Raw genomic sequence first — 115,343 nt, 5'->3', positions numbered from 1 at the left:
GCGATACCGAGATGCGCTTGTCAGCGAGCATCATGTCGAAGGCATAGATGATGCGTTCGTTCGGCACGATATCGATGTAGCGAGCCTGATAGGCGTGTACCACGCCATCCGTCGAGGCGACGCGGTTGCTCTCGCTGCCGCCAGGACGAAAGTCGAGCTGAAATTCCAGCGGCGTCCAATCCCCGTGGCAGGCGAACCATTGGCGCTTGTTTTCGGCCACCGCCCAGGCGCCGAAGACGCGCTGCAGCGGCGCCTTGAAATGACGCTCTATGGTCAGCGTCGTATGTTCCGTCGTTCTCTCGGTCATTTCACCGCCGTCTCCTCGGAATTGTCGGCCAGAAACTGATCGAGCCGGTCGAAGGTCCTGTTCCACCCCGCCCTACGCTCGGCGATCCAGCGTTCGACCTGCTCCAGCGCTTCTTTCCGTAGCTGGTAAGTCCGCACCCGGCCGATCTTTTCCGAGCGCACCAGACCGCTGGTTTCCAAAACATGCAGATGTTTCATCACGGTCGGCAGTGCCATGGCGAACGGCTGGGCCAGTTCCATCACCGAGGCGGGACCGCGGCCGAGGCGGTCGATCATGCCGCGGCGGCTTTGGTCCGACAGGGCCTGGAACATTCGGTCGAGCGCTATGGAATCCTCAACCATCCGATCGTTCCGGGCGGAAACGGGCGGGCAGCTTCTGGCTATAGGGATAGAAATGGAAGTAGGGCATCGCCTCTTCGAGCACGCGTGCAAAGGACGGACGATCGAGCAGGCGTTGATAATATTGCTGCAGCCGGACTTGCTGTTCTCCAAAGGGCACGAGCGTTTCGGCGTAGAACAATGCCGGGGCGGCGGCGCAATCCGCCATCGTCAGGGCGTCACCGGCGATCCAGAGCTTTTCGCCCAGTTGCTGCTCGATCATGCCGTAGGCGGTGCGCAACAATGCCTGCGCCTGCGCGACGGCTTTGGGGTTGCGCTCATCTTCCGGACGGCGAATGTCAGCAACGATCGCCTGCATCGGTTCCTGAACGTAGAGATCGAAGAAGCGATCCCAGAGGCGGACGCAGAGCGCATCCGTCGGATCGAGCGGCAACAGCGGCGTCGCGCCGGGATAATGCCGGTCGAGATATTCGATGATGATGCTGGTTTCGGGAACGGTGCTGTCGAGCGCCTCGTCGCGCAGGACAGGGAATTTGCCGATCGGCCAGAGGCGCAGCAACGATGCGCGGGACTCTTCGTTGCCGAGATCGATGATCCGACTTTCGAAGGGCGTACCGTTCTCATAAAGCGCCATCAGGACCTTATGGCAGAAGGAGGCGAGGGGATGCTGATAAAGGATGAGAGACATACAGCGACCTTTCCTACATCGAGGCGATGCCAAAACTTACCTAAATGGCTAAGTAACAGATCGTGCCAGCGAATGCAATGAATAGTTACCCAATTGGGTAACTATTCGGATTGGCTGCAGGAGAAATCAGATCACGACGCAAGGCGCGCGATAACCAGATGGCCCGGGGTCGGATGACCCTCTTCCATGCGGACATTGATGTCGGTGATTTCGATCAGCTCGAAGCCGGTCGCGGTCAGGCGTTCGCGCACGTAGCTTTCCGAATGGGCGAAACGCTGGTGCGGACCGACCATGTAGGCGCGGCCTGCCATAGCGCTGTCGGGCAGGGTTTCCGAGGAGAAGATGAAGAGGCCGCCCGGCGTCATGTTTTCAGCGGCGCCGAAGAACAACGGCTCCAGCGCGCCGAGATAGGGCAGCACATCGGTGGCGGTGATCAGGTCGAACGGCTCTTCGTCATTATCGTCGAGGAAATCCTCAACCTCGGCGACGAACAGCGTTTCATACAGATCCTTCTCATGGGCGACTTCGACCATGTTTTCGGAAATATCGATACCCGTAATGTCCTCGGCGATGTCTCGCAGCGTACCGCCGGTCAGGCCCGTGCCGCAGCCGAGATCAAGCATGCGCTTGAAGGGGCCGAGACCAAGTGCCTGCAGCCGCTGACGCACGAGAACCGGAACATGATAGCCGAGCTGCTCGACAAGCACGTCTTCGAAAACTTCAGCATGCTGATCGAACAGGGTTTCGACATAGGCGTCCGGCGCCTTAACCGGCGTTTCGCCGCGGCCCATCGAGGCGATGCGCACGGCTGCGCCGCCATGATCCTCGGGATCGATCGCCAGCACATCCTCATAGGCCTTGACCGCGGCGTCGATATCGCCGGCTTTTTCGAGCGCAAGGGCGCGGTTGTAGGCTTCCGCCAGCGCGTCTTCGTCTATCTTTTTCTTTGCCATGAGCGATCAGTCCTTCATTCGTCAAGGAGGCATTAAGGCGCTTGAATGGCTTTTGCAATGGCTGCGTTGAAGGAGCAAAATATTCGTCTGCGGCAGCGGCGGGCCATAAGGCCGTTGCGCAAAAAAAGAGAAATGGAGGAAAAAACCATGGCCACCGAGCTCACCACGTCGCATCTCATCAACAGCGCTACGGATCGGAAGCCGCCGCCTATGCCTTCGACGACGGGGGAGATCACCAACACGTTGACCCATTACTACCGCGGCGAGCTCGCGCGGATGACCAGTTGGCGCGATCGCATCGACCGGACGTCAAACTGGGCGATCACCGTCGTTGCGGCGTTGCTTTCCGTATCGCTGTCGACGCCGACGTCGCATCATGGCGTGTTGCTGTTTGGTATGATGCTGATCACCTTGCTGCTGATGATCGAGGCGCGGCGCTATCGCTTCTTCGACGTCTATCGGGCGCGGGTGCGGCAATTGGAACGCAGCTATTTTGCGCAGATCTTGGCGCCCGAAGCCAATCTCAATCCCGATTGGGCGGTGTCGATTGCCAAAAGCCTGCGCGCACCGCGTTTTCTGCTCAATTATTCCGAAGCGATGCAGCGACGCCTGCGGCGGAATTATTGCTGGATGTATGTGATCCTGCTGCTGGCCTGGGTTTTGAAGATCTCGACGCCGAAACTGCAAGCGAATGGTGCGCCGCAAGAACTGGCGCATTCGTGGAGCTATATTGCCGACAATGCAACGCTCGGACCGATCCCCGGTTGGCCGGTGATCGCAATCGTGGCCGTGTTCTATGCCGTCATTCTCTATAGCGCATTACGTCGCGGGCCGGATGACGGCGATTTCACCCATGGCGAAGCGCATGTCTGATCGTTTGGCAAAGCCAGACTAAAGCATGTCGCGCAAAAGTGCGCAGCGGTTTTGCGATAACGACACGCGCAAAATCAAGGGCCTAAAACGCAAGGAGCGAATCCCAGAGATCGCGATGCGTTTTAGTGCAGGATGAACTCTCCCTTCACTGCCCGCCACTCGGTCGCCGAGATCAGCCGACGGTGAACATAGCGCACCGAATGTAACGGCCCGTCGAGCTTCTCCTGCCAGAATTTCAGGAAGCCGCGCATCTCCGGGAAATTCGGGGCGAGATCATAGTCCTGCCAGATGTAGGTCTGCAGAAATTGCGGATGATCGGGCAGGCGATAGAGGATCTGCGCCGTAGTGAGCCCATAGCCTTGCAACTGCTTTTGCATGTCATTGTGCATGAGGTCTCTCTTTCTGTTCCCATTGTTCTTCGTGACGCGGATGTCACAGGAAAATGGAAACACCTCATGGTAAACCCAAGCTTTACAAAAGTGTTGCAAAAAAGAAATTTCTTCTCGAAAATCAATATGATAGCAGCCTCTATAGGTGAGTGCTGCCAAGGTGCAGGCGGCAGGCGCAAGGAGACGCCTGCCATGGCAAGGGTCAACGCTTCAGATGGCGCGTCAGGTAGCCCTCGATCCAAGCCCAGCGGTTACGCATCAGCTCGACGATGGAAAGATAGAAGATCGCTGCCCAGAGATAGGTCTGGTAGTCGTAGGTCTGCGAGAAGGCATAGCGCGTCTCACCCATCAGATCGTAGACGGTGATGATCGATACGGTCGCCGAGCTCTTGATCAGGAGAATGATCTCGTTGCCGTAAGGCCGCAGCGCCACGATCAACGCTTGCGGCAAGATGATCTTGTAGAAGGTGACGAGCTTATGAAGGCCGAGCGAGGCCGCAGCCTCGCTTTGGCCGTGATGGACGCTCTGGATGGCGCCGCGGACAATCTCGGTCTGATAGGCCGCCGTGTTTAGCGTCATGGCAAACAGACCGCAATTGAAGGGATCGCGGAAGAACCACCAGAGACCGATGCTGTCAATGAAGCCGCGCGCCTGCGGAAAGCCGTAGTAGACCATGAAGATCTGCGCCAGCAGCGGCGTGCCGCGGAAGAGATAGACATAGCCATAGGTCAGGCTCTTCAAAATCCGGTTCTTCGACATTCTCGCAAAGGCGAGCGGAACGGAGAGTATCCCGCCAAGGATGAAGGAAAGCCCGACCAGCTTCACCGTGATCCAGAGGCCGTGCAGAAAGCGTGGACCGAACTTGAAGAATTTTGCGTTGTCCCAATTGGTGATCATCATCGTGATCAGCGCGATGCCTAGCAGCGCCCAGAGGGCCAGGAAGAAATAACCGGCAATGCGGGCCTTGGAGAGGCGCTTCATCGTCTCCGGTGGTGCCGGCTGCGCGGGGATCAAGACTTCTGCATAGCTCATCGGCGAAACTCCGCGCGTTTGGCCCAACGGTCGAGGTAAGACAACCCGGCCGAGGAGATGACGGCGAGCGTCAAATAGAGTCCGCAGGCAACCAAATAGAAGAAGAATGGTTCCTTGGTCGCGCGCACGGCAAGGCCCGTTTGGCGGATGATGTCAGCGAGTCCGATGACGGAAACGTAGGATGTATCCTTCAGCAAGTTCATCCAGAGGTTCCCAAGATTGGGAAGCGAGATGCGGATCAATTGCGGCAGGATGATCAGACGCATGGTGCGGGCCCGGTGAAAGCCAAGAGCGTCGCCCGCTTCATACTGGCCCTTGGGAATCGCCCTGAAGGCCGACAGCAAAACTTCCGAGCAATAGGCGGAAAAAACGATCGACAGAGCGACCATGCCGGCGACGAAGGCGTTGATCTCGACCTGTCCGGTGTAGCCCACGTAAGCGAGGGCCGTTTGCAGCAGAATCTGTATGCCGTAATAGATGATGAAGAGCGTCAGGAGCTCCGGCAGACCGCGAAAGATGGTGGTGAACACGCCGGCTGCCAGCCGCAGCGACTTTTCTTCGGATTGCTGTGCCAGCGCCACCAGAAAGCCGACGACCAAGCCGAGCGGCAATGTCAGGACGGCTACTGTTATCGTGACTTTGAGGCCGCCGGCAATCTCGTCGCCCCAGCCGGTGTCGCCACAGGCAATAGAGGTGTTCTGGAAGAACACGGTGAAGAGCCCCACGGGGCCGCACAGCGGATCGAAAGCGTTATCTATCCAGGCCCACAAGGAACCAAACGCGGAAAACAATCCGCCCATACCGTATTTCCCCTCGCAGCTTTTGCCGCGTTTCTCTTATTCTTATATTATATGTCAAACAAAAACGGCGGAAGAGCAAGCTTCCGCCGTCGTCTTTTCCCAAGGAATCGACGGCGATCACTCGCCGTAGACGTCGAAGTCGAAATACTTGTCCTGGATCTTCTTGTAGGTGCCGTCGGCACGGATCGCAGCGATCGCGGCGTTTAACTTGTCCTTAAGGGCGGTGTCACCCTTGCGGAGGCCAATGCCGGCGCCGACGCCGTTGATTTCCGGATCGACCTTCAGCGTGCCGAGCATCTTGCAGCAATTGCCGGCATCGGACTTGACCCATTCGGAGAGAACCACGACGTCGTCGATGACAGCGTCGATACGGCCGTTAGCGAGGTCGAGCTTATATTCGTCCGGCGACGGATAGAGCTTCAGCTCGGCATCCTTCAGATGCGCGGTGGCGTAGTTTGCGTGCGTGGTCGAGGACTGCGCGCCGATGGTCTTGCCCTTCAGGGCCGCATCGGTTGCTTCGGTTATGGTCGAATCCTTCGGCACGGCGATGGCCGGCGGCGTATTGTAGTATTTGTTGGTGAAGTCGATGGTCTTTTGACGCTCCGGCGTGATCGACATGGACGATACGATGGCGTCGAACTTCTTGGCCTGCAGAGCCGGAATGATGCCGTCGAAATCCTGGTTCACGAAGGTGCACTTGACCTTCATCTGATCGCAAAGCGCATTGGCTATATCGATGTCGAAGCCGACGAATTTGCCGGCGGCGTCGAGCGATTCGAACGGCGGATAGGTTGCGTCGGTGCCGATGACGATCGAATCGCCGTCAGCAAGCGCTGCCCCGGCGAAAAGCGACATCGCGGCAAGCGATGCAGCGGCGAAAAGACGAGTGGAGATGCGCATTTTGATCCTCTCTGTTGGCGACCGGCGGCTATTTTTCTTCATTGGCGGCCGGCCAGAATGGAGCGGGTGCGTGGCCCGCCTGCCTTCGATAATCGTACTTTTTTTTCGCAAATTGCAACTGGAATTACGAAGCCGGTTTGCATCGCACACACTATCTCCAAAGCGCTTGCGCGATCCCGCAAAGCTGAACGGAAGCCTTCCGGCGCGTTCAGGCGGGGTTAATTTTCCGTATCTAATTCTTTGGAACATATCACCGTTTGCCGCGATTCAGCCCTATGGACACCGAAAATCGGCCGGGATCATGGGGCATCTGTTCCGCGGGCTGAGATCCGCACCTTGGCGGATAATGATAAGAAAAGGAGATCCCAACTATGGGAAAGCGATCCAGACTATTTGCCAGTGCAGCATTTCCACTGCTGTCTCTATCACTGGCATTTGAGCCGGCTGCCGCCACAGCGCTGCGCGACCAAGCCATCGCACCGTTGAGCAATGCTGCCGCCGGATCGGTCGCCGTCAACGGCAATGCAAGTTTCGAGGTTGCCCAGGAGCAGCCGGCTCCGGACGGGCAGTCCGAAGAGGAGCTGAAAAAGCGCAAGAAGCCGGGCGGTGCAGAGCAGGGCGAGCCACAGGGCCAGAAGCATGAGGCCGCACCAGCACAGCAGGGCGGAGCCGAGCCACAGCGCAAGATGAAGGAAGCCCAGCCCGAAGGGCAGCCTGAACAGCAAAAGCCCGCAAAGCAACAGCAGGAAACACAGCAGCCCAAGGCGCTGCAGCCGCAGGCGGCACCGGAAACCCAGCAGGCTCAGCCGGAGCAAAAGAAGCACAAGCAGAATGCGGAGCAACAGCCAGCGGCACAGCCGGAAGTAGCGCCGCAGCCGAAGGCGGCCCAGCAACAGGCTGCCCCTGAAACGCAGCCGCAAGGCCAGCCCGAACTCAAGAAACGTCAGAAGAAGCAAGATCAATCGGCTGAACCGGCACAGCAGCCAGCCGAACAGAAGGCCGCGCCCGCGCAGCAACAGGCGCCGGCTGCACAGCCGACTCAGAGCGGACAGGCCCAGCCGGAAACCCCCGCCCAGCCTGAGAAGAAGAAGCATCAGAAGCTGCAGGGCCAATCGGCTGAACCGGCGCAGCAACCGGCGGAACAGAAGGTAGCCCCAGCTCAGCAACCAGCAGAACAGAAGGCGGCACCAGCCCAGCAACAGGCTCCCGCCACAGAGCAGGCCCAACCGAAGACCCAGGTTCAGCCTGGAAATCAGGTCGAGCCCGGCACGCAGCAGGGCCAGAAGCCGGCGACCGGCACGCTGCCGCAGACTGAGCAGGGCGCGCAACAGCCTGCAGCCACGCCCGAACAAAAGCCAGTTCAGAAGAACCTGGGACAGCAGGCTCAGCCGCAGAACGAGGTAGCTCCGCAGGTCGGCAAACAGCAGCAGCCGAATGTCGAAACCGGTGCTCCCGCTCAGGGTAACGCCGTGCAGGAGCCTGCCAATGGTGCCGTGCAGCAGGGCGCCCAGACGGCGGCCCCCGCCGCTGGAGGTGAGCAGGTTTCGCCGCAGGAACTGGAGCGTCGCAAGAAGATCGCTGCAAATCCTGCAGCCAGCAACGAGACGGTTATTCTGCCGGTGCAGAATGGCGCTGCCGTGCTGGATAGCGACAAGGATGCGGCGCGGCGCGGCTTCCGTCAGGGTGGCCAAGCTGCCGGCGGGCAGGCTCAGACTGGTGCCGGTCAGGCTCAGACTAGGCAAGCGCAGAACGCCCCGGTGCAACAGCCGCAGGCCTATGCCAAGGCGCCGACATCCGATGCCGAAGCTCAACGCGCGCTCGCTGGCCAGCAGCAGCAACAGCCTGTGAGGATCGAAGCCATAACCAGCGAGCAGGGGCGTCGCCTCGACCGCAGGCCGGATTTCGCGTCGCCGGAAGGCGTTGCACTCCAGCCGAACGGCAATCAGGGCGGCCGCGTCATCCTTAATATCGACAATACCTACGTCGTTCGTCACGATGATAGCGCGCGCTTCATCCGTGAGGGTGAACGTCCGATCTATGAGCAGCTTCCGCGCGACCGTTACCGCGAAACGATCGATCAGCCGGATGGCGATCGCATTATTACCGTGCGCAATCGCTATGGCGACGTCATTCAGCGCTCGCGCATCGATGCGCGCGGCCGCGAATACGTGCTGTTCTACTCGCCGGAACTGGAGGGTCAGCCGGACCGCGACGATTACTTCCGCGATCCGGGCGACGAGTTGCCGCCGATGCGCCTGCGCATTCCGCTGAACCAGTACATCATCGACACGGGCACGGACCGCGAGGCGGATTATTACGACTTCCTGCGCGAACCGCCGGTCGAGCCAGTCGAGCGGGTCTACTCGCTGAACGAAGTGCGTTATTCCGCCCGTATTCGCGATAAGGTGCGCCGTATCGACCTCGATACGATCACCTTCGCGACCGGCAGTGCGGAAATCCCGATGTCGCAGGCGAGTACGCTGCGCGGCGTTGCCGACGCCATGGGCAAGATCGTCAAGAAGGACCCGACCGAGACCTTCATGATCGAAGGCCATACGGATGCCGTCGGCACTCCGGAAAGCAATCTGGTCCTTTCCGATCAGCGTGCCGAATCCGTCGCCAAGGTCCTCAGCGACGTCTATGGCATTCCGCCGGAAAACCTGGTGACCCAGGGTTACGGCGAGCAATATCTCAAGGTGAATACGCAGGGGCCCGAGCAGGAAAACCGTCGCGTTACCATCCGCCGTGTCACGGCGCTGGTGCGTCCGGTCGCTTCAACCCAGTAAGCTTTTCCTGTCTCAAACGCGTGAGGCCGTCGGGAAACCGGCGGCCTTATTCTTTTGCCAGTTCGCCGAGGCCAACCGTCGCAGCGATGAAATCGGCGATCGCCAGGGTATCGTCGAGATCGAAGACGGTCAGTGCGCCGGCATCCTCCACCGGATGGTCAGTGGCTATGGCGACGATATGCGGGTCTTGCGGCGCCAAGGGCACGCGGTTGGCCGCCTCGAGGCGACGAGCTTCGATCTTGGGGATCGGCTCGCGCTTGTAGCCTTCGATCAAGACGAGGTCGCAAGGGGCAAGCCGCGCCAGGATTTCCTCGAAGCTCGGCTCCGGCTCGCCGCGCAGTTCGTGCATGATGGCATAGCGCGTGCCGGAAACGATGGTGACTTCATGAGCGCCGGCTTCGCGATGGCGAAAGCTATCGGCGCCCACCTTGTCGATGTCGAAATCATGGTGGGCATGTTTGATGGTCGAAATCTTGTAGCCGCGCCGGGTGAATTCGGTGACAAGCCGCACCGCAAGGCCGGTCTTGCCGGAATTCTTCCAGCCGGCGATGCCGAAGATTTTGGGTCGCTTTGTTGTCATGACATCTGCTCCAGCGCCGCGAGCCATGTTTCCGCGGCGATCAGGTCTTCTGGTGTGTTGACGTTGAAGAAGGGATCGAGGGAACCGATCGGCGTTTGGATCATGGCAAATTCGACCGTTCGGACACTATGACGCGCGAGATAGTCCCTGACGCGTCGCTTGTCATCCTTGACAAGCCAGGTCGCGAGATCGTCGGCAAGCGAGACGGGCCACAGGCCGAACACCGGATGGTCGCGACCCAGCGATGCGGCTATTGCGATTTCCTCTCGGCCTTCGATCGCTTCGGCTAGCCGAGCGATCAGATCGATTGGAAAAAACGGGCTGTCGATCGGCGCCGTAGCGATATGCGACGCGTTCGGGTGCCTCATCACCGCATCACGCATGGCGGTGTGCACGCCCGCCAGCGGGCCGAGCTTGCCGGGGATGGTGTCGGGAACCAACGGCAGCCCTTCCGTATCCGACCAATCGGCATCGGCATTCAACGCAACCGGCTTTCGCTGCTGCTGTCCGATGCGAGCGGCTATACGCGTCAGAAGAGTTTCGCCACCGAGAAGTGCAAGCGCCTTGTTCGCACCCATGCGGCTGGAGCGACCGCCGGCGAGCAGATAGGGCGGGATATCGGCGGGATCGGGGATGAAGCCGGGCATGTTGGGCGACCTCAGGCGGGCACACGCGGCTCGGATTCCTGGGCGACGCGCTCGACCGCTTGCCGTTTGCTCTCCCGGTAGAATGTATAGAGACCGGAGGCGATGACAATGGCGGAGCCGATCATGGTCCAGGCATCCGGCATCTCACTGAAGAACAGCAAGCCAAGCAATGCCGACCAGATGAGGCTTAGATAGCGGAACGGTGCGACGAAGGAGATCTCGCCCGTGCGCATCGCCTGGATCACCGATTGATAGCCGACGAGTACCAGGATCGATGCGAGCAGGATGTGCGAGAACGGGGTGAAAGTGATGGGCTGCCAGCCGCCGAGCGGAGCGATCGACAGGGCGCCGAAGATGGAAATCGAGATCGCAGTACAGACTGTCACCATGAGCGACGGCACATCCTTGCTGACGCAACGCGTCGCCAGATCGCGGGCGGCTGTGGCGAACATGCTGGCTACCACGAGTAGGGCAGCCGTCGTGAAGCCATCGGGGCCGGGGCGGATGATGATGAGCACGCCGACAAAGCCGACGACGATCGCCGTCCAGCGCCGCCAGCCGACCGGTTCCTTCAGGAACAGGGCTGCGCCGAGGGTAACGGCGAGCGGCAATGCCTGCAGGATGGCGGAGGCATTGGCAATCGGCATCATGCCGAGCGCGGTGATATAGGTTGCTGCCGCAATTCCTTCGCAGACGACGCGCAGCGCGATCATCGGCTGCAGAATGACTTTCCATGAGCGCAGGGCTCCCATATTCCAGGCGAGCAGAAAGACGAAGATGCTGGTAAAAAGCCCGCGGAGAAACATGATCTCTCCTGCGTTCATGACCGCGATGACTGATTTGGAAAGTGCGTCGCTGCAGGAAAAGCCGGCCATAGCTGCGGCCATGTAGAGCGCGCCCTGCGTATTCTTCGTCCGCGGCATAAAGCGATTCCCTGGATATATCAGCTCGCTCTACTGCGGTTTTCCGCAAATTGGAATCATTGCCGGTGTAGTCGTGATCAAATTCGATTGTGCGTCGCAATGAAAACGTGAGCTGATGGCGAGTGCAATCACGCCGAAATCGCAAAATCGGGACAGCACTGTCGATTTTTGGGAGATGTGCGATCTTTTACGTTCGCGATTAATCCTTATTCAATCTAATTTCCGGACGCTCGGCTCAGTTTTGCATGAGGCAGAAGCTCTACCGCAGCGCAGCAGGGAATGACGGTCCCGCCTTCGCCGGATACCAACGAATTTCATTGGGGCGTGGCATGTTCTTCATTGATCGTCTTCTGCAAAGCCGCCGGATCGTGACCAAGGTTCTTATCTTCGTCGTACCGCTGGTAGTGCTCATCGCCGGTATCGGCCTGGTTGGCTATCACACGGCCAATATTCTCAACGGCCATATGACCGTGACGCGGGCGACGATCGAAAATATCAGCGACTTCGAGAACTTGCAGGCTGCTTTGCAGGAGTTCACCACGTCGCCATCCGATGAAACGCGCAAGGCGCTTGCGGATAAGATCGATGCGCAGGCGGCCGGCGTCCAGCGTCTGAGCGGCCTGCTCAGCAATGATCAACGCGCCAAGATCTCCGCCGTCAGCGATCTGGCCGACAAGATGCGCACGCAGACGGCCGCCCTTTGGAACATCAAGCAAAAGCAGGACAGCGATGTCGACGCGATCCAGAAGGCAGTGTCGGGGCTCGAAGCCAGCGGCAAGGCGGCTGGAAAGCAGATCGACATCATCCGCAAGGAGTTCGGCGACAAGGAAACCTTCGCCAAGGAACTGCTTTACGATGCCGCTGCCTTCAAGGGCCTGTCGGACAAGATGAGCAACCTGCGCATCCAGGTGCAGATGGCCGCGGATTCCAATGAGGAAATCTCCGATGCGCGTACCTATACGGATGCGATCCTCAAGCAGGTCGCCACGTCGAAAGCTCTTGTTTCCAAGCGTGGCGTCGCGCTGGTCAACGGCGCGGCCGATGCTGCCAATAAGCTTGACGCAGTCCTGAAGGGCGGCGATACCGCCGATCTGAAGGTCCAGGCCATGGGACCGATTCTGCAGAGCTTCGTGAAGATCGAAGGGGATATGACCCTGCAATCGGCCAAGAACAGCGATACTGCCGCCGATCGCTTCGTCAGCCTCGACAAGATCATCGACGGCCAGAAAGAATTGTTGGATCACGTCGACCAGGCGCTGGGCATCATCGATCGCCTGACGCTGCATACCGCACGGATGGAGAATGTGCGCGACGCTGCCTCGCGGGACGCCGTCGTTGCCGATTTGAAGGATCTGCAGGACGCCGGCGTGAAAATCTCGGCGCTGGGCCAGACCAATTCTACGATGCGCGATTTTTCTGCTCGTACTCAGCCCCTGATCGACAGCGTGACCAAGGGTTCGGCCGATCTGTTGCAGACCGCGTCCGACTGGAAAAAGACGCGCGTCGATTCCAACAGCTTGCTGGCGGATGCGATGACGTCGCTGCGCAGCTTCGTTGCGCAAGCGCAGGAGATCGGCAAGGAAGACAGCGAGCGCTCCGCCAATGTCTCCGTCATTGCCATGATCCTCGGTACGCTGCTTGCCATCGTCGGCGGTCTAATGCTGGTCGAAACGCTGCGTGGACCTCTGAAGCGGGTTACCGGAATCATGACGCGGCTTGCCAGCGGCGATCTGGAAGTGGCGATCGACGGCCGCAATCGCGGCGACGAGATCGGCGATATGGTGCGTTCCGTCACCGTCTTCCGCGACGCTGCCCTGGAAAATGTCCGGCTGGAGAGGGAGGCCGAGAGCGCGCGCGCTTTGTCGGCGGAAGAAGCCGCACGGCGCGCTGCCGACCGCGCCCGCATCGAAGCAGAACAGAAGCAGGCGCTGAACGCGCTGGCCGATGTTCTTGCCAAGCTTGCGGATGGAAATCTGGAAGAGAGCATGCGCGAAGACCTTTCCGCCGATTTCGTCGAAATGGCATTCACCTACAATCACGCTGTCGAAGCCCTGCGCGAGACGTTGACGGATGTCCGCTACACGGCCGAGGAGATCAAGGGCGGTACCGGCAATCTCGCCGCATCCGCCGACGATCTCGCACGCCGCACCGAGCAGCAGGCGGCGGCCCTCGAGGAAAGTTCGCGGGCACTCCACCGTCTGAGCGATGTCGTGCGTTCCACCGCCGACCGGGCCAAGCAGACGGCGGTCTCGGTCAACGAGACCCAGGCTTACGCAACGCAATCCGGCGAAGTCGTCGCCAAGGCCGTCGGCGCCATGAGTGAGATCAACCGCTCGTCGGAAAAGATCGTCACGATCATCGGCGTCATCGACGAAATCGCCTTCCAAACCAACCTGCTGGCGCTGAATGCCGGCGTCGAAGCCGCCCGCGCCGGCGAGGCCGGTCGAGGCTTTGCCGTCGTCGCGCAGGAGGTGCGCGAATTGGCGCAGCGCTGCGCCAACGCGGCAAAGGAGATCAAGGGCCTGATTTCTGCAAGCTCCTCGCAGGTGCAGAATGGCGTCCATCTGGTCGAGCAGACCGGTGCTGCGCTCGCCGAAATCATCGGGCATGTGACCGGCGTGCAGAAGCTCGTCGCCGACATTTCCGCGGCAACGGCCGAGCAGTCGACCGGGATCGAAGAAGTGACGCGAGCGGTCGGCGAAGTCGAGCTGATCACCCAAAGAAATGCGGCGATGGTGGAAGAAAACAACGCCGAGATTCATGGCCTGCGCCAACGCGTCGATATGCTCTCCGACAAGATCGACCGCTTCCGCACGGGCGATGGCGACGGGGCACATGAAGGCTATGGGTATCGCGCCGCCTGAGGCGTTACTTCAGAAAACAGCAGCAACCAATAGAAACGCCGGACTTATCGCCCGGCGTTTTCTTGTCTTGGTATGGGAAGATCAGCCGCCGGTGACGCTCATATGGCGGGCGACAGCCGGTCTGTTGTGCGTGCGGTCGATGATAAAATCGTGACCCTTCGGCTTACGGGTGATCGCTTCGTCGATGGCGGCGTAGACGAGCGCGTCATCTTCGGTGGCGCGCAGCGCCGTGCGCAGGTCGGCGGCATCGTTCTGGCCGAGGCACATATAAAGCGTGCCGGTGCAGGTGAGGCGCACGCGGTTGCAGCTCTCACAGAAATTATGGGTCAGCGGCGTGATGAAGCCGAGGCGGCCACCGGTTTCGGCGACTTCGACATAACGGGCCGGACCGCCGGTCTTATATGGAATGTCGGTCAGCGTGAATTGTTGTTCGAGATCGGCGCGCAATTTGGAGAGCGGCAGGTACCGGTCGGTGCGGTCTTCCTCGACCTCACCCATCGGCATCGTCTCGATGACGGTCAGGTCCATGCCGCGGCCATGGGCGAAGCGCAGCAGCTCGGGTATCTCCGCCTCGTTGAAATCCTTGAGCGCCACGGCATTGAGCTTGATCTTCAGGCCCGCCTTCTGCGCGGCGTCGATACCCTCCATCACCTTCGCGAAATCGCCCCAGCGGGTGATGGCGTGGAATTTATTGGGATCGAGCGTGTCGAGCGAAACGTTGATGCGGCGCACGCCGCAATCATAGAGCTCCTCTGCATAGCGCGAGAGCTGCGACCCGTTTGTCGTCAGCGTGAGCTCCTCCAGGCCACCGTCTTGAACGCGTTTGCCGAGCTCGCGCACCAGAAACATGATGTTCTTGCGCACCAGCGGCTCGCCGCCGGTCAGGCGAATCTTGCGGACGCCTTTAGCAATGAAGGCGGAACAGAGCCGGTTCAGCTCTTCCAGCGTCAGCAGATCTTTTTTCGGCAGGAAGGTCATGTTTTCCGCCATGCAATAGGTGCAGCGGAAATCGCAGCGGTCGGTCACGGAGACGCGCAGATAGGTGACCGCCCGCCCAAAAGGGTCGATCATCGGTGACGCATCCGCCACCAGCGGCGATCCGTTGCCTATCGTGCCGACAATGCTGTTCACGAAAACCTCCGTTGTCATGTTAATGTGTGCATAGGCGATTGTTGCGTCAAGGGAAATGCATTTTCAAATGCACTTGCGCGTTAACGACTGGCGGCCTACTTCTCCGGGTACGCATTGAAACGCATGGGAAAATCGATGAGCGACGTCTGGCCAACCGAACTGAGAGTGTCGAAGGACCGCCATCATCTGGTGGTGAGCTTCAATGACGGCGAAAGCTTCGATCTGTCGGCGGAAATGTTGCGTGTGCTGTCGCCATCGGCCGAGGTGCAGGGACATGGGCCAGGGCAGAAGATCACCGTGCCGGGCAAACGCAATGTCGGGATCATGTCGATGACACCGACCGGCAACTACGCCGTCCGCATCGGTTTTGACGACATGCACGATACCGGCATTTTTACCTGGGCCTATCTTCGCGAACTCGGCGAGAAGGGCTCCGAGCTTTTCGCCGCCTATGAGGCAGAACTGAAGGAAAAGGGCTTGAGCCGCGACGTGGCGGGCAAGCCGCACTAGCACTGTCAGCAGCAAGGGGACAGGCATGGCAGGTGGGGATACGGGAAGCTGGCTGCGCGCCAAAGGCAGTAAAAACGAAAGCAAGGTCTCTTTCGTCGAGTTGTTTTTCGATCTGGTCTTCGTCTTCTCGATCTCGCAGCTTTCGCATGCGCTGGCCAGCCATTTCACCCCCCTCGGTGCTCTCCAAGCCGGCATGCTGATTTTTGCCGTCTGGTGGGTATGGATATTCACCGCCTGGGTGACGAACTGGCTCGATCCCGATCGCATGCCGGTGCGCATCATGCTCTTCGTGCTGATGTTTGCCGGGCTGGTTCTCTCAGCGTCCATTCCGGATGCCTTTGCCGGGAAAGCCATTTTCTTCGCCGGCGCCTATGTATTCATGCAAGTGGGCCGTTCGCTATTTACCGTCTATACCCTAAAAGACGTCGGCCCGGCCAATCATCGCAATTTCGTCCGCATCACCTGCTGGCTGATCGTGTCGGGGATCTTCTGGATTGCCGGCGCCCTGATGGAGGGTGAGACGCGGGTGTCGCTGTGGCTCGCTGCGCTGGCGATCGAATATGCAGCACCCGCCTTCGGTTTCGCCGTGCCCGGCCTTGGCAAGTCGACCGCGGCGGATTGGGATGTTTCCGGTGCGCATCTTGCCGAGCGCTGCGCGCTCTTCATCATTATCTGCCTCGGCGAGGCAATCCTGCAGGCGGGCAAGACATTTGCCGAACAGCCGCTTTCGCCGCTAATCGTTGCGGTATTCGTCACCGTCTTCGTCAGCACCGTCGCCATGTGGTGGATCTATTTCCAGTTCGGCCATGAGCGCGCAGCCCACCGCATCGAGCAGGATGAGACGCCCGGCAGCCTGGCGCGACAGGCTTTCACCTATGCGCATATCCCGATTCTAGCGGGCATCATTCTGAGCGTCGTCGGCGACGAATTCTTGTTCTCCCATCCCCATGACCCGGCCGACATGCATATGGCGGCGGCGATCCTTGGTGGCCCGGCCGTGTTCCTTGTCGGCAATCTCTGGTTCAAAGGAGCGACAACCGGGCGGCCGCCGCTATCGCATTTCGTCGGCCTCGCCGGGCTGGCGCTGCTGGTTCTCGCGGTCTCCCAGGTCGATGTTTACCAGCTCGGCATCCTCGCCACGGCGGTCCTTATCGTCGTGGCAATATGGGAGTTCGCCTCGCTGAACCGCGCAGTGCCGTTGGCCCGCCCGCCGGGCAATCACTAATCGCCGATTGTTTCCAAAGGCTCGCGTTCTTCCTGCAGCAACAGGCTGACAATGCGTTCCATGTGGGCCGTCATGATTTCGCATTCGTCGAGTGGTGCGTCCGAGAGCATGCGGTCGATGAGGTCGGTCTGGATGGCCATGGCTTCTTCCGTCAAGCGTCGGCCTTCCGTGGTCAGATAAAGCCGCCACACGCGCTTGTCGTGCTTGTCGCCCCGGCGTTCGATCAGGCCGCGTTTTTCCATCTGCGGCAGGAGCATGCTCATGTTGGAGCGACCGACCAGCAGCTTGTGGGCCAATTCCTGCTGCGAGATGCCTTCGAAGCGGAAGAGATTGACGAGAATATCAAGATGCGGCGGCTTGATGTCGAGATGCGCAAGTGCCCGGCCGAGCGATTGCTGCATGAGCTGGCAGGCGCGGGCGACGGCAATCCAGCTCCGAAAACGCGGATGGTCCCAAGGTAGGGATTGATTTTTGTTCATCGTTGTACTTTATTGTTCATTATTGAACATTATTGGATTCCCACTATGCCATCCTTTGCGCTTAAGGTCACCCGGCTAGGATTGTCCAGCCTTGGCAGGATTTCGCCGCGGCTTGCCGGCAAAGCCGCCTTCAAGCTTTTCTGTTTGACGCCATCGCGCCGGCCGCAGGGCGCCAAGGCGGAGGCTGCGCATTCACAGGGCAGGGCGCGTCTGAATTCTGCCGAGCAGATCATGCTGTCTTTTCGCGGCGGACGGGCGATGGCCTATCGCTTGAACGGCGGGGCCAAGGGCCAGCGGAAACGCTTTCTTGTCGTCCATGGCTGGGGCTCGAGCAGCGAATACATGTCGGAGCTCGCCGTCTTCCTCGCAAATGCGGGTGCCGAAGTGATCTCGCTCGACCTACCGGGCCATGGCCGCTCGTGGGGGCGCTTCCTCAATGTGCGCCTCGCCGTTTCGGCCATCGTGGCTGCGGCGGAGCGCTTCGGCGCTTTCGACGCGACCATCGGCCATTCGTTCGGCGGTGCTTCCATTGCAATGGCCGCGGCCGGCTTTCTGCCGGGCACAGAGCCGACCCTGACGGATCGCCTGGTGCTGATCGGCGCACCGAGCGCAATGGGCTGGCTGTTCACGGATTTCGGCAGGATGATGCGGCTCGATCCTAAAGTGCAGGCAGCGCTTGAAGCGGAGGTCGGTCATGTCACTGGCAGGGCGCTCGATGAGTATGTTGCCGAACACAGCGTTCGCGATCTGGGCAGACCGGTATTGGTCATCCACGCCGAGGATGACAAGGAAGTCAGCGCCGATCATGCCCGCGCCTACGCCAGCGCCGGCGATCATGTTCGCCTCCTCTGGGCCAACGGCTTCGGCCATCGCCGTATCGTCAGCGCCGCTCCCGTGCTGGAGGCGATCGGCGAATTCCTGGCGGAAGCGCCGGCATCTGCTGAAGAAAATGCATTCGAAAGCGCCGGCGAAACGGTTATATCCTTTCTTCGGACGTCGGTGCGGCGTGTGTCATAGCAACGTCACGCCTTGCGTCTAACCCGCCAGTATCTGGATCAAAAAGACGTGAGGCAACATGCGGATCATCACTTCCGTTGAAGAACTGAATGAGCTTTATGGCGGCACGAGCGAGGCATCGATCGCCAAGGTGACGACTGCGCTGACGCCGCTCTATCGCAGGATGATCGAGGTATCGCCCTTCATGGCGCTGGCGACGGTCGGCCAGGAGGGGCTGGATTGCTCACCGCGCGGTGATTTGGGCGGCGTCGTGCGCGTGCAGGACGACAAGACGCTGCTGCTTCCCGACTGGCGCGGCAACAATCGCGTCGACTCGCTGGCCAATATCGTCAGGGATCCCCGCATTGCACTGATGTTTCTAATTCCCGGTTCAAACACCACGATGCGGCTTAATGGTCGTGCGGTGGTCTCCATCGAGGAAAGCTTGCTCGCGAGTTTCGAGATGGAGGGCAAGCATCCGCGCAGCGTCGTGGTGATCACCATCGACGAGGTCTATTTTCAATGCGCGCGGGCCGTGATGCGTGCCGAACTCTGGAAGACGGAGACATTCGTCGATCCGGCAAGCCTGCCGACGCCCGGCATGCTACTGAAGGCGGCGAAGGGCGATTTCGATCAGGAGACCTACGATCGCGAATGGCCGGCGCGAGCCGCCAAAAGCATGTGGTAACAAAAAATCCGCCGGCGCGCTTGGGGAAGCAGCACCGGCGGATAAGACTTTAACTCTGGTCCGATTCTAACTTTTGTAGATGAGCCAGCTCTTCGAGAAGTCTTTCTGCATGCCTTCCTGATAAATATAGCTGGAGTTGCGGCCGCCATTCTTGGCGCAATAGAGCGCAATATCGGCCTTGCTATAGAGTTCGCCGGGATCTCCGGCTTCCGAGGCCATGCAGATGCCGAGCGAGAGGGTGATCGGCCCGTAATTCACTCCTGTGCGGGAGTTCTTGAACGGCGTCGTCTCCAGTGCACGGCGGATACGCTCGCAGACCGCCATAACCTCTTCCGACGTATTGCCTTCCAGGATCAGCGCGAATTCCTCGCCGCCGGTGCGAGCGACGAAGGCGTCGCGACGGACATTGGCGCGGATGAGGGAGGCGACGGTTGCGAGGATCTTGTCGCCGACCGGATGGCCGTATGTGTCGTTGACCTTCTTGAAGTAATCGATATCGGCCAGCACCAGCGCCGTTACGGGCCGGGCCATCTGATTGTCAAAGATGGTGGCCAGGCGATCATCGAAGGCGCGGCGATTGGAGAGGCGCGTCAGAGAGTCGGTATTGGCAATGCGCTTGTATTCGTCCAGTTCCTTGCGCACCTGGTCCATTTCCTGGCTGCGCTGCGCAACATTCTCGACGGTCTTTTCGCCGTGCGCCATCGTGTCGCCGGTCGCTTCCGCCAGGATGTCGATGGCGCTGCGCAGCAGATCGACGCTATTGTTGTTCTTGGACGTGATGCGTTGGCAGGTCTCGCCGAGCAATCGATTGTAGCTTTCAAGCGACGTCTGTTCCTGTCGCAGCGTGCGCAACACGGCATCGAGTTCCGAGATCAGGCGGGCATGGGCGTCATCGAAAACGCGGCCGGCATGGTGGGAGAAATGCTGGGCGCCCAGTGCATCCAATTCTTCTTGCGTGGCGTTGCTGCCGAGTGCGGCAAGCTCGCGAGTCAAGGCAGGATTGGAACCAATATAGGCTTCGTAGAAAAGTTCGTAGTTGCGCGGGATCGGCGCGACCCCCATGGATCGCATGGCATAGGTAATCTGTCCTGCCACGTCGGGAACTTGCGCCTTGGGCGCAACCACCGTACTCATCGGCGAACTCCATTAAATGATTTCATGAAAGCACTATTTTTAGTTAGCCTAAGAATCTTTGAAAAAGATTAAGGCAATGAATGTAAAATCTTACAAGTTCGGACTTAGATTTAATTTTATTCTGAAGTGGAAATACTTACCAGGAAGGCACCGAGACGATGCCTTCCTTTTTTGCTGACTAGCGACAAAGTTCAGCCGAGGTTGAGTTCCTGGAAGAAATCGTTCCCCTTGTTGTCGATGACGATGAAAGCCGGGAAATCTTCGACTTCGATCTTCCAGACTGCTTCCATGCCAAGCTCGGGATATTCCAGCACATCGACTTTCTTGATGCAGTCCTGAGCGAGGCGGGCGGCCGGACCGCCGATCGAGCCGAGATAGAAACCACCATGCGACTTGCAGGCCTCTCGCACGGCGCGCGAGCGGTTCCCCTTGGCGAGCATCACCATGGAGCCGCCGAAGGACTGGAACTGGTCGACATAGCTGTCCATACGTCCGGCCGTCGTCGGGCCGAAGGAACCGGAGGCGTAGCCGGCAGGCGTCTTGGCCGGGCCGGCATAATAAACCGGATGATTCTTGAGGTAATCCGGCATGCCCAGGCCTTTTTCCAGGCGCTCGCGGATTTTTGCGTGCGCCAGGTCGCGGGCGACGATGATAGTGCCGGCCAGCGACAGCCGGGTCTTGACGGGATGCCGCGACAATTCCGCCAGGATCTCGGGCATCGGCCGGTTGAGATCGATGCGGACCATCGATTCGGAAAGCTTGGCCTCGTCGATTTCAGGCATGTATTTCGACGGATCAGTTTCGAGCTGCTCGATGAAGATGCCGTCGCGGGTGATCTTGCCCTTGGCCTGACGATCGGCGGAACAGGAGACGCCGAGGCCGATCGGCAGCGAAGCGCCGTGGCGGGGCAGGCGGATGACGCGGACGTCGTGGCAGAAATATTTGCCGCCGAACTGCGCGCCGACGCCGAGGCTCTGCGTCAGCTTGTGAATTTCCTTTTCCATTTCGATATCCCGGAAGGCATGTCCGCTTTCGGAGCCCTCCGTGGGAAGACAGTCGAGATAGCGCGTCGAGGCCAGCTTGACCGTCTTCAGGTTCATCTCGGCCGAAGTGCCGCCGATGACGATCGCCAGATGGTAGGGAGGGCAGGCGGCCGTGCCGAGCGTCAGGATCTTCTCCTTGAGGAAATCCAGCATGCGGTCATGGGTGAGCAGCGACGGCGTGCCCTGATAGAGGAAGGTCTTGTTGGCCGAGCCGCCGCCCTTAGCGACGAAGAGGAATTCGTAGGCGTCGGTGCCTTCCTCATAGATGTCGATCTGCGCCGGCAGATTGTTCTTGGTGTTCTTTTCCTCGAACATCTTGATGGGCGCGAGTTGCGAATAGCGCAGGTTCTTTTTCTCGTAGGCGTCGAGCACGCCCTTTGCCAGAGCCGCGTTGTCGCCGCCTTCGGTCCAGACGCGACGGCCTTTCTTGCCCATGATGATCGCCGTGCCGGTGTCCTGGCACATGGGCAGCACGCCGCCGGCGGCGATATTGGCGTTCTTCAGCAGGTCATAGGCAACGAAACGGTCGTTGTCGGTCGCTTCCGGATCTTCGAGGATGGAGGCGAGCTGCTGCAGGTGGCCGGGACGCAGCAGGTGGTTGATATCGGCAAAGGCGGTTTCGGCGAGCAGCCGGATACCCTCGGGATCGACGGTCAGGATGTCCTGGCCCTTGAACGTGTCGACGGAAACATAGTCTCCGGAAATCTTGCGATAGGGAGTGGCGTCGTCGCCGAGGGGAAAGAGATCGTCAGCCATGCGTGGACCTTTCAATGCCTTGATGTGGCGGAAGAGACGTTTGCGAACGGTCTAAATCCGGCAAGGTCCAAATGCAATTGGCTGGATGTTGCGACTGAATTTCAAAATGGTGAGTTTGTCGACGGGAGATGCGCGGGTCGGGGGGGTCTTCCGATGCTGAAATTTTGTGCCCGGCCCCTCACTCTAGCCCTCGCCACGCATGGGCAGGGAGAGGGTTGGGGTGAGTAGCCAGGCAGGCTATTGCGTCATCGGTGGACGTGCCTGACGTTCACCGAACGAGGGACTCACTTCGGCCCAATCATCGTCTCCGGCCGGACGATCGCATCATAATCTTCCGCCGAAACCAGCCCGCTCGCTAAAGCCTCTTCCTTCAACGTCGTGCCGTTCTTATGCGCCGTCTTGGCGATCTTGGCGGCATTGTCGTAGCCAATCTTCGGCGCAAGCGCCGTTACCAGCATCAGCGAGCGTTCGAGGCCAGCCTTGATATTGTCCTCGCGTGCTTCGATGCCGACGACGCAATTGTCGGTGAAGGAGACGGCGGCATCGCCGAGCAACTGCACCGACTGCAGGAAATTGTAGGCCATCATCGGATTGTAGACGTTGAGCTCGAAATGACCCTGGCTGTCGGCAAAGGTCAGCGCGGCATTGTTGCCGAAAATGTGGGCGCAGACCTGCGTCAGGGCTTCGCATTGCGTTGGATTGACTTTGCCCGGCATGATCGACGAGCCCGGCTCGTTTTCCGGCAGCGCCAATTCGCCGAGGCCGGAGCGGGGGCCGGAGCCGAGCAGGCGGATATCGTTGGCGATCTTGAAGAGAGCGGCAGCGGCGGCATTGATGGCACCATGGCTGAAGACCATCGAATCATGGGCGGCCAGCGCTTCGAACTTGTTTGGAGCGGTAACGAAAGGCAGGGCGGTGATTTTGGCGATTTCTTTGGCGACCTTTTCGGCAAAACCGATCGGCGCATTCAGGCCGGTGCCAACCGCGGTGCCGCCTTGGGCGAGTTCGCAAAGGCCGGGCAAGGTCAGCTCGATCCGCTTGATCGAGGACGCGACCTGTGCGGCGTAGCCGGAAAACTCCTGGCCAAGCGTCAGCGGCGTGGCATCCTGCGTGTGGGTGCGGCCGATCTTGATGATGTGGGCGAAGTCGGCGACTTTCTTTTCCAATGCCGCATGCAGATGTTTGAGGCTTGGCAGCAGATGATGAACGATCTGCTCGGCGCAGGCGATATGCATCGCGGTCGGATAGGTGTCGTTCGACGACTGGCTCATATTGACGTGATCGTTCGGATGCACCGGCTTCTTGGAGCCCATGACGCCGCCCAGCATTTCGATCGCGCGGTTCGAGATCACCTCATTGGCATTCATATTCGACTGCGTGCCGGAGCCGGTTTGCCAGACCACCAGCGGGAAATGCTCGTTGAGCTTGCCGTCGATCACTTCCTGGGCGGCCTCGACGATCGCTTTGCCGAGAGCGGGATCCAACTGGCCAAGCTCCATGTTGGCCCGTGCAGCGGCCTGCTTGACGATGCCGAGGGCACGTACGATCGACAGCGGCTGCTTCTCCCAACCGATCTTGAAGTTGCCGAGCGAGCGCTGCGCCTGCGCGCCCCAATAGCGGTCGCTAGCCACTTCGATCGGGCCAAAAGTATCGGTTTCAGTGCGGGTGGAGGTCATTATCCCTGGTCCTGCTTTTCCGTTGAAAAGGATAGTTGTCATATAGGTCCGAATGGTGCCCAAGAAAACAGCGGAGGGGGATTTCATGATGGTCTTCGTCATGTTTTCGACACGATAAGGAAAGCCGTGTTCTTTTTAACACGCTCGATAGATATTCTTCGTGGCGTCCTTATTGCCACTCAAAAACCACGCGAAAATTCAATAAAAAATTAACTAATAATTTCATAATTTTGTGTGAACTAAATCGCGAAGCCTGCTTTCGCTTTTTCACACAAAGTTGAGGCATTGAACGAAAGACGGGGTCTGGCCGTTTTCATTCTAATGGTTAAACGGTGTTTGGAACATCGCGGCCGAGTTGATTGGAAAACAGCACCGTCTGTCTCGAAGATACCGCTTGATACGGGGACTGATTAGAGAATGAAACTTGTCATGAAAGCCGCAGCATCCGTTCTGGCTCTTTCCTGCTGCCTCTCCGCCGCCGGCGCGACATCCGCGAACGCGATGACCCTCATGGATTTCATTCGTGGCGGGCAGGGGCGTCAGCAGAGCACTCAAGTTTCCGCCCCGGTCACTGCCAATCCGGCACAGACTGGTATTGGCGCTACCGCGCCAACACAGGCGAAAGAGCCGCTGCCCAGCGTCAGTGCGCCTAAATATTATACCTACAAGCCCGAGGCTATGCGCCTCGTGGCGTCCAACCGTTTTGCCGATCCGGTGGTGACGGGGGCGGTCGCTGATGCGTCTTCGACGCCGGTCGCTGTCGACACCAGCGCTTCGCAGCGTCGCTATCTGACCGAAGCTCGCGTGATGGCGACGAATGATGTCGCCAAGGCGCTCGAGGCCTACTACGCCGATCAGAGCAAGCCGCTCCTTTGGGTTGCCGACAATGTCATCAACGACAAGGCCAAGGCTGCCATGGCGGTTCTGGCCGATGCGGGTTCCGTTGGCCTCGACCCTGCCGATTATGCCGTGCAGGCGCCGAGCTTCGATCCGGCAAGCGTCGACCCGACAATGCGGGACCGCGCGTTGATGCAATTCGAGCTTGCACTTTCCGGCAAGGTGCTGATGTTCGTTCAGGATACGATCCGTGGCCGTCTCGACCCGAACAAGATCTCCGGTTACCACGATTTCAAGCGCAAGGACGTCAACCTGACGCCGGTTCTCGGCCTGCTGCGCGCAAGCCCGGATGTTGCCGCCTATCTCAACAGCCGCAGCCCCTCGAACCAGGAGTTCTCGGAGCTGAAGGCTGAGCTTGCCAAGCTTCGCGCAGAAAGCGGCAACGACAGCACGCACATCTCCATCTCGCTGAACGGCACCCTAAAGCCGGGCGGCAGCTCGCCGGAGATGGCAAACATCGTCAAGGCTATCCAGCATCGCGGCTCGGATGCGCTGAAGGTCAAGAACGCCGTGACGCTTGCTGCCTACAAGGGCACGCCGGACTATACGCCAGAGCTCGTCTCGTTGGTCGAAGACTTCCAGAAGGAAAAAGGCCTGACGGCAGACGGCGTCATCGGCCAGTCTTCCGTTCGCGCCATGGTCGGTGAAAACAACGATACGAAGGTCCAGAAGCTGGTCATCGCCATGGAGCAGTTGCGCTGGCTGCCGAGTGAACTTGGCCCGCGCTACGTCTTCATCAACCAGCCGGCCTTCATGGTCTACTACCACAACAACAACCATGAACAACTGTCGATGCGCGTCGTCGTCGGCGGCAAGGAACATCAGACCTTCTTCTTTGAGGATCAGGTCCAGACGGTCGAGTTCAACCCGTTCTGGGGCGTTCCGCAGTCGATTATCATCAACGAAATGCTGCCGAAGCTGCGCGCCGATCCGAACTATCTCGACCGTATGGGCTACCAGGTTGAAGTCGGTGGCCATGCCGTCGCGTCATCCAGCGTCGATTGGTACGGTTCGACACAGAATGTCTCCGTGCGCCAGCCGCCGAGCAGCGACAATGCGCTGGGCGAGTTGAAGATCCTCTTCCCGAATTCGCATGCGATCTACATGCATGACACGCCGCAAAAAAGCTTCTTCAAGAAGGATATGCGTGCGCTCAGCCACGGCTGCGTCCGCCTTGCCGATCCGCGCGCCATGGCCGCTGCCGTGCTGAACACGACGGTGGATGACATCGCAAAGCAGATCGCCACCGGCCAGAACAAGGCGGTACCCGTGCCGCAGAAGTTCCCGATCTATATCGCCTACTTCACCGCCTGGCCGAACAAGGACGGCGTCGTGCAGTATTTCAACGATGTCTACGATCGCGATGCGGCAACACAGAAGGCGCTCGACGCGACCACGAAGGCGCGCACCGCACAGATCTGATTGCAGGCTCGTGTTTGAAAAAGAAAAGGCGGTCCATTCGGGCCGCCTTTTTTGCATGCCGCCTTTCGCCGTCGCCGGTATGTTGCTCATTTCCGGCGCTAAATAAGGTCTGAGAAGCGCCTGGATTTGCCTGAAGGAAAATCGCGGCCGCAGGCGATGGGTGCGGTTCTTGGCCGATAGCGGATCAGTTTTTCGTCTCGATCCGCCATTCGCGGCTTCCGAATGTTACATCGAAACGTGACAGGACCGACCGACCCAGCAAGCCATCTATGTCGTCTCCCAAGGCCGCCTCGTCGCCGAGAACGATGGTGGTGACGTCGTTGGCCTCCACGTGTCCGACCTTGACCGTTGTGGATGTCGTGCGCGTACCCTGTGAGACGCCATTGGCAGTCTGCAGCGAAATGTCGCCGGCTTCGTCAAGGGGCAGCTTGGCTCGCGCCGCGAATGCCTTGGTGACGGCAATGAAGCTCGCGCCGGTATCGACGATGAATTTGCCGTCCATGCCATTGATGTTGACCTTGGCGACGATCACGTTCTTGCCTTGGGTTGGAAAGCGGTCGCTGCCCGTCGCATAGGTCGTCGCGCATTTTCCTTGCGCGGTATAATTCTTGATGATTCCGCGCACCACCGCAGTGTCGTTATGATCGGGATTGATCGATACCCAGGTCTGAAGTGGCGTGATCGCCGCGCAGTAGTCGCCGAGAGCGCGGTAGCTGTCGGAAATGCCCTGGAACACGAGACTGTTCAAGGTGGCGACGTTATCGGTAAGGCCAATAACGGAATAATAGTCGTCGATGGCATCGCTGTATTTCTTTGCGCCTTGCCGGATCTGTCCGCGCAGAAAATAGAAGTCCGGTATGCCCGGCGTCATCGCAACCAACTCGTCCGAGACCTTCATCGCTTCGCCAAAGTCGCTGAGGCCGAGAAGAATGCTTGCCGCATTTTGGAGCGCGATATTGGAAGGCGTACATTTGCGGGAAAACGCGACCAGCGCTTTCGCGGCTTCGCGGCGATACCCTTGCGTCTGCAATTCAGCGGAAAAATTATAGAGCGCATTCCAGTCGCAGGGCTCCCGGCGCAGCATGTCGAGGTAGTTGGCCATTGATTTGCGGCCGGCAACGACGTTCGGCAGCGGCTCAATTTCGTATTTTTCATAGACGGCGAGCAGTGCCGGGTCGGGCTTGGCGGCGGTTGCTTCTTCGAGATAGCCGACGACGCGGTCGCCGTAGATATAGAATGCCAGTGCCGCGCATAGGGCGGCAAAGATTGTAAGTGTGCGAACGACTGGCGCGAGCCATCCTCTGCGAGAGGGCAATCTACCGCCATTGCGGTCTTCAGGATCTGCTACCAGCAAGCGCGCGCTCCGCCATCAAATTGCCCTCTGCGCTTCCTCCTTGGTGCAGACTGCTGGCTGATTTGCGTCGCAATTTCCGGCCGACATCACGTTTGTATTGAAGCGTCGACAAGTTGTGGCGTAGCAGCGTGAATCGCGCAAGGGCCGCTACAACTTTACCAACGGATTGCTGCCGATATCCGGCTCTATGCCGCTAACACATCGCGTACGAGCGCCGGAGTCAGTTCGTCATAATGCGCGATGACTCGGCTCGGACCGAGCGTGTCGACGCTGACGTCGGAGTAACCGAAGGGGACAGCGATGGAAGGGACGCCGGCATTGCGGGCAACCAGAATGTCGTTGATGCTGTCGCCGATCATCACCGTCCGGCGAAGGTCGCCGCCCGCGCGCTCGACGGTGCCGATCAGGTGCTCCGCATTCGGTTTGCGAACGGTGAAGGTATCGCCGCCGGTGATGGCCTCGAAATAGTGGGTGAGCCCAAGCCGCTCCAAAAGGGTGCGGGCAAGCGCCTCCATCTTGTTTGTGCAGACGGCGAACTTGTAGCCTTGCGTTTTCAATACCTCTAACGCGGCAAGCAGACCCGGATAGGGTTGCGTCAGGCCGGGCATCGTTTCGGTGTAGTGGGCGATGAATCGCTGCAATAGCGCCGGCAGTTCCTCCGGCTTCAATATATAGCCACGCAGCTTGCAGGCGCGTTCGATCATGACCTGAGCGCCGTTGCCGACGAGGTAGGTCAGGTCGCCATAGCTGACCGGCGCCAATTCCAATGCGGCAATCGTGTGGTTGAGGCTTTCGACGAGATCCGCATGGGTATCGAGCAGCGTGCCGTCGAGATCGAATACGACAAGGGGAGATTTCACGAGGAATTGGCCTTTGGGTAAGAAGAAGCGGGTCTTTTGGAGTTAAAAGATCGGGCTGGCAATTGCAACCAAAGCCTCTTTAAGCCCCGCCGAATATGGCCGCGGATTTCTATGAAGCGCCGTTATTTTGGCTTTCGTTTGCAGGGAGAGCCGTGTAAACAGCACTCCAACGTAATAAACGGGAGCATGTGGCGCATGGACGCCCGCCAATTGAAGATCGAAGCTGCAAGAGCGGCTCTGGCCCATGTCGAGAGCGGCATGCGGCTCGGGATCGGCACGGGCAGCACGGCGGAAGAGTTCGTCCGGCTGCTCGCCGAAAAGGTTGCGGCAGGCCTTGTGATTGAAGGCGTTCCGACCTCCGAGCGTACCGCGCGGCTCTGTGTCGAACTCGGCGTGCCGCTGAAGTCGCTCGATGAACTTCCAGAGCTCGACCTCACCATCGACGGTGCCGACGAGGTGGATGGCGCCCTGCGGCTGATCAAAGGCGGCGGCGGTGCATTGCTGCGCGAAAAAATCGTCGCGGGTTCGTCGGTACGGATGATCGTCATTGCCGACGAGAGCAAGGTCGTCGAGACGCTCGGCGCGTTTCCGCTGCCTATCGAGGTCAATCCCTTCGGCCTCGTTTCCACCCGTATCCAGATCGAGAAGGTGGCGTCCCGCCTCGGCCTTTCCGGCGCGCTCAGCCTGCGCCAGTCGGGTGGCGGCAACTTCGTTACCGACGGCGGGCATTTCATTATCGACGCATCTTTTGGCCGCATTCCTGATGCAGAGGCGCTGTCGATTGAGCTGAATTCGATTCCCGGTGTTGTCGAACACGGGCTCTTCATCAACATGGCGACACTTGCGATCATTGCCGGTCCCGCCGGCGCGCGCACGTTGCAGGCGAACAATACATAGGAGCACTGAACTCATGATCAAAATAGCGGGTCTTGGCCGTTTTGCCGCTGCGACCATCGTTCTTTCAGGCATCGCGCTCGGTTCCGCCAGCGCTCAGGAAGTCACGGAAGAGCAGATCAAGGCCGCACGGGCGGCGATCAACGCGCTTGGCATCACGAACCAGTTCGACAACATCCTGCCGAATCTCGCCGAGCAGTTGAAGAGCACGATGATCCAGGCGAACCCGAACTTCGGTGACGCCATCAATTCGTCCGTCGATGCAACCGCACTTGCTCTGGCGCCGCGCCGCGCCGACCTGGAGCGGGAAGCCGCTGTGACCTACGCAAAGGCTTTCAGCACCGACGAGCTGAAGGCGATCGCCGATTTCTACAACTCCCCGGCTGGCAAGAAGCTTCTCAAGGACGGCCCGATCGCAACGCGCGCGCTCTACAAGGCGGCCGATATCTGGGGTCAGGGCATTTCGCGCGATCTCGCCAACCAGAGCAGCGATGCTCTGCAGAAGGTGGTGAAGGCTCCGATCGTTTCCCCGCCGACGGATGCCACCAACAACGCTCAGCCTGCACCGACGCAGAAGCAGAAGTAAGCCTGATCCTTTCCAGGCCCTCGAATTTCAAAGCCCGGATATCGTTCCGGGCTTTTCTTTTTGCCCTTCGAAATCCTATATCAGTGCCGACCCCTTTTCGGCGCGTCGCGTGCCCTTCCATTTCTGCAGGAGTATTCGATGTCTTCCTTTGATTTCGATCTTTTCGTCATTGGCGGCGGTTCCGGTGGCGTGCGCGGCGCGCGCGTTGCCGCGTCCCTCGGGAAGAAGGTCGGCATCGCGGAGGAATATCGTTATGGCGGCACCTGCGTTATCCGCGGCTGCGTTCCGAAGAAGCTCTTTGTCTACGCTTCGCAATACAGCGAGCATTTTGAGGATGCGACGGGATTCGGCTGGACGGTGGGCGAAAGCACCTTCGACTGGAAGAAGCTGATCGAAGCGAAGGATAAAGAAATCGCCCGCCTGGAAGGGCTCTATCGCAAGGGGCTCGACAATGCCAAGGCCGAGATCTTCGATACTCGCGCCGAGCTGGTGGATGCCCATACGATCCGTCTGCTGAAAACAGGCAGAACCGTCACCGCCGAAACGATCGTTGTCGCCACCGGCGGTACGCCGAACCTCCATGCGGCGCTGCCCGGCCACGAACTCTGCATCTCTTCCAACGAGGCTTTCCACCTGGAGGAGCTGCCGAAGTCCATCCTGATCGCCGGCGGCGGCTATATCGCCGTGGAATTCGCCAACATCTTCCACGGGCTCGGTGTCGAGACGACGTTGATCTATCGCGGCGCCGAGATCCTTTCGCGCTTCGACCAGGACCTGCGCAAGGGCCTGCATGAGGCAATGGAGGCCAAGGGCATTCGCATCCTCTGCCATGACATCATCGAGAGCGTGACGAAGACGGACGATGGCCTGAGCGTTCTGACGAAGAACGACAAGCGGCTGACGGTGGACACGGTGATGCTGGCGCTCGGCCGCACGCCGAACACGAAGAATATCGGGCTCGAAGCTGCCGGCGTAGCGATCAACGAACTCGGCGCCATCATCGTCGACGAATATTCGCGGACATCGGTGCCGAACATCTATGCGCTTGGCGATGTCACCGATCGGGTACAATTGACGCCGGTGGCGATCCACGAGGCAATGTGCTTCATCGAAACCGTCTACAAGAACAATCCGACCCGTCCGGATCATGAACTGATCCCGACTGCCGTTTTCTCGCAGCCGGAGATCGGCACGGTGGGCCTGACTGAAGAGGAAGCCGCCAAGCGTTATCCGGAACTCGAAGTCTATCGCGCCCAGTTCCGGCCGATGAAAGCGACCTTGTCGGGTCGTAGTGAGAAGATGATCATGAAGCTGATCGTCAATGCCGCCGACCGCAAGGTGATCGGAGCGCATATTCTCGGCCACGACGCCGGCGAGATGGCGCAGCTTCTCGGCATTCCCGTAAAAGCCGGCTGCACCAAGGAAGATTTCGACCGCACCATGGCCGTTCACCCGACGGCCTCCGAAGAGCTGGTGACGATGTACACGCCAAGCTATCGCATCCGCAACGGCGAGCGCGTATAAGGAATAGGGTAGTAATTCCACGGTGCATAAAAGACCTCTCGAAGAGATGGTTCGCCTTTGCAAGCGGCGGGCAAAGGTTTATAAGCGCGCGTTATTTATGGCGACGGGACACTTGGCAAAGACCGGGTGCGGAAACAGGTGAGTGAGATGGCAGACAATTGGACACCGAGCAGTTGGCGGCAAAAACCGATCCAGCAGGTGCCGGAATATCCGGATCAGGCAGCGCTGGAGGCTACCGAAGCGCAGCTTGCAAGCTATCCGCCGCTCGTTTTTGCCGGTGAAGCTCGTCGTCTGAAGGCGCATCTTGCCAACGTCGCCGAAGGCAATGGTTTTCTGCTGCAGGGTGGTGACTGCGCCGAAAGCTTCGCTGAGCATGGCGCCGACACGATCCGCGACTTCTTCCGTGCCTTCCTGCAGATGGCCGTCGTCCTCACGTTTGGTGCGCAACTGCCTGTCGTGAAGGTCGGCCGCATTGCCGGTCAGTTTGCCAAGCCGCGGTCTTCGAACATCGAAACGCAGAATGGTGTCTCGCTGCCGAGCTATCGCGGCGACATCATCAACGGCATCGAGTTCACCGAAGAAGCGCGCATCCCCAATCCGGATCGTCAGATGATGGCCTACCGCCAGTCTGCCGCGACGCTGAATCTGCTGCGTGCTTTTGCCATGGGCGGCTACGCCAACCTGGAAAACGTGCAGAAGTGGATGCTCGGCTTCGTCAAGGACAGCCCGCAGGGCGAGCGCTACCGCAAGCTTGCCGATCGTATCGGCGAGACCATGGATTTCATGAGAGCGATCGGCATCACGGCCGAGAGCAATGCGAGCCTGCGCGAGACCGATTTCTTCACCAGCCATGAGGCGCTGCTTCTGGGCTATGAAGAAGCCTTCACCCGCGTCGATTCCACGACTGGCGACTGGTATGCGACCTCGGGCCATATGCTCTGGATTGGCGACCGCACGCGCCAGGCCGATCATGCCCATGTCGAGTATTTCCGTGGCATCAAGAACCCGATCGGTCTGAAGTGCGGTCCTTCGCTGCAGGCGGACGATCTCATCAACCTGATCGATGTTCTGAACCCGCAGAACGAAGCCGGCCGCCTGACGCTGATCTGCCGCTTCGGCCACGACAAGGTTGCCGACAACCTGCCGCGCCTCATCCGTGCCGTCGAGCGCGAGGGCCGCAAGGTCGTATGGTCCTGCGATCCGATGCACGGCAATACGATCACGCTCAACAACTACAAGACGCGTCCGTTCGAACGCATCCTGTCGGAAGTGGAAAGCTTCTTCCAAATCCATCGCGCCGAAGGCACGCATCCGGGCGGCATCCACATCGAGATGACCGGCAAGGATGTGACCGAATGCACGGGCGGCGCCCGCGCCGTCGGCGCCGAGGATCTTCAGGATCGTTACCACACCCATTGCGACCCGCGTCTCAATGCCGACCAGGCGCTCGAGCTGGCGTTCCTGCTCGCCGAACGCATGAAGGGCGGCCGCGACGAAAAGCGTCTGCGCGCACACGGCTGATCGAAGCTGTAAAATCATCATCTGCGAAAAGGGTCGGTTATGCCGGCCCTTTTCTTTTGTGCTCTTGCAATCAATCTCGCTGAATCCTGCTTCATTTCTTTGCATTTGACGCGAACGACATCATCGTCAAACTTGTTGAAAAAGAGAGGGATCAGCATGAACGACGATCACACCGGTGCCTGCCTTTGCGGCAGCGTACGTTTCAAGACACATGGCCCATTGCGGGAGGTGGTCGGCTGCCACTGCTCGCAATGCCGCAAGCAGACGGGGCTCTATTACGCGGCGACTAATGTCCCCCTCGACAACATCACGATCGAAGGCGAAGACGCGATCACCTGGTACCGCGCCAGCTCCTTTGCCCGTCGCGGTTTCTGCCGAACCTGCGGTTCGGCGCTTTTCTGGGTAGCTGACGAGGCCAAGGAAATCTCGATCATGGCCGGCCTCTTCGACAGCCCCAGCGATCTGAAACTGGCCTATCATATCTACTGCGCCGACAAGGGCGATTTTTACGAGATCGACGATGGATTGCCGCAATACAGACAGGGCCGGCCGGGATTGCTGACGGCGGGGCCTTCGGATTAGGTTCTTGTCGGCTGGCGCGACACTTCCAAAGCCTCGCAACTACCGCCTCGACGGGCGATCCGACTATCTGCTGCCCGAGGTCAGCCAGCTTAGACGATCGACCCGCCGCTACTCTTGTCTTCGATCCTACTGCTCAGCCGTGCGAATTCCTCGCGCAAGGCGGATAGTTCCGTCAGAACGTGCAGGTCGATCTTCTGATGCAGGGAGAGAACTTCCAGTTCCGCCTTGAGATTGACTTCGTAGTCCTTTGCGGCCTCGAAGCGGTCGCGTTCGGCCTGGCGGTTCTGGGACATCATGATGATCGGGGCCTGGATCGCGGCGAGCATGGAGAGGACGAGGTTGAGGAAAATGAAGGGATAGGGGTCGAAGGCGCGGGTCATCAGCACGATGGTGTTGACGACGCACCAGACGACGAGGAACGCCAGGAAGGCGAGTATGAAAGACCAGGAGCCGCCGACGCGGGCAATGCTGTCGGCGAGGCGTGCGCCCGTGGATGCCTCGGCAGAAAAGGCAGCGTTGATGTCGGTGGAAACGATTTTCCGCTCATGCGCCTTTTTCAATACACGCTTTTCGATCTCGCCGAGTTCCTCGGCCGTTTTGTCGAAATGCTGATGAACGAAATTGGGTAGATTATACATGGGAACGCTCCGAAGACTTGGTCGCTTTGGCCGCAAGTATTCGACTGCCCGATGGAATTGCAATGCAAAAAGGGTTGCAGTGTAGAGCGGTTCAGCGTTTCACGGAATCGCTCTCATCCGAGAGGATCGCTTTTGGACGTACCAACAAGCTTGACTAAGACGGATACTTCGCACTTTTCCTGGAATTGCTCTAACTGCCCTGGCCGACCAGCCAGGCATGCGACGGGAAGAAGCGGTCGAGCCCATATTCGTGTCCGAACATGACGTCATGCTGCAGGGAGCGGTAGTCGCGCATTAGCGGATCGAGGTTTTGCTCCTTGCGAGCCCAATCCGGAAACGCCTGATTGTCGCGCGTCGCGAGCTGATAACGATCGATGATCGTGTATTTCTTCTGCAGACGCCCGAGAAATCCGGTGTAGAAAGGGTGCTCGTAGCCGGCGGTCTTCAGGATATGATAGGGCAGTTGCGACGGGCTGATCGTTCCGACATCCCTACGCACGCCCTTTTTGCTCGACCAGATGACCAGCGGTGTTTCATGCTGCCGCTTCATCACATCGAGCGACGCTTTTCGGGTCGCCACCTGTTCGGGCATGTAATTCGTATCCGGATAGACCGTGCCAAGCGGCGGCAGATGATCGCCCCAGAGGACGATAATCGTCTCGCGATCGCGCTTCGAAGCCCAATCCATCAGCGTTTTCAAGCTCTGGTCGGCTTCCCGAACGCCTTGCGCATAGGTCGCGAGCGTGTCGCGATCGGCGTCGCTCAGATCGCCTTTGATATCGACCGTATTCTCGGCGTAGCGATGCGCTTCATAGGGACCGTGACCCTGCAGGGTGACAGCGAAGAAGAAAAACGGCCGCTCCATGGCGTCGCCCTCGCGCATGATCTCCTTCATCAGCGAGTCGTCGGAGGCAAAAAGGCCGCGTTTTTCCATAGGCGGCATGGTCTCCTCGGTGCGGAACTCCTCGAAACCGAAAGCCTTGTAGACTTCGTTGCGGTTCCAGAACCAGCCGCTGAACGGATGGATGGAACGCGCTGCATAGCCTTCGCCGCGGAAGAAGGTGGCAAGTGAGGGCATCGGCCGACGCACATACTGCTGGTAGGGAATGCTGCCATAGGGCAGGAAGGCGTTGGAGAAGCCGGTCAGTGCCTCGAACTCGACATTGGCGGTCATGCCGCCGAATTCGGGAGAGAAGACATAGCCCGACTGCGCCGCGCGGATGTTCGGCATGGGATCGGGCGTGAAGGTCAGATTGGAAAGCCTGGTCGGATCCCAAAAAGACTCGCTCATCAGCATGATGATGTCGGGCTTTTCGCGTGGGCCGGAAAGATAGCCATAATTGCGGGCGGGTATGGCGTCGATCGCATTTGGTCCATATCCGCCAGGCGCTTTGACGTCCGCCATCGGCAGGTTGAGCGAGAAAGCGATGATGAAGCCGTTGTAAGCGTAATTTTCCTTCTGATCCCAGACGATGGGGATGATGCGCAGTTTTTCGCGGATGAACGAATTTTGCGTCGGATCCATCTGCGAGACGAAGACGGTCATGAGCGGCAGGCAGACGGAGAGCCGCGCGACCCTCTCATTGCGCGAAAGCGCTGTCGCATGTCGCCAGGCGTAGCGCCAGAGGAAGGCGAGCGCGACAATCGAGGCGATGATGCCGACGGCAACCGCAGCCGCGGTCCACGGGCGCTCACGCACGATCACCGGCATGAGTTCCAGGATCTGGTGCGCAAAAAGGAAATCCGAAGGATAAAGGGGATCGGAAAGATAATACTGTTTCTGGTTGGAGATAAGGGCCGGAACCAGCACCAGAGGCACAACCACCAAGATCGATTGATGCGCGCGGCCGAACACGGCGTCAAGCGCGAGCATCAGGAGCATGACGATGCCGATCGTAGCGAAGCCGGGATGAATAGGCGAATCGAAATAGCCGGGAAGATCCGTCAGCTCACCACGCGCAATCCACTCGACGGCGATGACGGTGAAGAGCGCAAGCAGGAAGGTCAGCGCAAGGCTCTGAAGCTGGCGTAAAACCGTCGATTGCCGGCTCGCCGCACCAAGCTTTTGCAGAATGGCAAATCTGCCAGCCAACACGGAACTGGGGATCAAGGCGACCAACGGCCCTCTCCAATTGTTACAAAACCGTCACATAATTGTCGCCTCTCTGTCATGAATGGCGGCTGAACCGCAAGGCTTACTTAGTATTTTTTGGTGGCGAAATATGTCCTCTGCGAGCAGCGCCATCTTTGGCGCTTGAAGAGGGCCGAAGGCTGTTGCGGAACGGGGTGGCGCTCGCTAAATATATGGCATGACAGAACAAAGCCCCATCACCCAGACCATCCGGATCGCTGTCGCGCAACTCAACCCGACAGTCGGCGATGTCTCCGGCAACCTTGCCAAGGCGCGGGAAGCGCGGGCCGAGGCGGCGCGCGAGGGCGCGCAGCTCGTGTTGCTGACGGAGCTGTTCATCTCCGGTTATCCGCCAGAGGATCTGGTGTTGAAACCAGCCTTTATCCGCGCCTGCCGGAAAGCTGTGGAGAGCCTTGCTGCGGATACTGCCGATGGCGGCCCGGGCGTTGTCATCGGCTTTCCCCGCCAGGACGACACCGGTCGCTACAATTCGGTCGCTGTGCTCGACGGCGGCAAGATCATCTTCATCAGAGACAAGGTCGATCTGCCGAACTATGGCGAGTTCGACGAGAAGCGGGTCTTCGATGAAGGTACCGTTGCGGGGCCGGTCAATTTTCGGGGTGTTCGCATCGGTCTCCCCATTTGCGAGGAAATCTGGAACGATCTCGGCATCTGCGAAACGCTAGCCGAAAGCGGGGCGGAAATTCTTCTGGTTCCGAACGGCTCGCCCTACTATCGCGGCAAGGTCGATGTCCGTCACCAGGTCGCGTTACGGCAAGTGATCGAGTCGGGTTTGCCGCTCATCTTTGCGGCCCAGGTTGGCGGTCAGGACGAACTGGTTTTCGACGGTGCAAGCTTCGGCTTCAACGCCGACAAAACTCTGGCCTTCCAGATGAGCCAGTTCGAAACCGCGTTGGCGGTGACGACCTGGAAGAAGAACGGCAATGGCTGGCATTGCGCCGAGGGTCCGATGGCGCATATTCCGGAAGGCGAGGAGGCCGATTATCGCGCCTGCCTGCTGGGTTTCCGCGACTATGTGAACAAGAACGGCTTCAAATCGGTCGTGCTTGGTCTTTCCGGCGGCATCGACTCGGCGATCTGCGCTGCGATTGCCGTCGATGCGCTGGGCGAGGAGCGGGTGCGCACCGTCATGCTGCCCTACCGCTATACATCGGAGGATTCCCTGAAGGATGCGGCCGATTGTGCCAAGGCACTCGGCTGCCGCTACGACATCGTGCCAATCGAGGAGCCGGTGACCGGCTTCACCTCGGCGCTTTCCGATCTATTCGAAGGGACCGACAGCGGCATTACCGAGGAAAATCTGCAGAGCCGTGCCCGCGGCACCATTCTCATGGCGATTTCCAACAAATTCGGCTCGATGGTGGTGACCACGGGCAACAAGTCGGAAATGTCTGTTGGATATGCCACGCTCTATGGCGACATGAACGGCGGCTTCAATCCGATCAAGGATCTCTACAAGATGCAGGTCTATGCGTTGTCGCGCTGGCGCAATCTGCATGTGCCGCCGGGAGCGCTTGGCCCATCGGGAGAGGTGATCCCGTTCAACATCATCGACAAGGCGCCGTCTGCCGAGCTGCGGCCGAACCAGACGGACCAGGATTCGCTACCGCCCTATCCGGTGCTCGACGACATCCTCGAGTGCCTGGTGGAAAAGGAAATGGCGGTCGAGGAGATCGTTGCGCGCGGGCATGACGTCGCCACCGTCCATCGCGTCGAGCATCTGCTTTATCTCGCCGAATACAAGCGCCGCCAGTCGGCGCCGGGCGTGAAGATCACCAAGAAGAATTTCGGTCGCGATCGGCGCTATCCGATCACCAACCGGTTCCGCGATCGTTGATCGCAGTCCCCTACGGCGAATGGAGAGGCAATGCGCAGCTCGGTCGAGATCTACAATATCCGCACCGGTGAAAACCGCGTCGTCTGGCAGACCGAGCGGCTGGTCGAGGCGCCGAACTTTTCGCCGGATGGGCGCTACCTCCTGCTGAACGGCGATGGCCTGCTTTATCGGCTTCCGCTAGACGGCAAGGCCGAGGCCGTTCAGGTCGATACCGGTTTTGCGACGCTCTGCAACAACGACCACGGCATATCGCCCGACGGTTCCCTGATCGCCATTTCCGACAAAACGGAACACGGCAAGTCTTGCATCTATGTGCTGCCGGCCGAAGGCGGCACCCCGCGGCAAGTGACGCGCAATCTGCCCTCCTATTGGCATGGCTGGTCGCCCGATGGGCGGCGGTTTTCCTATTGCGGCATTCGCGACGATATCTTCGATATCTATACGATCTCGATCGACGGCGGCGAAGAGACACGGCTGACGCATGGCGAGGGACGCAATGACGGCCCTGACTATTCCGCCGATGGGCAATGGATCTATTTCAACTCCAGCCGCACTGGTCTGATGCAGATATGGCGCATCCATCCCGATGGGACCGGGCTACAACAGATCACCAACGACAACTACGGCAACTGGTTCGCCCATCCGTCGCCGAAGAACGATAAGGTCGTGCTGATCTCCTACGATCCAGATGTCTTCGACCATCCGCGCGATCTCCATGTCCGGCTGCGGCTGATGGATATGGATGGCGGCAATCTGACGACGCTGTTCGAGCTCTTCGGCGGGCAGGGGACGATCAATGTGCCGAACTGGGCGCCCAATGGCGATGAGTTCGCCTATGTCCGCTACGAGCCGGCCTGATCGCTCTGGACAGGCCAGACGGCTCGCGATAAGTTCCGGATCGTTCGCAGGGCGCATCCGATCCGCGGGAAGGGCAAGGCCCACCTGATGCATAGAACGTAAGACTGCCACACCTCTTTTCAGTCTGTGGGCGCGGATACCGGACGTGAATGAAAGGAGGTCTTTCGTGACCACGCGCTCTCTGGCGGGCAATGCCACCGTCGATTCCCTGAAAAAACAGGCCAAGGCTTTTCTGAAAGCCGTTCATTCCGGTGATTCATCGGCACGCAGTCGCGTCGCACCGTATTTCGCCGATGCGCTCGAAGTCGGGCTTCAGGACATCCAGCTTGTTCTTGCCCGCGAATATGGCTTCTCAAGCTGGACGAAACTCAAGGCGCATCTGGAAAGCGCCAATCGCGAGCAAACTCCCCTAGATCAGCTTGCCAATCAATTCCTGTCGCTGGCGACGGTTTCCTATTTCTCCCACGTTCCGGCAGATCCGGCACGCTTCGAGGAGGCGCTGCAATTGCTGGAGGCTCATCGTGAAATTACCGGGGACAGCATCTACATTGCCGCGGCGCTTGGCGACGCCGCCGGTGTGGCGCGCTGGCTCGATCGCCAGCCACAGCTTCTCGATCGGAAAGGCGGGCCTTACGATTGGCCGCCCTTGCTCTATGCCGCCTATGCTCGTTTGCCCGGTCGGTCCAGCTTGTCGGCGGCGCGAGTCCTTGTCGAGCGTGGGGCCGATCCCGACGCCTTCTTCCTCGACGGCGGCCAATATCGCTTCACGGCGCTGACCGGCGTCTTCGGAGAGGGCGAAGCCGGCAAGGTCCGGCAGCCGCCACACCCTGATTGGGAGGCTTTCGCGCGCCTATTGCTCGACGCCGGCGCGGAAGTGAATGACAGCCAGGCGCTCTATAACCGGATGTTCGAGCCCGACAATTCCTGCCTGGAATTGCTGCTTGAATACGGGCTTTCCGCCGCCGACAAGAACAATTGGCTGGTGCGCGAAGACGGTCTGATGGTGGCGAATTCGCAGACGGTGTTCGACTATCAACTGGCTTGGGCCTGTGAAAAGCGCATGGGCGCGCGTCAGGCTGCTGGTCGAGAATGGGGCTGACGTCAACAAGCCGGTCAATGGCCGAACGCCCTTCGAATGGGCGCGGATCGGTGGCGACAAGGATCTTGCGCTATACCTTGTACAGAAGGGCGCTGTTGCCGTTCGCTTGAAGCAGGAGGATTGGCTTTACCTTCAAATAATGACCGGCGAAATATCGATTGACCAAATGAGACGAATGGTGCCGGACCTCGACATTCCCGCGGCGATGCGGCGAACCCACCCAGCAATGCTGCACGAAGCTGCGGCGGACAATGCCTTCGAGCCCGTTCGCCGCATGCTGGCCCTCGGCCTCGACATCAACGCCATGACCAGCCGCACGCCGCTGCATGAGGCTGCCTTGCATGGCCACATCGATATGGCGAAGTTGCTGATCGAACACGGCGCCGATACCACTATCCGCGATGCCTATTACTATTCACCGCCGATCGATTGGGCGGAGTATAACGGCAAGGAGGAGATGGTCGAATTCCTGAAGACACAACCACTCGATATCTTTGCCGCGGCTGCCTTTGGCCAAGTTGAGCGATTGGCCGCATATCTGAATACGCATCCTGACCGGATGAACATCCGCTTCGGCGATTTCCGTCCACACGGACAGGCGAGCGTAGAGCGCGACTGGTTGACGCCGCTCGGCTTTGCGATCCGCAATGCTCAGGTCGATGCGATGCGCCTTCTGCTGGAGCACGGCGCGGATCGTTCGGTGAGGGATGCATCCGGCCGCTCATACAGGGATCTGGCGCGGGAGACAGGCAATGAGGCGATCGTCTCGCTGCTCAAAGCGCCTATTGTGCCGGCTGAGGACCAGCCGTCTTTGGATGTTTGAGATCGAGGCTGCCCTGGTCGGTCGCGAGGAATTGCGGCCCGACCTGGCGCACCTTGTTTGCTGAGGGATCGTAAGGCCGGTCCGCCGGCATTTGTCTGGGCTGAATTTGGGTAATCGACGGTGCCGGTGTCGCCGGCATCTGCCGTTGTGGCAGCGTCGCGTCTGTCCGGGGCTTCTGCGTCTCGATGCTTGTGACCGAGCTTTCCGGTTCCGCCAGCGACTGCTCTTCAGGCGCATAGGGTTCCGGCTTCAGTCGGGTATTGATAACAGTGTCCGGCTGGGCCGAAGCCGGGGCGTTGCAGCCCTGCCGTTGCATGGCAATGAGCAATTGCCGGCGCTGTGCCCTTTCAGCGTCGATGCGGGTCAAGCTCAGCTCACGTTCATCCATCAGTGAACCCAGGTCCTGCTCCATGCGGTCTAGCGAGTTCTCCATTTCATCGCAGTCGCCGCTATCGCCTGAGCCGCCGATATTCACCATGCTGCTGTCGTAAGAGCAGCCCTGAATGCGCATATCGCTCTTGAGCCGGCGGATCATGGTATTTTGTTGGGCGATGGCGCGAGAAAGCTGCCGTGTCTCGGTACTGGCGCCGACAACTTCCGTGATATTAGCATACCGGCCATGCAGTTCGTCGCAGATGGTATTCGTCTGTGCAAAAGCCGGCGATGCAGCCAGCAGGGACAGTAAAAGACAAGAGACGTAATTTCTGCCGCGGTTCACGATTTTGCTCTTCGAAAGCGGTTCGACTTTGAAAAACGATACAGCGTGGAGCTTAACAACAAACCTATCAGAAATACGGTTCGGATGGGAAAATTCTTGCGAAAGAATCGAAGAGGCAGCTCGGTTTGCCACTTGTCGCCGTCTGGTGAGATTGGCAGGCAAGTTATTGTCGGCACGATCAGAGGTGGGTTGCCAAGAGCTCGCCGGTGGCCGCCTCAGAAGACGGCACCGACGAGCGTGTTCGCTCAATTCGGCTGAGAAGCCTCGACCACAGCGAGGGCCGCCATGTTGACGACGCCGCGCGACGTGACAGAGGGCGACAGGATGTGCGCCGGAAGCGCCGTGCCGAGCAGGATCGGGCCGACATGCAGGCCATCGGTCATGGTCTTGACCACACCAAGCGTGATGTTGGCCGCGTCAAGATTTGGGAAGACGAGCAGGTTCGCTTCGCCGGAAAGCGTGCTGTCGGGCATGACGTGGCGGCGCAGGCTTTCGGAAATAGCGCTGTCGCCGTGCATTTCGCCGTCGACTTCCAGCTCCGGTGCCATCTCGCGGACAAGCGCCAGCGCCTTGCGCATCTTGGTTGCGCTTTCCGACTCCCGCGAACCGAAGTTCGAATGCGAAACGAGGGCGGCGCGGGGCGAGATGCCGAAACGTTTGATTTCTTCGGCCGCCAGCACCGTTGACTCGGCGATCTCCTCAGCATTCGGATTAAAGTTGACATAGGTGTCGGTGTAGAACGTCGCGCCACGCTGCGAGATCAGCAGGCTGAGCGCCGAGAAGTCGCGAACATCGGAGCGTTTGCCGATGATCTGGCGGACGATGCGCAGATGGCGCTCGTAACGGCCTTCGAGGCCGCAGATCAGCGCGTCGGCTTCGCCGCGCTTTACTGCCAGGGCGCCGATGACCGTGGTGTTGGTGCGCACGATCGTTCGCGCCGCTTCCGGAATGACGCCGCTGCGGCCGACCAGCGAGAAGTAGAGGTCGACATATTCGCGGAAGCGCGGATCGTCTTCCGGATTGATGACGGCGAAATCGGTGTTCGGCCGGATCTTCAAGCCATAGCGCTTCAGACGGGTCTCGATAACGGAGGGACGTCCGATCAGGATCGGAGCAGCGGTGCCCTCTTCGAGAAGAACCTGGGCAGCGCGCAGTACGCGCTCATCCTCGCCTTCGGAGAAGACGACGCGCTTGCGCTCTGCGATCTTCGCGGCGGCGAAGATCGGCTTCATGATGAAGCCCGAGCGGAAGACGAAGCGGTTGAGTTCGTCCATATAGGCGTCGAAATCGGCAATGGGGCGCAGGGCCACGCCACTTTCGGCCGCGGCTCTCGCAACGGCAGGCGCAATGCGCAGGATCAGACGCGGATCGAAGGGCGAGGGGATCAGATAATTCGGCCCGAAGACCGGCGTTTCGCCGCTATAGGCGCGGGCGGCGACATCGGACGGCTCCTCGCGGGCAAGCGAGGCGATGGCGCGCACTGCGGCCATCTTCATTTCCTCATTGATCGTCTTGGCGCCGCAATCGAGCGCCCCCCGGAAGATGTAGGGGAAACAGAGGACGTTGTTGACCTGGTTCGGAAAATCCGAGCGGCCGGTGCAGATCATCGCGTCCGGCCGGGCGGCACGGGCGAGATCCGGCATGATTTCGGGTGTCGGATTGGCGAGCGCCATGATCAGCGGCTTTTCCGCCATCTGCTCCAGCAGCTCGGGCTTCAGCACGCCGGCGGCGGAGAGGCCCAGAAAGACGTCGGCGCCGGGGATCGACTCGGCAAGCACGCGCTTGTCGCTCTTCTGCGCATAAATGGACTTCCATTCGTCCATCAGCTCGGTACGGCCTTCATAGACGAGGCCCTCGATATCGTGGACCCAGATGTTTTCGCGCTTGGCGCCAAGGATGACCAGCAGGTTGAGGCAGGCGAGCGCGGCGGCGCCAGCGCCCGAGGCGACGATCTTGACCTCTTCGATCTTCTTCCCGGCCAATTCCAGCCCGTTGAGAATAGCGGCGGCAACGATGATGGCGGTGCCGTGCTGGTCGTCGTGGAAGACCGGGATTTCCATCTTCTCACGCAGACGACGTTCGACGTCGAAGCACTCGGGTGCCTTGATGTCCTCGAGATTGATGCCGCCGAAGGTCGGCTCCAGCGCCGAAATCGTGCTGACCATCTCATCGACGGTAGGCGCGGCGATTTCGACGTCGAAGACGTCGATGCCGGCAAATTTCTTGAAGAGTACAGCCTTGCCTTCCATCACCGGCTTGGAGGCAAGCGGACCGATATTGCCGAGACCGAGGACAGCCGAACCGTTTGATATGACCGCGACGAGATTGCCGCGCGAGGTGTAGTCGAAGGCCGTTTCCGGATTGTCGCGGATGGCGAGGCAGGGCGCGGCAACGCCGGGAGAATAGGCAAGCGCCAGGTCACGCTGGTTGCCGAGCGGCTTCGTCGCCTGGATTTCCAGCTTGCCGGGGCGGGGATAGCGATGAAAGAAGAGAGCCTGTTCGTCGAGATTGCCGCTCGCCATGTTCTTGGCTGCCTTCGATGTGTCGTGCGTATCCATCACGCTTCTCCGTTTCTGCTTGCGCACTCGCGCTTTTTGAGTCCCTGCATACATCAATCACTCAGGGTGCACAGTATGCAATTGACGCAGAGGAAAGGTTTTTTGTAGCGCCGTTTTCACAATTGTTTTCTTGTCCCGCAACGGTGACATTCGAGCCCGATGGTAAGCGAAAAGTGAATGCGTCATAAGGGGTTCATGGCGTGAGCCTATGAGGGCAAAAAACAGAGGAGCCTCCATGACCCTCATTGCTTCCCACCGCGGCGGTTCGCATCTTTGGCCCGAAAACACCAGGCTCGCCTTTTCCGAAACCGCTAAACTCGATGTCGATCTCGTCGAATTCGACGTGCATCAGACGCGTGACGACAAGCTCGTCGTCCATCACGACGCGCTGATCGACCGCATGACGGACGGCAAGGGCGCGATCGCCGACTTAAGCCATGACGAACTGATGCGCCATATCGTCATCGGCAGCGGCGGCGAGACCATTCCGACACTTGCCGAAACCATCGACATCTTCGGGCCGTCCCCGGTCGACCTTCGGCTGGAGATCAAGACGAGGCTGGACGGCAAACCCTATGCCGGCATGGAAGGCCGCATTGCGGACGAGTTGCTGGCGACCGACATGCTGAAGCGGACAATGTTGACCAGTTTCGCGCTCCCGCGCCTGGAAGCCTTCAGTGCCGCGCTTGAGGAGCGTGGCCTGAATGTCGGCGAGCTTCTCGGCCTCATCTTTCTCTGTTCGCCGCAGACAGCCGCGCAAATCGGCTGGAGAGGCATTCTTGCCGCGCTTGGCCGGTTTGGCGTCCACGAGATTGCCTTGCGGGCCGACACCATCGATGCCGAAGTGATGGACCTCTTTCGGAAAAGCGGCGTGACGGTGCATGGCTGGGCGGCGCATACGAGTGAAGCGGCAAGGGCGATGTTTCGCCTCGGCGTCGCAAGTTTCACAACCGATCGGCCGGATCTCGCCATAGCTGCAAAGCGCGGCTGATCGTCCGCAACAGGCCTCTCGCACAGGATTTGTCATCATCCTGAAACACGAGTCTGATTTTGGAATAGCCAACGTAGGATAGGGCACGGACATTGAGTTCGTGAATGAAAACATGAATGTCAGGCGGTTTCGAACGCTATTCATTTCTGACGTGCACCTGGGCTCGAAAGCAGCCAAGGCGGACTATCTGATCGATTTTCTGCGTCATCACGAAGCGGACACCATCTTCCTTGTCGGCGATATCGTTGACGGCTGGCGGCTGAAGCGCACTTGGTACTGGCCGCAGGATTGCAACGACGTGGTGCAGAAACTGCTGCGCAAGGCGCGCAAGGGCACCCGCATCGTCTATATCCCCGGCAATCACGACGAATTCCTGCGTGATTTCCCCGGCATGCATTTCGGCGGCATCGAAGTGGCCGAGCGGGCGATCCACGAGACCGCCGACGGCAAGAAGTATCTCGTCCTGCATGGCGACGAATTCGACGTCGTCGTTCGCAACGCGCGCCTGCTCGCCTATCTCGGCGATTGGGCCTACGATATGGCCATCCTGATCAATGTCGGCCTTGCCGCCGTTCGCCGCCGCCTGAACATGCCCTATTGGTCGTTCTCGGCCTGGGCGAAGCTTCAGGTCAAGCATGCGGTCAATTTCATCGGCGAGTTCCAGCGCGTCGTGGTCGAAGAGGCCAAGCGCAACGATGCCGACGGCGTCATCTGTGGCCACATCCATCATGCCGTCATCGAGGACTTCGATGGCATCCGCTACATCAACACAGGCGACTGGGTCGAAAGCTGCACGGCGATCGCCGAGCATGAAGACGGCACGTTCGAGCTGATCACCTGGCAGTCGATCACCGAGGCACAGCCGGTCAGCGCCGCCGTCGAGGATGTGTCGGAAGCGCTCGGGGCACAGGCGGCGTAATTTGCGCCGCTTCACGGGTCCGATAACGGCCCGTCACAATTTTTGATCGCTGCAATCTGACGACAGCCTCATATTTTATCCGAAACGTTTCGGTTCGGCTATTTCTCGCCATAGTCGTATTCACGATGGAGTGATAGGGAACAATCAGTTTCCCTTCAGGTCTGTCATGATTCCCGCGACAAAATCTCTCCCGGGCGAGGGCGCGCCTCCGCATTTTCGTCTGCGCACCGCCTTGTCCTATTGTGCTCCGTTGCTCGTCAACGGCATTGCTCTGCCGTTTTTCCCGGTTTGGCTGACGGGACTGAATTTCGGTGACCGCGAGATCGGTCTTATCCTCGCCGTGCCGATGGTGGTGCGCGTTCTCGTCGTGCCCATTGTCGGAATACTTGCCGATCGCGTGGATGAACGCGCGAACGTGTTGTTCTGGTCGGGCGCATTGTCACTGCTGACGGCGATCGCGCTTTATTGGACGAATGATTTCTGGCCGGTGTTGCTGGTCTACGCCATTCAGGGGGCGACATACGCGCCTTACGTCCCTGTCGTAGAATCGATTGCCATTTCCGGCGTGCGGCGCTGGGGGTTCGATTATGGCTCGATGCGCGTCTGGGGATCGATCGCCTTCATCTTCTCGACCCTTATCGGCGGTCAGATGATCGGCAAATGGGGCGCCACCATGGTTCTGCCCACCATGGTCGGGGGCTTCTTCCTGACAACCATGATGGCTTTCTTCTGTCCGCGCATCGGGCCGACACGCCGGCGCAATCAGCCGATCAACCTGCAGGCGCCGACCGGCGGTGGGCTGCGCTCGCCGCAATTGCTGATCACCATGATCGGTGTGTCGATACAGCAGTCGAGCCATGCCGTGATGTACACGTTTGCATCGATCTATTGGCGCAAACTCGGTTTTTCAGGCACAGAGATCGCCATTCTCTGGAGCGCAGGGGTAACGGCGGAGGTCATGGTTTTCTTCCTGTCGAAAACACTGAGCCGTCGCTTCAGTGCCTGGACGCTGATTTTCTTCGGTTCGAGCGTGTGCGTCCTGCGCTGGATACTGTTTCCGATCAATCTCGGTTTCGCCGGCTATCTCGTGCTGCAATGTCTTCACTCCTGCACCTATGCCTGCGTCCATACCGGCATTCAGCGCCGCATCGTTGCTTCGGTGCGGGAAACTCAGGAAGCATCGGCCCAGGGCTCCTATTTCTTTTATAACGGCATGTTCCTCGGGCTGATGACCCTGGCGTCCGGCTATCTTTACGCGTGGCTCGGTCCTTCCAGCTACTATGTCATGGCCGGTGTTGCCGCCTTCGGCCTCGCTATGGTGATCCTTGCCCGCAACCTTCAACCGCGCAGTTCCGCGTTTGGCGAAAGGGCGGGCGAGGCCTCCTGAGGCCGTGCGAAACGAATTCATTTGGATATCAAAATGCTATGGCCTATTTTGACATCGGCTTGGCATGGAAATCGCGTATGCACTCGGATATTAACCATTTGCGTCGAGCTGGGATTCCTGAGTCGGCGATTGTGACGCAAGACCTGAAAGACGCATGAGTTTGAAAGCAGCCGAACAGAAACCCGATGCACCAAGGATCGATGACGAGCCCGATGGCAACGGGCATCGCTATCGGCTGGAAGGCAATTGGCGCAGCGCCAATGTGCATGGCGTGCTGCGGCAGATCGATCAGCTTACGAAACAGCGCGGCGGCGATCAGGTGGTGATCGATCTTTCCGATCTCTCCGATGTCGATACCGCCGGTGCGCTACTGATCCGGCGCCTGAAGGAGAGCCAGGAAGGGCATGGCGCCAGCGTCAGGATCGAGGGCTCAAACCCCCATATCGATGAGCTGTTGACCGCCTTTACCGAGGAACCGGACAAAGAGGTCGCGGAGCCCAAGCCGAGGAAATCCTTGGCGGAACGGTTTTTTGCGCCGATCGGCGAAAGCGTCTACGAAATCTGGGGCAACCTCATCGCGGCCATGTACATTCTCGGTTCGGCGGTGCGCGGCGCGCAGCTCAAGTTTGGGCGCGGCAGCGGTGTGTCGCCCGCTTCGATCGTCAATCAGATCGACCACATGGCGGTGCGCGCCGTGCCGATCATCCTGCTGATGTCTTTTCTGATCGGCGCCATCATCGCGCAGCAGGGCGCATTCCAGCTTCGCTATTTCGGCGCCGAAATCTTCGTCGTCGATCTCGTCGGCATCCTGCAATTGCGTGAAATCGGCGTGCTTCTGACCGCCATCATGATCGCCGGCCGTTCGGGCAGCGCCATTACTGCCGAAATCGGATCGATGAAGATGCGCGAAGAAGTCGATGCGCTGAAGGTCATGGGTCTCAATCCGGTCGGCGTTCTGATCTTCCCGCGATTGGTGGCGTTGACCGTCGCGCTGCCCTTGCTGACGATCATTGCAAACTTCGCCTCGCTTGGCGGTGCGGCGGTGGTTGCCTGGGCCTATTCCGGTATCACCTTCGCCACTTTCGTTTCGCGCCTGCACGAAGCAATCAGTCTCTCCACCGTCATCTCGGGCATGATCAAGGCGCCGTTCATGGCGCTCGTCATCGGCATCGTTGCTGCGGTCGAAGGGCTGAAGGTGGGTGGCAGCGCCGAGTCTCTCGGTCAGCATGTGACGCAGTCCGTTGTGAAATCGATTTTCGTGGTGATCCTCATGGACGGGCTTTTTGCCATGTTCTATGCAGCGATCGATTTCTGAGGGTTGCCAAGGATGAGCGCGCTTCACTCGGAAATCCCGATGGATAAGGATGAGCAAGGCAGAGACGTCGTGCTATCGGCACGGGATGTCACCGTCGCTTTCGGATCGAAAGTGGTGCTCGATAAATTGAACCTGAATATTTACCGCGGCGAAATTCTGGGCTTCGTCGGCGCTTCCGGTGCGGGCAAATCGGTGCTGCTGCGCACGGTATTGCGACTGCTGCCGCGCCGTTCCGGCGTCATCGAGATTCTCGGCGAAGATTACGACAAGCTCTCGGAGCCGGAACGCAACGGGCTCGATATGCGCCTGGGCGTGCTTTTCCAGCAGGGGGCATTGTTTTCTTCCCTGACCGTGAAGGAAAACATTCAGGTGCCGATGCGGGAATATCTCGATCTGCCGCAGGCGCTGATGGACGAGCTGGCGCATCTGAAAATCCGGATGGTAGGGCTCGCCGCCGATGCCGCCGACAAATATCCGTCCGAGCTTTCCGGCGGCATGATCAAACGTGCCGCCCTCGCCAGGGCCTTGGCGCTCGATCCCGACCTCGTTTTCCTGGATGAGCCGACCTCCGGCCTCGATCCGATCGGCGCGGCGGAGTTCGACGAGCTGATTGCCAAGCTGCGGGATACGCTTGGCCTCACCGTCTATATGGTGACCCACGACCTCGACAGCCTTTTTTCCGTCTGCGACCGTATTGCCGTTCTCGGACAGAAACGGGTATTGGTGGAGGGTACGGTTGAGGACATGCTGGCCTGTGATGACCCATGGGTGCAGTCCTATTTCCGAGGCAAACGTGCGCGATCAATCGTGCCGCGGGAGGATATCGGGCATCGCAACGACGACAATGGCGCAGGCGCCCACAGCCGCGGGAAGTGACTAGAGACTATGGAAACCAAAGCCAATTATACGATCGTCGGGTTCTTTACGCTGCTGGTTATCGCGGCTGCCTTCGGCTTTGTCTATTGGATGGCGGAATATGGCCGCGGCGGTCCAATGGCCGAGCTGGTCGTTCGCATTCCCGGTTCGGCAAACGGCCTCAGCGTCGGCTCGCCCGTGCGCTTCAACGGCATTCAGGTCGGCTCGGTACAAGGGCTTTCGATCGATGCCGATGATCCGAACTATTCGCTGGCCTTTACCGAGGTGCGCGCCGACGCACCGGTCTATACGTCCACCAAGGCCATTCTAGAAATCCAGGGCCTGACGGGTGCCGCCTATATCGAGCTTTCGGGCGGCCGCAAGGGTGACGAGAACATCCTCAAGCGCTCGATCGAAACCGGTAAGCGGGCGGTATTGCTCGCCGATCAGTCGAGCGTGACAAACCTTCTCACCACCGCCGACAAGATCTTGAACCGCGCCAACGACACGATCGGCGACATACAGGGTTTCATCACCGATTCCCGCGGGCCGTTGACCGATACGGTGCGCAACGCTCAGAAGTTCTCCAAGGCGCTGGCTGACAATTCCGACAATATCGACAAATTCCTCGCCAGCGTCGGACAGCTCTCCGATACCATCAAGAGCGTGTCGCCACGCGTCGAGTCGACACTGGATGCGGTCGAGAAGCTGGTGCGCGCGGTCGACGCCAACAAGATCAACGACGTCGTCAACAATGCAGACAAGATCACCGCCAATGTGGCTGACGCGACGACCGATCTGAAGGCGACGATCGCCTCCTTCAAGCAGACGGCCGATACCTACACCACCTTCGGTCAGAACGCGCAAAAGACCCTCGACCGCGTCGACGCGATCGTGGCGCAAATCGATCCGAACAAGGTGAAGGGGTCGATGGACGATATCGCAGAGGTGACCAAGGACGCCCGGAAGGCCGTCATATCCATTCGCGATGTCGCCAATTCGGTGGCGGCCCATCAGCAAGATATCGACGTGACGATCGCCAATGCCAAGGATATTTCCAACAAGCTGAATTCCGCCTCCAACAAGGTCGACGGCATTCTTACCAAGGTCGATTCGCTGCTCGGCTCCGGTGATACGAAGTCGCTGTTTGCGGAAGCCAGGGACACGCTCCAGTCCTTCAAGACGATGGCGGACAATCTCAACGCCCGGATCGGGCCTATCGCCGATAACCTGCAGAAATTTTCGAGTGGCGGCCTGCGCGACGTGCAGTCTCTCATCAATGATATGCGAGGCACGGTTGACAATCTTAATAACACAATCACTAACTTTGACCGCAATCCGCAGCGCCTGATTTTCGGCGGCGATACCGTCAAGCAATATGATGGCCGGGCGCGGCGTTGATGAATAGCGATTTTTGGGCTGCAGGGGACAGGCGGAATATGGTCGGTTGCGTTTCGCGTGAGCGTCATCATGTGTACCGGAGGGCGGCTTTTATTCTGCCATTGCTTGCAGCCTTGCTGAGCGGCTGCGGCTCTGCCGCAGTCAACGACACATATGATCTCTCCGCTTCGGTCAAGGCGAGCGGCCCCTCGGTCAAGAGCCGGCAAATTCTGATACCGCAGCCGACGGCGCTGCAGGCGCTTGACAGCAACCAGATCGTCATCCGCGTTTCGCCTTCGGAAATCCAGTATCTCAGCAAGTCGCAGTGGAGCGACAAGCTGACCCGGATAGTGCAGTCGAAGCTGGTCGAAGCCTTCGAAAATACCGGCAAGCTCGGCGGCGTCGGCGTGCCGGGGCAGGGGCTGGCGATCGATTATCAGATCGTCACAGACATCCGTTCCTTCGAGATCGATACGGCGGCGGGCCAGAAATCGGCAAGTGTCGAAATCTCGGTCAAAATCCTCAATGACCGCTCGGGCACGGTCAAGACGCAGAGTGTCTTCCGCAAAGTCGTGCCGGTCAGTGGCGGCAGTAATACCGATTTCGTTCGAGGGCTCGACACGGCCTTTGCCGGCGTGACGGCAGAGATCGTCGATTGGACGCTACGCTCCATTTAGGGCAGCTCCGGGTACGGCAAAAGCCGTTTTCCTGCCGTAGTTACGAGAACAAAAGACGGTGCGGTTCCCCGTTCGATAAAAGGCAGAACCGTCCTCTGGGCCTGTCTATCGTTCCATCAGGGACTTCAACGTGCCCAGATCCTTCTGTATATGCGCTGCGTCTGCGGCGAATTGCTCATCAGTCATCCCCGGCAGCTTCAGCAGCAAGAACATGACCTCGCAGCCATCGCCATTCGGTGCGACCCGAAGTGCGTTATGAACCTTCAGGCCGGATTCGATCGTCACGGTATGATCGATGACGCCGAATTCGTTGCGGGGCGTGAAGCTGACGCGGACAGTGCCGAGAATGCCTTTGGCAACCCAGTCCTCGCCATCCTGCTCCAATCCGGATGCGAGCCCGGAGGCCCAAAGCGGCATGTTCTCCGGACGGCCGGCAAAGCCATAGACTTCCTTCCAATGGCGATCGATGGAGATATGAACGATCCTTGCGGTCATGGTCGACATGGATGCCTCCTCCTGTATATTCGTGTTTGATGAATTGCAGAATTGGGTCGCAGGCGGCTCAATGGAAAGGCTGCAGTTTTGAAGAATCCTGGGGCATTCTTGCACGGTCCTGCAATGGAGACGATTCGAAGCTGGCAAAGGCTTGCCGTTTCACGCCCGGAGTGCAACAACATCGGACTAACGCCTGACCCAAAAATCGGAGTCGATTTTCGGGTTATGTGTCATTTCAAAGTGTTACTGCGTTCTTTGCTCGTCTCGAGGGTCGTGCAGCGCAGTAAGCAGCTCATTGGAGGATTGTCGTGGAAAAGGCAGAAATCGGACTGATCGGTCTCGCTGTCATGGGATCGAATCTGGCGCTCAACATTGCCGAAAAGGGCAATAAAATCGCGGTATTCAACCGCACGCCGCAAGTGACGGATGAGTTCTATGCGAACGCCGGTGCGCTGAAAGACAAGATCATTCCCTGCAAGACGATCGAGGAGTTCGTCGACGCGATCCGTCCGCCGCGGCCGATCATCATCATGATCAAGGCCGGCGAGCCGGTCGACCAGCAGATGGCGGCGTTGCAGCCGCATCTCGACAAGGGCGACATCATGATCGACGCCGGCAATGCCAATTTCCGCGATACGATTGCGCGTTTCGATCGCCTGAAGGATACCGGCCTGACCTTCATCGGCATGGGTGTCTCGGGTGGTGAAGAAGGCGCGCGCCATGGTCCGTCGATCATGGTCGGCGGCACCGAAGAATCCTACAAGCGCGTTGAGAAAGTGCTGACGTCGATCGCCGCCAAGTACAAGGACGATCCGTGCGTCGCCTGGCTCGGCAACGATGGTGCCGGTCATTTCGTCAAGACGATCCATAACGGCATCGAATATGCCGACATGCAGATGATCGCCGAAATCTACGGCATCCTGCGCGACGGCCTCGGCAAGAGCGCGGCCGAGATCAGCGACATCTTCGGTGAATGGAACAAGGGCCGGTTGAACTCCTACCTGATCGAGATCACCGAGAAGGTTCTGGCCGCCAAGGACCCGGCGACTGGCAGCGCCATGCCCGATGTCATCCTCGACAAGGCCGGCCAGAAGGGCACCGGCAAGTGGTCGGCAATCGAGGCACAGAACATGGGCATCCCGGCGACCGCCATCGAAGCTGCCGTCGCAGCCCGCAGCCTATCGGCCATCAAGGGTCAGCGCGAAGCCGCTCAGGAGATTTTCGGCACACCGGACTATAAGTTCCCCATCGGCTTTGGTCCCGATTTGCTGAAAGACCTGGAACTGGCCCTCTTCGCCGCCAAGATCGGTGCCTATGCACAGGGCTTTGCCGTGATGGCGGAGGCCTCGAAGGAGTTCAATTGGTCGCTGCCGATGCCGGTCATCGCCAAGATCTGGCGCGCGGGCTGCATCATCCGTTCGCAGTTCCTTGACGAGATCACCAGCGCCTTCACCAAGGCGCCGGATGCAGCCAATCTGATCGTGACGCCGGCCTTCGCCGGCATGGTCAAGGAATCGATCCCGTCGCTGCGCCGCATTGTTTCGGCGGCCACGGCATCCGGCCTGCCGGTTCCGGCGCTGGCCTCGGCGCTGACCTATTTCGATGCCTATCGCCAGGCCCGCGGCACTGCAAACCTCATCCAGGCGCAGCGCGACTTCTTCGGCGCCCACGGCTTCGATCGCGTCGATGGCAAGGACATCCATCACGGCCCTTGGGGCAGCGGCGCGAACGGCTAATCGTACACTTTCGGATTGACGAGACAAAAGGGCCTGCCGGACATCCCGGTGGGCCTTTTTCCTGTCAGCTCTTCGGCCAGACGGGTGGGCTGATGCTTTGCAGCAATTCGGGCTCGACGCCGTCTATGCGCGCTATGACCGCCTTACCCAATTCCCGACCGGCCTGGCGAAAATCCTCGAGGATCGAGATGATTTCCGGGCGTATCCAGCTCAGCACATCAGTCGATTGCTTGGCGACCATATCGATATCGTGGCCGAGGCGAAGACCCGCCGCTTCGAGGCCGGCATTGACGGCGATGGCGCCGGCGCTGCTGGAGCAGACGAAGCCGTCAGGCGCATGCGAGGAGCGCATCAATTCCTCGACAGTATCCTTGATGTCCGCAAGCGCCGTGTCGGTGCTGGCTCTCAGCGGAACCTCCTGGGCGTTGCATTCACGCAGGCCCGTTTGGAAGCCGATCTGGGTGTGCAGGTAGTAGGTGAGCTTGGCCGGCGGCTGCAAAAGCGCGATGCGCCGTCGTCCCCTGCCGACCAGCGCGCGCACCGCTTCGCGTGCGAAAGCTTCGTTGTCGAAGTCGTGAAAGGGATGGGAAATCCCCATATTCGTCCGTCCATGCGTGGCGAAGGGCATCCCGCGCTCATGCATGAGTTCCACACGCGGATCGTCCGGCTCCGTGCGCGATATGATAACGCCATCGGCCGAGCCGGTGTCGAGAATGTAGCGCACGGGGACCAACGGATCCTTGCTGTGCGAGTGCGGCGTAATGACGAGGTGATATTGCGTGCCGGCCAGAACCTCGGAGATGCCGAAGACCATCTGGCTGGTGAAACCCATGATTTCCTCGTCGATGCTAAGGACCAGCGCGATAACGTTGGTCTTGCCGGTCCTCAGGCGCACGCCGGCGCGATTGGGCTGATAACCCAATTGACGGGCGACCATGCGCACCCGCTCCTTGGTTTCGGCGCCAATATCCGGGGCATCCTTTAGGGCACGCGACACGGTGGTTATTCCGAGCCCGGTCATGAAGGCGATCGTTTTGAGCGTCGGTCGTTCGTGCGTCGATTGTGTAGTGCCGCTGCCGGAAATCTTCTTACTGTCCATGTCGTGCAATGCTGCCTCCCGGCCGCCTCCCGCGACCATCCGCTTATATTGCCTGCAGCGGCGCCGCAAGCATATGCGCGATGTGGTCACTCCTCCTCCGTTTCGAAAACTGTAACGATACAGTAGAAAAGTCGAGCGCTTTTTCTGACGTGGGCGAGGCCGGAGTACCCAGTAGTTGAATCCACAGGCTCTGCCAAAAATTTTTTGCAATTGCGAAATGGGTTCAAGAAATCTTGGTGGAAAATTATCGGAATGTAATAATTAAATCAAAGTGTTATTGAATAGGATTTAAATGATTTAGCCGTTTGAATTGCCGGACATATTGGCTTCTTTTGAAATGAGAAATGTAATCTGGAGTCGTATATTTGAATTTGCGAAAAAATTTTGCGAGCGAGCGGTTGCGCGTTGAAAATGATTGGACTACGTTTTTCCGGTAACGTTTCAGTGAGGGAGGAGAACTCATGAATATTCGTTTGATGGCTGTCGCGCTGGCTGCTTCCGTCGCACTGCCATTTGGTGCGGCCAAGGCGACCGACCTGGAAGTGACCCATTGGTGGACGTCCGGTGGTGAAGCTGCTGCCGTTGCCGAATTGGCAAAGGCATTCGACGCGACCGGCAATCACTGGGTCGATGGTGCGATTGCCGGTTCCGGCAGCACGGCGCGTCCGATCATGATCAGCCGACTTACTGGAGGTGATCCGATGGGCGCCACCCAGTTCAACCATGGCCGCCAGGCCGAAGAGCTTGTGCAGGCCGGCCTCATGCGTGATCTGACCGATGTCGCTACGCAGGAGCATTGGAAGGACATCATTCGCCCATCCAGCCTGCTCGACTCCTGCACGATCGACGGCAAGATCTATTGCGCGCCGGTCAATATCCATTCCTGGCAGTGGCTCTGGCTTTCGAATGCCGCCTTCAAGAAGGCCGGCGTTCCGGTCCCGAAGAACTGGGATGAGTTCGTCGCCGCCGCTCCCGCGCTGGAGAAGGCAGGCATCGTTCCGCTCGCCGTCGGCGGCCAGCCGTGGCAGGCTGCGGGCGCTTTCGACGTCTTGATGGTCGCCATCGCCGGCAAGGACACCTTCCAGAAGGTGTTTAGCGACAAGGATGCGAAAGTGGCCGCCGGACCGGAGATCGCCAAGGTCTTCAAGGCTGCCGACGACGCCCGCAAAATGTCCAAGGGCTCCAACGTTCAGGATTGGAACCAGGCGACGAACATGGTCATCACCGCCAAGGCCGGCGGCCAGATCATGGGCGACTGGGCACAGGGCGAATTCGCCTTGGCAGGCCAGAAGGCCGGCACGGACTATACCTGCCTTCCGGGTCTCGGCGTCAACGAAGTCATCTCCACGGGCGGTGACGCGTTCTACTTCCCATTGCTGAAGGACGAGGCCAAGTCGAAGGCTCAGGAAGCGCTCGCAAAGACTCTGCTCGATCCGAAGACGCAGGTTGCCTTCAATTTGAAGAAGGGCTCGCTACCCGTACGTGGCGACGTGGACCTTGCCTCCGCCAATGACTGCATGAAGAAGGGTCTGGAGATCCTGAAGAAGGGTAACGTGATCCAGGGTACGGACCAGCTTCTTTCTGCCGACAGCCAGAAGCAGAAGGAGGACCTGTTCTCCGAATTCTTCGCCAATCCTTCGATGACGCCGGAAGCGGCTCAGAAGCGCTTCGTCGAGATCATCGCTGCGGCTGATTGATCTCAATCGTCTCGCTGTAGTGATACCGGCCCCCATTATAGCGGGTCCGGTATCACGGCTGGACACATGTTGTGAGCCGGCTAGCTGCAGCGATCCTTATGAGCGGCGAACCTGCACGGATGTGATGTTCGACCGTGGACGAGGAGGGAGTGAGAGGAGCCGCGGCCACTGACCCGGTTCCCGATCACCGAAGCAGTCGCGCTTCAGAAGGAGGTACAATGACGGGTCATGCGAAAGCCGACCGGCCAAATCAATTTCTGCGCAATCTGAATTCGAAGATTGCATCCATTCCGATGATCTTAACGGCTGTCGTCATCTTTATGGGTGGCACGATCTGGACGGTCGTTTATTCCTTCACCAATTCGAAGCTGCTGCCACGTCTGAGCTTCGTCGGACTGGACCAATACTACCGCTTGTGGGCGGCGCAGCGATGGGTCGTATCCATTGAAAACCTTGCCGTTTACGGCATTTTTTCCATGATCTTCAGCCTCGTCATCGGCTTTGTGCTGGCTGCGCTGATGGATCAGAAGATCCGGTTCGAAAACACCTTCCGCACGATCTTCCTTTATCCCTTCGCCCTCTCTTTCATCGTCACCGGCCTTGTCTGGCAGTGGCTGCTCAATCCCGAATTCGGCATCCAGTCGGTGGTGCGTTCGCTGGGTTGGACGACCTTCACTTTCGATCCGCTCTATACGCCGAGCATCGTAATCTACGGCGTGCTGATCGCCGCCCTCTGGCAAGGAACGGGCCTTGTAATGTGTTTGATGCTCGCCGGCCTGCGCGGCATCGATGAAGATATCTGGAAGGCAGCGCGTGTCGATGGGATTCCCATGTGGAAGACCTATCTGTTCATTGTCATTCCGATGATGCGTCCGGTCTTCATCACCACGCTGGTCATCATCGCCAGCGGTATCGTCAAGGTCTATGACCTCGTCGTCGCGCAAACGAGCGGCGGGCCCGGCATCGCTTCGGAGGTCCCGGCGAAATACGTCTACGACTACATGTTCCAGGCGCAGAACCTCGGTCAGGGATTTGCAGCTTCCACCATGATGCTGGTCACTGTCGCGATCGTCATCATCCCCTGGGCCTATCTGGAATTCGGCGGAGGGCGCAAACGTGTCTGATACTATCACTCTCAGGAATGCGAGCGGCGGTGCTGCCTCGGCTGACAAGACATATTCGGAACCGCAGGGTGCCAAGCCGCGCCGCGTGATTTCCGGCCGCAACATCATGCTCTACGGCACGCTCTTCGTTGCCGCCACCTACTATCTGTTGCCGCTGTATGTGATGATCGTCACCTCGCTCAAGGGGATGCCGGAAATCCGGCTTGGCAACATCTTCTCGCCGCCGCTGGAGATCACATTCGAACCTTGGGTGAAAGCCTGGGCAACGGCTTGCACCGGTCTCAATTGCGACGGTCTTTCCCGCGGGTTCTGGAATTCCGTCCGCATCACCGTGCCGTCCACGATCTTCTCGATCGCTGTGGCTTCGGTCAACGGCTATGCGCTCGCCAACTGGCGGTTCAAGGGGGCGGACTTCTTCTTCTCGATCCTCATCATCGGCGCGTTCATCCCCTATCAGGTGATGATCTATCCGATCGTCATCGTGCTGCGCGAAATCGGCATCTACGGCACGCTTAGCGGGCTTATCCTGGTGCACTGCATCTTCGGCATGCCGATCCTGACCTTGTTGTTCCGCAATTATTTCGCATCGCTGCCGGTGGAGCTCTTCAAGGCTGCGCGTATCGATGGTGCGGGTTTTTGGCAGATTTTCCTGCGTATCATGCTGCCCATGTCGCTGCCGATCTTCGTCGTCGCCATGATCCTGCAGATTACGGGTATCTGGAACGACTTCCTGTTTGGTGTCGTCTTCACCAGGCCGGAGTATTACCCGATGACCGTGCAGCTCAACAATATCGTCAATTCCGTCCAGGGCGTGAAGGAATACAACGTCAACATGGCGGCAACGATCCTCACGGGTCTTGTTCCGCTGGTCGTTTATTTCGTCTCCGGGCGGCTTTTCGTCCGTGGCATCGCCGCCGGCGCAGTGAAGGGGTGATCCATGAACAGCAGCGTTTCCATCAAAGACCTGTCGCTCGATTTCGGCGCGGTCACCGTTCTGAAGAACCTCAACCTCGAGATCAACGACGGCGAGTTCCTCGTGCTGCTCGGCTCGTCCGGCTGCGGCAAGTCGACATTGCTCAACTGCATCGCCGGCCTGCTTGATATCACCGAAGGAAAGATCTTCATCAAGGGCAAGAACGTCACCTGGGAAGAGCCCAAGGACCGCGGCATCGGCATGGTGTTTCAGTCCTATGCGCTCTATCCGCAGATGACGGTCGAAAAGAACCTTTCCTTCGGGCTGCACGTTGCCAAGGTGCCGCAGGCAGAGATCGACAAGCGCATTGCGCGGGCTGCCGAGATCCTGCAGATACAGCCGTTGCTCAAGCGCAAACCGGCGGAGCTTTCCGGCGGCCAGCGCCAGCGTGTGGCGATCGGCCGTGCCCTGGTGCGCGATGTCGACGTGTTCCTGTTCGATGAGCCTTTGTCGAACCTCGATGCCAAGCTGCGATCGGAGTTGCGCGTCGAAATCAAGCGTCTGCACCAGTCGCTGAAGAACACGATGATCTATGTCACCCACGACCAGATCGAGGCGCTGACGCTCGCCGACCGCATCGCCATCATGAAGAGCGGTATCATCCAGCAGCTCGATGATCCGACGACTATCTACAACAAGCCGCGCAATCTTTTCGTTGCCGGCTTCATCGGATCGCCGTCGATGAATTTCCTGCATGGCGAACTGGTGAGCCGGGAGGACAGGATAGCTTTCGCCACCAACAATGTGATTTTCTCGCTCGGTGGCTATAATGCCGGCGAGGCGTTGGAGCCGGGCCGCAAGGTCATTCTTGGTGTCCGGCCCGAGCATATCAAGGTGAATGAGGATCTGAGTCCCGACACCGAGGTGCACAACGCAACGGTCGATATCGAAGAGCCGATGGGCGCCGACAACTTGCTCTGGCTCAAGCACGCCGGCCACACTATGTCGGTGCGCATCAACGGAGCGCGGCGTTTCAGCCCGGCGACGCCCGTGAAGCTCGGCTTCGATATGTCGCTGGCCTCGCTCTTTGACGCACAAACAGAACTCAGAATATGATCATATGAATGGAGGCGGCACTGTCGCCTCCATCTGCAGCGGGTTCCGGAGGTCCGATGTCGTCTTCATTCAATGGCACTGTTATTATCGATCTGGCTGGTCAGTGGCGGCTTACCTCGCCGGACAGCGATCATTCTCTTTCCATGCCTGTGCCGGGCGATGTCCACACCGCTCTTCATGCCGCAGACGTTATTCCGGATCCTTATTTCGGCCGAAACGAAGAGGTGGTGCAGTGGGTCGCGAAGCAGGATTGGCAAATTGAGCGCCGCTTTACGCTCGATGACGCAGACGGCGACTGGTATCTCGACATCGACTATCTCGACACGGTCGCGAGCGTTTATGTCAACGACACCCTCGTGCTCGAAGGCAATAATTGCTTCCAGCGCTATCGGCCGGATGTCTCGAAAGCCCTGAAGGCAGGCGAGAATACCATCCGCATCGTGCTGCATTCCAGCATCAGGGCGGGTGCCGAACTGCAGGCAAAGCAGCCGTTCTATATTCCCTACAGCACCGCCAATTCGCCAATCCCGAACGGCAACATGCTGCGCAAGCCACAATGTCATTTCGGCTGGGACTGGAACATCGCCGTGGCACCGCTCGGCCTCTACGGCACGATCGCGCTGAAGAAGCTCGAGATCGCCCGTATAGAGAATATGGTCACCCGGCAGGAGCACAATGGCGACGGCTCGGTCGATCTCATCGTCACTGTAGCGCTGTTTGCGAAGGGCATCGGCGTTGCCCAAATCTATTTCTCGCTAGACGACGAGCGTCTGCGGCTTGATGTCGGCGTCAATGCGGGCGAGACCTCGGTGACGCATGTCTTCCATATCGAAAGGCCGAAGCTGTGGTGGCCGGCCGGCAGCGGCGAACAGGCTCTTTATGCGCTCTCCGTCGAGACCAATTCCGAGACGGTAACGCGGCAGATCGGCCTGCGCACCGTCGAGTTGATCACCGACAAGGACGAGGCGGGCAGCCGTTTTGCGCTCAAGGTCAACGGGCGCGAGATATTCGCCCGCGGCGCCAACTGGATCCCGGCGGATGCGCTGTTTTCACGTTCGAGCCCGGCCTTGACCGAGGACTTGCTGCAATCGGCCGCGGCAGCGAACATGAACGTCATCCGCATCTGGGGTGGCGGTTTCTACGAGCATGACTGGTTCTACGATGTCTGCGACCGCCTGGGTCTGATGATCTGGCAGGACTTCATGTTCGCCTGCAACCTCTATCCTTCGACTGGCGATTTCCTCGGGAATGTCGAGGCTGAGGTCGGCTATCAGGTCAAGCGTCTGGCGACGCACCCGTCGATCGTGCTCTGGTGCGGCGACAACGAGCTGGTGGGGGCGCTTACCTGGTTCGAGGAATCCCGCAAAGACCGCGACCGCTATCTCGTCTCCTACGACCGCCTCAACCGGACGATCGAACAGGCCACTAAGAAAGCCGCGCCGGATGCGATCTGGTGGCCGTCGAGCCCGGCCTCCGGCTATCTCAATTTCGGCGATGCCTGGCATGCCGACGGCTCCGGCGACATGCATTATTGGTCGGTCTGGCACGAGAATAAGTCCTTCGACAATTACCGCTCCGTGCGTCCGCGCTTCTGCTCGGAGTTCGGCTTCCAGTCCTATACGTCGCTGCCTGTCATCAAGACCTATGCCGACGCCAAGGATATGAATATCGCGTCGCCGGTCATGGAGCTGCACCAGAAGAATGCCGGTGGCAATGAGCGCATCGCCGGTACGATGTTCCGCTATTTCCGCTTTCCGAAGGATTTTCCGAACTTCGTTTATCTGAGCCAGGTGCAGCAGGGCCTCGCCATCAAGACCGCGGTCGAATATTGGCGGTCGCTCAAGCCGCATTGCATGGGCACCATCTACTGGCAGCTCAATGACACTTGGCCGGTGGCTTCCTGGTCGAGCCTCGATTACGGCGGGCGCTGGAAGGTGATGCATTATCTGGTGCGTCGCTTCTTCCAGCCGGTTTCGGTCGCCGCCATTCCGTCCGAGGACAACAGGACCATCCGTTTCTCACTCGTCAACGACACGAATGCGGACATCACCGCCGACATCGCGGTGTCATTGCTCAAGCTCGACGGAGAGCGTGTCCCGCTGACGACCGCGCATGCGGTCTGCACACCGGATGCAGCCGTCACGGCGCTGTCGATCGATGCGTCCCAGGTGCCGGCCGATTGCCTGTTGGCGTGGCATTTCACCGCATCGAACGGAATGGGCGGCGAGGGGCACTATGTTCACGGCACCTATAAGGCTCTGGAGCTACAGCCTGCGGGTCTGACGGTGTTGCGGGAGGAGATCGAGGAGAACGGCACGTTGGAACTCACCGTGACGGCGAAGGGATTGGCCCTGTTCGTGATGATCGAAAGCGAGACGGAAGGGCGCTACTCCGACAATGCCTTCGATCTCGCCGCCGGCGAAAGCCGCCACATCACCTTCACACCGACCAAGCCGCTTGCCGGCAGCGTTCCCGATTTCCGCTTCTACGACTTGCACTCCAGTCAATCGTTGGCCAGCCAATCGGTAGACTGAGATATCCGGCCGCCTTTCGGCGGCGATTTACGGGCCTGAGGCCCAAAACAACAGGCCGCGAGGCCATTGGAGGAAATATCGATGACGAAACTTGGATTCCAGCTTTATAGCGCCCGCAATTTTCAGCCTTATTCGGATATCCTCGTAAAGCTCGGCAAGGCCGGGTATGCGGAAGTCGAAGGTTTTGGCGGCATCTATTCCGATCTGGACGAAGCTGGTTTGAAGAGCCTGCGTGCTGAGCTCGACCAAAATGGCCTGAGCATGACGAGCGGCCATTTCAGCCCGGATTTCCTCGATGGCGAAGTGCAGAAGTCGCTGACCATCGCCAAAATTCTCGGTATGGATTCGATCTATGCGCCGCATATCGGCGCCGATCAGCGCCCGAAGGATGCCGCCGGCTGGCTGGCTTTCGGCAAACGCCTGCATGAGATGAGCAAGCCCTACAAGGATGCCGGCTTCGAGTTCGGTTGGCACAATCACGACTTCGAATTCGTCAAGCAGGCCGACGGTTCGTTGCCGATCGAGCAGATCTTCGAGGGCGCTCCGGGGATATCCTGGGAAGCCGACATCGCCTGGGTGATCCGTGGTGGTGCCGATCCTTTTGCCTGGATCGAAAAGCTCGGTTCGCGCATTTCCTCCGTGCATGTCAAGGACATCGCTGCGCCCGGCGAAAACAAGGATGAAGACGGCTGGGCCGATCTCGGTCATGGGACGGTTCCGTGGCCGAAGCTGATCAAGGCGCTCGCTGGCACCAAGGCAAAGCATTATGTGCTCGAGCACGACAATCCGAGCGATATCGATCGCTTGATCACCCGTTCCATCGCATCCTTCAAGACCTACTGAGGCATCTCACATGACTAAGGAACTTGGCGTCGGCATCATCGGATGCGGCAATATTTCAACCACCTATTTCAAGCTTTCTCCGCTCTTCAAGGGCCTGAAAGTGCTCGCCTGCGCTGATATCAACATGGATGCGGCACGCTTGCGCGCCGAGGAATACAAGGTCAAAGCGCAGACCATCGACGAGTTGCTCGCCAATGATGAGCTCGACGTCATCGTCAATCTGACGATCCCGGACGCGCACTTCGCGGTTTCCAAGCGCATTCTGGAGGCCGGAAAGCACGTCTATTCCGAAAAGCCTCTGGTGCTGACGCTGGAGCAGGGCGAAGAATTGCGCCGCATCGCCAAGGAGAAGGGGCTTGCCGTCGGCTGCGCTCCCGACACCTTCCTCGGCGGCGCCCATCAGCTCGCCCGTAAGTTCGTAGACGACGGTGGCATCGGACGTATCACCTCAGGCGCGTGCTACGTCATGAGCCCAGGCATGGAAATGTGGCATCCGAACCCGGACTTCTTCTTCCTGCCGGGTGGCGGCCCGATCCTCGATCTCGGACCGTACTACATCGCCAATCTCATCAACCTGATCGGCCCGGTCAAGCGCGTCGGCGCCATGACGTCGATGGCGTCGGAAACCCGTACCATCACGAGCGAGCCGCGCAGTGGCGAGGTCATCCCCGTGAAGACGCCGACGACGATCCAGGCGCTCTTGGAATTCGTCAGCGGCGCAACGGTGACATTAACGGCAAGCTGGGATGTCTGGTCGCATCGCCATGCCAACATGGAGCTCTACGGCACCGAAGGTTCCCTCTACGTGCCCGATCCGAACTTCTTTGGCGGCACGGTCGAGGCCAGCGGTCGCAGCAAGGACATCGAGCCGCTCGGCGAATGGGCGCATCCTTTCGGCATTGTCAATCAGGAGAGCCCGAACGGCGCGCGTGCCAACTATCGCACGGCTGGTCTCGCCGACTTGGCGGCGTCGCTGATCGATGGCCGCGATGCTCGCTGCTCGCTCGACCGTACACTGCACGGCGTCGATGTCATGACCTCGATCCTGAAATCGGGTGCGGAGAACCGCTTCGTCGATCTGACCACGACCTGCACGCAGCCGGCTGCTCTCGGCATCGAAGAGGCGCAGGCGCTCTTGAAGTAAGCGCGCGAAAAGCTAGTTTGCGCGCGGGCGAGGAGTCCGCGCGCTTTTCATCTCAGAGGAATTGGAACCATGGCTTGGCAACCGGCATCCGATCGCTATGCGAACATGAAATACAACAGAACCGGCCGCTCCGGTCTGAAGCTGCCGGCGGTTTCGCTGGGGCTTTGGCATAATTTCGGCGGTGATACCCCGCACGACCGCAAGGTCGATATGTGCCGCACTGCCTTCGATCTCGGCATCACCCATTTCGACCTCGCCAACAATTACGGCCCGCCTCCCGGCAGCGCAGAGACCGCTTTCGGCGAGATCCTGCGCACCGAATTCGCCGGCCTGCGCGACGAGCTGATCATCTCTTCCAAGGCAGGCTATGATATGTGGCCGGGTCCCTATGGCGAATGGGGCAGCCGCAAATACCTGATCGCGTCCTGCGACCAGAGCCTGAAGCGCATGGGCCTCGACTATGTCGATATCTTCTATTCGCACCGCTTCGATCCGGACACGCCGCTGGAAGAGACCTGCGGCGCGCTCGACCATATTGTCCGCTCGGGCAGGGCGCTTTATGTCGGTATCTCCTCCTACAATTCGCAGCGCACCCGCGAAGCCGCCGCCATCCTGAAGGATCTCGGTACGCCTTGCCTCATCCACCAGCCGAGCTATTCCATGCTCAACCGCTGGGTCGAGGATGACGGTCTCATTGACACATTGGAAGAGCTCGGCATCGGCTCGATCGTCTTCTCGCCGCTCGCCCAGGGCATGTTGACGACGAAATATCTGAGCGGCATTCCCGAGGACAGCCGCGCCGCCCAGAACCATTTCCTGAAACGCGACTTCATCCGCCCGTCGATCACCGATAATATTCGCAAGCTCAATGGGATCGCGGAGAAGCGCGGCCAGACGCTGGCGCAAATGGCGATTGCATGGGTGTTGCGCGGCGGCAGGGTCACCTCCGCGCTGATCGGCGCCAGCCGCTCGTCGCAGATCGTCGATTGCGTCAAGGCGCTCGACAATCTCGAGTTTACCCCGGAGGAGCTGAAGGAGATCGATGTCTACGCCCGCGAGGCCGATATCAATCTCTGGGCCAAGTCGGCCGAGCGCGAATAAACATTCAAAGACGCCCGGAACCAGGTTCCGGGCGTTTTGCTTGGTCCTCGTCGTGACCGGTGCATCGTTGCCGGTGGCGTTTCCATTGCCGTACGAACGGCGCATATTGACGAGTTCTCTGAAGGAGATGGTCCCATGATCCGCAACCCGATTTTGCCGGGCTTCAACCCCGATCCATCCATCTGCCGCGTCGGCGAGGACTATTACATCGCCACTTCGACCTTCGAATGGTATCCGGGTGTGCAGATACACCATTCACGAGACCTCGTGAACTGGACGCTGGTACGCCGACCGCTGGAGCGGGCCTCGCAGCTCGACATGCGTGGCGAGCCGGATAGCTGCGGCATCTGGGCGCCATGCCTCTCCTATGCCGATGGCCTGTTCTGGCTGGTCTATACCGATGTCAAACGCTACGACGGCAATTTCAAGGATGCGCATAACTACATCGTGACGTCGTCGACGATCGAAGGCGAATGGTCCGAGCCCTCCTATGTCAATTCCTCGGGTTTCGATCCCTCGCTCTTCCATGACGATGACGGCCGCAAATGGTTCGTCAACATGCAATGGAACCATCGCACCGAAAGCTATGGCGGCTCGCCGAAGACGCCCGCCTTCGATGGTATCCTGCTGCAGGAGTGGGATCTGGCTACGAAATCGTTGAAGGGGCCGATCAAAAACATCTTTGCAGGCACCGAGCTTGGCTTGGTCGAGGGGCCGCATCTCTTCAAGCGGAACGGTTGGTACTATCTGACGACGGCCGAAGGTGGAACGGGCTACGACCATGCCGTCACCATGGCGCGCTCGCGCAACATCGACGGACCTTATGAGCTGCATCCAAACAAGCATCTCATCACCTCGAAGGATCATCCGGAGGCAGCATTACAGCGGGCAGGGCATGGCCAATATGTCGAGACACCGGACGGACAGTTTTACCACACGCATCTCTCCGGCCGGCCGTTGTCGCCGCATCGCCGCTGCACGCTCGGCCGCGAGACCAGCCTGCAGAAATGCGTCTGGAAAGAAGATGGCTGGCTCTATCTCGAAAACGGCACAGTTGTTCCCGATGTCGAAGTGCAGGGCCTGCGCAACGCCCTGCCGATCGAGAAGCCGCGCCGCAGCGGCTACAATTTCGATGGCGACAAGCTGCCAATGGATTTCCAGTGGTTGCGCACGCCGCAGTCGGAACGCATCTTCAGCCTGACGGAACGGCCTGGGCATCTGCGTCTGTTTGCTCGGGAAAGCATAGGCTCATGGTTCGAACAGGCGCTCGTCGCCCGCCGGCAGGAGCATCACAGTTTTCGCGCCGAAACGGTCGTCGAGTTCCAGCCCGACGCCTATCAGCAGGTCGCCGGCCTGACGCATTACTATAACAGGTTCAAACTGCATGCGATTGCCGTCACTTTGCACGAGAAACTCGGCCGCTCGGTCACCATCATGACCTGCGCCGGCGATTATCCCAATGGCCGGCTAAGCTTCCCGATCGGAGGTGGTATCTCCGTTCCGAATGGACGCATCCAGCTCGCCATGGAGATTCGCGACAACAGCCTGCAGTTCTTCTGGCAGGCCGAGGGCATGGGAGCATGGCTGGCTATCGGCCCGGTTCTCGACGCTGGCGTCATTTCGGACGAGGGCGGTCGCGGGGAACATGGCTCCTTCACGGGCGCCTTTGCCGGCATGTTCGCCTTCGATACGTCGGGTCGGGCAAAGACGGCCGATTTCGACTGGTTCAATTACGACGAGCTCTGATTGTTTCGACTTTTGATCGATCATTCGCCCGCCTTCCTTTGCAAGGTGGGCGAAATTTTTTGAGTTGCCAACTTTAAGCACTCACTCGATTAACAAATGCTCGCAAACATATATTTCTATTACGAAATTGTAACACTATCTTCAGTTTCGTTTCATTGCTTTTGGGGTAATTTGTCCGCAGATATAAATTGAGGAAACACTTCGATGAAAAAGCTCTTCTCGGTCCTGCTCACCGCTTCGGTTTTGGCGACTCCGCTAGCGATGACGCCTGAAGCCAATGCTGCGCCGGCAAACAAGCAGGCTGTCGTCGAGAAAAATGTCGAGAAGAAGAAGATTGTCGTGCGCAAGGGCGGCTGGGTTACCGGCCGCCGGCTATCTACCGCCGATCGTAGCCGGGCTACCCGCGTCGACTATCGTCGTCATCACCTGTCGGCTCCGCCGCGCGGCTATCATTGGGTCCGCATCCACAACAGCTTCCTGCTCGTCGGTATCACCAGCGGCTTGATCTCCAAAGTGCAAGTCGTTCGCTGAGTTCAGCCTTATATCGGCAATGAGAAAGGCGGTCCGATGGGCCGCCCTTTGTGACCGAACTTCCTGTATTCCGGCTTGAATCAAAAATCCCCGGCACGATGACCGGGGATTTCTGTTTGCGCAGTATCTAAGTTATCAGCTCAAGCGTCCCGCCGCGTGGGCCAGCATGGTGTAGACCTTGCCGGTGTCCGAGGTCAGGTAGGATTGCGTCACGCTGCGGTCGCGGTCGGTGCGGGCGACGTCCGCAAGCAGCTTTTCGAAATCGGCGATATAGCGATCGACAGCGGTGCGGAATTCCGGCTCGCGGTCGTACTTGCGCTTGATCTCGTCAAACGTCTGCTGGCCCTTCAGCGTATAGAGGCGGCGGGTGAAGACATCCCGCTCGCCGCGCTGATAACGGCGCCACAGATCAACCGAAGCATCGTGGTCGATAGCGCGGGCGATATCGACCGAAAGCGAGTTCAGCGATTCGACCACATGCCGCGGATTGCGCGCGACCGGCGCTGCTTCCGTCTGCGGGCGTGGTGCGGTCTGGCGAGCCGGCGGCAGGTCGGCAAGGTCGTCGCGCGATGCGCCGCGCAGGAGATCGCTGATCCAGCCACCACCTGCAGCCGTTTCCTGGCGGGCAGGAGCCGGGGTTTCGGCTGGACGCGGCTGCGGGGCAACCGGACGCTCGGCGAGGGTGCCGCGAAGGCCCAAAGCCTCGATCGGCGGCTGCTGGGGCTGAGACACCGACTGCTGCGGCTGAAGGACCGGCTGTTGCGGCGCTGGCTGCTGTGCCACCTGCTGAACGGGTGGCTGCGGTGCAGGCTGCTGAGGCCGAGGAGCCGGAGCGGGGGCGGCCGCAGCCGGAGCGGGCGCTGCCGGACGGGGACGGGGAGCCGGCTGCGCATCAGCCAGCGCACGGGCGGAAGGTTCAGAGATTTCCAACTGCTGGGTCGAGCGACCGACGATCTGCGAAATGTCCTGCAGAGCCTTGATCTGTTCGGCGACGGCGCGGCGCATGGCGGCCGCGCTTTCCTTGGCCTCTTCCGGCAGATCGAAGGCACCGCGCTTCAGTTCGCTGCGGGTCAGGTCGAGTTCCCGGCGGATATCGCCTGCAGAGCGGCGGATCTCGTCGGTTGCGCCCGAGAAACGGCCGACGGCATCGTCAACGGCGACGCGCAGCGTCTCGCGCAATTGCTGGGCTGCGCCATCGGACGTCTTGCTGGCTTCCGTCAGCATATTCTCGATGTCGGCGATCGAAGCGGAGAGACCGCCGCGCAGACGGTTCGTCAGCTCGCCCGAGCGACGCTCGGCATTGGCAAAGGTACCGTCGATCGTCTGGTTGGCCTCTTCGCCCGCCTTCTGCAGCGCACTCCGCATGCTTTCTGCCGCCTGTTCAGCGCGGGATTCCGCATCGGAGAGCACGCGGCCGATATCGGCGAAGGAGGACTGAACGCCCTGACGCAGATTGCCGGTGACCTGGTTGGAGCGCTGTTCGGCGCGGTCGAAGGCGCTTTCCACCATGCTGCCGAGGGCGCGCATGGTGTTCTCGATTTCCTCCGAGCGCTGAACCAGGCCGATGGATAGGTTCTGCAGCGCCGTTTCGCGCTCTTCCAGCGTCGAGACGAGGTTCGATTGCGCGGCACCCAGAAGCTGGGAGGCCTGGGACAGGACCTTGGAATGTTCGTCGAAGCGGCCGATGATGCCGCCGACCTGCGACAATGTCTTGCCGGAAATATCCGAGAGCTTGTCGACCTTGCCTTCGAGAAGCCGCGTCGAGGCGGAAACCATCTCGCCTGCCTTCGATGCGGAGTCGGCAAACCGGGCTGACGTCGCGTTGAGGCGGTTGTCGATGGTGGCGAATTCCTCGGCGGCGCCGCTCAGCATACCAGCGATCGCAGAATTGTTTTCCGCCAATCGCTCTATGATGCCGTTGACGCTGGCAAGCAGATTGTTCTCCAGCGCGCTGACTGCATTGGCGGCGTGTTCGGTGCGGGCCGAGATCGCCGCCAGCGTATCGTTGGTACGCGATGCGATCGCGTTGATCAAAGCGGCGTTTTCTGCACGCAGGCGATCGCTGCTTTCCTGAGCTGCGGCCGAGATCAGCGCTGCCGCTTCCTGCCCGGTGGCCGCGTAGCGGTCGACGATCGGGCGGGCCTTCTCTTCGATCAGGCGCGACAGCTCGCTAGAGCGACCGGCAAGCATGGAGTTCAGCTCACGCGTGCGCTCGTCGAGCGAAGAGCGGATCGAGGTGCCACGGGCCTCAAGAGCCTTGTCGACATCGGCAAGCGTCGCGTTGATCTCGCGAGCGCGATCTTCCAGGCTGGTGCGGATCGCATTGCTGCGTTCGTCGAGCGTGCGTTCGACCTGCGCCATGGTGGAGGCGATCTGTTCGCTGCCGCCGGCGAGCGTGTTGCGGATGGCAGCACCACGGGCCTCCAGCGACTGCTCTGCGGAGGACAGGGCCTGCGAGATGGCGTTGACCTGATTGCCGACGAGACCCTCGGCCTCGGCGACCTTGTTGACGATCGCGTTGCCAGCCTCCGAGAAAGTCTGAGCGACTGCAGCCGCCTGGCTCGCCAGACGGTTATGTGTTTCCGAGACGCGCGTCACGATCTCTTCGGAACGCTCGTTCATGGAGCGAGTAAAGGCATCGCTGCGATTGCCGAGATCGTCGGCGAATTGCTGGCCGGTGCGGGCGAGCAGGTCTGCCGTGCGGGTCGCCTCGCTGTCCATGCCCTGAGCGGCGTCGGCAACTGCAGTGCGCAGCGTGGTGGCGAGGTTGGTGGCCTTGCCTTCGATGGTGCGGTTGACGGCTTCCAGACCGACATTCAGGGCGCGGTCCATGGTCGACAGGCGCTCTTCGATGTGGGCGCTGCCGCTTTCGAGCGCCTGGCTCAGATTGGCGGTGCGGCTGTCGATCGCCTCTGCCATGGTTGCCAGACGGTTGTCGAGCGCGGCTGCAATGCGGGCTGCAGCGTCGTCGCCGCTGCGGTCGATCTGAGAGATACCGCTCGAAAGCGTGTCGGACAGTCGGTTGCCGGCGGCATCCACCTGAGCGGCAACGCCGCCGACGCCATCATGAATGCGGTTTTCGAGGGCGGACAGGCTGGCTTCGACCCGCGAACCGGTTTCGGCAAAGCGGCTGGTCATGCCGTCGATCGACTGGTTGAGGTTGGTCGAGAAGGTCTCTGCCGAGCGCGTGATATCGCCGGCTGCCTGCTGAATGCGACCGGCAATATCGCCGGCGCCGCCATGCAGCCGCTCTTCGAGCGCTCGTGCGCTGGCATCGATGGTCTGGCGCAGCGAAACTTCGCGATCTTCGAGCGACATTTCCAGCATGCTGGCGCTGGTGGCGATCGAGGTGCCGATCGCGGTCGCCTGTTCGGTCAACGTGTTGTCGAGCTGGGCATGGGCATCGCGGAGCGTCAGGCTGATGGCGTTGCTGCGATCTTCCAGGGTGTTGCGCATCCGCTCATAGGCGGAGGCAAGGTTTTCGTCCATCTGCGACAGGCCGACACCCAGCGTATTTTCGAGCTGGCGCGTGGTGGTGTTGAGTGCATTTTCGATGCGTTCGGCCGAGCCGCCAACGACGTTTTCGATGCGGTTGCTGCTGCTGCCGAGCAGGCCGGAGAGCGCTTCGGTATGGGCGCTGAGCGAGCGGTCGAGACGATCCTGGTTTTCGGTATAGGCGGCACGGATTGCATCGGCTTTGTCGCCAAACGCGCCGGCGACGCGGGATTCCGCACCGGATACGCTGTCGAGAAGAGCATCGGCGCGTGCTTCCAGGGCACTTTCGAAACGGCTCTGATTTTCGGCGAGCGTGATGGCGAATGCCATGCTCTTGTCATCGAGCGCATCGGTTAGCGCCGCATGGCCACTGGTAACGGAGTGGGCGATCGCCTCGGCGCTGTTTGCCAGCGTTTCCTCGATGCGAGCCTGATTGTCCGACAGGGCGATGGCAAGCGCCAGCGTCTTGTCGTCGAGGCTGTTGACGATCTTGTCGTGCGTGCCGGCGACCGTCTCGGAGAGCGCGTCCAGTCGGTTGGAAAGCGAATCTTCGAGGCGCGATTGCGTATCGGACAGCGAAATGGCCAAGGCCATCGCCTTTTCGTCCAGCGTATCGGCAAGGGCGGTGTGGCTGCCCGTGAAAGCGTTGGCGATCGCTTCAGCGCGGTTGGAAAGCGTTTCCTCGAGGCGCGCCTGGCCGCTCGTCAATGCTGCCGTGAGAGCCTTGGTCTTGCCCTCCAACGTATCGGCGACGCCTTCGGCGTGGCCAGACAGGGTATCCTCCAGGCGAGACTGGCTCTCGGAGAGCGCAACGGCAAGTGCCATCGTCTTGTCGTCGAGCGTGTCGGCGAGTTTGCTATGGGTATCAGCAATGGCGCTGGTCAGACCTTCGACGCGACCGGAGAGTGTCTCTTCTATGCGAGACTGGCTCTCGGAGAGCGCAACGGCAAGTGCCATCGTCTTGTCGTCGAGCGTGTCAGCAAGTTTGCTATGGGTATCGGCAATCGCGCTTGTCAGGCCTTCGACGCGGCCGGAAAGCGTTTCTTCGATGCGGGACTGGCTGTTGCTGAGTGCGGCGGCCAGCGCTCTCGTCTTGTCATCCAAGGTACTTGCCAGCGCGTTGTGCGTATCGGCAATCGCACCGGTGAAGCCCTCGACGCGACCGGACAATGTGTCTTCGAGGCGCGCTTGGCTGTCGGAGAGGGCAATGGCCAGCGCCATCGTCTTGTCGTCGAGCGTGTCGGTGAGCTTGTTGTGGGTCTCCGCCAGTGCGCTGGTCAGGCTCTCGGCCCGGCCGCTCAAAGTGTCCTCGATGCGCGACTGTCCGTCCGACAGCGCGATGGCGAGCGCCATGACCTTGTCGTCCAGAGTGTCGGCCAGCTTGCTGTGGGTTTCGGCAACCGTGCTGGCAATCGTATCGGCGCGGCTGGCGAGCGTGTTTTCAAGGCGAAGCTGGTTTTCGGCAAGCGAAATGGCCAGCATCGAGGTGCGCTCGTCGAGAGCCGCGGTCAGATGCTCGTGGCTGCCGGTGACGGCGTTGATGATACCCTCGGAGCGATCGGCCAGCGTCTGTTCGAAGCGCGATTGGTTGTCGGAGAGCGCGCCGAACAAGGCGCTGCTGCGCTCGGCCATGACGGCGTCGATGCGCTCATGCGCGGAGCCGAGTGCCTGCGTGATTTCGCCGGTGCGGGCCGACAGCGTATTGTTGATCTCGCTGGCGCGGCCAAGGAAGGTATTGGTCAGCTCGCTCGTGCCCTTGTTCAAGGCGGAGGAGATGTCCGAGGTCGCCGTCTGCAGCGCCTTGCTGAATTCGCCGGAATGTGCCGCAAGCGTGTCCGTAAGTTCGCCGGAGCGGCCGGCAAAAGCTGATGTCAGTTCCTCGGTGCCACTTTGCAGGGCGGCGGAGACATCGCGCGTCACGCCCTGGACCGCGGACGTGAAGCTGCCGGCATGCGAGGCGAGGGCGGAGTTCAGTTCGCTGGTGCCCGAGGTCAGGGCCGAGGTGATCCCGTTTGTTGCCCCTTCGAGAGCGGAGGCGATCTCGCCGGCCTTGGAGCCGATCGCGCTTTCCAGCACTTCCTGGCTGGTGGCAAGCGTCGTCGCCAGGGCAAAGGACTGGTCGGTCAGCGAAGAGCCGAGGCGTTCAATGCTGGAATTCAGGATGCCGTCGATGGCATCCGAGCCGCCGCTCAGCGTTTCATTGATCCGTGTCAGGCTTTCCGACAGCTTGCTGTCCAGCGAGCCGGCGCGCTTGTCGAAAGCGGAGGTGAATTCCGAAACGCGCTCGTCAAAGGCGGTCGAAATCTGCGCCACGGTCGACTGCATACGCTCCTCGAAGAAGCCGGAGCGCAGGTCGATGTCCATAATGGTGTCGTCTGCGGTGGACTGCAGGCTCTGGCGGAAGCTCGCGCCCTTTTCATCGAGCGCGGTGTTGAGCTTGGAGAGCACATCATCGAGCGTGCCGGTGATCGAGCGTTCGCTACCGGTCAAGCTCTCGCTGATTTCACGCGTGCGGGCGACCAGCGTCTCGTTCAACTGACGGGCGCGTTCGTTGAGCGCGGTGTTCAGCTTCTCGGTGTTGGCATCGAGCGTGGAGGCGCGGGTTTCGAACTGCCCCAACAGCTCCTTGCCGCGTTCCGCCAGCGTCGACGATAGCGATTCAAGACGCGTGTCGAATTCCTGGCTCAACGCAAAGCCGGATGCATTGAGATTTTGCAGCAGGCTATCGGTCTTGGCGGCGAGGAGGGTGCCGAGCGCCTCTACGGCGGTATCCGTTTTCTCCATCAGCGTCGCAGCGCGCGTATCGATCATGGAGGCGAAAGCTTCGCCCGAGGTCGACAGCCGCACGGCAATTTCTTCGGTCGCCAGCGACAGATCTTCCTTGATCTGGTCGTGCACGCCGACGATCGACGAGCGGATGCGTTCGGCGTGGTTGACGATGGCATCGCGTTCGGAGCCGAGCTCATGCACGAGGCCGCGCACGCGCAGTTCGTTGTCGGCGTAGCTGCGCTCCAGCGCGTTGACCTCGGTATGAACGAGCGTCTCGAGTTCGGTGGCGCGAGCAATCGTCCGCTCGATGCCTTCGTTCATGGCCGAGACTTCGCGGCGCACGGCCTGACCGACCGTCATGATGCGCTCGGAAGCGACGGTTTCCGGCTCGGCGAGCCGCAGCGCCACTTCCGCCATCGAACGGGCTGCATTGCGCATATCCTGCGCGCGCGAAATCATTATGCCGAAAGCATAGAACAGAAGGACGGGAACGATGATGCCGATGATGCAGGCGATGACGCCGGGAAGGGCGGCGAGATCGGCGACCGTGCGGATATTCAAGAGCTGCGGGCCGTAAAGCAGGAAAGCTAGGCCGATGCCGCCGACGATCCAGAACAGCGAGAAGATGGTCGCGTTGCGTACGGCGCGGCTTTGAGAACCGCCATCGAGGGATTTCAGGATGCTGGCCGGGCTGATGCGATTGGCGTCATTGGCCGGAGCAAAGATCGGGCTCTTCGGCACTTCGGTCGGTCGAGCCGCTGCGGCGGCGCTCCGCGCAGCGGCTGCCTTGCGTGCCGCATCATCCTGAGTCTGTCTTGCAGGCGGATTCGATGGCTCAGACACTCTTGTCTCCGGGGTGTCAGGCGTTGAACCGCTGCGAGGCTCCAAGTTCTCGTCACTGAAATCGATCTGCAAAGCTTCGTCCAGAGCCTGAAAGGCCTTGTCTTCGATCGACTCGATGTACTTTTTGTTCGCCATACGGTTACGCCTCGTTACAACTCGATCGGGCCTGCCGTGTCTTCTCCGGAAATCCGCCAACGTCCGGAAAAGACGAACCTGCCTCCCGTTAGGTTACCCGCCTTCGGCTGAGACCGGAGATGGATTTCCCATTACATTTCATAGTGGATACCCGCTTTTTCAAACGGATGATATTAAAACATTACCACTATCCACCCCTTGGGCAAAGGCATGCGCCATGAACCCAATTTGCCAGTACCGTAGTGACACATTCCCCCAAGCGTGACAATTAATTCCACGGTTGGGACACTGTCCCATTAAGTCATTGTTAACACTTTTCGTCTGCGCAATTTGCTGAAAACCTAATAATTTAGCCATGTTTAACGCGCGTTAACCATGTCGGCAGATTTAAGGCCCAACTGTCCCAAAATTTAACTCGATTGCCATCGGCAGGCCGCAACCATACGGCAAATCCCAGAGACAGTTATAGATATAAGACGGGAGAGTTGGCATATGGCAGCATTGAATATCGCATTCGAAGCCCCGGACAATTCGCGGGGCGCGGCGCCGTCGCGGGAGCGGGCGATCGATCTGGTTCACCTGGCAAAGCAGACGATGGGCGACAAGGCCCTGGAAGTGGAAGTGCTTCAGATGTTTGCCCGGCAGGCGCGTTCCTGTCTGCAGGAAATCGGTTGCGGCGACCGCAAGCGCGCGATTGCCGCATCGCATCGGTTGAAGGGCGCGGCAGGCGCTGTCGGCGCGTTCAAGGTGGCCGACGCCGCCAATGCGCTTGAGAGCGATATCGGTGACGCCGCGCGCATGGCTGCGGTCACGGCCTGCGTCATCGAGGCTGAGAATTTCATTTTGAAGTTGTCGCGTTGAGCTGACGCCGCCCGAAATCACCTAATGTTTGCCCTTGCGCTGCCAAACGGTTTCTGCCGTTTCGGCGGCGCAATTGTTGACTGCCCCCGGGAATTGTTGGAAGAAAAATTCCGGATCCTTCCTTCACTCACGAATACCGGAATTCATTCACATGACCAAACTGACCATCGTTGCTTTCGACGGCACCCGTTTTGATCTCGACGCCGACGAGGGCTCCACCGTGATGGAAAATGCCGTGCGCAATTCCGTGCCGGGCATCGAGGCGGAATGCGGTGGCGCCTGCGCTTGCGCCACCTGTCATGTCTACGTCGATGAGGACTGGGCCGAAAAGGTCGGCGGCCCGGAAGCAATGGAAGAAGACATGCTGGACTTCGCCTTCGATGTCCGTCCGACTTCGCGTCTGTCCTGTCAGATCAAGGTGACGAAGGCACTTGATGGCCTCGTCGTGCATGTTCCGGAGCGCCAGGCCTAAGTCCATCTCCCGGGAATGCGGGCCGTTTGGAACGCGTCCACAAAAAAGAAGCCCCGCTCAGCTTGTCGCAGCGAGCGAGGCAAGGCGGGCGCATCACCAACAGGCAAGGGAGGAAACACCTGCGGCTTCAGGACGCGCCAGGAGAACACTGGACACACGCGTTAAACACTGAACTCGACAGCGCGGCGGGACGAACGAACCCGTCACGCAGAAACTCTGATCGGTCTTTGCGAAAACCCCTCTGGTTTCCGATAACAATCCGGCTGAGCGGATCGACGCGATATGCAACAGGAAAAACCTATTTCAGATTCTCGTAAAGTTCAAAAATGAGAAGTTGTGAATGATTCACAGGTATAGTGACAGTTTTCACACAGATTGTTGTGATCAGAGCGCCATTTCGCGAAAAAAGATCTGTTAGCGACCTGTCATTCACCAGTTTGCTGGCTGCGATAGGTCATCAGCCTCTGGATGCGGCTCTGAAAATTGATCGCTTCGATTTTGTCGAATCGGGCCTGATCCTCGTCATGCAACTGCGTTTCCTGCGTGGTCACGTTGTTTGCCTGGTCCTGAAGCGTGTCGCAGTCCTTTGCCGAAGGCAGGGCAAGGATCGACTTTTCCATCCGCCGCGCATGTTCGCGCGCAATTTCCGCATGCCGATCCTCGTGGCGGCGGATATCCGCCGAAAGCGTATCCCAAATCATCGATAGCTGCCGGGTCGCATGCCGACGGTCGCGCCAGCGCGGCAGAATGATTTCGGTATCGACCGTGATCTTGACGTCGGAAATATAGCAGCGGCCGTTCCGCTCCGCATATGTCGCATTGCCGCCGAAGCGAACCTTGGTTGCGCCGGGATGGCGGCTGCTGGAACCCATCGTAACCGGTCCGTGCGCATTCAATGCCGCATCGAGCGCATCGGCGCTGTCTCCTTTGATATCGAAATAAGAGACGGATTTGTGAGCAACCACCTCCGCATCGGCGCCGCTGAAAATGCCGCACAGAAGCAACAGGATAAGCGAGACCCGGATCTGTCGGGGTGCAAACGGCATTCGTGCTGCTACCAGGTTGAACTTCGGCGGAGCTTGCGGCATAGCCACTGCAAGCGCAATATCCGGCGCGAGGTTTTTTCATTTTCAATGGGATGGACGGATCGTGACAGAGCTTCGCAGCCATAGCTGGCATGTCGCGCATGGGCGCAGCCTCGATGTCGGCGAACGGAGCGCCATCATGGCGGTCGTCAATGTGACGCCGGATTCCTTTTCCGACGGCGGACACTACGAGGCCGTCGACACCGCGGTCGCACATGCTCTTGCCTGCGTGGAGGAGGGCGCTGCGATCATCGATATCGGCGGGGAATCGACCAAGCCAGACGTTGAGGCAGTCAGCGCCACGGAGGAGCAAGGTCGTGTTCTGCCCGTCATCGAGGCGTTGCGTGGCAAGACGGATGCGCTGATCTCCATCGATACCTATCGTGCCGATACCGCTAGACTGGCGATCAGCGCCGGCGCGCATATCGTCAACGATGTCTTCGGCCTGCAGCGCGAGCCTGAAATCGCGGCATTGGCAGCGAAGACCGGCGCCGGGCTTTGCATTATGCATACCGGCCGCGAACGGGCAAAGCTTCCCGATGTCATCGACGACCAGGTGCTGTTTCTCAGCCGATCGCTCGATATCGCGGCAGCGGCCGGCGTGAACAGGCAGAATATCGTCCTCGATCCCGGTTTCGGTTTCGCCAAGGATGTCGAGGAGAATCTGGAGCTGATGGCGCGCTTCACGGCACTGCTCCGCTTCGAACTGCCTTTGCTGGCCGGCACATCGCGCAAACGATTCATCGGTGCGGTGACCGGACGGGATGCGCCGGATCGGGATGTGGGAACTGCGGCGACCAGCGCTATATTGCGTTTGCAGGGTGCTGCAATTTTTCGGGTACACAATGTCGCAATCAACAGGGATGCCCTGGCGGTTGCCGATGCTATCCTCAAGACACGGGCGAAACTAGGCGGCAGGACGCCATGAGCGATATGATCTACACCATCACCCTTCAGAATTGCGCTTTCTTCGCCCGCCATGGCGTGCACGACGAAGAAGAATTCCTCGGCCAGCGCTTCTTCGTCGATGCCGAGCTCGATGTCGAAGCCGGCGCTGCATTGGAGCAGGATTCGATCGACGATACCGTCAATTACGGCATCGCCTTCAGCGTTATCGAGGAGATCGTCACCGGGCGCCGTCGCTATCTGATCGAGGCGCTGGCCCTCGATGTCGCGAAGGAATTGTGCCGGCGCTTTCCGAGCGTGCGCCGGGCGAAGATCTCGGTGCGCAAACCCAATGCGCCGGTTCCGGGCGTTCTCGATTATGTGCAGGTGAGCGTTGAGCATTTTGCCTGAGACCGGACAAACGCGCGCCACCCTCGGCCTCGGCGGCAACCTCGACAATCCCGTCAAAGCCATGGCGCTTGCCTTGCGCACGCTTGATGCGCGCACCGACTGCCACGTCGCTGCGGTTTCGCGCCTTTACCGCACGCCGCCCTGGGGCAAGACGGACCAATCCTTCTTCTACAATTCGTGCGCAGCGGTCGATACGACGCTGTCGCCGGAGGCGCTGCTCGATGTCTGCCTGGGTATCGAGCGGGATATGAAGCGGGTGCGTATCGAACGCTGGGGGCCGCGGACGATCGATATCGATATCCTGACCTATGGCGATCTCGAGCGGGCCGAACCGCTGTTGGAGATCCCGCATCCGCGTATGACCGAACGCGGCTTCGTGCTGATGCCGCTTGCGGATTTCGCGGCCGACCTCGTGGTTAGCGGTCGCAAGGTGGCGGATTGGTTGAGCGAAGCGGATGTGCAGGGAATAGAAGTGGCGGACGAAAGCCGCGATTGGTGGAAACCGGCGTAATGCCGATGCCCCCTTCGTGATGAAGGCGTCTCGGTCGGAAACGAAAAACGCCTCCGCCTGATCGCATCAGGCGGAGGCGTCATCTGCCGTCAGTGCATAAACGTTACTGGATTGACCCGACAGCCATTTGGTCGATATCGGCGGCCCGCTGCAGCGTCACGCCGATGACGGGCACCATCTGATCGTTGACCTTGACGGAAATCGTTACATTCATCGTCTTGTTGTCCGCGACGCGGGCGATCATGGCGCCGTTCAGCTTTTGGCGATTGAGGCCAAGGACCACGGTGCCGTCGTTGACTGTGCCCGATGTGACGTCCAGGCCTTTGCCGGCCGCGCCGTCCAGGAATTTCCCGGTATAGCTGCCGCCGTTCTGGGTGATTTCCGCCGTCATCGGCTGCTGGAAGACGCCAACGCGGCAAGTTCCGTCGAGTTTAACACCGGCCGTGCCGCCGTTGAGCGCCTGGCCCGTCAGGTTGCAGGTGAATTTCGTGCCCTTGTACTTGCCGGCGACGATCTCGCCCGGGCCTCGCCATGAGCCGGCGACGGACTGAAAGAAGGCCTTGTCACGGGATGCCGCATCGGCTGAATGCACCCAAGCTCCTGCAGAGAGGGCTGCGGCGGCAAAGCCGCAAACAAGAAGAAATTGGCGCGAAAACATGGACATTCCCTAACGAAGAGGAACCGGAAACTGGTTTCCACTTTTGCCTTAGAATGGTTAATGCTTGGTTTCTTATGGAGGTGAAAGCCGCCTTTACAGGCGTTTGCTGCACTCAGCGGCCGGTCACGTTTGGCGCCAGATCCCCGACGAAATCGCCGATCCCCGGCCGTTTCAGCGCTTTGAACGACAATGGCCGGCAGAGATCCATTGCAGCGATGCCGATGCGCGCCGTCATCATGCCGTTGACAACGCCTTCACCCAGCCGGGCCGAGAGTTTCGAGGCCAAACCGTGGCCGATCAACTGCTGCACGATGCTGTCGCCGACGGCAATGGAGCCGGTAACCGCGAGGTGAGCGAGCACGTCGCGCATTAGCCTGATCATGCCGAGCGTGCCCGGCCTGCCGCCGTAGAGCTCCGCCATGGCGCGCACCAGCCTGGCCGATTCGTAGAGCACGTAGAGAATGTCGACCAGCGCACGCGGGCTGACGGCCGTGACGACCGAAACGCGTTTGGACGCGCCGAGAATCAGCGCCCGGGCTCGGCGATCGAGCGGACCGAGCAGTTCCCGTTCGGCAAGGTCGATCAAATGCGGCGCGTCGATAATATCGTTTTCCGCCGCTTTCAACGTCGCGCGGCCCTTCGCCGTTTCCGGATTGGCTTCCAGAAGCGAGCAGAGGCGTTGGACCAGGGCTTTTGCGCGTGCCGGACGTGTCTCCACACTGGCGGCTTCGGCCTCCGCTTTGATCGTCTGCACGGCCGCAAGCCGCATCATGCCCGCAGTCTCGCGAATGACGATGGCGAGGACGGCGAGGATGCCGATGCCGAGCACCGCAAGGGCGGTATAGCCCAACCAGTCGGCGCGGCTGAAGAGATCGCGAATCAACTGATCGGTCCACAGACCGAAGGCGAGCGACACAAGAATGCCGAAGGCGCCGGCGGCGATCTTGCCGAAAGAGAAACCTCGGCGGCGCGGCGCGGCCACCGCTGTTTCAGCATCGGGAGCGGCGAAAGCAGGGTTGAGGAATGGATCTTCCTCATCCGGCGTCAGCACGATTTCCGTATCGAAACTCTGTGGCTTGCGGCGCGGCGCCTCCGCAGCCGCTTTTGCAGCCGCATCGCCTTTCGACATTTCCGGCTCGACCGAAAAGGCGGCGGGACGGCGGGAACTGCCTCTGGGATCGTCTGCGGTCGGCTTCGTCATGCGAGGCGGTCTCCGAACAGGAACTGCATGGCGCGGTCGAGGCGGATATGCGGCACGGAAAGTTTGATGCCGGCGCCGGTCTCGTCCAGCTCCGGCGGGCGGAAGCGGACGACGCTCACCTCGGGCAGATGGATACTTGCGGCACCTGGTTCAAGCGCATCGAACAGCCATCGCGGATTTTCCGGGAGGTCGCCGGGGAAAACAGCCGTTTTGCGGTTGCCGTCGAATGTCTCGCCGGCGATGGCCTCGCGATCCATCGGCGTGCCGACGATGACGGGAAGCGTATGACCGTCGCGTTTTACCGTGGCCTCGCGCGTGGCACGAACAGAGGCGATCGCCATGACCTCGATGCCGGCGCCGGCCATGCCGATCCGTTCGATGGCGCGTTCCACCAGGCGGCGGGTCAGCGCCTCCAGCCGGTCGTGACTTTCGTGATGAAGATGATCGGCCTTGGTTGCGGCGACCAGTACGCGGTCGATGCGGCGGCCGAGCAGCGAGGAGAAAAAGGAATTGCTGCCAGGACGGAAGCAGGCAAGCACATCCGTCAGAGCGCGCTCCAGATCCTGAACCGCTTCCGGGCCACGATTGATGGCCTGCAATGCGTCGACGAGGACGATCTGCCGGTCGAGGCGGGCGAAATGCTCGCGGAAAAAGGGTTTTACGACGACGGACTTATAGGCCTCATAGCGGCGCTCCATCATTGCCCACAGCGAGTTCTTCTGCGCTTTGCCTTCAGGCGGAGGCACCAGCGGCGCGAAGGTCAGTGCCGGTGAACCATCGAGATCGCCGGGCAGCAGGAAACGGCCGGGGGGCAAGGTGGACAGCGAACGTTCGTCAGATTTGCAGGCTTTGAGATAGCTGGAGAAAGCGGCGGCGAGTTCGCGCGCAATTGTCTCGTCCGCGGATGCGGAAGCATCGGTTGCCTGCGTTATCGCCAGCCATGCACGCGACAGCTCCGCGCGAATACCGGTTTTCGCCAGCATCAGTGTTTCCTCACTGAAGGCGCGGAAGTCCTTGCCGAGCAATGGCAGGTCGAGCAGCCATTCGCCGGGATAATCGACAATGTCGATGGAAAGGCGCCCCGGCGAAAACAGCCGGTTCCAGCCGCTGGCGCTCTGATAGTCCAGCGTGATGCGCAGTTCCGAGATGGCCCGCGTCGAATCCGGCCAGACACGCTCCTTCACCAGCGCGCGGATATGATCCTCATATTGGAAACGTGGGACCGCATCGTCCGGCTGCGGCTCGAGGCGTGCGGCGGAGACCCGGCCGGATTGCACCGGCTCGAACAGCGGCAGGCGACCGCCGTTCAGCAGATTGTGCACCAGGGAGGAAATGAAAACGGTCTTGCCGGAACGGGAAAGGCCGGTAACTCCGAGCCGGATCGTCGGATTGACGAGGCCTGTCGTGCGGTCGACGAGATTATCGAAGGCGATCAGGGCGTCGTCTGTGAAGGAGGTCAGGCTCGGCGGCAAGGCGAAATCCCAGAGTGACAGCGTCACGGTCAATATAGGAAGCAATGCGAGGCCCGAAAAGAGACCGGACTTTGCGGGTCAGGGCCACAAGATAATCGCTCGATCGGATATCTTGCTGCTGAGCCTATTCCGTGACGAAATCCGTGAGAACCCAGCCCGACGGCGTGAAGTCGATGACGGCGAGCCCGGCGGTCGGAAAACCCTTGGGCAACGCAGAGACCAGGGCTTTATGGCCGATCAGCGCTTCCAGCGCATGTTCAATGGTAGGATTGTGGCCGACCAGCATGACCGAATCCTCGTTCACCTGCGACGAAATAATGTCGAGATAGGTGTCCGTCGTGGCGTCGTACAGCTCATCGACATAGCGAAACTCGGTAGCCGGGCTCATGGCGCGGCGGATGGCGTCGGCAGTCTGGCGGCAGCGCCGCGCCGTCGAGGAGATGACGAGATCCGGCTTATAGTCCTTGTCGACAGCTTTTTCGGCGACGATCTCAGCCGCGGCATAGCCATGATCGCTGAGCGCACGATCGAAATCCTTCTGGCCGGACGTGGCTCGCTGAGCCTTGGCATGACGCAACAGGTAAATCCGAGAGGGCGGCGGCTTAATGCTGGTCATAGCGGAATTCCCATGCTCGATTTCCCCTGACGTACCGCCTGATCCTATATGCCGTCAACTGCGGAGCAATCGGGGACACGGGGAGGTTGGCGCTCATTCACGCGAAGGTTATGGTTCTACCACATTTTCGGCTTCGCCAATATATGGTGAAAAAATAAACCTTTAGCCCAATTTTATGACAAATTTAAAAATCCATTTACCACGTCTATTTGGCTTGAATCGATACTACCGGTTGGGATATACAGCGCGCCATATGAGATGTTCTTCAGGAGAATCGCGTTGAGTGAGAAGATCGATCTTAGCAATTATGTGCCCTCGGAAGACGAGGAGTTCATGAATGGAAACCAGCGGGCTTACTTTCGCGCAAAGTTAGTCGCCTGGAAAAATGATATCCTAAGAGAAGCGCGCGAAACCCTCGACCACCTGGCCGAAGAAAGCGCAAATCATCCCGATCTCGCTGACCGGGCTTCTTCCGAAACCGACAGAGCCATCGAACTTCGGGCCCGCGACCGTCAGCGCAAGCTTATCTCGAAAATCGACGCCGCGTTGCAGCGCATCGAAGATGGCACCTACGGTTACTGCGAGGAAACCGGCGAGCCGATCGGTCTCAAGCGTCTGGACGCCCGTCCGATCGCGACCCTGTCGATCGAGGCGCAAGAACGCCACGAGCGCCGCGAGAAGGTCTATCGCGACGAATAGGTCTCGGACCCTCCGATTGGAGCGAAAAATTGAGGCACGGCGGAGATTTCCGTCGTGCCTTTTTCATGTTCGCAGGAGCGGTTGGCCGCGCCTCATTTGTCGCGGTTGACGCTCATTTCGCCGAAAATGCGGGCGACCTCTTTCTGAAGCGCGGTATCCGCTTTCTGAAGCGCGGTATCCGCCCCGGTCATCGGCGGCAGTTCCGGATCGCGGCGCTGCGCCGGGGAGGCCGCAGGCTGCTGAATCTGCCGTTGCGGCACATTCGGGATGATCCGTTCCGCGGTAAGATTGTTTGACATTTCCGCTTCCAATATGCGCTGGAAATCGGCGCCGGGCTCGCGCACTGGCGGCGGTGCCACCACGGGCGGCGCCGAAGCGACTGCGGGCGCAATCGGCTGGCGGATCGGCTGCGGAGAGGCGGCCATGGGCTGGTGGACAGGCTGTGGGGCGGCAGCGACACGCGCCGGCTCTTGCGGTAATACGTGCCGACGAGCGGCATCGAGAATATCGGCGACTTCCGCTTCCCCCAGCATCGCCACCGATTCGGGCGTGCGCTGTTGTGGCGCCAAGGCGGGTTGCGGGCGCTCGGCCGCCGGTGCGACATGAAGATGAGCCGGTTCAACGGCAGCACTGGGTTCCTGCGGCATATAGGCTTCGACCGCAGCTTTCTGGGGGACGGGTGGCTCGGAAGCGGTCGCCGGCAAATGATCGAGGCGCGGGGCTTCCTGCGCCGGTTCCAACCGGCGTTCGTAGGCCAGCGGCGTTCCGACTGGGGTCGGTGCCGGCATGCCTGCTTTGGCGGCATCGGAAATCCCCGACTCAATGACGATATCGGTCGGGCCGCCGATCATGATAAGATGTTCTATGCCATCGCGCCGTACCAGCACCAGCCGGCGGCGAGCGTCGACGGCCGCGGCGTCCAGCACCTGCAGGCGAGGCTGACGGTTCTTGCCGCCGCGCACGAAAGGCGAGGGCGCTCGGTTGCGGAAGATCCAGAGGATGCAGATCAAGAGGAGGAGGGCAATGCCGACCCCACCGGCTGCAAGGAAAAAGCGACTGCCATAGGCCCCGGCGATTTCGTCCCACATTTCGAGATACTCCGTAATTGTTCCCCAATGCCGCAGCCTTGCCGTTAAAACGACCGGTCCCGCGTCCGCACCTTTGTCTCGATATGAGGCGATCATATGGACAGGTCCGCTCCGGAAACAAGATAGATCGTAATTTGTCCAGCGCTCTTCCTTGTGAATACAGGCCTTTCTAGCCCCGCAAAGCTTTTTGCTGATGCGGCAAATTGCTAAAGAAGATTCGAAAGTTCCGAATCCGGCGATCCGTCAAGTGCATGACGTGAGAAGGAAGAGGGCGGAGACGAGGGGTTTATGACGAAGCAGCGTCAGTCCGACGAGTATAGCGTGCCGCTGGTGGATCGCGGGGTTCGTTCGGGCACCGTGCTGCGCATCATCCTGCTCGCCCTGGTGCTGGTGGCCGCCGCCGCCGCTTTTGTCGTTTTCAAGGACCAGCTCGACAATGAAACCGTGCTTGGCGGGCTCGGCATTCTCGCCATGGTCGGCATCTTCTTTCTCGTCTCCTCGATTATCGGTTTCGTGGAAGTCATGCCGCAGACGCAGTCTGACAGCCTGGCGCGCTCATTCCTGAACAGCCATCCGGACGGCACGCTGATCACGGACGAAAAGGGCCGCATTGTCTACGCCAACGGCGCTTACGGTCGGTTGACCGGTGCGGCCAAGGCGACCGACGTCCAATCGCTGGAAACGCTGCTGTCCCGCAATCGCGAATCCAACGAAGCGCTTTATCGCCTTGCCAACGGGCTGCGCGACGGCAAGGAGGGTTCGGAGGAGTTCCGGCTCTTGAAGCCGCTCGGTCCTGGGGAAAGCAATGGCAACGGCGCGCATTGGTATCGCCTAAAGGCGCGTGTGCTGCCGCCTGAGCAGGGGCGCGGCAAAGCGCTACATATCTGGCAGATCACCGACATCACTTCGGAGCGGGATGATCAGGAGCGTTTCTTCAAGGAATTGCAGAACGCCATCGACTATCTCGATCATGCGCCGGCCGGCTTCTTTTCAGCCGGCCGCAAGGGCGAAATCTTCTATCTGAACGCGACGCTCGCCGAATGGCTGGGCTTCGATCTGACCAAATTCACGCCGGGCTCGATGACTATCGGCGATCTCGTGGCCGGCGAGGGTCTGACGCTTATCCAGTCCGTCCAGGCCGAACCCGGCCTGAAAAAGACAGTGACGCTCGATCTCGACCTGCGCCGTGCCAACGGCCAAAGCCTGCCGGTGCAGATCGTCCACAGTGTCACTTCGATGCGTGACGGGGCGCCTGGCGAAAGCCGCACCATCGTGCTGACACGGCAGAATGGAGGCGACAACGATCAGTCGGCCTCCGTTGCGGCGATGCGCTTCAGTCGCTTCTTCAACAACACGCCGATGGCGATCGCCTCCGTGGACGGTGCAGGTCGCATTCTGCGCACTAACGCACCCTTCCTGAAGCTCTTCTCCGATCTCGTTTCGCGCGACGATATCGAGCGTGGCGCCGCCCTCGAGAGCATCGTCTTTGACGCTGACCGGCCGCGGCTGGAACAGGCACTTGCCGCCGCCAAGGATCGGCAGGGCGATATCCCGCCGATCGATTCACGCAATCCTAAGGACGATACACGGCATTTCCGCTTCTATATCAATGCCGTCATCGATCAGACCGACGAAGCGCCCGAAGAAGCGGCCATCGTCTACGCTGTCGAAGTGACCGAGCAGAAGGCGCTGGAAACGCAGATGGCGCAGACTCAGAAGCTGAATGCGGTCGGCACGCTCGCCGGCGGCATTGCGCATGATTTCAACAATGTGCTGACGGCGATCCTGTTGTCGTCGGATCATCTGCTGCTGCAGGCAAGGCCATCCGACGCGAGCTTCGCCGATCTGATGGAGATCAAGCGCAACGCCAACCGCGCCGCCGTGCTGGTGCGGCAGTTGCTGGCCTTCTCGCGCAAGCAGACGATGCGGCCGACGATCCTCAATCTGACGGATGTGATCGGCGACCTGCGTATGCTGGTGGACCGGCTGCTGTCGGGCACACATGTCAAGCTGGATGTCGATTATGGCCGCGATCTCTGGCCGGTGAAGACCGACCTGTCGCAGTTCGAGCAGGTGCTGATCAACCTCTGCGTCAACGCCCGCGATGCCATGCCCGAGGGCGGCACGCTGACGCTGCGCACCCGCAATTTGTCGGCAACGGACGTGGCTGCCTTCAACTATGCCTATCTGCCGCATGAGGAAATGGTGCTGGTCGAGGTCAGCGACACGGGTACGGGGATCGCGCCCGACATCATGGACAAGATCTTCGAGCCCTTCTTCACGACGAAGGAAGTGGGCAAGGGCACCGGGCTTGGCCTTGCCATGGTTTATGGCATCATCAAGCAATCGGGCGGCTACATCCACCCGGAATCCGAAGTCGGCAAGGGCACGACCTTCCGCATCTTCCTGCCGCGCCATATCGTCGAAATTCCCACGGTGATCGAAGGTCAGGCCTCCGAAAGCCGGGATATCTCGGCGATGGACCAGAGCGTTGCCGCTGTCGTCCCGCCGCCGGAGGAGCCTGCGGACCTCACCGGCAAATCGGCCGTCGTTCTGCTTGTCGAAGACGAGGAGGCGGTGCGCAGGGGTGGCAAGCGCATGCTCGAGACGCGTGGCTATACCGTCTATGAGGCGGGATCCGGCGTCGAAGCGCTCGATATCATGGATGAACTCGACGGACAGGTGGATGTCGTCGTTTCCGACGTCGTCATGCCGGAGATGGACGGACCGTCGCTGCTGCGTGAATTGCGCAAGAAATATCCCGATATGAAGTTCATCTTCGTATCCGGCTATGCCGAAGATGCCTTTGCCCGCAACCTGCCGGCCGATGCCAAGTTCGGCTTCCTGCCGAAGCCTTTCTCGCTGAAGCAGCTTGCCGTCGTGGTCAGGGAAACGCTGGATCGCTAAGTGAGGGAGGCCGGGTAAAGCGCTGTTTTGATGCGCTTTATCGCTCTGCGAACCAAAGAAATATGCAAGCTTTGGACGATACCGGCGTCACAAGTCCAACGTTCACCATTGCCATTCCAATCTGATCCGTGGCATCAAACCGATATGACCGACCTCGCTAACGCCAGCCTGCGGATGTGGTGGCGCTCCTTCTAGGAGCGGCAGTCGTCATTTCTTGAAATCGACCCTTGCCGCCGTGATCCGGCAGGCATGGTCATTTCCCGGCATCTTTCCGATCGCGGCGGCTCCTTAACGGAGCAACTAAATGTCACCTATCGATAATCGCCCGGTCATTCTCACAGGCGATCGGACTACAGGTCCCCTCCATCTCGGTCACTACGTCGGTTCTCTGAGGAACCGCGTGGCCCTCCAGCATACGCATCGGCAATTCCTGCTTCTGGCGGATATGCAAGCGCTGACCGACAACGCGCATGATCCGGAGAAGATTCGCCGGAACGTGCTAGAAGTCGTCTTCGATTATCTCTCCGTGGGGATCGATCCGGCCGAAACGACGATTTGCCTGCAATCTGCATTGCCGGTGCTGGCCGAACTGACGGTACTGTATCTGAACTTCGTGACCGTCGGACGGCTGGAGCGCAACCCGACCATCAAGACGGAAATCCAGCTTCGCGGCTTTGAGCGTGATGTCCCAGCAGGTTTTCTTTGCTATCCCGTCGCTCAAGCGGCTGACATCACCGCCTTCAAGGCGACGATCGTCCCGGTGGGCGAAGATCAGGCTCCGTTGATCGAACAAACCAACGAAATCGTGCGTCGTCTCAACCGGCAGGCCGGCCGCGAGGTTCTTCCGGAAGCCGAGGCAATGATCCCGACGGTCGGCCGCCTGCCGGGCGTCGATGGTAAGGCCAAAATGAGCAAGTCGCAGGGCAATGCCATCCCGCTATCCGCATCGCCGGACGATATTCGGCAAGCCGTGCGCCGGATGTACACCGATCCCACTCACCTGCGCGCCGCCGATCCGGGAAAGGTGGAGGGTAATGTCGTCTTCACCTATCTCGATGCCTTTGCCGAGGATAGGGCTTTCGCCGAAGAGCTGAAGGCACGCTACCGAAGGGGCGGTCTTGGCGACATGGTCGTGAAACGGCATCTTGAAGATATTCTGCAAGCTCTGCTTGCCCCGATCCGAGAGCGCCGTGCCCGGTACGCCGCTGACCCCGGCTACGCACTGGAAGTCCTGCGGCGAGGTACGATCAGGGCCAGACAGCGGACGGAGGCAACCCTTGCGGAACTGCGCACCGCGTTGGGTCTGTTCACATTGACCTAAAGCGGCTGCGCGGGTTGCCATCCGTTATCGACGCGACTCGCTTCCGATTATTCCGCCAGCGCAACCGCGATTTCCGCGGCAAGGCGCGCATTGTTTTCGACCAGCGCGATATTGGTCTTGAGGCTGCGGCCGTCGGTGATGTCGAAGATGGTGCTGAGCAGATAGGGGGTGACCGCCTTGCCGGCGATTTCGTCACGCTCGGCGCTGTCCAAGGCGCGTTCGATGTAGATTTCCATCTCCTCACGCGGGATTTCATCGGCTTCCGGAACTGGATTGGCGATCAGCATGCCACCGTTGATGCTAAGCTGTTCACGGGTTACCTGGAAGTTGGCGATGGCGGCAGGGCTGTTCAAGGTCAGCGGGCTCGGCAGGCCGGAGGAACGCGACCAGAAGGCGGGGAATTCGGCGCTGTCGTAGGTGACGACGGGCACGCCGCGGGTTTCCAGTACTTCCAGTGTTTTCGGAATATCCAGGATGGCCTTGGCGCCGGCGCAGACCACGATGACGTCAGTGCGGGCGAGCTCTTCCAGGTCGGCCGAGATATCGAAGCTTTCCTCGGCGCCGCGATGCACGCCGCCAATGCCGCCGGTCGCGAAAACCTTGATGCCGGCCCGCGCTGCGGCGATCATTGTCGCGGCAACTGTGGTGGCGCCCGTGCGGCGCTCTGCAATGGCGAAGGCGAGGTCGGCGCGCGAAACCTTCATCGCACCAGTTGTCTGGGCGAGCGCCTCCAGCTCTTCAGGCTCCAGGCCGATATGCAGCACGCCATGAATGACGGCGATCGTTGCCGGCACGGCGCCTTCCTGCCGGATGATCGCCTCGACGCTGCGCGCCATCTCGATATTGCCGGGATAGGGCATGCCATGGGTGATGATGGTCGATTCCAATGCCACCAATGGAGCGCCGCGCAATTTTGCTGAAGCAACCTCCTTCGAATAGGAGATCGGCAGCAGGGGTGAAATGGGCTTGGTCATGGTTGTGTCCGATTGGCTGAGTTGGGAGATGCGAAATTCGTGCGCTTCATGACAAAATAGCGGCTTCGGGAACAAGAGCCAGTATTGCCTTCAGAAGCTCAGGCGAAAGATCCTCCGCCGTGGCGAAAGGTGATTGCACGGTGATCGCGGCGGCCGCTGCCCCGTGGCGCACCGCCTCGCCGAGATCGTGACCGGCAAGCAGGGCGGCCAGAACACCGGCGGCGAGCGAATCGCCGGCACCGGTGACATCGGCAACCTCATCGATAACGGGCGGCTGCAGGCTGACGGCGGCATCGCCGGAAAAAGCGATCAGTTCGCGTTTGCCACGTGTAATGACACCACCCCTGAGGCCGAGTGCGCGCAATCCGGCGATCCAATGGCGCGGATCGTCCGGACGGCTCTCCGTCAGCGCCGCAGCTTCGGCCTCGTTCAGAAAAAGATGGTCGATGCCGGCAAGGCAGGGCTTCAGGCGCACCACTTTGGCCGGCGAAATCGCGATCGCGGCCAATGGCTTGCCGCAATCGGCTGCGCGCATTGCGATGGCGGCCAGCGTTTCGGCCGGCAGATTGGCGTCGCAAAGGATCAAGTCAGTGGCTTCGAAGGCATCGCGGATGGCGCGGATCGTCAGCCGGCGCGGCACGAACAGCTTATAGAGCTCCATGTCGGCGAGGGCGATCACCAGATTGCCGTCGCGTTCGAGGATTGCCGTATAGCTCGGCGTCTTGCGATCGAGAAAAACGAAGGGCTTGTCGTCGACGCCGGCATTGAGCGCCGCCTCCGCAACCATCTCGCCCGCCGCATCGCCGCCGCGCGGCGAGATCAGCCGCACATCAAAGCCGAGACGGGCCAGATTGCGCGCCGCGTTGAAGCCGCCGCCGCCCGGCTCCTCGAACCAGGCACCGGGGTTACTGGCCCCTGGCGCCGTCTCGCCGAAGATGCGGCCGCGCCGGTCGATATGGGCACCACCCAGAACGAGAATCTTCTTCGTCATCTCGATCTCCTCAGCGCTTCCAAAGGCGAATCGAGCCGGTTGATATCTCACGCAAAATGCCGGGCAAGGACACGTAAGTGCTTGCTATGAAAGAAGAAAACAAATGTAGAACAAAATTCATTTTACCTTTTTCTTTCAATTGCTTGTTGTGCCCTTGCGACATGAGAACAAATGGAGTACACAATTCTCATCAGCGGCGACATTGCTTGAGCGGCTTCAATAACCTAAAGGTGGATCGGATGTCTCAGAATTCTTTGCGGCTTGTAGAGGACAAATCGGTGGATAAAAGCAAGGCACTTGAAGCGGCACTCTCTCAAATTGAGCGGTCGTTCGGCAAGGGCTCGATCATGAAGCTCGGCTCGAACGAGAACGTGGTCGAAATCGAAACAGTTTCCACCGGCTCCCTGAGCCTCGATATCGCTCTCGGCATTGGCGGCTTGCCGAAGGGACGCATCATCGAGATCTACGGGCCGGAAAGCTCCGGTAAGACGACGCTTGCGCTGCAGACCATTGCCGAATCCCAGAAGAAGGGCGGCATCTGCGCCTTCGTCGATGCCGAACACGCGCTCGATCCTGTCTATGCCCGCAAGCTCGGCGTCGACCTGCAGAACCTCCTGATTTCGCAGCCGGACACCGGCGAACAGGCGCTTGAAATCACCGATACACTGGTGCGCTCCGGCGCCATCGACGTTCTCGTCGTCGACTCCGTTGCCGCGCTGACGCCGCGCGCTGAAATCGAAGGCGAGATGGGCGACAGCCTGCCGGGCATGCAGGCTCGCCTGATGAGCCAGGCGCTGCGCAAGCTTACCGCTTCGATCTCGAAGTCCAACTGCATGGTCATCTTCATCAACCAGATCCGCATGAAGATCGGCGTCATGTTCGGCTCGCCGGAAACGACGACCGGCGGCAATGCGCTGAAGTTCTATGCCTCCGTCCGTCTCGATATTCGCCGTATCGGCTCGGTCAAGGAGCGTGAAGAGGTGGTCGGCAACCAGACCCGCGTCAAGGTCGTCAAGAACAAGATGGCACCGCCCTTCAAGCAGGTGGAATTCGACATCATGTATGGCGAGGGCGTTTCCAAGACTGGTGAGCTGATTGATCTGGGTGTCAAGGCTGGCATCGTCGAGAAGTCCGGCGCCTGGTTCTCCTATAACAGCCAGCGTCTGGGGCAGGGCCGCGAAAACGCAAAGCTCTTCCTGCGCGACAATCCGGATCTTGCTCGCGAGATCGAGCTGTCGCTGCGCCAGAATGCAGGTCTTATTGCCGATCGCTTCCTGCAGAATGGCGGACCAGACGCTGATGACAGCGACGCCGCGGACGCGTAATTTCCGCGACCAAGTCCAGGACTAACCAAGACTAAAATTCAAAACCGGCCGTATTGTCCAAGGGATGTACGGCCGGTTTTGCTTGTGCGGCTGGACAGGGCCGGGAGCGGACGATAAAAGCCACTGGATTTGTTAAATATTGCCAACGCGTGATCCCCAAAAGTGCGAAGCGGTTTTTGGACAAGACCATGCTAGGTGAAGGAACATGAGCGAGATGGGACATCTCGCTCGAGGCAAGGACTGAAGGGCCCAATATGAGCGGTGTGAACGAAATCCGGTCGACCTTTCTCGACTATTTTAAGAAGAACGGCCACGAGATCGTGCCGTCGAGCCCGCTTGTTCCACGCAACGATCCGACGCTGATGTTCACCAATGCCGGCATGGTGCAGTTCAAGAACGTCTTCACCGGCCTGGAGCAGCGCCCCTACAAGACTGCATCGACGGCACAGAAATGCGTGCGCGCCGGCGGCAAGCATAATGACCTCGACAATGTCGGCTATACCGCGCGTCATCACACCTTCTTCGAAATGCTCGGCAATTTCTCGTTCGGCGACTATTTCAAGGAGCGCGCCATCGAGCTTGCCTGGAACCTGATCACCAAGGAATTCGGCCTCGACGCCAAGCGCCTGCTGGTGACGGTCTATCATACCGACGATGTCGCCTATGATCTCTGGAAGAAGATCGCCGGTCTTTCGGACGACAAGATCATCCGCATCGCCACCAGCGACAATTTCTGGGCAATGGGCGATACCGGTCCTTGCGGCCCATGTTCCGAAATCTTCTATGATCACGGCGACCATATCTGGGGCGGCCCTCCCGGCTCGCCGGAAGAGGATGGCGACCGGTTCATCGAGATCTGGAATCTCGTCTTCATGCAGTTCGAGCAGATCACTAAGGAGCAGCGGGTCGACCTGCCGCGTCCGTCGATCGACACGGGCATGGGTCTCGAACGCGTTGCTGCCGTGTTGCAGGGCAAGCATGACAATTACGACATCGACCTGTTCCGCGCATTGATCGAGGCTTCGGAAGAGGCGACCGGAGTCAAGGCCGAGGGCGAACGCCGCGCCAGCCACCGCGTCATCGCCGATCACCTGCGCTCCTCCGCCTTCCTGATCGCCGACGGCGTGCTGCCGTCGAACGAAGGCCGTGGCTATGTGCTTCGCCGCATCATGCGCCGCGCCATGCGCCATGCGCAGTTGCTTGGCGCCAAGGAGCCGCTGGTCTGGAAGCTGTTGCCGACGCTGGTCCAGCAGATGGGCCGCGCCTATCCCGAGCTCGTGCGTGCCGAAGCGCTGATTTCCGAGACGCTGAAGCTGGAAGAGACCCGTTTCCGCAAGACGCTGGAGCGTGGTCTGTCGCTGCTTGCCGATGCAACCTCGACGCTTCACAAGGGCGACAGCCTCGATGGCGAGACCGCGTTCAAGCTTTATGACACCTATGGCTTCCCGCTCGACCTGACGCAGGATGCGCTGCGCGCCCGCGGCATCGGCGTCGACATATCGAGCTTCACCGACGCGATGGAACGGCAGAAGGCCGAAGCCCGCTCGCATTGGGCTGGCTCTGGCGACAAGGCAACCGAAACCATCTGGTTCGAGCTCAAGGAAAAGTTCGGCGCCACCGAATTCCTCGGCTACGACACGGAGACCGCTGAAGGCGTTATCCAGGCAATCGTCAAGGACGGTGTTGCCGTCGACAGCGCATCTGCCGGCGACAAGGTGCAGATCATCGTCAACCAGACGCCGTTCTACGGTGAATCCGGCGGTCAGATGGGCGATACCGGCGTGGTTTCTAGCGACCACGGCAAGCTCACGGTCAGCGATACGCAGAAGAAGGGCGAAGGCCTTTTCGTTCATAGCTCGGAAGTATCTGAAGGCAAGATCAAGATCGGCGACGCCGTCGTGCTGACGGTCGATCACAACAGGCGGTCGCGCCTGCGCGCCAACCACTCCGCGACCCATCTGCTGCATGAGGCGTTGCGCGAGGTACTTGGCACCCATGTGGCGCAGAAGGGTTCGCTGGTGGCGCCCGAGCGTCTGCGTTTCGACGTTTCGCATCCGAAGCCGATGTCGGCTGAAGAGCTGAAGGTGGTCGAGGATATGGCGAACGAAATCGTGCTGCAGAACTCGCCGGTCACGACCCGCCTGATGAGCGTCGACGACGCCATTGCCGAGGGCGCCATGGCGCTGTTCGGCGAGAAGTACGGCGATGAAGTCCGCGTCGTGTCCATGGGGCAGGGCGTGCGCGGTGCCAAGGCTGATAAGCCCTATTCTGTCGAGCTGTGCGGCGGCACACATGTCTCCGCCACCGGCCAGATCGGCCTTATCCGCGTCCTCGGCGAAAGTGCCGTCGGCGCCGGTGTCCGCCGTATCGAAGCGGTGACCGGCGAATCCGCTCGCGACTATCTGACCGAGCAGGATGAGCGCGTGAAGACGCTGGCCTCGACGCTGAAGGTGCAGCCGGGCGATGTCGTGTCGCGCGTCGAGGCGCTGATGGACGAGCGTCGCAAGCTGGAGCGCGAACTGGCTGACGCCAAGCGCAAGCTCGCCATGGGCGGCGGTCAGGGCGGTTCCGCCGATGCGGTCCGTGACGTCAATGGCGTCAAGTTCCTCGGCAAGGCCATTTCCGGCGTTGACCCGAAGGATATCAAGGGTCTTGCCGACGATGGCAAGACCAGCCTCGGCTCCGGGGTGGTCGCGCTGATCGGCGTCTCGGAAGATGGCAAGGCCAGCGCCGTCGTTGCCGTCACGGAAGACCTGACCGGCCGCTTCAGCGCTGTCGATCTCGTCCGCATTGCCTCGGCCGCGCTCGGCGGCAAGGGCGGCGGCGGCCGTCCCGACATGGCCCAGGCCGGCGGTCCGGATGGCGCCAAGGCCGATGAAGCGATTGAAGCAGTTGCTGCCGCACTCGCCGGCTAAGAGTTTTTTATCGCACTGATCAGAAGCGGCGGGAGCTGATGGCCCCGCCGCTTTTGTTTTGCCCGCCAAACTCAGCAGGATTTGTCAAATCGAGGTATGGTCTTTTGAGACCGATCGATTTGCAAGAGGTTTGACATGAGTGACGGAACGGCATGGGCGCTTTACGAGACCCGTCTGCGGCGGGTTTCGGCCTATATCCACGAGCATCTGGATGACGAGCTCGATATGGAAAAGCTTGCCGAGATCGCCTGCATGTCCAGCTATCATTGGCACAGAATCTATCGGGCGATCTATGGCGAGACGGCGGCGGCGACCGTCAAGCGGCTGCGGCTGCACCGTGCCGCCGGCGATCTCGTCAACACCCGTCTATCTGTCAACGACATTGCAAAGCGGTCGGGCTATCCCAACCTCCAGTCGTTCAACCGCATCTTCAAATCCGTCTACGGCACACCGCCGGCGCGATATCGGAATGAGGGAAGCCACACGATCTTCGAACCCAGTACCCAAGGAAGGATCACGGTCATGTTCGACGTTACGCTTCGCATCCTCTCGCCGATTTCGCTTATCGGTGTCGCCCATCGCGGCTCCTACATGCAGATCGGCCAGGCTTTCGAAATTCTGTTCGGCACCATCTTCGCTCGCGGTCTTGCCAGGCCCGATATGCGGATGATCGGCGTCTATCTGGATGATCCCGACCTGATCGCGGTCGACAAATTGCGCTCCTATGCCTGCGTCAATGCTGGCGAGGATATTGCCGCCGAGGCGCCCTTGGAACGGCGGACAATCGACGGTGGCGAGTATGCTGTGTTACGGCACAAAGGGCCGTATGCCGATATGTACAAGGCCTATCAGTGGCTCTATGCCGAATGGCTTCCTGCCTCCGGCCGGCAACTGCGCGATGCGGTGATGTTCGAAGAATATCTCAACAATCCACGCGATGTGCCGCCGACCGAGTTGCTGACGGAAATCCATATGCCGCTGCAATAACCGTATGATGTGCTGAATGAGAAGTTGGCTCTAGTCCATTGTCTTTTCAAGCATTCGCTTGCTTTGGCATCGCCGCATTGTCCAATTCGTTGCCGCGGCGGTAGGCGTCGCGGTCGCTGATGCGGCCCCAATAATCAATGAAAGCCTGACGCTTCTCGATAGTGCCGAAATTGAGGCCCCAGCCGACATGCGAACCGACATAGACGTCGGCGGCCGTGAAACGGTCGCCAGCGATGAAGGGTGAGGCGCTAACCGCCTGTTCCAGAGTGTCGAAGACATGTTCCAGACTGCCGCAACCCGCCATGCGCAGGCGTTCGGGAGGAATTTCGAAGCCCAGTGCGCTGTTGGTCACGGCCATCTCCATCGGGCCGGCGGCAAAGAACATCCAGCGGAAGTAATTGCCGCGTTCGGCTGCCGTCGGCGCAAGACCGACTTCAGGAAAGGTTTCGGCCAAATAGGCGCAGATGGCAGCGCATTCGGTGACGATGGTATCGCCGTGCTTGATGGCCGGCACCTTGCCCATAGGGTTCACTGAGAGGTATTCGGGCGCCTTCATCGTCGTGCCGAAGTCGAGATATTCGGTGCGGTAGGGCTGGCCGATCTCCTCGAGCATCCAGCGGGCAATGCGTCCGCGCGACATCGGGTTGGTATAGAAAACGAGTTCTTCAGCCATCTGTCTCTCCCTTTGTTGGGCGCATTCTATCCGCCGGTCGGTCAAGGCGGCAAGATTTCGGGCAAAAGAAAACCCGGCGCCAAGGCCGGGTTCTCGCAGGTTCCGATGTCGGCGAGGGTTAGGCAGCCATGGCCTTCTTGAGGTTTTCGTCGATCTTGTCGAGGAAAGCGGTGGTGGAGAGCCAGGGCTGGTCGGGGCCGATCAGCAGCGCCAGGTCCTTGGTCATGTAGCCGGCTTCGACGGTGTCGACGCAGACGGTTTCGAGCGTCGCGGCGAACTTGGCGAGTTCGGCATTGTCGTCGAGCTTGGCGCGATGAGCGAGGCCGCGGGTCCAGGCGAAGATCGAGGCGATCGAGTTCGTCGAGGTTTCCTGGCCCTTCTGGTGCTGGCGGTAGTGGCGGGTAACCGTGCCGTGAGCGGCTTCGGCTTCGACCGTTTTGCCGTCCGGCGTCAGCAGAACCGAGGTCATCAGGCCGAGCGAGCCGAAGCCCTGGGCAACCGTGTCGGACTGAACGTCGCCGTCGTAGTTCTTGCAGGCCCAGACGTAGCCGCCGGACCACTTCAGCGCGGAAGCGACCATGTCGTCGATCAGGCGGTGTTCGTAGGTGATGCCGGCTTCGTCGAACTGCGCCTTGAACTCGTTCTGATAGACTTCTTCGAAGATGTCCTTGAAGCGGCCGTCATAGGCCTTGAGGATGGTGTTCTTGGTCGACAGGTAGACCGGCCATTTGCGCATCAGGCCGTACATCATCGAAGCGCGGGCGAATTCGCGGATCGATTCGTCGAGGTTGTACATGGCCATGGCAACGCCGGCGCCAGGAGCGTTGAAGACTTCCTTTTCGATCACCGTGCCGTCTTCGCCGACGAACTTGATGGTCAGCTTGCCCTTGCCCGGGAATTTGAAGTCGGTGGCGCGATACTGGTCGCCGAAGGCGTGACGGCCGACGACGATCGGCTGCGTCCAGCCCGGAACCAGACGCGGAACGTTCTTGCAGATGATCGGCTCGCGGAAGATGACGCCGCCGAGGATGTTGCGGATCGTGCCGTTCGGGCTCTTCCACATTTCCTTGAGGTTGAATTCCTTCACGCGGGCTTCATCCGGCGTGATCGTGGCGCACTTGATGCCGACGCCGTATTTCTTGATGGCGTTGGCGGCGTCGACGGTGACCTGGTCGTTGGTGGCGTCACGGTTTTCGACCGAGAGGTCGTAATAGTCGATATCAATATCGAGGTAGGGGAAGATCAGTTTTTCTTTGATAAGCTGCCAGATGATGCGAGTCATTTCGTCGCCATCGAGATCGGCAACCGGGTTAGCGACCTTGATCTTCTTCATGCTTCTGCCTCGTTTAAGCTGATGGGGACCGGATGTCCCTGTGAGTGATATGAAGTCCCGAGGGCTATAGCACCGCAAGTCTCGAACGCAAAGCCGATAGAGGCGTCGAAACCGCGTTTTTGCCGATCACGTCCACTTCATCGCGACGCATGCTTTTCAAAGTCGGGCCATTGCCAAAGCGATGGATGCGACTAATGTCGCGCGAACGCTTCGCCGATCATCACGGATTTTTATCATGCAAAAAATTGCCGCTCCCGCGCTTTTCGCCGTTTTCCTTCCGCTCTCGCTGGGCGCCAGCTCGGCCGCGGCGGCCGACGTGATGGCACCGGTCAAGACGGTGATGGACGCGACCGTTTCCAATTGGGCGGGCGGTGACAGCGACTGGCAGGATATTTTCGACGACAGCAAGCTGAAGGATCTCTACAGCAAGGATTTCGTTGCGAAATACCAGGCGGCGGCGCAGTTCCCCGCCGCGGATGAAGATGGCATTTCGCCCTTCGACTACGATGTCATCGTTGGCGGGCAGGATGCTTGCCCGCTGCAGGAACTGAATATCGCGCCGCAACCGCCGAAAGGCGATACGACAGAGGTGATTGCCACCTTCAAGAAATCTGTCTGCATGGGCACGGATGCGGACTATCAAAAAACGACCGCTGTGCGCTTCGAAGTCATCCAGGAGGCCGGAAAGCCCGTGATCGACGACATCATCACGGTCGATGATGGCGGCCAGTCCAATTCGCTGAAATCGGTCATGCAGGACATCGTCAAACAGCAGCAACAGCAGCCATCGGATCAAACGCCGCAGCAGGATCAGCCGCAGCAGTGATCGGGTCGTGGCCGGTGGGTTCTTATCTCGCCGGGTATTGCGGCCTGCCGCTATAATCCGATCGATGCCGACAACCGACTTCGCCCTTGCCGATTGAGGCCCGCGCCGCTATTCCGGCCCTCATTAGCGCGGTATGCTTACCGCATGGGGATTTGAGTTCATGGCAGGTACCAACAGCGAGCGTCAACTTCTGGCCGAAGGGCCGGCCATTATTCTGGTCGAGCCGCAGATGGGCGAGAATATCGGCATGGTGGCCCGCGCCATGGCAAATTTCGGCCTGGCAGAATTGCGCCTGGTCAATCCGCGCGACGGCTGGCCGAATGAGAGGGCGCAAGCGACGGCCTCCAAGGCCGATCACATCATCGAGGCGACCAAAGTCTACGACACGCTGGAGCAGGCGATCGCGGATCTCAATTTCGTCTACGCAACGACCGCGCGCGAACGCGATGGCTATAAGCCCGTGCGTTCTCCCGTCGCCGCCGCCGAAACGCTGCGGGCAAGATTCACAGCCGGTGAGGGCACCGGCATTCTCTTTGGCCGCGAGCGCTGGGGTTTGACCAACGAGGAAGTGGCACTCGCCGACGAGATCGTGACCTTTCCCGTCAACCCCGCCTTCGCCTCGCTGAACATCGCACAGGCGGTGCTGCTGATGTCCTACGAATGGATGAAATCCGGCATGGAGGATCTAGCCTCCGTACCCTTCCAGGCGATGGAACAGAGGCCTTCCACCAAGGAGCAGCTCTTCGGCCTGTTCGATCAGCTCGAAGAAGCGCTGGACGCACGCAACTATTTCCATCCTGCCGGGAAAAAGCCGAAAATGGTCGACAATCTGCGCGCGGTCCTCTCGCGCCGGGCGTTTACGGAACAGGAAATCAGCGTCCTGCGCGGGGTGATCTCATCCCTCGACCGCTTCTCGCGCAAATCTCCGCGCGGCAGCGGCTCGCATCCCCGATCCCCTGCCGCGCCCAAGGAAACCACAAACGATGACAGCAACGGCGAATGAGCTGAAACCCATTCTGGTGTTCGACTCGGGCATCGGCGGCCTGACCGTGCTGCGCGAGGCGCGCGTGCTGATGCCGGAGCGCGGCTTTATCTATGTCGCCGACAGTGCCGGCTTTCCCTATGGCGGCTGGGAAGAACAGGCTTTGCGGGAGCGCATTGTCGGCCTTTTCGCGAAGCTGCTGACCGAGCATGATCCCGAAGTCTGCATCATCGCCTGCAACACGGCCTTCACGCTCGCCGGCGCCGATCTGCGCGCCGCCTTTCCGCAGATGACGTTCGTCGGCACCGTGCCGGCAATCAAGCCGGCTGCCGAGCGCACGCGCTCTGGGCTGGTTTCGGTGCTGGCGACGCCAGGCACCGTCAAACGCGCCTATACGCGCGATCTCATCCAGTCCTTTGCGACCCAATGCCATGTCCGCCTAGTCGGTTCCGAGAATCTGGCGCGCATGGCCGAAACCTATATTCGCGGCGATACCGTCTCGGACGATGCCATCCTCTCCGAAATCGCTCAGTGCTTCGTGGAGAAGGAAGGACGCAGGACCGATATCGTCGTGCTCGCCTGCACGCATTATCCTTTCATGGCCAATGTCTTTCGCCGGTTGGCTCCCTGGCCGGTCGATTGGCTCGATCCTGCGGAAGCGATCGCACGCCGCGCCCGCAGCCTGGTGCCGCTGGTGGCCGATGCCGTACATCCGGACAATTTCGATTTCGCCGTCTTCACTTCCGGTACGCCGGATTTTTCGACTCGGCGGCTAATGCAGGGTTTCGGGCTCAAGGCTTGATGATGACTGACAAAGTTTCATTTCGTAAACTCGATCTCGCGGACATGCCGGCGGCTGCGGCCGTCCATCGCGCGTCCTTCAATGAGCGGCTGCCGATGCTTGCCGGGCTTCATACCCCGGAAGAGGATGTCGGCTTCTGGAGCGCGGTGGTTTTCAAAGATTGCCAGATCTGGGGCGCGGAGGAGGGCGGTCGCCTCGTCGGCGTCATCGCCTTTCTCGAGGATTGGATCGATCAGCTCTATGTTCTGCCCGAGGCGCAGCGGCATGGTATCGGCAGCCGCCTACTTGATGTTGCCAAATCGACCTATCCGGTGCTCTCACTCTGGACATTCAAGAGAAATGAGCCCGCGCGCCGCTTTTATGAGAAGCACGGCTTCTTCGTGGTTGACGAGTCTGACGGAGCAGGCAATGAGGAGAAAGAGCCGGATGTGCTTTACAAGTGGGAAGCACGCTTGCATCGGCTGTAGTTCACGATCGGACTGAGCGGCGGGATATTGGGAGGTCGATGTTTGATGTCTTTTGAGAATGATTGCGGTGTCGTTGTCGAGGCAAGCCATGCGTCTGCGTGAATGCCACAACTTCCATGATTTTCGCCTCCTTGCGAAAAAGCGCCTTCCCGGTCCGATCTTCAACTATATCGACGGTGCCGCCGACGATGAGGTGACGCTGCGGCGTAACACGTCAAGCTTCGAAAGCTGCGATCTCGTTCCGAACGTCCTGCGCGGCGTCAGCGAGATCGACATGTCTGTCACCGTCATGGGACAAAAGCTCGCAACTCCCTTCTATTGCTCGCCGACGGCGTTGCAGCGGCTGTTCCATCACCAGGGCGAAAATGCAGTGGCCGCTGCAGCATCCTCGCTCGGCACCATGTTCGGCGTCTCCTCGCTCGGGACCGTCAGCCTTGAGGAAATCCGCAAGAAGTATCCAGGCCCGCAGGTCTACCAGTTCTATTTCCACAGGGATCGCGGGCTGAACCGGGCTATGATGGAGCGGGCGAAGGAAGCCGGCGTCAATGTGATGATGCTGACGGTCGACAGCATTACCGGCGGCAATCGCGAGCGCGATCTTCGCACCGGGTTCTCCATTCCGTTCAAGCTTAATCTGGCCGGTGTCACCCAGTTCGCCATTAAGCCGGCCTGGGCGCTCAACTATCTCACGCACGAGAAATTCCGTCTGCCGCAGCTTGATGAACATGTGGACATGAGCGGCGGCGCTATGTCGATCGGAAAGTATTTCACCGAAATGCTCGATCCGTCGATGAACTGGAACGATGTCGCCGAGATGGTGAAGTACTGGAACGGACAGTTCTGCCTGAAGGGCATCATGTCGGTCGAGGATGCCAAGCGTGCTGTCGACATCGGATGTACCGGCATCGTGCTTTCGAACCATGGCGGCCGGCAATTGGACGGCTCGCGCTCGGCATTCGATCAACTGGCGGAAATCGCTGATGCCGTCGGTGACCGCATCGATGTGATGATGGATGGCGGCATCCAACGCGGCACACATGTGCTGAAGGCCCTCTCGCTCGGCGCCAAGGCTGTCGGTATCGGCCGCTTCTACCTCTATCCGCTGGCCGCTGCCGGTCAGGCAGGTGTGGAGCGCGCATTGCGGCATTTGCGCACCGAGATCGAGCGCGACATGAAGCTGATGGGATGCACCTCCGTCAGCGAGCTGTCGCGGGCCAATCTGCGGTTCAGATAAGCCCCGCAATTGCCTGTGGGTTTTTTCAATCCACGGACGCGAAGCTTGGAAATCTTTGATAGACGGGGACGCCCTGTTTCTGAAAGATGGGCGTCTTCACATTTGAGTCTTGTCAAAGGGGTAGTGCATTGCAGGTCGGCATCGACATGGGAACGGCGTCCGGCGGGACCAGCGCCCAACTCGATATCGAGGAGCTGCTGGCGACCCGTCTCCTTGTGCAGGGCAATTCCGGCTCCGGGAAATCGCATCTGTTGCGGCGTCTGCTGGAGCAGTCGGCGCAGTGGGTACAGCAGGTCATCATCGATCCCGAAGGTGATTTCGTCACGCTGGCCGACAAGTTCGGCCATGTGGTGGTGGACGGCGAGCGCACCGAGGCCGAACTTGCCGGAATCGCCAACCGTATCCGCCAACATCGTGTTTCCTGCGTGCTGACGCTCGAAGGGCTCGATATTGAGCAGCAGATGCGCGCCGCGGCCGCTTTCCTCAACGGTATGTTCGATGCCGATCGCGAATATTGGTATCCGGTGCTCGTCGTCGTCGACGAGGCGCAGATGTTTGCCCCTTCCGTCGGCGGCGACGTCTCCGAAGACGCGCGCAAGATGTCGCTCGGCGCCATGACCAACCTGATGTGCCGTGGCCGTAAGCGCGGGCTTGCCGGCGTCATCGCCACACAACGCCTGGCGAAGCTTGCCAAGAACGTTGCGGCCGAGGCGTCCAACTTCCTGATGGGGCGTACCTTCCTTGATATTGACATGGCCCGCGCCGCCGACCTTCTCGGCATGGACCGCAGGCAGGCGGAAATGTTCCGTGACCTGAAGCGCGGCAATTTCGTCGCGCTCGGTCCGGCTCTGTCGCGCCGGCCGCTGCCGATCACCATCGGCGCGGTTGAAACGTCGGCGCGCTCCTCCAGCCCCAAGCTGATGCCGCTGCCGGATGCGCCGCAGGACGTGGAGGATTTGATCTTCACGCCGGATCCGGAGGAATTCTCACGGCCGGTCGTTCGTCGCGCTGCGCCTGCGCCACGTCCGACGACGGATATCCTGGCGGAGCTCTCCCGCTCCGCGCCTGCGGCCGGCGCCGCGCCGGCTGAACCGAAGGTCAGCCAGCCGGAATTATCGCCTGAGGACCGCGAGGCGCGGGTGAGTGCCGTGCTCTCGGAAATTCTCGATGACTCAGCCTCGGCCTTCCGCACGGATTCGGTGCTCTATCAGGAGTTCCTCGTGCGGCTGCGCATGCGTCGCGTACCGGGTGTGCCGATATCGCTGCCGGAGTTTCGCCGACGCGTCGCGATCGTGCGCTCCGGCGCCGATGAGGCGACGATGGCGACGGATGCCTGGGCAACCGCGCTGTCACTCTCCTCCAGCGTTACCGACGATCTGCAGGGTGTTTTCCTGATGCTTGCCAAGGCGGCCATCTGTGGTGAGCCATGTCCATCCGACGCCCGCATCGCCCGCGCCTACGGCACCCACTCGGCCCGCCGCGCCCGGCGCCTGCTCAGCTATTTCGAAGAACAAGGCAGCGTCGTCGTCCATACGGACTTTTCCGGCAAGCGCATCGTCGCTTTCCCGGATATGGGTTCCCAGACTGCGCCAGGCGACGCCAATGCGCCTGATCTGGATAGCAGCGAACAGGCGGCGGCGGAATAGCTGCTGTAATCTTGCACAAGCGCGTCTGGCGCTGTTGACATTTTCATGACGACCCCTTACAGACCGCGCCAACGCCGGGCAGAAATGTCCGGTGTTTCATTTGACATGTCCCGTGGTCTCGTCCGTTCGCTAACGTGAGAGACCTGTCAGAGCTCGAAAACGGAGTTCAGAGGAGGGCGTGTTTCCTTCGCGGCTTGGCAACGGGCCGCTCAACACTTTGAAAGGAAATGCGATGAGCAAGCGCGAATCGTCCAAGTACAAAATTGACCGCCGTATGGGCGAGAACATCTGGGGCCGTCCGAAGTCCCCGGTTAACCGCCGCGAATACGGCCCGGGCCAGCACGGCCAGCGTCGCAAGGGCAAGCTCTCCGACTTCGGCGTGCAGCTCCGCGCAAAGCAGAAGCTGAAGGGCTATTACGGCGACCTGCGTGAAAAGCAGTTCCGCGCCATCTTCGACGAAGCCAACCGCCGCAAGGGCGACACCTCGGAAAACCTGATCGGCCTTCTCGAATCGCGCCTCGACGCGATCGTCTACCGCGCCAAGTTCGTTCCGACTGTCTTCGCTGCCCGTCAGTTCGTCAACCATGGCCACGTCACCGTAAACGGCGTTCGCGTCAACATCGGTTCCTACCGCTGCAAGGCTGGCGACGTTATCGAAGTTCGCGAAAAGTCCAAGCAGCTCGTCACCGTTCTGGAATCGGTGGCTCTCGCTGAGCGCGACGTTCCGGACTACGTCGAAGCCGACCACAACAAGATGGTTGCGACCTTCGCTCGCGTTCCGGCTCTCGGCGACGTACCGTACCCGGTCGTCATGGAACCGCATCTGGTCGTCGAATTCTATTCGCGTTAATAGGCGGATATCTTTCTTGCGAATGCAAAAGCCGCTCTTTTCGAGCGGCTTTTTTGTCTTTGGAGCGTCCGATGAGCGATTTGCAGGCAATTCTCGACAGCATCCATGCGGAGCTTTTGCCGCGCCTCGGCGAAGGCAAGGTCGCCGACTATATTCCTGAGCTCGCCAAAGTCGATCCGAACCAGTTCGGCATGGCGATTGCGACGGTGGACGGTAATGTCCGCAGCGTCGGCAATGCCGATATTCCCTTTTCCATTCAGAGCATCTCCAAGGTCTTCATGTTGACCTTGGCGTTGGGCAAGGTGGGTGAAGGCCTATGGAAGCGGGTCGGGCGCGAACCGTCCGGTACTGCCTTCAATTCCATCGTCCAGCTCGAGCGTGAGGAGGGAATACCGCGCAATCCCTTCATCAATGCCGGGGCGATCGCCGTCAGCGATATCGTGCTCTCCGGCCATGCGCCGCGAGAGGCGATCGGCGAGCTGTTGCGCTTCGTGCGCTACGTTGCCGATGACGAGTCCATCACCATTGACGACAAGGTGGCGCGCTCGGAGACGCAGACCGGTTTCCGCAACGTCGCGCTCGCCAATTTCATGCGCGCCTACGGCAATCTCGATCATCCCGTCGAGCACGTACTTGGCGTCTATTTCCATCAATGCGCCCTGTCGATGACTTGCGAGCAACTGGCCAAGGCGGGGCTTTATCTCGCGGCCCGCGGCAGCAATCCGATCACCGGCCACTCCGTCGTTTCGCCGAAGCGGGCGCGGCGCATCAATGCGCTGATGCTGACATGCGGCCATTATGACGGTTCCGGTGATTTCGCCTATCATGTCGGCTTGCCCGGTAAGAGCGGCGTCGGCGGCGGCATTCTCGCGGTGGCGCCGGGTATCGGCTCGATTGCCGTCTGGTCGCCGGGGCTGAACAAGGTCGGCAATTCGCAGCTTGGCGCGGTGGCGCTGGAAATGCTCGCCGCCCATACCGGATGGTCGGTCTTCGGTGATTGATATGGTGTCTTCCCGCCGCGCTTTCTGGTATCAGCGTGGCGATGGCCGAGGTATGACAAGATGAATATCGCAACGACAGTGGCAGACGAGCTCGATATCGAAGCTGAGGATGGCGATGTTGCCGTCCATCCACTGTTTGCCAATGCGCCGCGGTCGGTCTCCTTTAACAAGCTGCGCAAGCGCCTGCTGCGCCAGGTGCGTCAGGCGCTCGAAGATTTCCAGATGCTGAAGGGCCAGCGGCGCTGGTTGGTCGGCCTATCCGGCGGCAAGGATTCCTATGGGTTGCTGTCGATCCTGCTCGATCTGAAATGGCGCGGCCTGCTGCCGGTGGAGCTGATCGCCTGCAATCTCGACCAGGGCCAGCCGAATTTTCCGAAGCATGTCCTGCCGGAGTATCTGACAAAAATCGGTGTTCAACACCGGATCGAATATCGCGATACCTATTCGATCGTGAAGGAAAAGGTGCCGGAGGGCGCCACCTATTGCTCACTCTGTTCACGCCTGCGCCGCGGCAATCTCTATCGCATCGCCCGTGAAGAGGGCTGTGATGCCCTGGTGCTCGGTCATCATCGTGAGGACATCCTCGAAACCTTCTTCATGAATTTCTTCCACGGCGGTCGGCTGGCCTCGATGCCGGCGAAGCTCTTGAACGACGAGGGCGACCTGATGGTGCTGCGTCCGCTCGCTTATGCTGCCGAAGACGATCTCGCCAAATTTGCCGCCGCCATGCAGTTCCCGATCATCCCTTGCGATCTCTGCGGCTCGCAGGACGGTCTCCAACGCAATGCGATGAAGGACATGCTGGCCGATATCGAACGCCGCATGCCAGGTCGCAAGGATACGATGCTGCGGGCACTGGCGCATGTGAACCCGTCGCACCTGCTCGACCCCAAGCTTTTCGATTTTGCCGCGTTGATGACGAAAAGCACCTGAGCTGCGGTCGTCGGATTTAATCGGTTTTGCCATATTGGCTTCATCGAATCGGGCATAAGAGGAGGCTTCTCTTCAGACAAAGGCCACCGATGACCTTCTCCGATACAGACTTCGAATTTCTTATGGCGACTGTAGCCGAGGCTGCGGCGCGTGAGATCCTGCCGCGCTTCCGTAATCTTGGCGTCGGCGACATTTCTGAAAAGACCTCGGCCGTCGATCCAGTGACGGAGGCCGATCTGTTGGCGGAGAGGCATATCACGGCTGCGCTGAAAGCGCGCTTTCCCGGCGCGCTCGTGGTGGGCGAGGAGGCCTATGAGGCCGACAGGTCCGTTGTCCCGGCGCTGGCGGATGCGGATTTGGCCTTTGTCATCGATCCCGTGGACGGCACCCTCAATTTCGCATCCGGATTGCCAGCCTTCGGAACGATCCTCGCCGTTGTTGCCAAGGGCGAGACCATTGCCGGGATCATCCATGATCCCGTGCTGGGCGACACGGTGACCGCCATGCGCGGCGCCGGCACTTACGAGCGGCGACGGGGAGGGCAGGTGAGCAGGCTCACGGTTGCGCCGGCAGTACCGTTGAGTGAGATGGTGGGCTCGATATCCTGGAGCTATATGGACGAGCCGGACCGCTCGCGCGTCAGCGCCAATATGGCGAAGGTGCGTATGCCCCGTTCACTGAACTGCTCGGCTTACGAATATTGGCTGGTCGCCTCGGGCAAGATTCACTTCAATGGTCACCCGAAGCTGATGCCCTGGGATCATCTTGCCGGAGTGCTGGTACATCAGGAGGCCGGTGGCTTTACGGCAAAATTCGACGGTACGCCCTATCGTCCCGGTGAAACGACTGGCGGCATTATCTCGGCGCCGGATGAGGAAAGCTGGCGGATCATACGCCGCGAGATCATTGGTGGCTGACAGGAAAGGACCCGCATTATGACATCGTCCGTTGACGTTACGACCCTTGCCGACCTTTTGCGCCGTGCGGCGCAGACGGAAATCCTGCCGCGCTTCCGCCGGCTCGGCAGCGAAGATGTTCGCGCCAAGAGCGAGGCGACTGATCTCGTGAAGCAGATGAACAGGCCGAGCGGATGATCAAGGCGGAGGTCAAACAGCTTTGGCCCGACGCGCTTTTCATCGGCGAGGAATCGGTTGCGGCCGATCCAGCGCTGCTCGACAAGATATATGGGGCGGAGTTGGCCATCATCGTCGATCCCGTCGACGGCACATTCAATTTCGCCGCTGGCGTTCCGGCATTCGGCGTCATGGCTTCGGTGATCTCCAAGGGGGAGACGGTCGCCGGCATCATCTTCGATCCGATGGGAGACGATTGGGTGCTGGCGGAAAAGGGCGGCGGAGCCTGGCTCCGGCGGCCGGACGGCGAGGCGCAGCGCCTCTCGGTGGCAACGCCGGTTGCGTTGGAAGAGATGGTCGGCATGGCCTCCACCGGCTACCTCCCGAAGGTCAAACGAGCCGAGATCATGGGCAATCTCGCCAAAGTGCGCTTTCTCACCAACTACCGCTGCGCTGCCCATGAATACCGCACCTTTGCCGGCGGGCACGTTCATTATCTCATGTACAACAAGCTGATGCCTTGGGATCATCTGGCTGGCGTACTGATCTCGGAGGAGGCGGGCGCTTACGCCAGGCGCCTCGACGGCTCGCCCTATCTGCCGCATCATGTCGAGGGCGGCGTATTGGTGACACCGGACAGAGCATCATGGGAACTCTTGAGGCAAGAGGTTTTCACCATTTGAGATAGCGGTTGTCGCAGCGTCAGGCGGATGCCGCGGCGCGGCTTCTACCTGTGATTCCCCTTGGAAAGTCGCGAGCGGAACATTATCTTCACCCACGTTATGCAACCGCCCTTCGGCGGGATTTCCGGCTGGGACAAGCGAGATGACCGAAACGAGCCGCAAGCTGACGACCATCTTTTCCGCCGACGTTCAAGACTATACGCGCTTGATGCGGAACGACGAGGAAGGCACACTCGCAACGCTGAAGCGATATCGCGACGCCATGGCGCGACTGATCGAAGCGCATGGCGGCCGGGTGATCAATACCTGGGGTGACGGGGTGTTTGCCGAATTCCCCAGCGTTGTCGAGGCCTTGCGCGCGGCAATCGACGTCCAAAACGAACTTGCCGGCTATAATGCCAGCAGCGACCCCGATACGCAGATGCTTTTCCGCATAGGCCTCAATCTCGGGGACGTCATCGCCGAGGGCAACGATATCTACGGCGACGGCGTCAACATCGCTGCCCGCCTTCAGGCATGTGCGGTGGCCGGCGGCATCGTCATTTCGAATACGGTCTACGACCAGGTCCGCAACAAGGTGGCTGTTGGGTTCGATTTTCTTGGCCAACTCGAGGTCAAGAATGTCGATGGCGGCGTGCCGAGTTATGCGGTGCGGATCGGTGAACCGCAAACCGCCACGGCATCGACAAACCCTCGCAGCGTGCGCGAACAAGTGCCGAGTGCGGCCACGACCATTGTTGGAACCAGGTTACGAGGCGAGCGGAGCTACGGCGTGCTTGCGGTAATCGCTGCAGGTTTGGTCGTGCTCAACATTCTGACATGGCATGGTGAGTTTTGGGCGGCGTGGCCCGTGCTTGGTATAGCCATGGCGGCGGGGCTTCGCTGGGCGCGAACGAACACACAATTCGATCGCCGCCTTGCCATTTTCGCAGTGGTCGGCGCCGGCCTCGTGGGGATCAACCTTCTGTCATGGCACGGCACGCCCTGGGTGATATGGCCGCTCTTGGGCCTGGCAGTTCTTGCCGGTATCCACTGGGTCAAGCGCCAACGCGGCGACATTTGATCGCCGCGTTGAGAGACGGTCACTCAGACGTGACCCATGCCAGGTTCGAGCTGCGGGCTGTCGCCTGGATGGGTAAAGAGCCTGCCCTTTTCTGCCCATAGCGTTGCAACAATCGTCAAGGCACCGAAAACGGTGAAACCGGCAATCAGCGGCTGAACGGTTCCATCGAACATCTGGCCGACGATGCCGCCGAGCACGACGCCGCCGGTGGTGGAAACGGAGCTGGTAATGGCGGCGGCTGTGCCCGCCAGATGCCCCATCGGCTCCAGGCTTATGGCCATGAAATTGGTGGTGATGACCGCAAACATCATCAGCATCACCGAGATCAGCGCATAGGTGAACTGAAAGCTCGGCTGACCGGTCATGCCGACGACATAGCCGAAGGCGCCGAGGAGCGTGAAGATGATCATCGCCGCATGCGAAATGCGCCGCATGCCGAAGCTGCGAACGAAATAGCCGTTAGCGAATTGTGCGACCGCAGTACCCGCCGCCGTGGCGGCGAACGCGATCGGGAACCACTCGCCGAGCCCGTAGACCTCGCCGAATACCTGCTGAACCGACACCACATAGGCGCAGATGACGCCGGTAAAGAGCGTCAGGCCAATCATGTAGCCGCAGGTGATGCGGTCGGTCAGCACAGTCTTAAAGCCGGATATGACCGAAGTGACCGAGAGCGGCAGACGTTCGTGGTCAGGCAATGTCTCCCGCATGCGAAAAAACGCGAGAAGAAAGAGAACGGCACTTGCGATGCCCAAGGCGATGAAGATCCACTGCCAGTTCGAATGGGCGACGATCAACTGGCCGACGGAGGGTGCTACCATCGGCATGATCATGAAAACGATGGTCACATAGGACATGACCCGCGCCATTTCGCGGCCGCCGAAGCAATCGCGCACGATCGCCAAGGTGGTGATACGAACAGCGGCGGCACCGACGCCCTGGATGAAGCGCAACACAAGCAGCGCTGTGAGACTGCCGCTCCAGGCCGCCGCGAATAGCGTTACCGTGTAGAAGATAAGGCCGCCGAGGAGAATATTCCGCCGGCCATAGGCGTCGGACAGGCTGCCGAAAAATAGCTGGCAGATACCGAAGCCGAGGAAATAGACGCCGATGACCAATTGCGTGTCATTGGGATTGGCGACTGCAAGCGACTGGCCGATATTCGGCAGGGCCGGCAACATGCTGTCTATACCCATCGAAATGCTCGCCGTCATGAGCGCGATGATGATGATGAATTCGACGATGCCGAGGCCGATGCGGGCGGAGCCGGATTGCTCCGCAGGCTTGGTTTGGATCGGGTTCATGTCAATGTGCCTATCAATGCAGGGCGAGAGATGAATCGGAAGGCGGCGGTGCATTCTGCGGGCGGAAGAGGCGGCCCTTTTCGGCGACGAGCACGAAGCCGATGCCGATCAGCGAGACCGTGAAATAGCCGACGATCATCGGGGTCGCCGTTCCGTTGTAGAGCTGACCAATCGCCGCGCCGATCGAGGCGCCGCCGACCGTGCTCATGAAGCCGAGCACCGAGGAAGCCGTGCCGGCGACATGGCCCAATGGTTCCATGGCGAGCGAATTGAAGTTCGAACCGATCCATCCGAACTGGAACATTGCCAGTGCGAAGAGGATCATGAACAGCGGGAAGGGCATCGGTGCCGGTCCGTTGAGCTGCACCATCAGCCACAGGAACGTGATGGTGGCGAAGCCGAGCAGGGCCGCATGCGACAGCCGTCGCATGCCGAAGCGTCCGACGAGCTGCGAATTTATGAAGGATGACAGCGCCATGAACAGCGCCACGCCGCCAAAGGCAAGGGGTGTGTAGGCGCCGAGCCCGTATATGTCGTTATAGACCTGCTGTGCCGAATTGATGAAACCGAACAGCGCTCCGAACAGGAAGGTGTTGGCAATCGTGTAGCAAAGAGCGACACGGTTCGTCAGAACCATACCGAAGCCGGAAACGACGGATTTTACGGTGAGGGGGCGAACATTTTCCGGCTTGAGCGTTTCCGGCAGCCGGAAGTACATCCAGATGCCGACAAGCGTCGCCATCGTGCCGATGAAGACGAAGATCATGTGCCAGGTGCTCATGAGCATGATGATCTGCCCGCTTCCCGGTGCGATGACGGGAACGATCATGAAGACCATCATAATCAGCGACATGACCTCTGCCATCTGACGACCACCGAAAACGTCGCGGACGATCGAGATGGTGATGACGCGGGTTGCCGCAGAGCCCAGGCCCTGGATGAAGCGCAGGGCAAGCAAGCCGGCAAAGGACGGGATCAGCGCAATGCCGAAGGCGGAAACGATATAGACGGCAAGGCCGATCAGCAGCGGCACGCGGCGGCCGAATCGGTCAGACAGCGGGCCGTAAAAAAGCTGCGCCGAGCCGAAACCGATCAGATAAGCGGTCACGACATATTGCCGGTGGTTTTCGTTTTCCACGCCGAGACTGGAGCCGATCTGTTGAAGGGCGGGGATCATGATGTCGATGGCCAGCGAATTGACCGCCATCAGGAAGGCCGCGAGCACAATGAACTCGCGTTTGCCCATGGGTAATTGCCCATGGGCCGTAGCCTGGGATGTAGTCGTCACGGTTTTTTTCCCATAAACATATCAAGGCGCCGCCCGGTGGCAGCGCCTTATCAACTGAATTGGACTATGGAAACCGGACGATAGGGCCCGGTGACCGGTCAGGCGGCGCCGCGGACGGCGATACCATGTTCCTGGAAGTGCTGCTGCAACTCGCCCGCCTGGAACATTTCGCGCACGATGTCACAACCGCCGATAAACTCGCCCTTTACGTAGAGCTGGGGAATGGTGGGCCAATTGGAATAGTCCTTGATGCCCTGGCGAATTTCCGAATCGGCCAGAACATTGATGCCCTTATAGTCGACGCCGATATAGTCGAGGATCTGGACGACCTGGCCCGAGAAACCACACTGCGGGAACTGCGGAGTACCCTTCATGAAGAGAACGACGTCGTTGTTCTTCACTTCATTGTCGATAAATTCGTTGATGCCGCTCATGTCTCGTCCTTTCACATGCGGGTTCAAGGTCCGCAGCTTCAAATCTCTTCCTTAAATAGCAAGGTGAAGCTTCGATTTCCAGCCGCAATCATGCACTCGATATGTTTTTCATCGCATGAATGGGCTTTCGCGCAACAATGGTTCCGAATGATGGCGCGACATTGGAATTAGCAACTTTTCTTGAACAGTGCGTTTTGAAATCACTCCTTCAACGTGGAAGCTGAACAACACACATAGGGGATAAACAAGGGACGCTTAGTATCGTGTTGCCGGCCTATTTTTGCCGGTGGCGGGAAGTTTCGAGGCATGCCGGCGAAGGCGGTGTGCGGGTACCAGTCCCTTTTTTTACATTGCATTTTTGAGGGAGTGGGCACCATGAGCCATCATCACTATTCCGGCGGCCAGGTCGGCGAAGAGCGCGAGTTTTATGGCGCCAGTGAGACGAGTGAGGGCGAACGGGAATATTACGAGCATGTTCGCACTCCTAGAGCATCGATATTGAACAGCACCATCACGGTCAGCATCATCGTTTTGGTTCTCAGCATCGCTTTCGGCTATCGCGCATCCACCACGCCAGCGCCGGAAGTACAATCTGCGACCGTTCAGAAGATCATGATCGCTCCGTCGAGCGATTCCTGTGCCGAACTTTCGCCGTATGCCCGCAGCGATTGCTGATGTCAGAGATTCCTTAACCATATCGTGGGAGTTTCTCGTAGGCTTTCACGATAAGCTGCCATGAAAAAGCCGACAGGTCATGGTGTCAGCAGCATCCTATGTCTTCGTGACGCCGCCAACCCGCCGGGAATTAAGAACATAATGAATAGCATAAAAAAGAGGGTGGTCCTTCACTTCCCCGGCTTCGAACCATTGGATGCCGCTGCGCACAGGGCGCGTTATCAGCGGTCCGCCAAACAAAGTGCCGCCGCGTGGGATTTTTCGGTTGCCGTCGATACGCTTCGAAATTTCGGTAGGGCGCCGTATTTCGACGTCAGTGCCGAGGGAGCGGGCTGGGAAACCCAGAGCCGCATCCACATCCTCGATCATAACGATCTGGTCGCCAAGCTGAACGGCAGGCCTTTTTCCGTGCGGTTGAGGCAGGGTTATCTCGCCGCTGCCAAGGTCGCGCTATCAGGCGGTCTAATAGGCTACTTTCGGCATGCCTGGCGGTTTGGCCTGTTCTTCATCTTTCCGTTCCTGTTGATGCTGGTCGGGCTGCTCATCAGCCTGTCCATCGCTCTCTCGCCTTTTGCATTCGGGCTTCCCTCTTGGAGCCATATCGGCAGCATTCCCTTGGCGGTGGCCTTCTTCATCTATGTCTTCCTGCCGCAGGCTGAGCGGCTGCATACGCTGCATCTCTTTGCCGACTGGGAAATGGCCGTCGCCATGGCGGGATTGAACGGTATCGGCGCCGAGCAGTGGATCGAAGCTTGCGCCATCAGTGCCCGCCAGGCGCTTGACGAGCCGGCCGACGAATATGTCATCTCGTCCCACAGCATGGGCTCGAGCGTCGCCGCGCATGTGATCGGGCTGCTGCTCGAACGGGAGCCTCAGCTATTCCAAGGTAAGCGCGTCGTGTTCACGACGCTCGGCAGCGCCATCCTGCAATGCGCATTGATGCGGCCCGCCGCCGTGCTGCGCTCGCGCGTTGGCCTATTGGCCCGCTGCCAGGAGATATTCTGGCTCGACGTCCATTGCCTGACCGATGCTATTCATTTCTATAAAACAAAGGTTGCCGCCGTCTGCGGACATGCGGACGGTCTGCAGCCCGCGATCATATTCGTCCGCTTCAAGAAGATGCTGACGTCGCAGCATTACGCCAAGATCAAGCGCGATTTCCTGCGCGTGCACAGGCAATATGTGCTCGGACCGGATGTCCGAGCTTCCTTTGATTTCACGCTTTTGACGGCCAGCCCACTGCCGGCTTCCAGCTTTGCAACATTCACCCACGCCAACATGCCGGATCTGACTTTCGGCGCCGGCAATGATGGCGAAAACGCCCGGCTTTCCTCAGTCGGGCGCTGAGGTCTGTAACGCCAGGGCGTGCAGCACGCCGCCCATATTCCCTTTCAACGCGTCATAGACCATCTGGTGTTGCTGTACGCGGCTTTTGCCACGGAAGGCTTCGGCCACGACTTCGGCCGCATAGTGGTCGCCATCCCCGGCCAGGTCGCGAATCGTCACCTTGGCGCCGGGAATGCCGGCCTTGATCATGTCTTCAATATCGCCGGGATTCATTGGCATTAGTGATTTACCTCACTTTATTCGGCAGCGACGAGTGCACTGCCATCCATGAAGGCAGGAAACCACGATTCATGCGCCTCACGCAACTGCCGAACGGAAACGGACAGCAGTCCGTCGACGGCAAGCGCATCGCCGCCGACCTCGCCGAGGCGACGGAACGGCACGCCGGCGCTTTCCGCATTGATGCAGACGAAATCGGCGACATCGGCCGGCACGGCGACGACGTACCGCGCCTGATCTTCGC

99 protein-coding genes and 1 pseudogene (2 of these 100 cut by a window edge) are annotated in these 115,343 nt (G+C 59.8%); 60 read left to right on the top strand and 40 right to left on the bottom strand.

Annotated features, from left to right (window positions below):
- From ACXHXG_RS07495 to ACXHXG_RS07480, 4 genes are all read right to left on the bottom strand, one after another.
- Positions 1-307, bottom strand: partial view of an SRPBCC family protein gene (locus tag ACXHXG_RS07495; RefSeq protein ID WP_457898913.1) — the 5' portion only. Its footprint begins 170 nt before the window's first position; only the first 307 of its 477 coding nucleotides appear in the window; its start codon is at positions 305-307; the stop codon falls past the left edge of the window.
- Positions 304-648, bottom strand: a complete 345-nt coding sequence (locus ACXHXG_RS07490) for an ArsR/SmtB family transcription factor (RefSeq protein WP_104823314.1) — start codon at positions 646-648, stop codon at positions 304-306. Before ACXHXG_RS07490 ends, ACXHXG_RS07495 begins: the two co-directional genes overlap by 4 nt.
- Positions 641-1,333: a glutathione S-transferase family protein gene (locus ACXHXG_RS07485; RefSeq protein WP_457898912.1), complete on the bottom strand. Its 693-nt coding sequence runs from the start codon at positions 1,331-1,333 to the stop codon at positions 641-643. The genes ACXHXG_RS07490 and ACXHXG_RS07485 overlap by 8 nt, the downstream gene beginning before the upstream one ends.
- Positions 1,334-1,464: 131 nt before the next feature.
- Complete coding sequence (locus ACXHXG_RS07480) at positions 1,465-2,286, bottom strand: class I SAM-dependent methyltransferase (RefSeq protein WP_283050688.1); 822 nt, start codon at positions 2,284-2,286, stop codon at positions 1,465-1,467.
- A gap of 147 nt (positions 2,287-2,433) precedes the next feature.
- Between ACXHXG_RS07480 and ACXHXG_RS07475 the strand changes: the two genes are divergently transcribed.
- Entirely contained in the window at positions 2,434-3,159 is a 726-nt protein-coding gene (locus tag ACXHXG_RS07475) for a DUF2270 domain-containing protein (protein WP_104825118.1), read from the top strand.
- A gap of 122 nt (positions 3,160-3,281) precedes the next feature.
- Here ACXHXG_RS07475 and ACXHXG_RS07470 read toward each other — a convergent pair whose 3' ends face one another.
- From ACXHXG_RS07470 to ACXHXG_RS07455, 4 genes are all read right to left on the bottom strand, one after another.
- Entirely contained in the window at positions 3,282-3,548 is a 267-nt protein-coding gene (locus ACXHXG_RS07470) for an usg protein (RefSeq protein ID WP_104823311.1), read from the bottom strand.
- Positions 3,549-3,750: 202 nt separating this feature from the next.
- Positions 3,751-4,581 carry an ABC transporter permease gene (locus ACXHXG_RS07465; RefSeq protein WP_104823310.1) on the bottom strand — a complete coding sequence of 277 codons (831 nt, stop codon included), beginning with the start codon at positions 4,579-4,581 and terminating at the stop codon, positions 3,751-3,753.
- On the bottom strand, positions 4,578-5,381 hold the full coding sequence (locus ACXHXG_RS07460; RefSeq protein WP_104823309.1) for an ABC transporter permease: 804 nt from the start codon (positions 5,379-5,381) through the stop codon (positions 4,578-4,580). The genes ACXHXG_RS07465 and ACXHXG_RS07460 overlap by 4 nt, the downstream gene beginning before the upstream one ends.
- A gap of 117 nt (positions 5,382-5,498) precedes the next feature.
- Complete coding sequence (locus tag ACXHXG_RS07455; RefSeq protein WP_260303881.1) at positions 5,499-6,281, bottom strand: ABC transporter substrate-binding protein; 783 nt, start codon at positions 6,279-6,281, stop codon at positions 5,499-5,501.
- 371 nt (positions 6,282-6,652) lie between these two features.
- Here ACXHXG_RS07455 and ACXHXG_RS07450 point away from each other — a divergent pair, with 371 nt between their 5' ends.
- Positions 6,653-9,067 carry an OmpA family protein gene (locus ACXHXG_RS07450; protein WP_457898911.1) on the top strand — a complete coding sequence of 805 codons (2,415 nt, stop codon included), beginning with the start codon at positions 6,653-6,655 and terminating at the stop codon, positions 9,065-9,067.
- 46 nt (positions 9,068-9,113) lie between these two features.
- On the opposite strand, the gene mobB is transcribed toward ACXHXG_RS07450, so the two are convergent.
- From mobB to ACXHXG_RS07435, 3 genes are read right to left on the bottom strand one after another with little or no spacing between them, the layout of a single operon-like run.
- Positions 9,114-9,647, bottom strand: a complete 534-nt coding sequence (mobB, locus tag ACXHXG_RS07445; protein WP_104823306.1) for a molybdopterin-guanine dinucleotide biosynthesis protein B — start codon at positions 9,645-9,647, stop codon at positions 9,114-9,116.
- Entirely contained in the window at positions 9,644-10,294 is a 651-nt protein-coding gene (gene mobA / locus ACXHXG_RS07440; RefSeq protein ID WP_457898910.1) for a molybdenum cofactor guanylyltransferase MobA, read from the bottom strand. The genes mobB and mobA overlap by 4 nt, the downstream gene beginning before the upstream one ends.
- 11 nt (positions 10,295-10,305) lie before the next feature.
- Entirely contained in the window at positions 10,306-11,217 is a 912-nt protein-coding gene (locus ACXHXG_RS07435) for a DMT family transporter (protein WP_457898909.1), read from the bottom strand.
- A 329-nt stretch (positions 11,218-11,546) separates the two neighbouring features.
- On the opposite strand from ACXHXG_RS07435, the gene ACXHXG_RS07430 reads away from it, so the two are divergent.
- The gene (locus ACXHXG_RS07430) at positions 11,547-14,081 is read left to right on the top strand and encodes a methyl-accepting chemotaxis protein (protein WP_457898908.1); all 2,535 of its coding nucleotides are present in this window, start codon (positions 11,547-11,549) and stop codon (positions 14,079-14,081) included.
- Between the two features lie 81 nt (positions 14,082-14,162).
- Here the strand turns inward: ACXHXG_RS07430 and moaA are convergent, their stop codons facing one another.
- Positions 14,163-15,212 carry a GTP 3',8-cyclase MoaA gene (gene moaA / locus ACXHXG_RS07425; RefSeq protein ID WP_457898907.1) on the bottom strand — a complete coding sequence of 350 codons (1,050 nt, stop codon included), beginning with the start codon at positions 15,210-15,212 and terminating at the stop codon, positions 14,163-14,165.
- 135 nt (positions 15,213-15,347) lie between these two features.
- Between moaA and ACXHXG_RS07420 the strand changes: the two genes are divergently transcribed.
- Together ACXHXG_RS07420 and ACXHXG_RS07415 are read left to right on the top strand one after the other, a co-directional pair.
- Complete coding sequence (locus ACXHXG_RS07420) at positions 15,348-15,722, top strand: gamma-butyrobetaine hydroxylase family protein (RefSeq protein ID WP_457898906.1); 375 nt, start codon at positions 15,348-15,350, stop codon at positions 15,720-15,722.
- 25 nt (positions 15,723-15,747) lie between these two features.
- On the top strand, positions 15,748-16,947 hold the full coding sequence (locus ACXHXG_RS07415; RefSeq protein ID WP_457898905.1) for a low temperature requirement protein A: 1,200 nt from the start codon (positions 15,748-15,750) through the stop codon (positions 16,945-16,947).
- Here ACXHXG_RS07415 and ACXHXG_RS07410 read toward each other — a convergent pair.
- Positions 16,944-17,426 (bottom strand): MarR family winged helix-turn-helix transcriptional regulator, encoded by a 483-nt coding sequence (locus ACXHXG_RS07410; protein WP_104823300.1) that lies wholly within the window; start codon positions 17,424-17,426, stop codon positions 16,944-16,946. The genes ACXHXG_RS07415 and ACXHXG_RS07410 overlap by 4 nt on opposite strands.
- A gap of 45 nt (positions 17,427-17,471) precedes the next feature.
- Here ACXHXG_RS07410 and ACXHXG_RS07405 point away from each other — a divergent pair, with 45 nt between their 5' ends.
- Positions 17,472-18,443 (top strand): alpha/beta hydrolase, encoded by a 972-nt coding sequence (locus ACXHXG_RS07405; protein WP_457898904.1) that lies wholly within the window; start codon positions 17,472-17,474, stop codon positions 18,441-18,443.
- A 58-nt stretch (positions 18,444-18,501) separates the two neighbouring features.
- Positions 18,502-19,110: a pyridoxamine 5'-phosphate oxidase family protein gene (locus ACXHXG_RS07400; protein ID WP_457898903.1), complete on the top strand. Its 609-nt coding sequence runs from the start codon at positions 18,502-18,504 to the stop codon at positions 19,108-19,110.
- Positions 19,111-19,176: 66 nt separating this feature from the next.
- Here ACXHXG_RS07400 and ACXHXG_RS07395 read toward each other — a convergent pair whose 3' ends face one another.
- The 3 genes from ACXHXG_RS07395 to fumC form a co-directional block, all read right to left on the bottom strand.
- Positions 19,177-20,244, bottom strand: coding sequence for a GGDEF domain-containing protein (locus tag ACXHXG_RS07395; RefSeq protein WP_104823297.1), 1,068 nt, complete (start codon positions 20,242-20,244; stop codon positions 19,177-19,179).
- A 191-nt stretch (positions 20,245-20,435) separates the two neighbouring features.
- Entirely contained in the window at positions 20,436-22,043 is a 1,608-nt protein-coding gene (locus ACXHXG_RS07390) for a fumarate hydratase (protein WP_457898902.1), read from the bottom strand.
- A gap of 284 nt (positions 22,044-22,327) precedes the next feature.
- Positions 22,328-23,719 (bottom strand): class II fumarate hydratase, encoded by a 1,392-nt coding sequence (gene fumC, locus ACXHXG_RS07385; RefSeq protein ID WP_457898901.1) that lies wholly within the window; start codon positions 23,717-23,719, stop codon positions 22,328-22,330.
- A gap of 417 nt (positions 23,720-24,136) precedes the next feature.
- Here fumC and ACXHXG_RS07380 point away from each other — a divergent pair, with 417 nt between their 5' ends.
- Complete coding sequence (locus tag ACXHXG_RS07380; protein ID WP_283050666.1) at positions 24,137-26,038, top strand: L,D-transpeptidase family protein; 1,902 nt, start codon at positions 24,137-24,139, stop codon at positions 26,036-26,038.
- Positions 26,039-26,222: 184 nt separating this feature from the next.
- Here the strand turns inward: ACXHXG_RS07380 and ACXHXG_RS07375 are convergent, their stop codons facing one another.
- Together ACXHXG_RS07375 and ACXHXG_RS07370 are read right to left on the bottom strand one after the other, a co-directional pair.
- Positions 26,223-27,392 (bottom strand): retroviral-like aspartic protease family protein, encoded by a 1,170-nt coding sequence (locus ACXHXG_RS07375; RefSeq protein WP_457898900.1) that lies wholly within the window; start codon positions 27,390-27,392, stop codon positions 26,223-26,225.
- 185 nt (positions 27,393-27,577) lie between these two features.
- Positions 27,578-28,252 (bottom strand): HAD family hydrolase, encoded by a 675-nt coding sequence (locus ACXHXG_RS07370; protein ID WP_457898899.1) that lies wholly within the window; start codon positions 28,250-28,252, stop codon positions 27,578-27,580.
- A 195-nt stretch (positions 28,253-28,447) separates the two neighbouring features.
- On the opposite strand from ACXHXG_RS07370, the gene rpiA reads away from it, so the two are divergent.
- From rpiA to ACXHXG_RS07345, 5 genes are all read left to right on the top strand, one after another.
- Complete coding sequence (gene rpiA / locus ACXHXG_RS07365) at positions 28,448-29,149, top strand: ribose-5-phosphate isomerase RpiA (protein ID WP_457898898.1); 702 nt, start codon at positions 28,448-28,450, stop codon at positions 29,147-29,149.
- 13 nt (positions 29,150-29,162) lie between these two features.
- Positions 29,163-29,732: a DUF2059 domain-containing protein gene (locus ACXHXG_RS07360; RefSeq protein ID WP_104823288.1), complete on the top strand. Its 570-nt coding sequence runs from the start codon at positions 29,163-29,165 to the stop codon at positions 29,730-29,732.
- Between the two features lie 138 nt (positions 29,733-29,870).
- The gene (gene gor / locus ACXHXG_RS07355) at positions 29,871-31,256 is read left to right on the top strand and encodes a glutathione-disulfide reductase (protein ID WP_457898897.1); all 1,386 of its coding nucleotides are present in this window, start codon (positions 29,871-29,873) and stop codon (positions 31,254-31,256) included.
- A gap of 147 nt (positions 31,257-31,403) precedes the next feature.
- Complete coding sequence (locus ACXHXG_RS07350; RefSeq protein ID WP_104823286.1) at positions 31,404-32,777, top strand: class II 3-deoxy-7-phosphoheptulonate synthase; 1,374 nt, start codon at positions 31,404-31,406, stop codon at positions 32,775-32,777.
- A gap of 156 nt (positions 32,778-32,933) precedes the next feature.
- Positions 32,934-33,359, top strand: a complete 426-nt coding sequence (locus ACXHXG_RS07345) for a GFA family protein (protein WP_104823285.1) — start codon at positions 32,934-32,936, stop codon at positions 33,357-33,359.
- Positions 33,360-33,448: 89 nt separating this feature from the next.
- On the opposite strand, the gene ACXHXG_RS07340 is transcribed toward ACXHXG_RS07345, so the two are convergent.
- Both ACXHXG_RS07340 and ACXHXG_RS07335 read right to left on the bottom strand, forming a co-directional pair.
- Positions 33,449-33,997 (bottom strand): DUF1003 domain-containing protein, encoded by a 549-nt coding sequence (locus tag ACXHXG_RS07340; protein ID WP_104823284.1) that lies wholly within the window; start codon positions 33,995-33,997, stop codon positions 33,449-33,451.
- Between the two features lie 190 nt (positions 33,998-34,187).
- Positions 34,188-36,116, bottom strand: a complete 1,929-nt coding sequence (locus tag ACXHXG_RS07335) for an LTA synthase family protein (protein WP_457898896.1) — start codon at positions 36,114-36,116, stop codon at positions 34,188-34,190.
- A gap of 190 nt (positions 36,117-36,306) precedes the next feature.
- Here ACXHXG_RS07335 and ACXHXG_RS07330 point away from each other — a divergent pair, with 190 nt between their 5' ends.
- The 4 genes from ACXHXG_RS07330 to ACXHXG_RS07315 all read left to right on the top strand — a co-directional run bounded on the left by ACXHXG_RS07330 (position 36,307) and on the right by ACXHXG_RS07315 (position 40,766).
- Entirely contained in the window at positions 36,307-37,986 is a 1,680-nt protein-coding gene (locus ACXHXG_RS07330) for an NAD+ synthase (protein ID WP_285167328.1), read from the top strand.
- Positions 37,987-38,016: 30 nt separating this feature from the next.
- Positions 38,017-38,844, top strand: a complete 828-nt coding sequence (locus ACXHXG_RS07325) for a TolB family protein (RefSeq protein ID WP_283050647.1) — start codon at positions 38,017-38,019, stop codon at positions 38,842-38,844.
- Between the two features lie 166 nt (positions 38,845-39,010).
- Entirely contained in the window at positions 39,011-39,943 is a 933-nt protein-coding gene (locus ACXHXG_RS07320) for an ankyrin repeat domain-containing protein (protein WP_457898895.1), read from the top strand.
- On the top strand, positions 39,894-40,766 hold the full coding sequence (locus tag ACXHXG_RS07315) for an ankyrin repeat domain-containing protein (protein ID WP_457898894.1): 873 nt from the start codon (positions 39,894-39,896) through the stop codon (positions 40,764-40,766). The genes ACXHXG_RS07320 and ACXHXG_RS07315 overlap by 50 nt, the downstream gene beginning before the upstream one ends.
- On the opposite strand, the gene ACXHXG_RS07310 is transcribed toward ACXHXG_RS07315, so the two are convergent.
- Positions 40,726-41,646, bottom strand: a complete 921-nt coding sequence (locus ACXHXG_RS07310; protein ID WP_457898893.1) for a hypothetical protein — start codon at positions 41,644-41,646, stop codon at positions 40,726-40,728. The genes ACXHXG_RS07315 and ACXHXG_RS07310 overlap by 41 nt on opposite strands.
- A gap of 83 nt (positions 41,647-41,729) precedes the next feature.
- Positions 41,730-44,042, bottom strand: a complete 2,313-nt coding sequence (locus ACXHXG_RS07305) for an NADP-dependent malic enzyme (RefSeq protein ID WP_283050643.1) — start codon at positions 44,040-44,042, stop codon at positions 41,730-41,732.
- A 235-nt stretch (positions 44,043-44,277) separates the two neighbouring features.
- On the opposite strand from ACXHXG_RS07305, the gene ACXHXG_RS07300 reads away from it, so the two are divergent.
- The 7 genes from ACXHXG_RS07300 to ACXHXG_RS07270 all read left to right on the top strand — a co-directional run bounded on the left by ACXHXG_RS07300 (position 44,278) and on the right by ACXHXG_RS07270 (position 51,566).
- Positions 44,278-45,033: a glycerophosphodiester phosphodiesterase gene (locus tag ACXHXG_RS07300; RefSeq protein WP_457898892.1), complete on the top strand. Its 756-nt coding sequence runs from the start codon at positions 44,278-44,280 to the stop codon at positions 45,031-45,033.
- Between the two features lie 112 nt (positions 45,034-45,145).
- A complete protein-coding gene (locus ACXHXG_RS07295) occupies positions 45,146-45,952 on the top strand; it encodes a UDP-2,3-diacylglucosamine diphosphatase (protein WP_104823276.1) in 807 nt (268 codons plus the stop codon).
- Between the two features lie 166 nt (positions 45,953-46,118).
- Positions 46,119-47,339 carry an MFS transporter gene (locus tag ACXHXG_RS07290; protein ID WP_104823275.1) on the top strand — a complete coding sequence of 407 codons (1,221 nt, stop codon included), beginning with the start codon at positions 46,119-46,121 and terminating at the stop codon, positions 47,337-47,339.
- A gap of 154 nt (positions 47,340-47,493) precedes the next feature.
- Positions 47,494-48,654 carry an ABC transporter permease gene (locus ACXHXG_RS07285; RefSeq protein ID WP_283050639.1) on the top strand — a complete coding sequence of 387 codons (1,161 nt, stop codon included), beginning with the start codon at positions 47,494-47,496 and terminating at the stop codon, positions 48,652-48,654.
- A gap of 12 nt (positions 48,655-48,666) precedes the next feature.
- Complete coding sequence (locus ACXHXG_RS07280) at positions 48,667-49,530, top strand: ABC transporter ATP-binding protein (RefSeq protein WP_104823273.1); 864 nt, start codon at positions 48,667-48,669, stop codon at positions 49,528-49,530.
- A gap of 9 nt (positions 49,531-49,539) precedes the next feature.
- Complete coding sequence (locus ACXHXG_RS07275) at positions 49,540-50,910, top strand: MlaD family protein (protein WP_104823272.1); 1,371 nt, start codon at positions 49,540-49,542, stop codon at positions 50,908-50,910.
- 38 nt (positions 50,911-50,948) lie between these two features.
- Positions 50,949-51,566, top strand: coding sequence for an ABC-type transport auxiliary lipoprotein family protein (locus tag ACXHXG_RS07270; protein WP_457898891.1), 618 nt, complete (start codon positions 50,949-50,951; stop codon positions 51,564-51,566).
- A gap of 105 nt (positions 51,567-51,671) precedes the next feature.
- Here the strand turns inward: ACXHXG_RS07270 and ACXHXG_RS07265 are convergent, their stop codons facing one another.
- Positions 51,672-52,070, bottom strand: coding sequence for an SRPBCC family protein (locus ACXHXG_RS07265; RefSeq protein ID WP_457898890.1), 399 nt, complete (start codon positions 52,068-52,070; stop codon positions 51,672-51,674).
- A 299-nt stretch (positions 52,071-52,369) separates the two neighbouring features.
- On the opposite strand from ACXHXG_RS07265, the gene gndA reads away from it, so the two are divergent.
- Positions 52,370-53,797, top strand: coding sequence for an NADP-dependent phosphogluconate dehydrogenase (gndA, locus tag ACXHXG_RS07260; protein ID WP_104823269.1), 1,428 nt, complete (start codon positions 52,370-52,372; stop codon positions 53,795-53,797).
- Between the two features lie 64 nt (positions 53,798-53,861).
- Here gndA and ACXHXG_RS07255 read toward each other — a convergent pair whose 3' ends face one another.
- A complete protein-coding gene (locus ACXHXG_RS07255) occupies positions 53,862-54,896 on the bottom strand; it encodes a LacI family transcriptional regulator (protein WP_104825116.1) in 1,035 nt (344 codons plus the stop codon).
- A gap of 461 nt (positions 54,897-55,357) precedes the next feature.
- On the opposite strand from ACXHXG_RS07255, the gene ACXHXG_RS07250 reads away from it, so the two are divergent.
- The 10 genes from ACXHXG_RS07250 (at position 55,358) to ACXHXG_RS07205 (ending at position 67,645) form a co-directional block, all read left to right on the top strand.
- On the top strand, positions 55,358-56,593 hold the full coding sequence (locus ACXHXG_RS07250) for an ABC transporter substrate-binding protein (RefSeq protein WP_457898889.1): 1,236 nt from the start codon (positions 55,358-55,360) through the stop codon (positions 56,591-56,593).
- A gap of 218 nt (positions 56,594-56,811) precedes the next feature.
- On the top strand, positions 56,812-57,717 hold the full coding sequence (locus tag ACXHXG_RS07245; protein ID WP_457898888.1) for a carbohydrate ABC transporter permease: 906 nt from the start codon (positions 56,812-56,814) through the stop codon (positions 57,715-57,717).
- Positions 57,710-58,651 (top strand): carbohydrate ABC transporter permease, encoded by a 942-nt coding sequence (locus ACXHXG_RS07240; protein WP_457898887.1) that lies wholly within the window; start codon positions 57,710-57,712, stop codon positions 58,649-58,651. The genes ACXHXG_RS07245 and ACXHXG_RS07240 overlap by 8 nt, the downstream gene beginning before the upstream one ends.
- A 3-nt stretch (positions 58,652-58,654) precedes the next feature.
- Positions 58,655-59,746 (top strand): ABC transporter ATP-binding protein, encoded by a 1,092-nt coding sequence (locus ACXHXG_RS07235; protein ID WP_457898886.1) that lies wholly within the window; start codon positions 58,655-58,657, stop codon positions 59,744-59,746.
- Between the two features lie 56 nt (positions 59,747-59,802).
- The gene (locus ACXHXG_RS07230; RefSeq protein ID WP_457898885.1) at positions 59,803-62,280 is read left to right on the top strand and encodes a beta-mannosidase; all 2,478 of its coding nucleotides are present in this window, start codon (positions 59,803-59,805) and stop codon (positions 62,278-62,280) included.
- 81 nt (positions 62,281-62,361) lie between these two features.
- Positions 62,362-63,123 (top strand): sugar phosphate isomerase/epimerase family protein, encoded by a 762-nt coding sequence (locus tag ACXHXG_RS07225; RefSeq protein WP_457898884.1) that lies wholly within the window; start codon positions 62,362-62,364, stop codon positions 63,121-63,123.
- 10 nt (positions 63,124-63,133) lie between these two features.
- Positions 63,134-64,267 carry a Gfo/Idh/MocA family protein gene (locus ACXHXG_RS07220; RefSeq protein ID WP_104823262.1) on the top strand — a complete coding sequence of 378 codons (1,134 nt, stop codon included), beginning with the start codon at positions 63,134-63,136 and terminating at the stop codon, positions 64,265-64,267.
- Between the two features lie 69 nt (positions 64,268-64,336).
- On the top strand, positions 64,337-65,368 hold the full coding sequence (gene mgrA / locus ACXHXG_RS07215; RefSeq protein WP_283050633.1) for an L-glyceraldehyde 3-phosphate reductase: 1,032 nt from the start codon (positions 64,337-64,339) through the stop codon (positions 65,366-65,368).
- A 135-nt stretch (positions 65,369-65,503) separates the two neighbouring features.
- Positions 65,504-67,114 (top strand): glycoside hydrolase family 43 protein, encoded by a 1,611-nt coding sequence (locus ACXHXG_RS07210; RefSeq protein ID WP_457898883.1) that lies wholly within the window; start codon positions 65,504-65,506, stop codon positions 67,112-67,114.
- Between the two features lie 204 nt (positions 67,115-67,318).
- The gene (locus tag ACXHXG_RS07205; RefSeq protein ID WP_104823259.1) at positions 67,319-67,645 is read left to right on the top strand and encodes an RcnB family protein; all 327 of its coding nucleotides are present in this window, start codon (positions 67,319-67,321) and stop codon (positions 67,643-67,645) included.
- Between the two features lie 135 nt (positions 67,646-67,780).
- Here ACXHXG_RS07205 and ACXHXG_RS07200 read toward each other — a convergent pair whose 3' ends face one another.
- Positions 67,781-74,887: an apolipoprotein A-IV repeat region-like domain-containing protein gene (locus ACXHXG_RS07200; RefSeq protein WP_457898882.1), complete on the bottom strand. Its 7,107-nt coding sequence runs from the start codon at positions 74,885-74,887 to the stop codon at positions 67,781-67,783.
- Positions 74,888-75,379: 492 nt separating this feature from the next.
- On the opposite strand from ACXHXG_RS07200, the gene ACXHXG_RS07195 reads away from it, so the two are divergent.
- Together ACXHXG_RS07195 and ACXHXG_RS07190 are read left to right on the top strand one after the other, a co-directional pair.
- Entirely contained in the window at positions 75,380-75,748 is a 369-nt protein-coding gene (locus ACXHXG_RS07195) for an Hpt domain-containing protein (protein WP_457898881.1), read from the top strand.
- A 151-nt stretch (positions 75,749-75,899) separates the two neighbouring features.
- Complete coding sequence (locus ACXHXG_RS07190) at positions 75,900-76,220, top strand: 2Fe-2S iron-sulfur cluster-binding protein (protein WP_104823256.1); 321 nt, start codon at positions 75,900-75,902, stop codon at positions 76,218-76,220.
- A 425-nt stretch (positions 76,221-76,645) separates the two neighbouring features.
- Here the strand turns inward: ACXHXG_RS07190 and ACXHXG_RS07185 are convergent, their stop codons facing one another.
- Positions 76,646-77,266: a DUF922 domain-containing Zn-dependent protease gene (locus tag ACXHXG_RS07185; protein WP_457898880.1), complete on the bottom strand. Its 621-nt coding sequence runs from the start codon at positions 77,264-77,266 to the stop codon at positions 76,646-76,648.
- A 103-nt stretch (positions 77,267-77,369) separates the two neighbouring features.
- Here ACXHXG_RS07185 and folP point away from each other — a divergent pair, with 103 nt between their 5' ends.
- Genes folP through folK form a run of 3 tightly spaced genes read left to right on the top strand, consistent with a single transcriptional unit; the run spans position 77,370 to position 79,112 of the window.
- Positions 77,370-78,233, top strand: coding sequence for a dihydropteroate synthase (gene folP, locus ACXHXG_RS07180; protein WP_457898879.1), 864 nt, complete (start codon positions 77,370-77,372; stop codon positions 78,231-78,233).
- A gap of 5 nt (positions 78,234-78,238) precedes the next feature.
- Positions 78,239-78,601, top strand: coding sequence for a dihydroneopterin aldolase (gene folB, locus ACXHXG_RS07175; RefSeq protein WP_283051258.1), 363 nt, complete (start codon positions 78,239-78,241; stop codon positions 78,599-78,601).
- Entirely contained in the window at positions 78,585-79,112 is a 528-nt protein-coding gene (gene folK / locus ACXHXG_RS07170; protein ID WP_457898878.1) for a 2-amino-4-hydroxy-6-hydroxymethyldihydropteridine diphosphokinase, read from the top strand. Before folB ends, folK begins: the two co-directional genes overlap by 17 nt.
- 103 nt (positions 79,113-79,215) lie before the next feature.
- On the opposite strand, the gene ACXHXG_RS07165 is transcribed toward folK, so the two are convergent.
- The 4 genes from ACXHXG_RS07165 to ACXHXG_RS07150 form a co-directional block, all read right to left on the bottom strand.
- Positions 79,216-79,770: a hypothetical protein gene (locus ACXHXG_RS07165; protein WP_104825113.1), complete on the bottom strand. Its 555-nt coding sequence runs from the start codon at positions 79,768-79,770 to the stop codon at positions 79,216-79,218.
- Between the two features lie 112 nt (positions 79,771-79,882).
- Positions 79,883-80,971 (bottom strand): YcjF family protein, encoded by a 1,089-nt coding sequence (locus tag ACXHXG_RS07160; RefSeq protein WP_457898877.1) that lies wholly within the window; start codon positions 80,969-80,971, stop codon positions 79,883-79,885.
- Complete coding sequence (locus tag ACXHXG_RS07155; protein ID WP_104825112.1) at positions 80,968-82,443, bottom strand: YcjX family GTP-binding protein; 1,476 nt, start codon at positions 82,441-82,443, stop codon at positions 80,968-80,970. The genes ACXHXG_RS07160 and ACXHXG_RS07155 overlap by 4 nt, the downstream gene beginning before the upstream one ends.
- 124 nt (positions 82,444-82,567) lie before the next feature.
- On the bottom strand, positions 82,568-83,059 hold the full coding sequence (locus tag ACXHXG_RS07150; protein ID WP_457898876.1) for a SixA phosphatase family protein: 492 nt from the start codon (positions 83,057-83,059) through the stop codon (positions 82,568-82,570).
- Positions 83,060-83,338: 279 nt separating this feature from the next.
- Here ACXHXG_RS07150 and dksA point away from each other — a divergent pair, with 279 nt between their 5' ends.
- Positions 83,339-83,758 (top strand): RNA polymerase-binding protein DksA, encoded by a 420-nt coding sequence (gene dksA / locus ACXHXG_RS07145; protein WP_028753038.1) that lies wholly within the window; start codon positions 83,339-83,341, stop codon positions 83,756-83,758.
- Positions 83,759-83,850: 92 nt separating this feature from the next.
- Here the strand turns inward: dksA and ACXHXG_RS07140 are convergent, their stop codons facing one another.
- Complete coding sequence (locus ACXHXG_RS07140; protein ID WP_457898875.1) at positions 83,851-84,846, bottom strand: flagellar biosynthetic protein FliO; 996 nt, start codon at positions 84,844-84,846, stop codon at positions 83,851-83,853.
- 288 nt (positions 84,847-85,134) lie between these two features.
- On the opposite strand from ACXHXG_RS07140, the gene cckA reads away from it, so the two are divergent.
- Positions 85,135-87,753: a cell cycle histidine kinase CckA gene (gene cckA / locus ACXHXG_RS07135; protein WP_104823250.1), complete on the top strand. Its 2,619-nt coding sequence runs from the start codon at positions 85,135-85,137 to the stop codon at positions 87,751-87,753.
- Positions 87,754-88,057: 304 nt separating this feature from the next.
- Positions 88,058-89,074 carry a tryptophan--tRNA ligase gene (gene trpS / locus ACXHXG_RS07130; protein WP_457898874.1) on the top strand — a complete coding sequence of 339 codons (1,017 nt, stop codon included), beginning with the start codon at positions 88,058-88,060 and terminating at the stop codon, positions 89,072-89,074.
- Positions 89,075-89,121: 47 nt separating this feature from the next.
- Here trpS and ACXHXG_RS07125 read toward each other — a convergent pair whose 3' ends face one another.
- Together ACXHXG_RS07125 and ACXHXG_RS07120 are read right to left on the bottom strand one after the other, a co-directional pair.
- Positions 89,122-90,048 (bottom strand): pseudouridine-5'-phosphate glycosidase, encoded by a 927-nt coding sequence (locus ACXHXG_RS07125; protein ID WP_104823248.1) that lies wholly within the window; start codon positions 90,046-90,048, stop codon positions 89,122-89,124.
- A 46-nt stretch (positions 90,049-90,094) separates the two neighbouring features.
- Positions 90,095-91,039, bottom strand: a complete 945-nt coding sequence (locus tag ACXHXG_RS07120) for a carbohydrate kinase family protein (RefSeq protein ID WP_457898873.1) — start codon at positions 91,037-91,039, stop codon at positions 90,095-90,097.
- Positions 91,040-91,278: 239 nt separating this feature from the next.
- On the opposite strand from ACXHXG_RS07120, the gene recA reads away from it, so the two are divergent.
- The 3 genes from recA (at position 91,279) to ACXHXG_RS07105 (ending at position 96,266) form a co-directional block, all read left to right on the top strand.
- The gene (gene recA / locus ACXHXG_RS07115) at positions 91,279-92,364 is read left to right on the top strand and encodes a recombinase RecA (RefSeq protein ID WP_104825111.1); all 1,086 of its coding nucleotides are present in this window, start codon (positions 91,279-91,281) and stop codon (positions 92,362-92,364) included.
- A 254-nt stretch (positions 92,365-92,618) separates the two neighbouring features.
- Complete coding sequence (gene alaS, locus ACXHXG_RS07110) at positions 92,619-95,279, top strand: alanine--tRNA ligase (protein ID WP_457898872.1); 2,661 nt, start codon at positions 92,619-92,621, stop codon at positions 95,277-95,279.
- Between the two features lie 135 nt (positions 95,280-95,414).
- A complete protein-coding gene (locus tag ACXHXG_RS07105) occupies positions 95,415-96,266 on the top strand; it encodes an AraC family transcriptional regulator (RefSeq protein ID WP_457898871.1) in 852 nt (283 codons plus the stop codon).
- Positions 96,267-96,312: 46 nt separating this feature from the next.
- Here the strand turns inward: ACXHXG_RS07105 and ACXHXG_RS07100 are convergent, their stop codons facing one another.
- Both ACXHXG_RS07100 and ACXHXG_RS07095 read right to left on the bottom strand, forming a co-directional pair.
- A complete protein-coding gene (locus tag ACXHXG_RS07100; protein ID WP_457898870.1) occupies positions 96,313-96,939 on the bottom strand; it encodes a glutathione S-transferase family protein in 627 nt (208 codons plus the stop codon).
- A 118-nt stretch (positions 96,940-97,057) separates the two neighbouring features.
- Entirely contained in the window at positions 97,058-98,272 is a 1,215-nt protein-coding gene (locus ACXHXG_RS07095) for an NADP-dependent isocitrate dehydrogenase (protein ID WP_104823243.1), read from the bottom strand.
- Positions 98,273-98,507: 235 nt separating this feature from the next.
- Between ACXHXG_RS07095 and ACXHXG_RS07090 the strand changes: the two genes are divergently transcribed.
- From ACXHXG_RS07090 to ACXHXG_RS07035, 12 genes and pseudogenes are all read left to right on the top strand, one after another.
- Complete coding sequence (locus ACXHXG_RS07090; RefSeq protein WP_457898869.1) at positions 98,508-99,098, top strand: hypothetical protein; 591 nt, start codon at positions 98,508-98,510, stop codon at positions 99,096-99,098.
- Between the two features lie 160 nt (positions 99,099-99,258).
- Positions 99,259-100,101 carry an RNA methyltransferase gene (locus tag ACXHXG_RS07085; RefSeq protein WP_457898868.1) on the top strand — a complete coding sequence of 281 codons (843 nt, stop codon included), beginning with the start codon at positions 99,259-99,261 and terminating at the stop codon, positions 100,099-100,101.
- Entirely contained in the window at positions 100,082-100,882 is an 801-nt protein-coding gene (murI, locus tag ACXHXG_RS07080; protein WP_104823240.1) for a glutamate racemase, read from the top strand. The genes ACXHXG_RS07085 and murI overlap by 20 nt, the downstream gene beginning before the upstream one ends.
- Positions 100,883-100,884: 2 nt before the next feature.
- Positions 100,885-101,349, top strand: coding sequence for a GNAT family N-acetyltransferase (locus ACXHXG_RS07075; RefSeq protein ID WP_104825110.1), 465 nt, complete (start codon positions 100,885-100,887; stop codon positions 101,347-101,349).
- 88 nt (positions 101,350-101,437) lie between these two features.
- Positions 101,438-102,583 (top strand): alpha-hydroxy acid oxidase, encoded by a 1,146-nt coding sequence (locus ACXHXG_RS07070; RefSeq protein WP_104825109.1) that lies wholly within the window; start codon positions 101,438-101,440, stop codon positions 102,581-102,583.
- Positions 102,584-102,711: 128 nt separating this feature from the next.
- Entirely contained in the window at positions 102,712-104,229 is a 1,518-nt protein-coding gene (locus tag ACXHXG_RS07065; protein ID WP_104823239.1) for a helicase HerA domain-containing protein, read from the top strand.
- Positions 104,230-104,461: 232 nt separating this feature from the next.
- Positions 104,462-105,079 (top strand): 30S ribosomal protein S4, encoded by a 618-nt coding sequence (gene rpsD / locus ACXHXG_RS07060; RefSeq protein ID WP_104823238.1) that lies wholly within the window; start codon positions 104,462-104,464, stop codon positions 105,077-105,079.
- 71 nt (positions 105,080-105,150) lie between these two features.
- Positions 105,151-106,080 (top strand): glutaminase, encoded by a 930-nt coding sequence (locus ACXHXG_RS07055; RefSeq protein ID WP_104823237.1) that lies wholly within the window; start codon positions 105,151-105,153, stop codon positions 106,078-106,080.
- A 60-nt stretch (positions 106,081-106,140) separates the two neighbouring features.
- A complete protein-coding gene (gene ttcA / locus ACXHXG_RS07050) occupies positions 106,141-107,013 on the top strand; it encodes a tRNA 2-thiocytidine(32) synthetase TtcA (RefSeq protein WP_104823236.1) in 873 nt (290 codons plus the stop codon).
- Positions 107,014-107,102: 89 nt separating this feature from the next.
- Positions 107,103-107,930: an inositol monophosphatase family protein gene (locus ACXHXG_RS07045; protein WP_104823235.1), complete on the top strand. Its 828-nt coding sequence runs from the start codon at positions 107,103-107,105 to the stop codon at positions 107,928-107,930.
- 18 nt (positions 107,931-107,948) lie between these two features.
- Positions 107,949-108,769: pseudogene (locus ACXHXG_RS07040) on the top strand (inositol monophosphatase family protein).
- Positions 108,770-108,911: 142 nt separating this feature from the next.
- A complete protein-coding gene (locus ACXHXG_RS07035; protein WP_283050587.1) occupies positions 108,912-109,832 on the top strand; it encodes an adenylate/guanylate cyclase domain-containing protein in 921 nt (306 codons plus the stop codon).
- 23 nt (positions 109,833-109,855) lie between these two features.
- Here the strand turns inward: ACXHXG_RS07035 and ACXHXG_RS07030 are convergent, their stop codons facing one another.
- From ACXHXG_RS07030 to grxD, 3 genes are all read right to left on the bottom strand, one after another.
- Positions 109,856-111,136: a multidrug effflux MFS transporter gene (locus ACXHXG_RS07030; RefSeq protein WP_283050585.1), complete on the bottom strand. Its 1,281-nt coding sequence runs from the start codon at positions 111,134-111,136 to the stop codon at positions 109,856-109,858.
- A 13-nt stretch (positions 111,137-111,149) separates the two neighbouring features.
- Positions 111,150-112,382, bottom strand: coding sequence for a multidrug effflux MFS transporter (locus ACXHXG_RS07025; RefSeq protein ID WP_457899493.1), 1,233 nt, complete (start codon positions 112,380-112,382; stop codon positions 111,150-111,152).
- A gap of 140 nt (positions 112,383-112,522) precedes the next feature.
- Complete coding sequence (grxD, locus tag ACXHXG_RS07020; protein ID WP_104825108.1) at positions 112,523-112,858, bottom strand: Grx4 family monothiol glutaredoxin; 336 nt, start codon at positions 112,856-112,858, stop codon at positions 112,523-112,525.
- Positions 112,859-113,233: 375 nt separating this feature from the next.
- Between grxD and ACXHXG_RS07015 the strand changes: the two genes are divergently transcribed.
- Together ACXHXG_RS07015 and ACXHXG_RS07010 are read left to right on the top strand one after the other, a co-directional pair.
- On the top strand, positions 113,234-113,533 hold the full coding sequence (locus tag ACXHXG_RS07015) for a hypothetical protein (RefSeq protein WP_457898867.1): 300 nt from the start codon (positions 113,234-113,236) through the stop codon (positions 113,531-113,533).
- A gap of 141 nt (positions 113,534-113,674) precedes the next feature.
- Positions 113,675-114,880, top strand: coding sequence for a hypothetical protein (locus ACXHXG_RS07010; protein ID WP_457898866.1), 1,206 nt, complete (start codon positions 113,675-113,677; stop codon positions 114,878-114,880).
- Here the strand turns inward: ACXHXG_RS07010 and ACXHXG_RS07005 are convergent.
- A complete protein-coding gene (locus tag ACXHXG_RS07005; RefSeq protein ID WP_004108912.1) occupies positions 114,866-115,099 on the bottom strand; it encodes a BolA family protein in 234 nt (77 codons plus the stop codon). The two genes, ACXHXG_RS07010 and ACXHXG_RS07005, sit on opposite strands and share 15 nt — an antisense overlap.
- A gap of 17 nt (positions 115,100-115,116) precedes the next feature.
- Positions 115,117-115,343 carry the 3' end of a phosphoribosylformylglycinamidine synthase subunit PurL gene (gene purL, locus ACXHXG_RS07000; RefSeq protein WP_457898865.1) on the bottom strand. 2,005 nt of this gene lie beyond the right edge of the window, so the window shows 227 of its 2,232 coding nt (coding positions 2,006-2,232); its start codon lies off the right edge, out of view; it ends in the stop codon at positions 115,117-115,119.

It is taken from the genome of Rhizobium sp. LEGMi-198b, assembly GCF_054114205.1.
Note: the sequence above shows the minus strand (reverse complement) of the source record. Positions and strands in the feature narration are given on the sequence as shown.

Bases quoted from the DNA above. Each gene is read 5' to 3' on its own strand.
- ACXHXG_RS07490 (WP_104823314.1), bottom strand. From the start codon at position 648: ATGGTTGAGGATTCCATAGCGCTCGACCGAATGTTCCAGGCCCTGTCG.
- ACXHXG_RS07485 (WP_457898912.1), bottom strand. From the start codon at position 1,333: ATGTCTCTCATCCTTTATCAGCATCCCCTCGCCTCCTTCTGCCATAAG.
- ACXHXG_RS07480 (WP_283050688.1), bottom strand. From the start codon at position 2,286: ATGGCAAAGAAAAAGATAGACGAAGACGCGCTGGCGGAAGCCTACAAC.
- ACXHXG_RS07475 (WP_104825118.1), top strand. From the start codon at position 2,434: ATGGCCACCGAGCTCACCACGTCGCATCTCATCAACAGCGCTACGGAT.
- ACXHXG_RS07470 (WP_104823311.1), bottom strand. From the start codon at position 3,548: ATGCACAATGACATGCAAAAGCAGTTGCAAGGCTATGGGCTCACTACG.
- ACXHXG_RS07465 (WP_104823310.1), bottom strand. From the start codon at position 4,581: ATGAGCTATGCAGAAGTCTTGATCCCCGCGCAGCCGGCACCACCGGAG.
- ACXHXG_RS07460 (WP_104823309.1), bottom strand. From the start codon at position 5,381: ATGGGCGGATTGTTTTCCGCGTTTGGTTCCTTGTGGGCCTGGATAGAT.
- ACXHXG_RS07455 (WP_260303881.1), bottom strand. From the start codon at position 6,281: ATGCGCATCTCCACTCGTCTTTTCGCCGCTGCATCGCTTGCCGCGATG.
- ACXHXG_RS07450 (WP_457898911.1), top strand. From the start codon at position 6,653: ATGGGAAAGCGATCCAGACTATTTGCCAGTGCAGCATTTCCACTGCTG.
- mobB (WP_104823306.1), bottom strand. From the start codon at position 9,647: ATGACAACAAAGCGACCCAAAATCTTCGGCATCGCCGGCTGGAAGAAT.
- mobA (WP_457898910.1), bottom strand. From the start codon at position 10,294: ATGCCCGGCTTCATCCCCGATCCCGCCGATATCCCGCCCTATCTGCTC.
- ACXHXG_RS07435 (WP_457898909.1), bottom strand. From the start codon at position 11,217: ATGCCGCGGACGAAGAATACGCAGGGCGCGCTCTACATGGCCGCAGCT.
- ACXHXG_RS07430 (WP_457898908.1), top strand. From the start codon at position 11,547: ATGTTCTTCATTGATCGTCTTCTGCAAAGCCGCCGGATCGTGACCAAG.
- ACXHXG_RS07420 (WP_457898906.1), top strand. From the start codon at position 15,348: ATGAGCGACGTCTGGCCAACCGAACTGAGAGTGTCGAAGGACCGCCAT.
- ACXHXG_RS07415 (WP_457898905.1), top strand. From the start codon at position 15,748: ATGGCAGGTGGGGATACGGGAAGCTGGCTGCGCGCCAAAGGCAGTAAA.
- ACXHXG_RS07410 (WP_104823300.1), bottom strand. From the start codon at position 17,426: ATGAACAAAAATCAATCCCTACCTTGGGACCATCCGCGTTTTCGGAGC.
- ACXHXG_RS07405 (WP_457898904.1), top strand. From the start codon at position 17,472: ATGCCATCCTTTGCGCTTAAGGTCACCCGGCTAGGATTGTCCAGCCTT.
- ACXHXG_RS07400 (WP_457898903.1), top strand. From the start codon at position 18,502: ATGCGGATCATCACTTCCGTTGAAGAACTGAATGAGCTTTATGGCGGC.
- ACXHXG_RS07395 (WP_104823297.1), bottom strand. From the start codon at position 20,244: ATGAGTACGGTGGTTGCGCCCAAGGCGCAAGTTCCCGACGTGGCAGGA.
- ACXHXG_RS07390 (WP_457898902.1), bottom strand. From the start codon at position 22,043: ATGGCTGACGATCTCTTTCCCCTCGGCGACGACGCCACTCCCTATCGC.
- fumC (WP_457898901.1), bottom strand. From the start codon at position 23,719: ATGACCTCCACCCGCACTGAAACCGATACTTTTGGCCCGATCGAAGTG.
- ACXHXG_RS07380 (WP_283050666.1), top strand. From the start codon at position 24,137: ATGAAACTTGTCATGAAAGCCGCAGCATCCGTTCTGGCTCTTTCCTGC.
- rpiA (WP_457898898.1), top strand. From the start codon at position 28,448: ATGGACGCCCGCCAATTGAAGATCGAAGCTGCAAGAGCGGCTCTGGCC.
- ACXHXG_RS07360 (WP_104823288.1), top strand. From the start codon at position 29,163: ATGATCAAAATAGCGGGTCTTGGCCGTTTTGCCGCTGCGACCATCGTT.
- gor (WP_457898897.1), top strand. From the start codon at position 29,871: ATGTCTTCCTTTGATTTCGATCTTTTCGTCATTGGCGGCGGTTCCGGT.
- ACXHXG_RS07350 (WP_104823286.1), top strand. From the start codon at position 31,404: ATGGCAGACAATTGGACACCGAGCAGTTGGCGGCAAAAACCGATCCAG.
- ACXHXG_RS07345 (WP_104823285.1), top strand. From the start codon at position 32,934: ATGAACGACGATCACACCGGTGCCTGCCTTTGCGGCAGCGTACGTTTC.
- ACXHXG_RS07340 (WP_104823284.1), bottom strand. From the start codon at position 33,997: ATGTATAATCTACCCAATTTCGTTCATCAGCATTTCGACAAAACGGCC.
- ACXHXG_RS07330 (WP_285167328.1), top strand. From the start codon at position 36,307: ATGACAGAACAAAGCCCCATCACCCAGACCATCCGGATCGCTGTCGCG.
- ACXHXG_RS07325 (WP_283050647.1), top strand. From the start codon at position 38,017: ATGCGCAGCTCGGTCGAGATCTACAATATCCGCACCGGTGAAAACCGC.
- ACXHXG_RS07305 (WP_283050643.1), bottom strand. From the start codon at position 44,042: ATGGATACGCACGACACATCGAAGGCAGCCAAGAACATGGCGAGCGGC.
- ACXHXG_RS07300 (WP_457898892.1), top strand. From the start codon at position 44,278: ATGACCCTCATTGCTTCCCACCGCGGCGGTTCGCATCTTTGGCCCGAA.
- ACXHXG_RS07295 (WP_104823276.1), top strand. From the start codon at position 45,146: ATGAATGTCAGGCGGTTTCGAACGCTATTCATTTCTGACGTGCACCTG.
- ACXHXG_RS07290 (WP_104823275.1), top strand. From the start codon at position 46,119: ATGATTCCCGCGACAAAATCTCTCCCGGGCGAGGGCGCGCCTCCGCAT.
- ACXHXG_RS07285 (WP_283050639.1), top strand. From the start codon at position 47,494: ATGAGTTTGAAAGCAGCCGAACAGAAACCCGATGCACCAAGGATCGAT.
- ACXHXG_RS07280 (WP_104823273.1), top strand. From the start codon at position 48,667: ATGAGCGCGCTTCACTCGGAAATCCCGATGGATAAGGATGAGCAAGGC.
- ACXHXG_RS07275 (WP_104823272.1), top strand. From the start codon at position 49,540: ATGGAAACCAAAGCCAATTATACGATCGTCGGGTTCTTTACGCTGCTG.
- ACXHXG_RS07270 (WP_457898891.1), top strand. From the start codon at position 50,949: ATGGTCGGTTGCGTTTCGCGTGAGCGTCATCATGTGTACCGGAGGGCG.
- ACXHXG_RS07265 (WP_457898890.1), bottom strand. From the start codon at position 52,070: ATGTCGACCATGACCGCAAGGATCGTTCATATCTCCATCGATCGCCAT.
- ACXHXG_RS07255 (WP_104825116.1), bottom strand. From the start codon at position 54,896: ATGGACAGTAAGAAGATTTCCGGCAGCGGCACTACACAATCGACGCAC.
- ACXHXG_RS07250 (WP_457898889.1), top strand. From the start codon at position 55,358: ATGAATATTCGTTTGATGGCTGTCGCGCTGGCTGCTTCCGTCGCACTG.
- ACXHXG_RS07245 (WP_457898888.1), top strand. From the start codon at position 56,812: ATGACGGGTCATGCGAAAGCCGACCGGCCAAATCAATTTCTGCGCAAT.
- ACXHXG_RS07235 (WP_457898886.1), top strand. From the start codon at position 58,655: ATGAACAGCAGCGTTTCCATCAAAGACCTGTCGCTCGATTTCGGCGCG.
- ACXHXG_RS07230 (WP_457898885.1), top strand. From the start codon at position 59,803: ATGTCGTCTTCATTCAATGGCACTGTTATTATCGATCTGGCTGGTCAG.
- ACXHXG_RS07225 (WP_457898884.1), top strand. From the start codon at position 62,362: ATGACGAAACTTGGATTCCAGCTTTATAGCGCCCGCAATTTTCAGCCT.
- ACXHXG_RS07220 (WP_104823262.1), top strand. From the start codon at position 63,134: ATGACTAAGGAACTTGGCGTCGGCATCATCGGATGCGGCAATATTTCA.
- mgrA (WP_283050633.1), top strand. From the start codon at position 64,337: ATGGCTTGGCAACCGGCATCCGATCGCTATGCGAACATGAAATACAAC.
- ACXHXG_RS07210 (WP_457898883.1), top strand. From the start codon at position 65,504: ATGATCCGCAACCCGATTTTGCCGGGCTTCAACCCCGATCCATCCATC.
- ACXHXG_RS07205 (WP_104823259.1), top strand. From the start codon at position 67,319: ATGAAAAAGCTCTTCTCGGTCCTGCTCACCGCTTCGGTTTTGGCGACT.
- ACXHXG_RS07200 (WP_457898882.1), bottom strand. From the start codon at position 74,887: ATGGCGAACAAAAAGTACATCGAGTCGATCGAAGACAAGGCCTTTCAG.
- ACXHXG_RS07195 (WP_457898881.1), top strand. From the start codon at position 75,380: ATGGCAGCATTGAATATCGCATTCGAAGCCCCGGACAATTCGCGGGGC.
- ACXHXG_RS07190 (WP_104823256.1), top strand. From the start codon at position 75,900: ATGACCAAACTGACCATCGTTGCTTTCGACGGCACCCGTTTTGATCTC.
- ACXHXG_RS07185 (WP_457898880.1), bottom strand. From the start codon at position 77,266: ATGCCGTTTGCACCCCGACAGATCCGGGTCTCGCTTATCCTGTTGCTT.
- folB (WP_283051258.1), top strand. From the start codon at position 78,239: ATGATCTACACCATCACCCTTCAGAATTGCGCTTTCTTCGCCCGCCAT.
- ACXHXG_RS07165 (WP_104825113.1), bottom strand. From the start codon at position 79,770: ATGTTTTCGCGCCAATTTCTTCTTGTTTGCGGCTTTGCCGCCGCAGCC.
- ACXHXG_RS07160 (WP_457898877.1), bottom strand. From the start codon at position 80,971: ATGACGAAGCCGACCGCAGACGATCCCAGAGGCAGTTCCCGCCGTCCC.
- ACXHXG_RS07150 (WP_457898876.1), bottom strand. From the start codon at position 83,059: ATGACCAGCATTAAGCCGCCGCCCTCTCGGATTTACCTGTTGCGTCAT.
- ACXHXG_RS07140 (WP_457898875.1), bottom strand. From the start codon at position 84,846: ATGTGGGACGAAATCGCCGGGGCCTATGGCAGTCGCTTTTTCCTTGCA.
- cckA (WP_104823250.1), top strand. From the start codon at position 85,135: ATGACGAAGCAGCGTCAGTCCGACGAGTATAGCGTGCCGCTGGTGGAT.
- trpS (WP_457898874.1), top strand. From the start codon at position 88,058: ATGTCACCTATCGATAATCGCCCGGTCATTCTCACAGGCGATCGGACT.
- ACXHXG_RS07125 (WP_104823248.1), bottom strand. From the start codon at position 90,048: ATGACCAAGCCCATTTCACCCCTGCTGCCGATCTCCTATTCGAAGGAG.
- ACXHXG_RS07120 (WP_457898873.1), bottom strand. From the start codon at position 91,039: ATGACGAAGAAGATTCTCGTTCTGGGTGGTGCCCATATCGACCGGCGC.
- recA (WP_104825111.1), top strand. From the start codon at position 91,279: ATGTCTCAGAATTCTTTGCGGCTTGTAGAGGACAAATCGGTGGATAAA.
- alaS (WP_457898872.1), top strand. From the start codon at position 92,619: ATGAGCGGTGTGAACGAAATCCGGTCGACCTTTCTCGACTATTTTAAG.
- ACXHXG_RS07105 (WP_457898871.1), top strand. From the start codon at position 95,415: ATGAGTGACGGAACGGCATGGGCGCTTTACGAGACCCGTCTGCGGCGG.
- ACXHXG_RS07100 (WP_457898870.1), bottom strand. From the start codon at position 96,939: ATGGCTGAAGAACTCGTTTTCTATACCAACCCGATGTCGCGCGGACGC.
- ACXHXG_RS07095 (WP_104823243.1), bottom strand. From the start codon at position 98,272: ATGAAGAAGATCAAGGTCGCTAACCCGGTTGCCGATCTCGATGGCGAC.
- ACXHXG_RS07090 (WP_457898869.1), top strand. From the start codon at position 98,508: ATGCAAAAAATTGCCGCTCCCGCGCTTTTCGCCGTTTTCCTTCCGCTC.
- ACXHXG_RS07085 (WP_457898868.1), top strand. From the start codon at position 99,259: ATGGCAGGTACCAACAGCGAGCGTCAACTTCTGGCCGAAGGGCCGGCC.
- murI (WP_104823240.1), top strand. From the start codon at position 100,082: ATGACAGCAACGGCGAATGAGCTGAAACCCATTCTGGTGTTCGACTCG.
- ACXHXG_RS07075 (WP_104825110.1), top strand. From the start codon at position 100,885: ATGACTGACAAAGTTTCATTTCGTAAACTCGATCTCGCGGACATGCCG.
- ACXHXG_RS07070 (WP_104825109.1), top strand. From the start codon at position 101,438: ATGCGTCTGCGTGAATGCCACAACTTCCATGATTTTCGCCTCCTTGCG.
- rpsD (WP_104823238.1), top strand. From the start codon at position 104,462: ATGAGCAAGCGCGAATCGTCCAAGTACAAAATTGACCGCCGTATGGGC.
- ACXHXG_RS07055 (WP_104823237.1), top strand. From the start codon at position 105,151: ATGAGCGATTTGCAGGCAATTCTCGACAGCATCCATGCGGAGCTTTTG.
- ttcA (WP_104823236.1), top strand. From the start codon at position 106,141: ATGAATATCGCAACGACAGTGGCAGACGAGCTCGATATCGAAGCTGAG.
- ACXHXG_RS07045 (WP_104823235.1), top strand. From the start codon at position 107,103: ATGACCTTCTCCGATACAGACTTCGAATTTCTTATGGCGACTGTAGCC.
- ACXHXG_RS07035 (WP_283050587.1), top strand. From the start codon at position 108,912: ATGACCGAAACGAGCCGCAAGCTGACGACCATCTTTTCCGCCGACGTT.
- ACXHXG_RS07030 (WP_283050585.1), bottom strand. From the start codon at position 111,136: ATGAACCCGATCCAAACCAAGCCTGCGGAGCAATCCGGCTCCGCCCGC.
- ACXHXG_RS07025 (WP_457899493.1), bottom strand. From the start codon at position 112,382: ATGGGCAAACGCGAGTTCATTGTGCTCGCGGCCTTCCTGATGGCGGTC.
- grxD (WP_104825108.1), bottom strand. From the start codon at position 112,858: ATGAGCGGCATCAACGAATTTATCGACAATGAAGTGAAGAACAACGAC.
- ACXHXG_RS07015 (WP_457898867.1), top strand. From the start codon at position 113,234: ATGAGCCATCATCACTATTCCGGCGGCCAGGTCGGCGAAGAGCGCGAG.
- ACXHXG_RS07010 (WP_457898866.1), top strand. From the start codon at position 113,675: ATGAATAGCATAAAAAAGAGGGTGGTCCTTCACTTCCCCGGCTTCGAA.
- ACXHXG_RS07005 (WP_004108912.1), bottom strand. From the start codon at position 115,099: ATGCCAATGAATCCCGGCGATATTGAAGACATGATCAAGGCCGGCATT.